At 67.9% G+C, this 115343-nt stretch carries 87 protein-coding genes and 1 tRNA gene; 48 read left to right on the top strand and 40 right to left on the bottom strand.

The genetic code is table 11. The annotated features are described in order from the left end of the window. Window positions 1–18 precede the first annotated feature (18 nt). From zapE to sdhC, 8 genes are all read right to left on the bottom strand, one after another. Window positions 19–1113 (bottom strand): cell division protein ZapE, encoded by a 1095-nt coding sequence (zapE, locus tag AC0CH3_RS12300; RefSeq protein ID WP_354304009.1) that lies wholly within the window; start codon window positions 1111–1113, stop codon window positions 19–21. A gap of 135 nt (window positions 1114–1248) precedes the next feature. Continuing rightward, window positions 1249–1704 (bottom strand): PaaI family thioesterase, encoded by a 456-nt coding sequence (locus AC0CH3_RS12295; RefSeq protein ID WP_465237944.1) that lies wholly within the window; start codon window positions 1702–1704, stop codon window positions 1249–1251. 141 nt (window positions 1705–1845) lie between these two features. After that, window positions 1846–2628 carry a succinate dehydrogenase iron-sulfur subunit gene (locus AC0CH3_RS12290; RefSeq protein WP_465237943.1) on the bottom strand — a complete coding sequence of 261 codons (783 nt, stop codon included), beginning with the start codon at window positions 2626–2628 and terminating at the stop codon, window positions 1846–1848. Between the two features lie 130 nt (window positions 2629–2758). Next, window positions 2759–3340, bottom strand: a complete 582-nt coding sequence (locus AC0CH3_RS12285) for a ClpP family protease (RefSeq protein WP_354304005.1) — start codon at window positions 3338–3340, stop codon at window positions 2759–2761. A 49-nt stretch (window positions 3341–3389) separates the two neighbouring features. Then, a complete protein-coding gene (locus AC0CH3_RS12280) occupies window positions 3390–3665 on the bottom strand; it encodes a hypothetical protein (protein ID WP_465237942.1) in 276 nt (91 codons plus the stop codon). Continuing rightward, window positions 3665–5467, bottom strand: a complete 1803-nt coding sequence (gene sdhA / locus AC0CH3_RS12275; protein ID WP_354304001.1) for a succinate dehydrogenase flavoprotein subunit — start codon at window positions 5465–5467, stop codon at window positions 3665–3667. Before sdhA ends, AC0CH3_RS12280 begins: the two co-directional genes overlap by 1 nt. After that, window positions 5467–5853, bottom strand: coding sequence for a succinate dehydrogenase, hydrophobic membrane anchor protein (gene sdhD / locus AC0CH3_RS12270; RefSeq protein WP_056016683.1), 387 nt, complete (start codon window positions 5851–5853; stop codon window positions 5467–5469). Before sdhD ends, sdhA begins: the two co-directional genes overlap by 1 nt. Continuing rightward, a complete protein-coding gene (gene sdhC / locus AC0CH3_RS12265) occupies window positions 5853–6263 on the bottom strand; it encodes a succinate dehydrogenase, cytochrome b556 subunit (RefSeq protein WP_056016686.1) in 411 nt (136 codons plus the stop codon). Before sdhC ends, sdhD begins: the two co-directional genes overlap by 1 nt. A 288-nt stretch (window positions 6264–6551) precedes the next feature. On the opposite strand from sdhC, the gene AC0CH3_RS12260 reads away from it, so the two are divergent. From AC0CH3_RS12260 to AC0CH3_RS12245, 4 genes are all read left to right on the top strand, one after another. Beyond that, window positions 6552–7910: a methyl-accepting chemotaxis protein gene (locus AC0CH3_RS12260; protein WP_056016689.1), complete on the top strand. Its 1359-nt coding sequence runs from the start codon at window positions 6552–6554 to the stop codon at window positions 7908–7910. Between the two features lie 216 nt (window positions 7911–8126). After that, window positions 8127–9407 (top strand): methyl-accepting chemotaxis protein, encoded by a 1281-nt coding sequence (locus tag AC0CH3_RS12255; RefSeq protein ID WP_200916188.1) that lies wholly within the window; start codon window positions 8127–8129, stop codon window positions 9405–9407. A gap of 56 nt (window positions 9408–9463) precedes the next feature. After that, on the top strand, window positions 9464–10168 hold the full coding sequence (locus AC0CH3_RS12250; RefSeq protein WP_354303998.1) for an SDR family NAD(P)-dependent oxidoreductase: 705 nt from the start codon (window positions 9464–9466) through the stop codon (window positions 10166–10168). Next, window positions 10158–11108, top strand: a complete 951-nt coding sequence (locus tag AC0CH3_RS12245) for a 50S ribosomal protein L11 methyltransferase (RefSeq protein ID WP_354303996.1) — start codon at window positions 10158–10160, stop codon at window positions 11106–11108. The genes AC0CH3_RS12250 and AC0CH3_RS12245 overlap by 11 nt, the downstream gene beginning before the upstream one ends. Window positions 11109–11251: 143 nt before the next feature. On the opposite strand, the gene phhA is transcribed toward AC0CH3_RS12245, so the two are convergent. Then, a complete protein-coding gene (phhA, locus tag AC0CH3_RS12240; RefSeq protein ID WP_354303994.1) occupies window positions 11252–12121 on the bottom strand; it encodes a phenylalanine 4-monooxygenase in 870 nt (289 codons plus the stop codon). A gap of 22 nt (window positions 12122–12143) precedes the next feature. On the opposite strand from phhA, the gene AC0CH3_RS12235 reads away from it, so the two are divergent. Beyond that, window positions 12144–12809 carry a TIGR02117 family protein gene (locus AC0CH3_RS12235; RefSeq protein ID WP_354303992.1) on the top strand — a complete coding sequence of 222 codons (666 nt, stop codon included), beginning with the start codon at window positions 12144–12146 and terminating at the stop codon, window positions 12807–12809. A gap of 235 nt (window positions 12810–13044) precedes the next feature. Here the strand turns inward: AC0CH3_RS12235 and AC0CH3_RS12230 are convergent, their stop codons facing one another. Next, window positions 13045–13323 (bottom strand): hypothetical protein, encoded by a 279-nt coding sequence (locus AC0CH3_RS12230; RefSeq protein WP_056016705.1) that lies wholly within the window; start codon window positions 13321–13323, stop codon window positions 13045–13047. Next, the gene (locus AC0CH3_RS12225; protein WP_354303990.1) at window positions 13324–14325 is read right to left on the bottom strand and encodes a glycerophosphodiester phosphodiesterase; all 1002 of its coding nucleotides are present in this window, start codon (window positions 14323–14325) and stop codon (window positions 13324–13326) included. It abuts the gene before it with no gap. Between the two features lie 129 nt (window positions 14326–14454). Between AC0CH3_RS12225 and AC0CH3_RS12220 the strand changes: the two genes are divergently transcribed. From AC0CH3_RS12220 to AC0CH3_RS12195, 6 genes are all read left to right on the top strand, one after another. Next, window positions 14455–15018, top strand: a complete 564-nt coding sequence (locus AC0CH3_RS12220; protein WP_081877755.1) for a 2Fe-2S iron-sulfur cluster-binding protein — start codon at window positions 14455–14457, stop codon at window positions 15016–15018. Next, complete coding sequence (locus tag AC0CH3_RS12215) at window positions 15015–15995, top strand: FAD binding domain-containing protein (protein ID WP_107045283.1); 981 nt, start codon at window positions 15015–15017, stop codon at window positions 15993–15995. Before AC0CH3_RS12220 ends, AC0CH3_RS12215 begins: the two co-directional genes overlap by 4 nt. A 2-nt stretch (window positions 15996–15997) precedes the next feature. Then, window positions 15998–18229 (top strand): xanthine dehydrogenase family protein molybdopterin-binding subunit, encoded by a 2232-nt coding sequence (locus AC0CH3_RS12210; protein WP_354303986.1) that lies wholly within the window; start codon window positions 15998–16000, stop codon window positions 18227–18229. A 224-nt stretch (window positions 18230–18453) separates the two neighbouring features. Next, window positions 18454–20658: a xanthine dehydrogenase family protein molybdopterin-binding subunit gene (locus AC0CH3_RS12205; protein ID WP_354303984.1), complete on the top strand. Its 2205-nt coding sequence runs from the start codon at window positions 18454–18456 to the stop codon at window positions 20656–20658. Between the two features lie 46 nt (window positions 20659–20704). Next, the gene (locus AC0CH3_RS12200; RefSeq protein WP_056016717.1) at window positions 20705–21628 is read left to right on the top strand and encodes an XdhC family protein; all 924 of its coding nucleotides are present in this window, start codon (window positions 20705–20707) and stop codon (window positions 21626–21628) included. Beyond that, window positions 21615–22232 carry a nucleotidyltransferase family protein gene (locus AC0CH3_RS12195; protein ID WP_354303981.1) on the top strand — a complete coding sequence of 206 codons (618 nt, stop codon included), beginning with the start codon at window positions 21615–21617 and terminating at the stop codon, window positions 22230–22232. Before AC0CH3_RS12200 ends, AC0CH3_RS12195 begins: the two co-directional genes overlap by 14 nt. Here AC0CH3_RS12195 and AC0CH3_RS12190 read toward each other — a convergent pair. The 4 genes from AC0CH3_RS12190 to AC0CH3_RS12175 all read right to left on the bottom strand — a co-directional run bounded on the left by AC0CH3_RS12190 (window position 22207) and on the right by AC0CH3_RS12175 (window position 27223). Beyond that, entirely contained in the window at window positions 22207–23415 is a 1209-nt protein-coding gene (locus AC0CH3_RS12190; RefSeq protein WP_056016722.1) for an ABC transporter permease, read from the bottom strand. The two genes, AC0CH3_RS12195 and AC0CH3_RS12190, sit on opposite strands and share 26 nt — an antisense overlap. A gap of 196 nt (window positions 23416–23611) precedes the next feature. Then, window positions 23612–24268: an ABC transporter ATP-binding protein gene (locus tag AC0CH3_RS12185; protein WP_156350207.1), complete on the bottom strand. Its 657-nt coding sequence runs from the start codon at window positions 24266–24268 to the stop codon at window positions 23612–23614. 88 nt (window positions 24269–24356) lie between these two features. Further along, on the bottom strand, window positions 24357–25754 hold the full coding sequence (locus tag AC0CH3_RS12180) for an efflux RND transporter periplasmic adaptor subunit (protein ID WP_354303979.1): 1398 nt from the start codon (window positions 25752–25754) through the stop codon (window positions 24357–24359). Then, window positions 25754–27223, bottom strand: a complete 1470-nt coding sequence (locus AC0CH3_RS12175) for an efflux transporter outer membrane subunit (protein WP_354303977.1) — start codon at window positions 27221–27223, stop codon at window positions 25754–25756. The genes AC0CH3_RS12180 and AC0CH3_RS12175 overlap by 1 nt, the downstream gene beginning before the upstream one ends. A 349-nt stretch (window positions 27224–27572) precedes the next feature. Between AC0CH3_RS12175 and otsB the strand changes: the two genes are divergently transcribed. From otsB to AC0CH3_RS12160, 3 genes are read left to right on the top strand one after another with little or no spacing between them, the layout of a single operon-like run. Beyond that, window positions 27573–28331 carry a trehalose-phosphatase gene (gene otsB, locus AC0CH3_RS12170; protein ID WP_354303975.1) on the top strand — a complete coding sequence of 253 codons (759 nt, stop codon included), beginning with the start codon at window positions 27573–27575 and terminating at the stop codon, window positions 28329–28331. Further along, window positions 28331–30157: a glycoside hydrolase family 15 protein gene (locus AC0CH3_RS12165; RefSeq protein WP_333994804.1), complete on the top strand. Its 1827-nt coding sequence runs from the start codon at window positions 28331–28333 to the stop codon at window positions 30155–30157. Before otsB ends, AC0CH3_RS12165 begins: the two co-directional genes overlap by 1 nt. Next, window positions 30154–31542, top strand: coding sequence for an alpha,alpha-trehalose-phosphate synthase (UDP-forming) (locus AC0CH3_RS12160; RefSeq protein WP_465237941.1), 1389 nt, complete (start codon window positions 30154–30156; stop codon window positions 31540–31542). Before AC0CH3_RS12165 ends, AC0CH3_RS12160 begins: the two co-directional genes overlap by 4 nt. A 407-nt stretch (window positions 31543–31949) precedes the next feature. Here the strand turns inward: AC0CH3_RS12160 and AC0CH3_RS12155 are convergent, their stop codons facing one another. Then, a complete protein-coding gene (locus AC0CH3_RS12155; protein ID WP_465237940.1) occupies window positions 31950–33035 on the bottom strand; it encodes a mechanosensitive ion channel family protein in 1086 nt (361 codons plus the stop codon). Window positions 33036–33219: 184 nt separating this feature from the next. Here AC0CH3_RS12155 and AC0CH3_RS12150 point away from each other — a divergent pair, with 184 nt between their 5' ends. The 14 genes from AC0CH3_RS12150 (at window position 33220) to AC0CH3_RS12085 (ending at window position 47392) form a co-directional block, all read left to right on the top strand. Continuing rightward, the gene (locus AC0CH3_RS12150; RefSeq protein ID WP_333994808.1) at window positions 33220–34878 is read left to right on the top strand and encodes an MFS transporter; all 1659 of its coding nucleotides are present in this window, start codon (window positions 33220–33222) and stop codon (window positions 34876–34878) included. After that, complete coding sequence (locus AC0CH3_RS12145; RefSeq protein ID WP_354303970.1) at window positions 34875–36083, top strand: HlyD family secretion protein; 1209 nt, start codon at window positions 34875–34877, stop codon at window positions 36081–36083. The genes AC0CH3_RS12150 and AC0CH3_RS12145 overlap by 4 nt, the downstream gene beginning before the upstream one ends. Window positions 36084–36355: 272 nt before the next feature. Continuing rightward, window positions 36356–37768: an efflux transporter outer membrane subunit gene (locus tag AC0CH3_RS12140; RefSeq protein WP_354304109.1), complete on the top strand. Its 1413-nt coding sequence runs from the start codon at window positions 36356–36358 to the stop codon at window positions 37766–37768. Window positions 37769–37858: 90 nt separating this feature from the next. Continuing rightward, window positions 37859–38644: a phosphocholine cytidylyltransferase family protein gene (locus AC0CH3_RS12135; RefSeq protein ID WP_354303968.1), complete on the top strand. Its 786-nt coding sequence runs from the start codon at window positions 37859–37861 to the stop codon at window positions 38642–38644. Beyond that, a complete protein-coding gene (locus tag AC0CH3_RS12130) occupies window positions 38641–39750 on the top strand; it encodes a hypothetical protein (protein WP_354303966.1) in 1110 nt (369 codons plus the stop codon). The genes AC0CH3_RS12135 and AC0CH3_RS12130 overlap by 4 nt, the downstream gene beginning before the upstream one ends. An 85-nt stretch (window positions 39751–39835) precedes the next feature. After that, entirely contained in the window at window positions 39836–40957 is a 1122-nt protein-coding gene (locus AC0CH3_RS12125) for a CDP-alcohol phosphatidyltransferase family protein (RefSeq protein WP_465237939.1), read from the top strand. Between the two features lie 82 nt (window positions 40958–41039). Beyond that, on the top strand, window positions 41040–42374 hold the full coding sequence (locus tag AC0CH3_RS12120; protein ID WP_354303962.1) for a lipopolysaccharide biosynthesis protein: 1335 nt from the start codon (window positions 41040–41042) through the stop codon (window positions 42372–42374). Between the two features lie 116 nt (window positions 42375–42490). Further along, window positions 42491–42955 (top strand): DUF2141 domain-containing protein, encoded by a 465-nt coding sequence (locus tag AC0CH3_RS12115; protein WP_354303960.1) that lies wholly within the window; start codon window positions 42491–42493, stop codon window positions 42953–42955. Window positions 42956–43044: 89 nt separating this feature from the next. Beyond that, window positions 43045–44082: a diacylglycerol/lipid kinase family protein gene (locus tag AC0CH3_RS12110; RefSeq protein WP_354303958.1), complete on the top strand. Its 1038-nt coding sequence runs from the start codon at window positions 43045–43047 to the stop codon at window positions 44080–44082. Beyond that, on the top strand, window positions 44079–44981 hold the full coding sequence (locus AC0CH3_RS12105; protein WP_354303956.1) for a hypothetical protein: 903 nt from the start codon (window positions 44079–44081) through the stop codon (window positions 44979–44981). Before AC0CH3_RS12110 ends, AC0CH3_RS12105 begins: the two co-directional genes overlap by 4 nt. Next, window positions 44978–45775, top strand: coding sequence for an NTP transferase domain-containing protein (locus AC0CH3_RS12100; RefSeq protein ID WP_333994821.1), 798 nt, complete (start codon window positions 44978–44980; stop codon window positions 45773–45775). The genes AC0CH3_RS12105 and AC0CH3_RS12100 overlap by 4 nt, the downstream gene beginning before the upstream one ends. 74 nt (window positions 45776–45849) lie before the next feature. Continuing rightward, entirely contained in the window at window positions 45850–46578 is a 729-nt protein-coding gene (dapB, locus tag AC0CH3_RS12095; RefSeq protein WP_333994822.1) for a 4-hydroxy-tetrahydrodipicolinate reductase, read from the top strand. A gap of 2 nt (window positions 46579–46580) precedes the next feature. Then, complete coding sequence (gene nth / locus AC0CH3_RS12090; protein WP_354303953.1) at window positions 46581–47246, top strand: endonuclease III; 666 nt, start codon at window positions 46581–46583, stop codon at window positions 47244–47246. 69 nt (window positions 47247–47315) lie between these two features. After that, window positions 47316–47392 (top strand) — tRNA-Arg (locus AC0CH3_RS12085). Between the two features lie 49 nt (window positions 47393–47441). Here the strand turns inward: AC0CH3_RS12085 and AC0CH3_RS12080 are convergent. Both AC0CH3_RS12080 and AC0CH3_RS12075 read right to left on the bottom strand, forming a co-directional pair. Beyond that, window positions 47442–48566, bottom strand: coding sequence for a phage major capsid protein, P2 family (locus tag AC0CH3_RS12080; RefSeq protein ID WP_354303951.1), 1125 nt, complete (start codon window positions 48564–48566; stop codon window positions 47442–47444). Between the two features lie 56 nt (window positions 48567–48622). Continuing rightward, window positions 48623–49432: a GPO family capsid scaffolding protein gene (locus tag AC0CH3_RS12075; protein ID WP_354303949.1), complete on the bottom strand. Its 810-nt coding sequence runs from the start codon at window positions 49430–49432 to the stop codon at window positions 48623–48625. A 279-nt stretch (window positions 49433–49711) separates the two neighbouring features. On the opposite strand from AC0CH3_RS12075, the gene AC0CH3_RS12070 reads away from it, so the two are divergent. Further along, window positions 49712–50149, top strand: coding sequence for a hypothetical protein (locus AC0CH3_RS12070; RefSeq protein WP_354303947.1), 438 nt, complete (start codon window positions 49712–49714; stop codon window positions 50147–50149). Between the two features lie 23 nt (window positions 50150–50172). Here AC0CH3_RS12070 and AC0CH3_RS12065 read toward each other — a convergent pair whose 3' ends face one another. Next, window positions 50173–50631, bottom strand: a complete 459-nt coding sequence (locus AC0CH3_RS12065; protein WP_465237938.1) for a hypothetical protein — start codon at window positions 50629–50631, stop codon at window positions 50173–50175. A gap of 127 nt (window positions 50632–50758) precedes the next feature. On the opposite strand from AC0CH3_RS12065, the gene AC0CH3_RS12060 reads away from it, so the two are divergent. After that, window positions 50759–51049: a hypothetical protein gene (locus tag AC0CH3_RS12060; protein ID WP_354303943.1), complete on the top strand. Its 291-nt coding sequence runs from the start codon at window positions 50759–50761 to the stop codon at window positions 51047–51049. Window positions 51050–51178: 129 nt separating this feature from the next. On the opposite strand, the gene AC0CH3_RS12055 is transcribed toward AC0CH3_RS12060, so the two are convergent. Further along, window positions 51179–51529, bottom strand: coding sequence for a HEAT repeat domain-containing protein (locus tag AC0CH3_RS12055; protein WP_465237937.1), 351 nt, complete (start codon window positions 51527–51529; stop codon window positions 51179–51181). 44 nt (window positions 51530–51573) lie between these two features. On the opposite strand from AC0CH3_RS12055, the gene AC0CH3_RS12050 reads away from it, so the two are divergent. The 4 genes from AC0CH3_RS12050 to AC0CH3_RS12035 all read left to right on the top strand — a co-directional run bounded on the left by AC0CH3_RS12050 (window position 51574) and on the right by AC0CH3_RS12035 (window position 68002). After that, window positions 51574–54216 carry a hypothetical protein gene (locus AC0CH3_RS12050; protein WP_465237936.1) on the top strand — a complete coding sequence of 881 codons (2643 nt, stop codon included), beginning with the start codon at window positions 51574–51576 and terminating at the stop codon, window positions 54214–54216. Window positions 54217–54258: 42 nt separating this feature from the next. Continuing rightward, window positions 54259–64548 (top strand): LysM peptidoglycan-binding domain-containing protein, encoded by a 10290-nt coding sequence (locus tag AC0CH3_RS12045; protein WP_465237935.1) that lies wholly within the window; start codon window positions 54259–54261, stop codon window positions 64546–64548. A 298-nt stretch (window positions 64549–64846) separates the two neighbouring features. Then, window positions 64847–65089: a hypothetical protein gene (locus tag AC0CH3_RS12040; RefSeq protein ID WP_056018863.1), complete on the top strand. Its 243-nt coding sequence runs from the start codon at window positions 64847–64849 to the stop codon at window positions 65087–65089. 300 nt (window positions 65090–65389) lie between these two features. Further along, complete coding sequence (locus AC0CH3_RS12035; protein ID WP_354303937.1) at window positions 65390–68002, top strand: glycoside hydrolase family 3 protein; 2613 nt, start codon at window positions 65390–65392, stop codon at window positions 68000–68002. 66 nt (window positions 68003–68068) lie between these two features. Here the strand turns inward: AC0CH3_RS12035 and AC0CH3_RS12030 are convergent, their stop codons facing one another. Next, on the bottom strand, window positions 68069–69280 hold the full coding sequence (locus AC0CH3_RS12030) for a multidrug effflux MFS transporter (RefSeq protein ID WP_354304107.1): 1212 nt from the start codon (window positions 69278–69280) through the stop codon (window positions 68069–68071). Between the two features lie 203 nt (window positions 69281–69483). On the opposite strand from AC0CH3_RS12030, the gene AC0CH3_RS12025 reads away from it, so the two are divergent. Beyond that, the gene (locus AC0CH3_RS12025) at window positions 69484–70524 is read left to right on the top strand and encodes a glycoside hydrolase family protein (RefSeq protein WP_354303935.1); all 1041 of its coding nucleotides are present in this window, start codon (window positions 69484–69486) and stop codon (window positions 70522–70524) included. Further along, on the top strand, window positions 70521–71558 hold the full coding sequence (locus AC0CH3_RS12020) for a glycoside hydrolase family 43 protein (RefSeq protein ID WP_465237934.1): 1038 nt from the start codon (window positions 70521–70523) through the stop codon (window positions 71556–71558). The genes AC0CH3_RS12025 and AC0CH3_RS12020 overlap by 4 nt, the downstream gene beginning before the upstream one ends. 21 nt (window positions 71559–71579) lie before the next feature. Here the strand turns inward: AC0CH3_RS12020 and AC0CH3_RS12015 are convergent, their stop codons facing one another. The 4 genes from AC0CH3_RS12015 to AC0CH3_RS12000 are packed head-to-tail and all read right to left on the bottom strand — an operon-like array spanning window position 71580 to window position 74053. Further along, window positions 71580–72338 (bottom strand): FadR/GntR family transcriptional regulator, encoded by a 759-nt coding sequence (locus AC0CH3_RS12015; protein WP_056016818.1) that lies wholly within the window; start codon window positions 72336–72338, stop codon window positions 71580–71582. A 49-nt stretch (window positions 72339–72387) separates the two neighbouring features. Further along, window positions 72388–73023 carry a 2-dehydro-3-deoxy-6-phosphogalactonate aldolase gene (locus tag AC0CH3_RS12010; RefSeq protein ID WP_354303933.1) on the bottom strand — a complete coding sequence of 212 codons (636 nt, stop codon included), beginning with the start codon at window positions 73021–73023 and terminating at the stop codon, window positions 72388–72390. Next, entirely contained in the window at window positions 73020–73919 is a 900-nt protein-coding gene (locus AC0CH3_RS12005) for a 2-dehydro-3-deoxygalactonokinase (protein ID WP_354303931.1), read from the bottom strand. The genes AC0CH3_RS12010 and AC0CH3_RS12005 overlap by 4 nt, the downstream gene beginning before the upstream one ends. After that, a complete protein-coding gene (locus AC0CH3_RS12000) occupies window positions 73916–74053 on the bottom strand; it encodes a hypothetical protein (RefSeq protein WP_354303929.1) in 138 nt (45 codons plus the stop codon). Before AC0CH3_RS12000 ends, AC0CH3_RS12005 begins: the two co-directional genes overlap by 4 nt. 167 nt (window positions 74054–74220) lie before the next feature. Between AC0CH3_RS12000 and AC0CH3_RS11995 the strand changes: the two genes are divergently transcribed. Then, window positions 74221–75816 carry a sodium/sugar symporter gene (locus AC0CH3_RS11995; protein WP_457326045.1) on the top strand — a complete coding sequence of 532 codons (1596 nt, stop codon included), beginning with the start codon at window positions 74221–74223 and terminating at the stop codon, window positions 75814–75816. Between the two features lie 19 nt (window positions 75817–75835). Here the strand turns inward: AC0CH3_RS11995 and AC0CH3_RS11990 are convergent, their stop codons facing one another. The 4 genes from AC0CH3_RS11990 to AC0CH3_RS11975 all read right to left on the bottom strand — a co-directional run bounded on the left by AC0CH3_RS11990 (window position 75836) and on the right by AC0CH3_RS11975 (window position 81803). Next, complete coding sequence (locus tag AC0CH3_RS11990) at window positions 75836–76762, bottom strand: Gfo/Idh/MocA family protein (RefSeq protein ID WP_457326043.1); 927 nt, start codon at window positions 76760–76762, stop codon at window positions 75836–75838. Continuing rightward, window positions 76756–77904 carry a galactonate dehydratase gene (gene dgoD, locus AC0CH3_RS11985; RefSeq protein WP_333994875.1) on the bottom strand — a complete coding sequence of 383 codons (1149 nt, stop codon included), beginning with the start codon at window positions 77902–77904 and terminating at the stop codon, window positions 76756–76758. Before dgoD ends, AC0CH3_RS11990 begins: the two co-directional genes overlap by 7 nt. A 69-nt stretch (window positions 77905–77973) precedes the next feature. Next, window positions 77974–78960 carry a family 43 glycosylhydrolase gene (locus AC0CH3_RS11980; protein WP_465237933.1) on the bottom strand — a complete coding sequence of 329 codons (987 nt, stop codon included), beginning with the start codon at window positions 78958–78960 and terminating at the stop codon, window positions 77974–77976. Then, a complete protein-coding gene (locus tag AC0CH3_RS11975) occupies window positions 78960–81803 on the bottom strand; it encodes a TonB-dependent receptor (RefSeq protein ID WP_354303921.1) in 2844 nt (947 codons plus the stop codon). The genes AC0CH3_RS11980 and AC0CH3_RS11975 overlap by 1 nt, the downstream gene beginning before the upstream one ends. A gap of 236 nt (window positions 81804–82039) precedes the next feature. On the opposite strand from AC0CH3_RS11975, the gene AC0CH3_RS11970 reads away from it, so the two are divergent. Both AC0CH3_RS11970 and AC0CH3_RS11965 read left to right on the top strand, forming a co-directional pair. Beyond that, a complete protein-coding gene (locus AC0CH3_RS11970) occupies window positions 82040–83167 on the top strand; it encodes an aldose epimerase family protein (RefSeq protein ID WP_354303919.1) in 1128 nt (375 codons plus the stop codon). A 14-nt stretch (window positions 83168–83181) separates the two neighbouring features. After that, window positions 83182–84354: a cellulase family glycosylhydrolase gene (locus AC0CH3_RS11965; RefSeq protein WP_056016839.1), complete on the top strand. Its 1173-nt coding sequence runs from the start codon at window positions 83182–83184 to the stop codon at window positions 84352–84354. A gap of 46 nt (window positions 84355–84400) precedes the next feature. Here AC0CH3_RS11965 and AC0CH3_RS11960 read toward each other — a convergent pair whose 3' ends face one another. The 6 genes from AC0CH3_RS11960 to AC0CH3_RS11935 are packed head-to-tail and all read right to left on the bottom strand — an operon-like array spanning window position 84401 to window position 92666. Next, entirely contained in the window at window positions 84401–86653 is a 2253-nt protein-coding gene (locus AC0CH3_RS11960; RefSeq protein WP_465237932.1) for a GH92 family glycosyl hydrolase, read from the bottom strand. Then, a complete protein-coding gene (locus tag AC0CH3_RS11955) occupies window positions 86650–87807 on the bottom strand; it encodes a Gfo/Idh/MocA family protein (RefSeq protein WP_354303915.1) in 1158 nt (385 codons plus the stop codon). Before AC0CH3_RS11955 ends, AC0CH3_RS11960 begins: the two co-directional genes overlap by 4 nt. Before the next feature lie 13 nt (window positions 87808–87820). Continuing rightward, the gene (locus AC0CH3_RS11950; protein ID WP_354303913.1) at window positions 87821–89092 is read right to left on the bottom strand and encodes a Gfo/Idh/MocA family protein; all 1272 of its coding nucleotides are present in this window, start codon (window positions 89090–89092) and stop codon (window positions 87821–87823) included. Then, window positions 89089–89943, bottom strand: coding sequence for an FAD:protein FMN transferase (locus AC0CH3_RS11945; RefSeq protein WP_354303911.1), 855 nt, complete (start codon window positions 89941–89943; stop codon window positions 89089–89091). Before AC0CH3_RS11945 ends, AC0CH3_RS11950 begins: the two co-directional genes overlap by 4 nt. Before the next feature lies 1 nt (window position 89944). Next, window positions 89945–91255 carry a Gfo/Idh/MocA family protein gene (locus AC0CH3_RS11940; RefSeq protein ID WP_354303909.1) on the bottom strand — a complete coding sequence of 437 codons (1311 nt, stop codon included), beginning with the start codon at window positions 91253–91255 and terminating at the stop codon, window positions 89945–89947. A 13-nt stretch (window positions 91256–91268) separates the two neighbouring features. Next, window positions 91269–92666, bottom strand: a complete 1398-nt coding sequence (locus AC0CH3_RS11935; protein WP_235532213.1) for a 3-keto-disaccharide hydrolase — start codon at window positions 92664–92666, stop codon at window positions 91269–91271. Window positions 92667–92935: 269 nt separating this feature from the next. On the opposite strand from AC0CH3_RS11935, the gene AC0CH3_RS11930 reads away from it, so the two are divergent. Then, entirely contained in the window at window positions 92936–93682 is a 747-nt protein-coding gene (locus AC0CH3_RS11930) for a FadR/GntR family transcriptional regulator (RefSeq protein WP_465237931.1), read from the top strand. 337 nt (window positions 93683–94019) lie between these two features. After that, window positions 94020–97034 carry a TonB-dependent receptor gene (locus AC0CH3_RS11925; RefSeq protein WP_465237930.1) on the top strand — a complete coding sequence of 1005 codons (3015 nt, stop codon included), beginning with the start codon at window positions 94020–94022 and terminating at the stop codon, window positions 97032–97034. Between the two features lie 95 nt (window positions 97035–97129). Here the strand turns inward: AC0CH3_RS11925 and AC0CH3_RS11920 are convergent, their stop codons facing one another. Next, entirely contained in the window at window positions 97130–98044 is a 915-nt protein-coding gene (locus AC0CH3_RS11920; RefSeq protein WP_354303904.1) for a sugar kinase, read from the bottom strand. Window positions 98045–98188: 144 nt separating this feature from the next. Between AC0CH3_RS11920 and uxuA the strand changes: the two genes are divergently transcribed. The 5 genes from uxuA to AC0CH3_RS11895 all read left to right on the top strand — a co-directional run bounded on the left by uxuA (window position 98189) and on the right by AC0CH3_RS11895 (window position 104900). Continuing rightward, window positions 98189–99355 carry a mannonate dehydratase gene (uxuA, locus tag AC0CH3_RS11915; RefSeq protein WP_354303902.1) on the top strand — a complete coding sequence of 389 codons (1167 nt, stop codon included), beginning with the start codon at window positions 98189–98191 and terminating at the stop codon, window positions 99353–99355. Further along, window positions 99352–100764, top strand: coding sequence for a glucuronate isomerase (gene uxaC / locus AC0CH3_RS11910; protein ID WP_354303900.1), 1413 nt, complete (start codon window positions 99352–99354; stop codon window positions 100762–100764). The genes uxuA and uxaC overlap by 4 nt, the downstream gene beginning before the upstream one ends. Next, the gene (locus AC0CH3_RS11905; RefSeq protein ID WP_354303898.1) at window positions 100761–102152 is read left to right on the top strand and encodes a mannitol dehydrogenase family protein; all 1392 of its coding nucleotides are present in this window, start codon (window positions 100761–100763) and stop codon (window positions 102150–102152) included. The genes uxaC and AC0CH3_RS11905 overlap by 4 nt, the downstream gene beginning before the upstream one ends. Before the next feature lie 45 nt (window positions 102153–102197). Then, entirely contained in the window at window positions 102198–103499 is a 1302-nt protein-coding gene (locus AC0CH3_RS11900) for an MFS transporter (protein ID WP_056016870.1), read from the top strand. Window positions 103500–103802: 303 nt separating this feature from the next. After that, window positions 103803–104900: an alkaline phosphatase gene (locus AC0CH3_RS11895; RefSeq protein ID WP_354303896.1), complete on the top strand. Its 1098-nt coding sequence runs from the start codon at window positions 103803–103805 to the stop codon at window positions 104898–104900. Window positions 104901–104990: 90 nt separating this feature from the next. Here the strand turns inward: AC0CH3_RS11895 and AC0CH3_RS11890 are convergent, their stop codons facing one another. After that, window positions 104991–107882, bottom strand: coding sequence for a TonB-dependent receptor (locus AC0CH3_RS11890; protein WP_465237929.1), 2892 nt, complete (start codon window positions 107880–107882; stop codon window positions 104991–104993). Between the two features lie 467 nt (window positions 107883–108349). On the opposite strand from AC0CH3_RS11890, the gene AC0CH3_RS11885 reads away from it, so the two are divergent. Continuing rightward, entirely contained in the window at window positions 108350–109492 is a 1143-nt protein-coding gene (locus AC0CH3_RS11885) for a serine hydrolase domain-containing protein (protein WP_465237928.1), read from the top strand. 33 nt (window positions 109493–109525) lie between these two features. Here AC0CH3_RS11885 and AC0CH3_RS11880 read toward each other — a convergent pair whose 3' ends face one another. The 3 genes from AC0CH3_RS11880 to AC0CH3_RS11870 form a co-directional block, all read right to left on the bottom strand. Further along, the gene (locus tag AC0CH3_RS11880) at window positions 109526–110395 is read right to left on the bottom strand and encodes an endonuclease/exonuclease/phosphatase family protein (RefSeq protein ID WP_354303890.1); all 870 of its coding nucleotides are present in this window, start codon (window positions 110393–110395) and stop codon (window positions 109526–109528) included. A gap of 105 nt (window positions 110396–110500) precedes the next feature. Beyond that, window positions 110501–112765: a putative bifunctional diguanylate cyclase/phosphodiesterase gene (locus tag AC0CH3_RS11875; RefSeq protein WP_465237927.1), complete on the bottom strand. Its 2265-nt coding sequence runs from the start codon at window positions 112763–112765 to the stop codon at window positions 110501–110503. A 48-nt stretch (window positions 112766–112813) separates the two neighbouring features. Next, window positions 112814–114469, bottom strand: a complete 1656-nt coding sequence (locus tag AC0CH3_RS11870; RefSeq protein WP_354303886.1) for a ShlB/FhaC/HecB family hemolysin secretion/activation protein — start codon at window positions 114467–114469, stop codon at window positions 112814–112816. A 158-nt stretch (window positions 114470–114627) separates the two neighbouring features. Here AC0CH3_RS11870 and AC0CH3_RS11865 point away from each other — a divergent pair, with 158 nt between their 5' ends. Continuing rightward, window positions 114628–115308, top strand: coding sequence for a FecR domain-containing protein (locus AC0CH3_RS11865; protein ID WP_465237926.1), 681 nt, complete (start codon window positions 114628–114630; stop codon window positions 115306–115308). Window positions 115309–115343: the final 35 nt, after the last annotated feature.

The raw sequence follows: 115343 nt of genomic DNA, 5'->3' as shown, positions 1-115343 counted from the left end.
GAACGACCGAGCGGTGTGTCAGATATGCCCCTCAGCGAGATACTCCTCGGACCGCATCTCTTCCAACCGGCTGATCGTGCGGTCGAACTCAAACCGGCCGTCGCCGCTTTCATAGAGGTCGCCCGGCTGCGCGTCGGCCGCGGCGAGCAGCTTGACCTTGTGTTCGTAGAGCGCGTCGATCAGCCCGACGAACCGCGCGGCCTCGTTACGGTTCTCGGGGCCAAGCTTGGGGATGCCGACGAGGATGATCGTGTGGAATTTCCGCGCAATGGCGAGATAGTCGGCGACGCCGCGTGCCTCGCCGCACAGCTTTTTGAAGCTGAACACCGCGACGCCTTTCAGCGACTTGGGGACGCGCAGGGCGCGGCCCTGGACGATCAGCTCCTCGGACGGGACATGCTCGCTGTCGTCGGGCGAGAAGTCGGTGAGGCGGAAGAACGCGGCGGAGAGCTGCGCGGTCGCCTCGGGGCCGTTGGGGACGAGCCAGGTGTCCTGGCTGCCGAGCCGGTCGCGGCGGTAATCGACGGGGCCGTTGAGCGGGAGGACGTCGAGCCGCTGTTCGATCGTCGCGATGAAGGGCAGGAAATGCTCGCGGTTGAGGCCGTTCTTGTAGAGATCGGCGGGCGGGCGGTTCGAGGTCGTGACGATCGTTACGCCGGAATCGAGCAGCGAGGTGACGAGCCGCGACAGGATCATCGCGTCGGGGCTGTTGGTGACCATCATCTCGTCGAACGCGAGCAGGCGGGTTTCGTCGGCGATCGCGGTGGCGACGGGGACGATCGGGTCGCCGACCTCCTTGCGACGCTCGGCGGCGATGCGCGCGTGAACCTCGAGCATGAACTCGCCGAAATGGACGCGGCGCTTCCGGTCGACCGCGACCTCGGCGAAGAACAGGTCCATCAGCATCGACTTGCCGCGGCCGACCCCGCCCCAGAGGTAGACGCCGCGCGGGTCGGCCTTCTTGCCGGTGAGGCGCGCGAAGAAGCCGGTGGACTTGGGGGTGGCGAGCTCGGTGGCCAGCGCGTTCAGGCGCGCGGCGGCGGCGGCCTGTTCGGGGTCGGGGCGGAGTTCGCCCGAGGCGACGAGGGCGTCATAGGCGGCGAGAACGGTCATGCCGCCACCCCTTTACCACCCCGGCGGAGGCCGGGGCCCAGGTGGAGAGGTTTCGACGACGGAACGCTACGCTTGAACAATGATCGTGTCCCAATTGGGCCCCGGCCTTCGCCGGGGTGGTGGGTGCGGGCGGTATCAGCCCCTGGTCGGCTTGCGGATCGTGGCCGAGAAGGCTGCGATTTTCGCGTCGTCGTCGCCTTGCACCACGAGGCCCCGCAGGAACAAGAGGCGGCCGGTTTCCTTCAGCACCTCGACCTGCGCCTCGATGGGTTCGCCGATGCGGCCGCCGCCGATGAACTGCGTGTTGAGATCGAGCGTCACCGCGGTGCCGGCGGTGATCAGGCCGAAGCCGCGCGCGGCCGCGAACAGCGCGACGTCGATAAAGCCGAGCAGTGCGCCGCCATGGACGTTGTTCTGGAGGTTCGAGTGGCGATGCTCGGGGGTAATGCGGACGCGGACGATAGGGCCGTCGACGCGGTAGAGCATGGGGCCGAGCAATGTGTTGAAACGCGTGGGGTCGGAGAGCGACCAGCTGCGCCAGCCGGGGTTCGCGGGATCTTCGGCTTCGACGAAATGGGGTTTTTCAGTCATGATTTTCGCTCGTGCCGAGTAGAGACCGAGCGAAGTCGAGGGCTCGTATCGAGGTACATGTCCTTCGATACGCCATCTCGACACGCTCGATGGCTACTCGGGACGAACGGAGTGGGGGAGCTCCGCCCCCCCCCTCCCGGATCAGACGATCCGTTCGGCTTCCATCTTCTTGATCTCGGCGATCGCCTTGGCGGGGTTCAGACCCTTCGGACAAGCGTTCGCGCAGTTCATGATCGTGTGGCAGCGATAGAGGCGGAACGGATCCTCGAGCTCGTCGAGCCGCTCGCCGGTCATCTCGTCGCGGTTGTCGGCGAGCCAGCGATAGGCCTGCAACAGGATCGCCGGCCCCAGGAACTTGTCGCTGTTCCACCAGTAGCTCGGGCACGAGGTCGAGCAGCACGCGCACAGGATGCACTCGTACAGGCCGTCGAGCTTCGTGCGGTCCGCGGGCGACTGGAGCCGCTCCTTGCCCGAAGGTGGCGGCGTGACGGTCTGCAGCCACGGCTTGATCGACGAATATTGCGCGTAGAAATGCGTGAAGTCGGGGACGAGGTCCTTGATCACGTCCATGTGCGGCAGCGGGGTGATCTGGACCTCGCCCTTGCAATCCTCGATCGCGGTCGTGCAGGCCAGGCCGTTCTTGCCGTTGATGTTCATCGAGCACGAGCCGCAGATCCCCTCGCGGCACGAACGACGGAAGGTAAGCGAGCTGTCCTGCTCGCTCTTCATCTTGATCAGCGCGTCGAGCACCATCGGGCCGGTCTCGTCGAGATCGAGCGCGAACGTGTCGTAGCGCGGGTTCTCGCCGCTGTCGGGATCGTAGCGATACACCTTGAACGACTTCAGCCGCTTCCCCTGGCTGGTCGCGGCGTGTGCGACGCCCTTCTTGACGACACTGTTCTTCGGGAGGGCGAATTCGGCCATTGCGAGCGGTCCGTTCCAGGAAATAAGAGAGGTTTGCAGAGCCGATACATGACCGCGGCCCGGCTCGCAAACGCTTAGCTTCGCGGGTGCAACATCCGTTACCCCCGCGCGCGCCTTCCGCCGGACAATCTCAGATGATGTCGAGCACCAGACCGAGGTCGCGCGCTTCCTCCGCCTCGATATACCAGTTGGACGGCGCCTTGGCCTTCAGATCGTCGAGCGCGACCTTCGATCCCTTGACGAGATCGCGGAAGCCCTCCTCCTGGATGTTGATCGAATCCTCGATCTCGTGGAGCTTCGCCTCGAGCGTGTAGCGCAGCGTGTTGAGCGGTCCGTTGAGCTGGATCGTGCTCGTCATCTGCCGCTCATGGATCATGATGCGGCTGCCGCGCGTCAGGAAGCGGCTGTCGACGGGAAACGCCGACATGAACGTCGCGCCCGCGGAATAGACCGCGACCTTGCCGAGGAACAGCGTCTCGCGGCCGGTATAGTCGCGGAGCAGGCGGATCGTGTCACCCATCGCGCGCGCCATTTCGGGGTCGCCGCCAAGCGTCGTGATCGAGACGACGAGCGGCCCCTCGGTCGGCGCGGCCACGAGCTGCGACTTAAGGCTCGTGTACATGTCGCCGTCGACGGGGCCATGCAGCTGGATATGGGGGATGGCGAGCAACGGATAGTTGCGCGCGTTCGATGCGGGGGATGTGTCGGTCATGCGCGGCGTAACCGACCGGGAACGCGGCGGTTCCGCGCGAAGTCTTGGTTTAGCTCAGGTGCCGGTTCGTGCGCTTGCGCTGCAGGATCCAGCCGACGAGACCGCCGGGGACGCCGCCGGCGAGCGAGAAGAGCGCGAAGAAAGTGATCGCGATCTTTCGCGGGTCTTCGTCGGGCGCGCGCGTTTCGATGCCGTAGATATAGACCGCGGTCAGGATCGCGACGAGCGCCGGCCAGAGAAAGCCGGCGATCATCGGCGGAAACCGCGTCAGGAGCCCCACCGCGACGGGCACGAGGAACCCGATCGCGATGATGGCCCAGATCATCAATATACCCGCTTCTTGGGCTTGATATAGTCGACGTCGTCGGTGAGCGTGTAGTCGTGCACCGGGCGGAAATCGATCTTGGTCTCGCCGCCCTTGCCGCCCCAGCCGTCGAAGGTGGTGATGGTGTGCTTCATCCAGTTGGCATCGTCACGCTCGGGGAAATCCTCGTGCATGTGCGCGCCGCGTGACTCGGTGCGGTTGGCCGCCGAGTTCATCGTCACGACCGCCTGGCCGATCAGATTGTCGAGCTCCATCGTCTCGACCAGATCGGTGTTCCAGATCATGCTGCGATCCTTCACCGCGACGTCGGTCATCCGGTTGTAGATCCCGGCCATCTTCTCGACGCCCTGGTTGAGCAGTTCGGTGTCGCGGAACACGGCGCAATGCTTCTGCATGGTCTGCTGCATGTCGAGACGGATCTGCGCGGTGGGCGAGCCGCCGCTCGCGTTGCGGAAATGGTCGAGACGCGTGAGCGCGAGATCTTCCGACCCCTTGGGCAGCGGCGCGTGCGCGGTGCCGGGCTTCAGCGTGTCCTTGATCCGCAGGCCGGTCGCGCGGCCGAACACCACGAGATCGATCAGGCTGTTCGAGCCGAGACGGTTGGCGCCGTGGACCGAGACGCAGGCCGCCTCGCCGACCGCGAACAGGCCGGGGACGACCGCGTCGGGGTTGCCATCGACAAGGTTGACGACCTCGCCGTGGAAGTTCGTCGGGATGCCGCCCATGTTGTAATGGACGGTCGGCGTGACCGGCAGAGGCTGGCGCGTGAGATCGACGCCCGCAAAGACCTTGCCGGTCTCGGTGATGCCCGGGAGGCGCTCGGCGAGCACCTTGGGATCGATGTGATCGAGGTGCAGGAAGATGTGGTCGCCATTCTTGCCGACGCCGCGGCCTTCGCGCATTTCGAGCGCCATCGAGCGGCTGACGACGTCGCGCGAGGCGAGGTCCTTCGCCGACGGAGCATAACGCTCCATGAAGCGCTCGCCCTCGGAGTTGGTCAGGTAACCGCCCTCACCGCGTGCGCCCTCGGTGATGAGCACGCCCGCGCCGTAGATGCCGGTCGGGTGGAACTGGACGAACTCCATGTCCTGCAGCGGCAGGCCGGCGCGGAGCACCATCGCGTTGCCGTCGCCGGTGCAAGTGTGCGCCGAGGTCGCCGAGAAATAGACGCGGCCATAGCCGCCGGTGGCGAGCACGGTTTGGTGGCTGCGGAAGCGGTGGATCGAGCCGTCTTCCATGCACAGCGCGATCACGCCGCGGCAGACGCCGTTTTCCATGATCAGGTCGAGCGCGAAATACTCGACGAAGAAGTCCGTGTTGTACTTGAGGCTCTGCTGGTAGAGCGCGTGAAGCATCGCGTGGCCGGTGCGATCGGCGGCGGCAGCGGTGCGCTGGACCGGGGGCCCCTCGCCCATGTTCTGCATGTGACCGCCGAACGGGCGCTGATAGATCGTGCCGTTCTCGTTACGGCTGAACGGCATGCCGGCATGTTCCAGCTCGTACACCGCCTGCGGCGCCTCGCGGCACAGATACTCGATCGCGTCCTGGTCGCCGAGCCAGTCGGAGCCCTTGACGGTATCGAACATGTGCCAGGTCCAGTGATCCGGCGAGTTGTTGCCGAGCGACGCGGCGATGCCGCCCTGGGCGGCGACGGTGTGCGACCGGGTCGGGAAGACCTTGGTGATGCACGCGGTCTTCAGGCCGCTCTCGGCGATGCCCATCGTGGCGCGCAGGCCCGAGCCGCCGGCCCCGACGACGACCGCATCATAGGTATGATCGATGATCTTGTAGGCAGCTGACATTACGCGGGAGCTCCGGAGAAGGCGACCTTCAGGATCGCGAACAGGGCGACGCCGCCCAGCGTGAAGGTGAACAGGTTGAGCAGGATCATCGCCACGACGCGGCTCTCGCCGTGCATGTAATCCTCGATCACGACCTGAAGACCGAGACGGAAATGATAGAAGACCGACAGGATCAGCAGCGCCATCGGGATCGCCGCCCAGCCCGATTGCAGCCACAGATGCACCGAGGCGTAATCATAGCTCGGCATCCGCGCGACCGCGACCATCAGCCACGCCATCAGGAAGATGTTGGCGCCGGCGGTCAGCCGCTGCTGCCACCAATGCTGCGTGCCGTGCTTGGCGCTGCCCAGACCGCGGACGCGGCCGACTGGCGTACCCGAACCCATTACTTGATCCCCATATAGAGCCAGAACGCGACCGTGAGCAGCGTGCTGACGACGATCGTCGCGCGCGCGCCAAGCCGGTTGCGGCGCAGCTCGAACCCTGCGCCGGTGTCCATCACGAGGTGGCGGATGCCCGTCGCCATGTGCTGGAACAGCGACCAGGTCAGCCCGATGCCGATCACATAGCCGAGGATGTTCAGCCGGCCCGCATCGGTGGTGAACACGTCGACGAAGGTCGCATAGGCCTGCTCGCCCGTGGCGATCGCGATCAGCCACCAGACGAGCAGCAGGCTGCCCACGGTAGCCATCCCGCTGCCGGTCGCGCGGTGCAGGATCGAGACCAGCATATGCGGGCCCCATTTATAGACCTGCAGATGGGGAGAGAGCGGGCGGGCTGGATTGCGCGATGCCAAGGGCAAGGTCCTCGATAGCGAAGGGCGAGACACGAAGGGCGATAAACAAACGGTTTGCCGGTCTATTAGACGCCGTGTGCTGCGATGCAACCCACCGCCGCCGCGGTTGATAACCCATGACACCCGATTCGCGGCGGTTCGGGGCGTTCCTGGAGCCTCGCTGTCCTGCGCGACGCTGGTGCGCGCTTGTCATCGGCCTGTCGCAGTCCCGCAACGGTCCATCCCTAACCTGCCCTTAAGGAATCGGCACTAGCGCTGGTCAGGAATTCGCGATCCGGAGATCCCGCCTTGAATACCACCGACCTACCGAGCATCGGCACGATCGCGGCCAACGTCGATCTCTCGGCCCGGCTGCGGGTGTTCGATTTCGACGGCGCGTTGACGAGCGCGAGCCGCGAGCTCTGGGCCGTGCTCGAGCCCGATTCCGTCGCGATCTCACGCGCATACTGGGAGCAGTGGCAGCGCTGTTTCAGCAACGAGCGGATCTGGGCGCCGGACAAGGCCGAGGCGATGATCGCGGTCGGCTGCACCTTCCTGCGCAACCGCTTCCTCGACACGAGCGGCCGGACATGGGTCGAGTCGGTCGAGCGATCGGTCGCCGCCGCCTATACCGCCAACGTCTCGCCGATGGCGCTGTTGTCGATGATCAGCGCGAGCGACCGCGCCGCGCTCGACGTGCTGATGCGCAGCGTGGCGCGAGACGACACGCGATTGCCAGTGTATATCGATACGCTGATGCGGTTGTCGGCGCTGGAGGGCGAGATCACGGTCGCGATCTATACCAAGTACCGCGCGCATTCGGCGCAGGGCGCGCGTGACACGCTCGCGGTCGAATTCCGCGACGGAATCGCCTCGATGGTCGAGACCGCGACCGACGAGGGGCATCTGCTGCGCGAGCAGGCGGTGCGCAGTTCGGCGTCGACGCGCGCGGTGCTGGGCAAGGCGAGCGAGGTCGCCGCCGCCGCCGAACAGTCCGCGGTCGCGATGCGCGAGGCCGCGCAGACCGCCGCCGGGCTGATCCGCGCGATCGAGGATGCGCGTACCGAGGTCGAGGCGGCCGCCGAGATCGCGAACCGCGCGTCGCACCAGGCCGGCCAGGCGGTCGGCATGTCCGAGGCGCTGAGCGAGCATGCCAAGTCGATCGAGTCGATCCTCGGGCTGATCCGCGACATTGCCGGGCAGACCAACCTGCTTGCACTCAACGCGACGATCGAGGCGGCGCGGGCGGGCGATGCCGGGCGCGGGTTCGCGGTCGTCGCGCAGGAGGTCAAGAGCCTCGCCAACCAGACCGCGCGCGCGACCGACGACATCGCCGCGAAGATCGCCGCGATCCAGTCCGCGACGCGCGGCACGGTCGAGACGAATGCAAGCATCAAGGCGACCGTCACCGAGGTCCAGGAAAGCGCCGACCGCATCCGCTATGCGATGGAGGCACAGGCGCAGACGGTGACCGCGATCACCGCCGCGGTCGACGAGACCGCGCTGGCGGCCGATTCGATGTCGACGACGATCGCCGCGATCCGCGAGGATACCGAAACGGTCGCGAGCGAGATCGACAGCGTCGGTCGCGGCTTCGACGTACTCGACACCCGGCTGAGCAATCTGAAGACGAGCGCCGGCGTCTTCGTGACCAAGGTCGCCGCATAACCGACCGCAGGAGAGAGCATGATCGCCGATACAGAGCGCGTGCCGCCGGCCCCGACAGGGCTTGGAGCCGGGACAGGGGTTGAAGCCGGGACAGGGGTTGAAGCCGGGACAGGGGTTGAAGCCGGGACCGGAGCCGAGGACGCTCACGACGTGCGCGACTGGAGCGGCGATCATCGTCCGCTGCGCGAACGCGTGCGCGATTATGACTGGGACGGCATGGTCGAGCCGGGTTGTGCGGTGCTGACCGCACTGCTCGATGCCGACGACAGGCGCCGGATCGCGGAGACGTTCTGGCGGCATTATCTGTCGCTCGATGCCGCGCGTCACGTCGTGGCGCGGTTCACCCCGGCGCGGCTCGAGCGCAGCATCGTCTCGAGCGCGGAATATGTCCGGCTGAAATACCTCTCGCCCTATGACGAGGCGTGGAAGACGATGGCGATCGACCACGCGGTGGGATCGCGCAAGTCGGGCATCCCCCTGCCCGCGCTGCTGTCGTCGCTGGCGTTCGCGCACAGCGTGACGCTCGGGCTGATCGCCGAACGCGTCGATGGCGATCTCGCGTCGATGCGGTCACTCGGCGACGTCGTGCAGCGGCTCGCGCTGATCGAGGCGGACATCATGGCGTCGTATCTGGGCACCAGCGACGCGGCGGCGGCGCGCGCCGAACGCCGGTTGCACGCGGCGGCGTTCCGCGAGCGGATCGCGGCGTCGATCGAGGATACCGCCTTGCTGGGCGCGCGGATCCGCGTGCAGGCGACCGACGCCTCCGCGTCGACCCACGGCGTGCTGCACAAGGCGAACGAGGTCGCCGCCGCCGCGGAGCAGTCGGCGGTGGCGATGCGGCAGGCGGCGCAGACCGCCGCCGGGCTGATCCGCGCGATCGAGGATGCGCGCACCGAAGTCGAGGGTGCCGCGGACATCGCGAGCCGCGCCTCCGCGCAGGCGAGCGACGCGGTCGGCATGTCCGAGGCGCTGAGCGACCATGCCGAGGCGATCGAATCGATCCTGGGGTTGATCCGGTCGATCGCGGGCCAGACCAACCTGCTCGCGCTCAATGCGACGATCGAGGCGGCGCGCGCGGGCGATGCCGGGCGCGGGTTCGCGGTCGTCGCGCAAGAGGTCAAGAGCCTCGCCAACCAGACCGCGCGCGCGACCGACGACATCGCCACCAAGATCGCCGCGATCCAGTCGGCGACGCGCGGCACGGTCGCGACCACCGCGGGGATCAAGCTGACCGTCGGCGAGGTGCAGGACAGCGCCTACCGCATCCGCAGCGCGATGCAGACGCAGGCGGGGATCGTCTCGGCGATCACCGCGGCGGTCGACGAGACCGCGCTCGCCGCGGATTCGATGTCGGCGACGATCGATTCGATCCGCCGCGACACGCAGGCGGTCGCCGCCGAGATCACGCTGCTCGGGCAGGAATTCGGCGAGGTCGACGACAAGCTGAGCGTCCTGCGCGCCGCCGCGGACGGATTTTCGACGAGCGTCGCCTGATCCGCGGCGACCGCGGGAGGTGACGCGACGCCACCGCCCGCGCTATGGCCGCGCGCATGACCATCTTACTCACAGGGTCGAGCCGGGGCATCGGCGCGGCCATCCACCAGGCGCTGACCGACGCGGGCACCACCGTCATCGGGCACAAGAGCACCAACGGGCGCAGCGCGCACGGGCTTCCTGCCGACTTCGCCGACCCCGCCGGGCCGACCGCTTTGTGGAACGCCGCGCTCGAACAGGCGGGTGGCACGATCGACGTGCTGATCAACAATGCGGGCGTGTTCGAGGCGAGCCCGCTCGAGGACGCGGACTGGACGCACCAGTGGGAGCGGACGATGCGGATCAACCTGACCGCGTCCGCCGAGCTGTGCCGGCTCGCGGTGCTGCACTGGCAGGCGCGCGGGGTTGCGGGCCGCATCGTCAACATCGCCAGCCGCGCCGCCTATCGCGGCGATTCGCCCGCGCACTGGCATTATGCCGCGTCGAAGGCGGGGATGGTCGCGATGACCAAGACCATTGCCCGAGGCTATGCGCGCGAGGGGATCCTCGCCTTTGCGATCTGCCCCGGGTTCACGATGACCGGGATGGCGGAGGACTATCTGTCGAGCCGCGGCGGCGATGCGCTGCTCGCCGACATTCCGCTCGGCAAGGTCGCGGATCCGGCGGAAGTCGCCTCGGTCGCGCGCTATTGCGCGCTCGAGGCGCCCGCATCGATGACGGGCGCGGTGATCGACGTGAACGGAGCGAGCTATGTCCGCTGACAGCTGGAAGCTCACCCTCCCCTGCACGCGCGCGGAGGCCGAGGCGATCGACGCGAGCGACGACCTCGGGGATGCGATCCCCCGCGGTGCGGTGCTGATGACCACCGAGGAGATCGAGGACGACGTCGAATCGTGGCGGCTCGATGCGTATTTTGAGGTCGAGCCGGATGCCGACACGGTCGCCGCGGTGCGCGCGCTGGTGCCGAGCGCGGCGGGGGCCGGAATCGCGGTCGAGCGGCTCGGCGATGCGGACTGGGTGACGATGAGCCAGGCGGGGCTCGAGCCGCTCTCGGTCGGGCGGTTCTTCGTCCACACGGGCGCGCATGCCGACGCGGTGCCCGCGGACAAGCGCGCGTTCCTGATCGAGGCGAGCCGCGCGTTCGGGACGGGTCATCACGAGACGACCAGCGGCTGCCTCGCGATGCTCGACGGGCTGGACGGCGAAACGTTTGCCAACGTCATCGATATCGGGACGGGCACGGGCCTGCTCGCGTTCGCCGCTGCGCATCTGTGGCCCGATGCCGCAGTGATGGGGACGGACATCGATCCGGTCTCGATCGAGGTGACGCGCGAGAATGCTGCGCTGAACGGCGTGGCGGGGATCGATCTGGTGGTGGCCGACGGGACGCTCGACGACGCGATCGTCGCGCGCGCGCCCTATGACCTGGTGATCGCGAACATTCTGGCGGGGCCTCTGGTGTCGATGGCGCCCGAGATCGCGTCGATTTCTGCTGTGGGCGCGACGATCGTGCTCGCGGGTCTGCTCGAGACTCAGCGCGCGGGCGTGGTCGCGGCGTACGAAGCGTGCGGATGTACGCTGGCGGCGGTCGACCGGCGCGGCGACTGGAGCGTGCTCCGGTTGCGCGCGGGGGCGACGCGGTTCGTCGCGGACGGACCGTTCGACCCCAAGGGGCGCGACGGCTGGGCGCTCGATATCTGATCCGTTCCGGGCAGTGCCTCGTATCCAACTCCACCCCGGCGGAGGCCGGGGCCCAATTGGGTGAACCTCTGGCGTGGAGCCGCACCGCTATGCCAATTGGGCCCCGGCCTTCGCCGGGGTGGGTATGGGGTTAGCGGGTGGGCTCAGGCCGCAGCCTTGGCCTTTGCATAATCCTGCGTGCCCTTCGTCAGCACGACGTCGCCAGGTTCGATCTGCGCGACGGGGATGTCGGGCAGCGCCTTCAGTTCTTCGTACAGCGGCGCGAAATCGGTCTCGACGGTCAGCCGGAGCAGTTCGTCGAAGCTCGGGATGACGAAGTAGTTCTGCTGGAAATCGTCGATCCGGTATTCGGTGCGCATGACGCGCGCGAGGTCGAGCGCGATGCGGTTGGGGCTGGGATCGTCGAGCGCGAACCGCGTTTCGGCAAAGCTCGAGACGATCCCCGAGCCGTAGATGCGCAGCCCCTCGGGCTCCGCGATCAGCCCGAACTCGACCGTATACCAGTAGAGCCGGCCGAGATATTTAAGCGCATCGAGCCCCAGCGCACGCTGTCCGCCGCGACCATAGGCCGCCAGATAGTCCGCGAAGACCGGGTCGGCGAGCATCGGTACGTGGCCGAACACGTCGTGGAAGACGTCGGGCTCCTGGAGATAGTCGAGCTGGTCGGGACGGCGGATGAAATTGCCCGCGACGAAGCGGCGATTGGCCATGTGATCGAAGAACACGTCGTCGGGGACGAGCCCGGGGACCGCGACGACCGACCAGCCGGTGAGCTTCATCAGCCGTTCGGACAGTTCCTCGAAATCGGGAATGCCGGGCTTCGACAGCTTGAGCACGTCGAGCCCGCGTAGCCACGCGTTCGACGCCCGACCGGGGAGCAGTTTCGACTGGCGCGCGAACAGCGTGTCCCACGTCGCATGGTCCTCGGCCGTATAGGCATCCCAGTTCTGCGGGATGGTCCAGTCGGGAGCGCCTTCCGGCGGCGTGCTCAGCACGTGCGTTTCTTCTAGCATGCGCATCGTCTAGCATGATGGAATGAAGACGGAAACGCGGGCCGCGCGCTGGAGTGTCCGCGTCGGTGCGGTGCTGCTGGCACTGGTGATGATCTATATCGGGACAGGGCTGGCCGGCGGGATGATCCCGGCCAATCGCGGCTGGCACGCGCCCCCGCGCGGCGTGCGGATCTTCGTCGAGAGCAACGGCGTGCACACCGGGATCATCGTGCCGAAGGTTGCCGCCGGGATCGACTGGCGCGCCTTCGCCCGCCCCGGCGACCTGCGCGACCCGCGTTATGCCGCGCAGGATCACCTCGCGATCGGCTGGGGGGAGAAGGCCTTCTTTCTCGAGACGCCGACCTGGGCGGACGTCAAGCTGCGGACGATCGTCGGCTCGGCGGTCGGCAGCGACGACGTCCTGCTCCACGTCGAGCATCTCGCCGCGCCGACGCCCGGCGGCGATGTGCGCGCGGTAATGCTCAGCGAGGCTGAGTATCGGCGGCTTGCGGGGTTCATCGCGGCGACGATCCGGCTGGGGGGGCGGTCCTATCCGGGGTATGACGCCTATGATGCGTTCTACGACGCGCGCGGGCATTACAGCGCGGTGGCGACGTGCAACGCATGGACGGGGGACGCGCTGCGGTTCGCCGGAGTGCGGGTCGGGTGGTGGACGCCGTTTCCGGCGACGGTGATGTGGTGGTTCTGACAGCGCGTGTTCGCGGTGGAAGGCAGGAGCACAGGAATGGCGGCGCAGACTGCCCTCTTACCCCCTGCGCCTTCGCCGCGATGGTGCGGGCCATCGGCACTGCGCGGGTGTGCGGACCGCCTGCCCCTCCCCCGTCATCCTGGGCTTGACCCAGGATCCAGGGTCGCGGGGGCGGTGCATGGGGCTCTGGGTCCTGACTTTCGTCAGGATGACGACAGACGAGCGTGCGGCCGCGTCAATAGCCTGCGCGGTAGCCTTGGTACTGGCCGCATTCGCCGCGCCGCGGGTCCTTCTTGCAGCGTTTGGCGAGCTCCTTGCGCTGCTTGCCCTCCTCGGCCTCCTGCTTGCGCATCTTGCGGCCATAGTTTCGGTCTGATTCCTCTTGGCTGGTCGTCGTCCAGTCGACCGCCTTGCCCGCGACCTGGAACGGCGCCTTCACGATCGACGTCGCGGTGCTGATGCAGCCCCCCGTCATCAGGGGCAGGATCGCCAGAACGGGAAGAACCTTACGCATCTACTTCACTCCTGCGCGCAGCCGGTCGCGCGCCTGCGCACCGTATAGCGGAAAATCGGTGAAGAATCCGTCGATACCTTGTGCCAGCCCGGCGTCGATCTCCGCGGCGATGTCGCCATGCGCGGCGGGGTCGGCGCCGCGGCGAAAGCGGTCGGGTTCGAACATGTTTTCCGCACGATAGGTCCAGGGGTGGACGCGCAGCCCCGCCGCATGCGCGTTCGCGACGAGCGGCGACGGCGTGGCGCGCGCCCACAACATCGCCTTGTTCGGGCCGATGCCATACGCATAGGCCGCGACCGCCTTCAGCCCCACGGGCGTGATCATCGCCGCATAGCTCGGCTGCGCGCCATCGGCGGGGCCGCCCTCGCCGTCGATCAGCTGGATCAGCCGGATTTTCGTGATCGTGTGGAGCCGCTGGAGGTTCTTCACCTCGAACGACTGGATGAAGACCGGCGCGGTGGCATAATCCCACCCCGCCTCGCGCAGTTCGGCGACCAGCTTGACGTCGGTCGGATGGCCAATGCCGGCGAAATAGGTCGGGTGCTTGGTCTCGGGATAGATGCCGATCGTCCGCCCCGTCTCGGCCGAGCGCCGCTTGGCGAGCGCGATGATCTCGGCGAGCGTCGGGATCTCGAACCGGCCGTCATAGGCGGTGTTGGCGGGGCGCAGCTTGGGCAGCCGCTCCTTCGCGCGCAACGTCTTCAGCTCGGCGAGCGTGAAGTCCTCGACGAACCAGCCGGTGATCGTCTGCCCGTCGATCGTCTTGCTGGTCTTGCGGCCGGCGAATTCGGGATGATCGGCGACGTTGGTGGTGTCGGCGATCGCGTTCTCGTGCCGCGCGACGAGCACATCGTCCTTCGTCGGGACGAGGTCGGGCTCGATGAAATCGGCGCCCTGCTCGATCGCGAGGTCATAGGCCGCCAGCGTATGCTCGGGACGCAGCCCGCTCGCGCCGCGATGGGCGATCACGATGGGCGCAGGATCTGGGTTTTTCGGTGTCATCGCAACAGATTGCCCGCCCGCGATGCCAAGCACCAGCGCCGCGATCCGTGAGAGCCAATCGCAATAGGAAACCATTCGGCGCATCGGCGTTCAGTCCTCATATTTCCCGGATCCAGAAGGGGCGACCCCATGCATTTCACGATCAATGGTCAATCATATGACGCCGAGCCCGATATTCGCACCTCGGTGCTCGACCTGTGCCGCGAGCATCTCGGCCTCACCGGCTCGAAAAAGGGCTGCGACCACGGCCAGTGCGGCGCGTGCACCGTCCTGATCAACGGCCGCCGCGTCAATTCCTGCCTGACGCTCGCGGTCATGCACCAGGATGACGAGATCACGACGATCGAGGGTCTCGGCCAACCGGGCAACCTCCACGCGCTGCAGGACGCGTTCGTCCGGCATGACGGCTATCAGTGCGGCTATTGCACGCCGGGCCAGATCTGCTCGGCGGTCGGCATGCTCGACGAGGTCAAGAAGGGCTGGGCCAGCCATGCGTCGGGCGACCTGACCGATCCCAAGTTCGACGATGCCGAGATTTCGGAGCGGATGAGCGGCAATCTGTGCCGTTGCGCCGCCTATCCGAACATCGTCGATGCGATCCGCGAAGTCGGCGACACCGCGCCCAAGGGCCGGTCCGCGGATGAGAAGGACGCCGCGATGGACGCCGACGCGCGCGGGGAGCTGGTAGCATGAAGACCTTCACCTATGAAAAACCCGCGACCCCCGAGGCCGCGGTCAAGGACGCCGGCACGACCGGTGCCCGCTTCATCGCGGGCGGGACCAACCTGCTCGACTTGATGAAGCTGCAGGTCGAGACGCCCGACACGCTCGTCGACATCAGCCGCCTCGATCTCGCGAAGATCGAGGAGCGCGAGGACGGCGGGCTGACGATCGGTGCGCTCGTGCCGAACAGCGACCTCGCCGCCGACCGCCGCGTCGTCGCGAAGTATGAGGTGCTGAGCCGCGCCCTGCTCGCGGGCGCATCGGGCCAGCTGCGCAACAAGGCGTCGACCGGGGGCAACATGCTCCAGCGGACGCGCTGCTATTATTTCTACGACACCGCCGCCGCGTGCAACAAGCGCGAGCCCGGCAGCGGCTGTTCGGCGATCGGCGGCTTCAACCGCATCCTCGCGGTGCTCGGCACCAGCGAGCAGTGCATCGCGACGCATCCGAGCGACATGGCGGTCGCGATGCGCGCGCTCGACGCGACGATCGTGACCTTGAAGGCGGACGGCGATCGCCGGCGCATCTCGGTCCACGAATTCTACCGCCTGCCGGGGTCGACGCCCGAGATCGAGACCGTGCTCGAGACGGGTGAGCTGATCACGCATATCGAGCTGCCCGCGCCGCCCAAGGGCAAGCAGGCCTATCGCAAGGTGCGTGACCGTGCGTCCTACGCCTTTGCGCTCGTCTCGGTCGCGGCCGTGGTCGACGTACAGGACGGCGTGATCGCGTCCGCCTCGCTCGCGTTCGGCGGGCTCGGGCCGATGCCGTGGCGCAATCCGGCGGTCGAGGCCGCCTTGGTCGGCAAGGCGCCGTCGGACGAGGCCTTCGAGGCCGCGGCGACCGCATTGCTCGCCGATGCCAAGGGCTATGGCTCGAACGACTTCAAGATCCCCCTCGCGCGTCGCACGCTTATCGCGACGCTGCGCACCGTAACGGGAGCATAAACATGTTCGGTTTTGGAACCACAAACAGCCTGACGATGGACAAGCCGCATCCGGACAGTCTTCTGGATACGGGCGTCCAGGGCGTCATCGGCAAGCCGCTCGACCGCATCGACGGTCCGCTGAAGGTCAGCGGCACCGCGACCTATGCGGCGGAATATCAGTTCGACGACATGGCGTACGGCGTACTCGTCGGCACGAAGATCTCCGCGGGCAAGGTCGTGTCGATCGACGTCGACGCGGTGAAGAGCATCCCCGGCGTGCTCGACGTCGTCACCGATTTCGACCAGTTCATCCGCGTGTCCGCACAGGGCGGCGCGACCGATGCACCGACTCAGGGCGTCAAGGACATCGCGTTCTTCGGCCAGATCGTCGCGATCGTGCTCGCCGAGAGCTTCGAGGTCGCGCGCGATGCGGCGGCCCGCCTGCCGATCGTCTATGACGAGGCGGAGGGCCAGTATGACTTCGCCGCGCACCGCGACGAGACGCGGACGCCCCCCGACGATGCCGCCCCTGCGCATTTCAAGCAGGGCGATGTCGACACGGCGATGGCCGATGCGGCGGTGACGGTCGATTCGACCTATGTCACGCCGAGCCAGAACTCGGCGGCGATGGAGCCGCATGCCTCGACCGCGGTGTGGGAAGAGGACGGCTCGCTGACGCTGTACGGCGCCTATCAGATGCCGACGTCGGACGCGCAGCAGCTGGCGAAGTCGCTCGGCCTGTCGGCGAAGAAGGTCCGGATCGTCGCGCGCTATATCGGCGGCGGGTTCGGGTCGAAGCTCGGCATCGCGCCCGAGAGCGTCGCGGCGGCGATCGCCGCGAAGCAGCTCGGCCGTCCGGTCAAGGCGGTCATGTCGCGCCCGCAGGTGTTCGAGGCGACCGTGCGTCGCTCGAACACCGAGCAGCGCGTCCGGCTCGCGGCCAATGCCGAGGGCAAGCTGACCGCGATCGGGCACGAGACGCTCGCGTCGAACCAGTCGACCGAGGATTATTTCGAGCCCGCCGGCATCGGCACGCACCTGCTCTACGGCGGTGAGAACCGGTTGATCACGCATGAGCTGGTCGACGTGAACCTCGTCCTGTCGGGCTCGATGCGCGCGCCGGGCGAGGCTGTCGGGATGCTCGCGCTCGAGGGCGCGATGGACGAGCTCGCCGAAAAGCTCGACATGGACCCGATCGAGCTGCGCAAGCGCAACGATCCGCGGATCGATCCGGAGAAGGACGTCCCCTATTCGTCGCGCAACCTGACCCGCGCGCTCGACGAGGGTGCGGCCCGGTTCGGCTGGGACAAGCGCCAGAAGGCCGGCACGCGCCGCGAGGGCGAGTGGCTGATCGGCATGGGCGTCGCCTCGGCCGTCCGCGGCAACATGATGATGGAATCGTCCGCCAAGGTCGAGATCCATCCCGACGGCACCGCAACCGTGTCCTCGGCGATGACCGATATCGGCACGGGCAGCTACACGATCCTCGCGCAGATCGCGTCGGAGATCCTGGGCATCCCGGTCGCCAACATCACGATGTCGCTGGGCGATACCAATGATCCCCCCGCGGCAGGTTCGGGCGGGTCCTGGGGCGCGGCCTCGTCGGGGACCGCGGTCTATCTCGCCTGCGAGATGCTGCGCGGCAAGATCGCCAAGGCGATGGGCGTCGACGAGGACGGCCTGACGCTCAAGGACGGGAACGCGATCGGCGACAACCGCTCGACCCCGATCGGCGAGCTGGTCGGCAAGGGCCTCGAGGCGACCGGGCATATCAAGCCGGGCAAGCAGGAGAAGGAGACGTCGCAGGCAGGCTTCGGTGCGCATTTCGCCGAGGTCGCGGTCAACGTCATCACCGGTGAGACGCGCGTGCGGCGGATGCTCGGGTCGTTCGCGGCGGGGCGTGTGCTCAACGCGAAGACCGCGCGGTCGCAGTGCCTCGGCGGCATGACCTTCGGGATCGGCACAGCGCTGACCGAGGACCTGATCCACGACACGCGCACCGGCAAGCTGGTGAACCACGATCTCGGCGAATATCACGTGCCGGCCAATGCGGACGTGCCGCAGATGGACGTGCACTTCGTCGACGAGCGCGACATCCATGCGAACCCGATCCACGCGAAGGGGATCGGCGAGCTGGGGATTTCGGGCGCGGGCGCCGCGGTGGCGAACGCGGTGTATAACGCCACCGGGATCCGCGTGCGCGAGTTCCCGATCACGCTCGACAAGCTGCTGGACCAGCTCCCCGCAGTCTGAGGACCGGCTGTCGTCAGGTAGCGACTACTCCGATCGGATAATACTTCCCCGGCGGAGGCCGGGGCCCAATTGGAAAGGCCTTGATAACGACGTGACGAGCGTCGTTATTGCCGTCCCCCGATTGGGCCCCGGCCTTCGCCGGGGTGGTATTGGGTGATCGGCAACGCCCCTCGTCAAACGTACCGCCCGCCCCTATCTTTCGCACTTCACCCGAGGATGCCAGAATGAACGAACACGTGATGGATGCGGCGTTTCGGCCGGCGGGGCTTGGCCGTGCGAAGCAGGGCGTTCTCGGGCTTGGGCTGGACCGGATCGAAGGCCCCGCAAAGGTCACCGGCGTTGCGGATTACGCGTATGAGGGCACGCCCGAGCGCATCGCCTATGCCGCGATCGTCGGTACGCCCGTCGGCAGCGGACGGATCCTCGGGATCGACGTCAGCGCCGCCGAGGCGCTGCCCGGCGTGATTGCCGTCATCCACGACGATCCGCGCATGCCTGCCGGCGAGTCCAACTCGCGCGCGATGCCGCTGTGCGATACCGACGTCATCCTCCACCTTGGCCAGCCCGTCGCGATCGTCGTCGCGGAGGACCAGGCGATCGCGCGCGACGCCGCCGCGCTGGTCGTGGTCCGGACCGAAGCGGGCGAGGACCGGTTCGACGTCGAGGCCCAGCCGGTCGATACCAAGCCCGAGATCGGCTTCCTCCCACCGATCGACAAGGGCGATCTCGACGCGGTGATGGCCGGTGCGGCGGTGACGTTCGACCAGACCTACACGACCCCCGTACACTTTCCCGCCGCGCTCGAACCGCATGCGACGACCGCCTTGTGGGAGAACGGAAAGCTCACCGTCCGCTCGAGCAACCAGGTGATCGGCGGCGCGCGCAAGACCATCGCCAAGGCGCTCAAGATCGACGCGGACTCGGTGCGCGTGCTCGCGCCCTATGTCGGCGGCGGGTTCGGCGGGAAGACGGGCGTCGGCGCGGAGGCGATCCTCGCGGCGATCGCGGCGGAGGTCGTCGGGCGGCCGGTGAAGATCGCGCTGCCGCGCCGGCAGACCGCGTACATGGTTCACCACCGCTCGCACACCACGCAGCGGATCCGGATCGCGGCGGACGAGGACGGCGTCATCCTCGGCATGGGCCACGAGAGCGTCGTCGCGCAGAACGACGATGGTGAGTTCCTCGAGCCGGTGCCGTTCGGGACGTTGCCGCTGTACCGGGGCGAAGCGCGGCGGTTCAAGACCGACCTCGTCCGCGTCGACCTGCCCGCGAGCGGTGCGGTCCGCGCGCCGGGCGAGGCGGTCGGCACTTTCGGCGTCGAATGCGCGATGGACGAGCTGGCCGAGCAGCTCGGGATCGATCCGGTCGAGTTGCGGCGCCGCAACGAGCCCGAGACCGATCCGGTGAGCGGCAAGCCCTTCTCCACGCGGCGGATGCTCGATTGCTACGAGCAGGGTGCCAAGCGGTTCGGCTGGCCCGCCACTTTGCCCGCGCCGGGATCGGTGCGCGAGGGCGAGTGGCTGATCGGGATCGGCATGGCGGCGAGCCTGCGCGGCAACTTCACCGTCGAGGCGCAGGCGCGCGTGCGGCTGGAGGCGGATGGCCGCGCGACGGTCGAGTGCGACATGACCGATATCGGCACGGGGACGTACACGATCCTCGCGCAGACCGCGGGCGAGATGCTCGGGTTGCCGGTGGCCGATATCAACGTGCGGCTGGGCGATACCGATTTCCCGCCGAGCGCTGGCTCTGGCGGGTCGTTCGGCGCAGGAAGTGCCGCGTCCGCGGTGATGCTCGCGTGCGAGGACATCCTTGGCGAACTCGCGCTGCGGATGAATGCGGCGCCCGAAGAGCTGAGCCTGCACGATGGCTGCGTGAGTGCGGGCGGGCGGCAGGTGGCGCTCGCCGATCTCGTCCGCGGCGAGCCCATCGTGGCGATGGGCAAGACCGGGCCGGGCAAGGAGAGCAAGCGCACCAGCCAGGCGAGCCACGGCGCGCACTTCGTCGAGGTCGCGGTCAACGCGGTGACGGGCGAGACGCGCGTGCGGCGGATGCTCGGCGTGTTCGATGTCGGCCGCGTGCTCAACCGCAAGACCGCGACGAGCCAGGTCACCGGCGGGATGGCGTGGGGAATCGCCTATGCGCTCAGCGAAGAAGGCATCGTCGACACGCGGACGGGCGCGTTCGTGAACCCCGATTTCGGCGAATATCATGTCGCGGTGAACGCCGACATTCCGCAGCTCGAGGTGCATTTCATCGAGGAGATCGACGACTCCGCCAACCCGGCCGGCGCCAAGGGGGTCGGAGAGCTCGGCATCTCGGGCGCGGGCGCGGCGGTGGCGAACGCAATCTACAACGCGACCGGGGTGCGGGTACGCGACTTCCCGGTGACGCTCGACAAGCTGCTCGAGGGCTTGCCCGCGATATAAAGTCTGTTCCCACGCCGAGGCGGAGGAACGAGAAGAGAGAGAAGACATGGCCGAGAACGATAGCGTGATTGCCGCCGCCAAGGCGTGGAAGGGCGAGAAGATGGCGATCGCCACGGTCGTCTCGACCTGGGGATCCGCGCCGCGACCCAAGGGGAGCCACATGCTCGTCCACGCCGATGGCCGGTTCGAGGGATCGGTGTCGGGCGGCTGCGTCGAGAGCGACATCCTCGCCACCGCCGCCGAGGTGATCGCGGGCGCGCCGTTCCAGGTCCGCAACTACGGCGTCGCCGATGCAGCAGCCTGGGAAGTCGGGCTGCCGTGCGGCGGCGAGATCGCAGTGATGGTGCAGCCCGTCTCGGCCGAGGGGTTCGATCCCGAACTGTTCGACCGGATCGCCGATGCGCGCGACCAGGGCGATGCGCTGACCGTCTCAACCGACCTCAAGACCGGGCACAGCGACGCGCGACCGCTCGAGACGGGCGAGGTCTTCCTTAATCGCTACGACCCGCCGCGGCGGCTGCTGATCGTCGGCGCGGTGCAGATCGCGCAGGCGCTGGTCGGGCTCGCGCGCGAGCTCGGCATCGCCACCGTCGTGATCGATCCGCGCGCACGGTTCCTGACGGACGAACGGTTTCCGGGCGTCACGCTCGACGATCGCTGGCCCGACGAGGCGATCGCGGCGTACCGACCGGGTCCGTCGACCGCGGTCGTCACGCTGAGCCACGACATCAAGATTGACGACCCCGCGCTGATCGCCGCGCTTGCGAGCGACGCCGCCTATGTCGGCGCGCTCGGCAGCCGCAAGAGCCATGCGGCGCGGCGCGAGCGGCTTGCATCGGAGGGCGTTACGGCCGAGGCTATCGACCGGATCGATGCGCCGGTCGGAGTCGATATCGGCGCGATCGGGCCATCGGAAATCGCGCTGTCGATCGCGGCGGCGATGATCGGAGCGTTCCATGATCGCGGCTGAAGACGTCGTCCTCATCCTGCTCGCCGCCGGGCGGTCCGAGCGGTTCGGCATCCCGAACAAGCTCGAGGTGCCGTTCCTCAACAAGCCGCTCGGGTTGCACGTCGTCACCGCGTTCGAGAACATCCCGTTCAAGCGGCGGCTGGCGGTCACTGACGGGTGCAAGCTCGACTTCATCAGCGAGCGGTTCGAGATCGTCCACAATGACGACGCCGCCTCGGGCATGTCGCAATCGGTCAAGCTGGGCGTGCAGCGTGCGAAGGACGACGGCGCCGCGGCGGTGCTGATCGCGCTCGCCGACATGCCGCGCGTCACCGCGGCGCATGTCTACCGCATGCTCGATGCCGCCGACAGCGCGGACGCGGTGGTCGCGTCGAGCGATGGCGAGAAGCCGAGCCCGCCTGCGCTGTTCGGGCGCGGGCGGTTCGATTTCCTGCTGACTCTCGACGGCGATGCGGGCGCGCGCGATCTGGTGAAGGCGGGGCGCCACGTCGTCACCGCGCCCGCCGAGCTGATCGACATCGACACGCCCGAGGATCTGGAGCGGCTGCAGGCGCTCGTCCACGATCCCCGCGCGGCGATCACTCGTGCCTTAACGCGTCGATAGGGTTCATCGCCGCGGCGCGACGTGCGGGGAAATAGCCGAACACGACGCCGATCACCGCGGAGATCGCGAACGCGAAGATGTTGATCTCGGGCACGAAGATCCACTGCACCTTGATCAGCGGCGCGATGACCGCGATCGCGAGCTGCGCGATGACGAGCCCGACAAGGCCGCCGAGGCACGACAGCACGATCGCCTCGACGAGGAACTGCAACAGCACCTCGCGCGCGACCGCACCGATCGCGAGGCGGATGCCGATCTCGCGCGTCCGCTCGGTCACCGACACCAGCATGATGTTCATGATCCCGATCCCGCCGACGACCAGGCTGATCCCCGCGACCGCGGCGACGATCCCGGTCAGCAGCGTCGTCGTGCCCGTCAGCGTGTCCGAGATCTGCTTGGTATCGAAGATGTTGAAATCATCTTCCTTGCCGCCGGTAATCGTCCGGCGCTCGCGCAGCAGGTCGGTGATCGACGCCTGAACCGTCGCGGTCGAGAATTTCTGGTCGACGCCCACCAGCATCAGGCGGATGTCGCGGTTGCCGGTGAAACGCCGCTGGACCGCCTTGAGCGGCATGATGACGACGTCGTCCTGATCGCCGCCAAAGCCCGCCTGCCCGCGCGTCGACAGCACGCCGATCACGTCGCAGCTGATCGCGCCGATCCGCATGCGGAGGCCCACCGCGTCCCCGCCGCGGAACAGGTTGGTACGCACCGTATTGCCGATGATGCACACCGCCTTGCCCGACGCCTCCTCGAGCGGGGTGAAGATCCGCCCGGTCGCGAGCGGCCAGGGCTGGACCTGGAAATAGGCGCTGGTGGTGCCGTTGATCGTCGTCGACCAGTTCGCGCCCTCGTAGATCGCGGTCGCGGTCGCCTGCGCCTGCGGCGCGACCGCGGTGACGCCGGTGACCTGGTTGGCGATCGCCTCGACATCCTCGGGCTTGAAGTCGGGCGGACGCGGCCCGCCACCACCGCGGCCGAAGCCCTGGCCCGGACGTATCTGGAGGATGTTGGTGCCAAGCGCGGAGATCGACTGCTGCACCGCCGCGGTGGTCGCCTTGCCGAGCGTGACCATCGTGACGACCGCGCCGACGCCGATGACGATGCCGAGAATGGTCAGGAACGACCGCAGCAGATGCCGCCGGATCGACCGCAGCGCGAGCGAGAGCGTGGTGCCGAACATCAGCGGATCATCCCGACGCCGTGGTCATGTCGGACCTGCCCGAAAGACCGGCCACAAAGGCTCGTCATCCCCGCGCAGGCGGGGATCCAGATGCTCAAGGGCCCGGGGTCTTGCCGCGACGCTCGCCCGTCTGGATTCCCGCCTGCGCGGGAATGACGGTGTCGGGCGGCTCCGTGCCTCTGAAGTGGGAGGGACATCACGACTCCACCCTCTCGCCCTGGCGATGCTGGCTTTCGATGCGTTCCACCAGGCCGTCCCTGAAATGCACGACGGTGCGCGCGAACGCGGCCATGTCGGGTTCGTGCGTGACCATCAGCACGGTGATCCCCTGCTCCGCGTTGAGCCGCGTCAGCAGCTGCATGATCTCGACCGAGCGTTCGCTGTCGAGGTTGCCGGTCGGCTCGTCCGCAAGCAGCACGTCGGGGCTGGTCACCAGCGCGCGCGCGATTGCCACGCGCTGCTGCTGGCCGCCCGACAGCTCGGCGGGCGTGTGGTCCCACCAGTCGGCGAGCCCGACCGTGTCGAGGCTCGCCATCGCCGCCGCGCGCCGCGCGCGCTTCTCGTCGCCGCGATAGAGCAGCGGGAGCTCGACATTCTCGAGCGCCGACGTCCGGCTCAGCAGGTTGAACCCCTGGAAGACGAACCCGAGATACTTCCGCCGGAGCAGTGCGCGCTGGTCGCGGTCGAGCGTTTCGACATGGTGCCCGCGGAACAGGAAGGTCCCGTCGCTCGGCACGTCGAGGCAGCCGAGGATGTTCATCGTCGTCGACTTGCCCGACCCCGACGGCCCCATCACCGCGACGAAATCGCCCGCCGCGATGTCGAGGTCGACGCCTTTGAGCGCCTGGAACATCGTTGCGCCCTGCCCGTACGTCTTGGTGACGCCGCGCAGCGAGATGAGCGCCGGCGGGCCGTCCGGGCCCGCGGCGATGATGGGGGCGTTACTGGCCACCGCCCCCACCCTTGCTTGCGCCGCCCGAGCGACGGCCGCCGCCACTACCGCCGCCACCGCGCTTGGTCGCGTCGTCGCCGCTCGCGAGCTGGCCGGTGATCACCTGTGCGCCAGGCTGGAGATTGCCCGACAGGACCTCGGTCATCGTGCCGTTGGTGTCACCGGTGGTGATCTGGACGGGCTGCGGCGTACCGTCCGCACCCTTGATGTAGATCGTCTGCTGCGCACCGCGGCCGAGCGTCGCGGTCCGCTCGGCGCCGCCGCCGCGACGCGGGCGGAAGGTCAGCGACCCGGCGATCCCGCCGCCCGAATCCCCCGTCGTCGTCGTCGGCTTGAAGCGAAGCGCGGCGTTCGGGACGAGCAGCACGCGCTGCTTGTCCGACGTCACGATGTCCGCGGTCGCGGTCATCCCGGGGCGCAGCGTCAGCGTCGGGTTGGCGACGGTGAGATCGGCAGCATAGGACACCACCTGCCCGGTCGTCGCGGTCGTGCCGGTCGTCGAGGACGACGCGGTCGCCGCGCTGACGGTCAGGTTCGAACCAAGATCGACGCGCGTGATCGTCGCGGGGAAGGTCTGGCCGGGGAACGCATCGACGGTGAAGTTCGCGCGCTGGCCGATCTTGACCTCGCCGACGTCCGCCTCGTCGATCGCGACCTCGAGCTTCATCTTGGTGAGGTCCTCGGCGATCACGAACAGCGTCGGCGTGTTGAACGACGACGCGACGGTCTGGCCCGGATCGATCTGCCGCGCGAGCACGACGCCCGTCACCGGCGAGCGGATGATCGCCCGCGCGCGCTGCGTCTGGTTCTGCGCCAGCGCGGCGCGGCTGGCGACGACATTGGCCTCGGCGACCTTCTGCGCGGCGAGCGCACGCTGGAAGTCGGCGCGTCCTGCCTGCAATTCGGTCTTCGACGGGACGCGGCCGCCCGACAGCCGTGCGACCTCCTCGAGACGGTTGAGCTGCGCGCGCGACTCGGCGACGGTCGCCTGCGCCTGATTGACCTGCGCCTGGTTCGCCGCGAGCTGGGCGCTGGTCTGGCGGATCTGGTCGTCGAGCTGCTCGGGATCGATCAGCGCGAGCGGCTGGCCCGCGACGACGCGGTCGTTGACGTCGACCACGACCTTCGTGACGAGCCCCGAAAGCTGCGACCCGACGGTGACCTGCGTGGTCGGTGCGAGCTTGCCCGTCGCCGAGACGGTGACGGTCAGATTGCCGCGACGCGCGGGCGCGGTCGAATATTGCGTCTGCTCCTTGGCGCCGAAACAGCGCGCGAGGAGCAGGCACAGCAGCACCACGCCGATCGCGATCGCGACCCATTTGATATAGCGTTTCCAGGGGGCCTGCGGCTTCACGCCGAGAAAGTCGTCGATCGTTGCGTCGGCCATCAGCGTGCCTCTGAAGATGCCGGGGCGCGAACCGGCGCTTCCGGAATGGTCGTGGAATCCCAGCCGCCGCCCAGCGCCGCGTACAGCGCGATCAGCGCGGTCGCGGCGTCGGCACGCGCCTGGGTGGCGCCGTTCCGCGCCGACAACAGCGCGATTTCCTGCTGGTTGAGCGTCGTGAAATCGGTCAGCCCGGTGCGGTACTGGCTGCGGCTGAGGATCGCGGAATTGTTCGCGGCATCGAGCGCGATCGCAAACTGCCGCTCGCGTTCCTGCGCCGTTTGCAGCGCGACGACCGCGTTCTCGACGTCCTCAAGCGCGGTGAGGATCGTCGCGCGGTAGAAGGCGAACGCGCCATCGGTGGCCGCCTCGCTCGTACGCACCTGGCTGCGCAACCGCCCGCCATTGAAGATCGCCTGCGTCAGCCCCGCGAACAGCCCGCCGGTGATCGCATCGCCGATATTGCCGATCGAGGTCGCGTTGGTGTTGATGTTGCCGGTGATCGCGAGCGCGGGATACAACTGCGCCTTGGCGACGCCGATCCGCGCGGTCGCCGCGGCGAGCGCGCGTTCGGCGGAGCGCACGTCGGGACGCTGACGCAGCGTATCGCCGGGAATCCCCACGCCGACCGCCGCGGGACCGACGGGGATCGCCTTTGCGGGTGCCATCAGGGTGCGCAACGCGCCCGGCGCCTGCCCCGTCAGCACGCCGATCCGCGCGACGGCGGCGGCATATTGCTGGTCGAGATTGGGGATCGTCGCGGCGGTCTGCGCGCGCTGCGACCGCGCCTGTTCGCTGTCGAGGCTGGAGACCAGCCCCGCCTGGACGCGGAACCCGGCGATCTCGAGATTGTCGTCCTGGATGGTCAGCGACGCGCGCGCATTGGCGAGCTGTCCCTGGTACAACCGCGCGAGCACGTAATTGCGCGCGACCTCGCTCTCGACCGAGATCAGCACGGTGGCATAGTCGAACCCCGATGCGGCATAGTCCGCGCGGCTCGCCTCGATCGTCCGGCGGATCTCGCCGAACACGCCGACCTGGTAGCTTGCGCTCGCGCCCAGCGTGAAACTGTTCGTCCCGCCGCCGCCGGTGTCGACGACGGTTCCGTCGGGCAGCGTGAACGACCGCCCGCCGCCGCGCAGATTTTCATTGCGCTGATACCCGCCCGACCCGCTGAGCGTCGGCAGCAGCGACGCGCGGTTCTGGATCAGGCTCTCGCGCGCCTGACGGAGGCGCGCGACGCTCTGCGCGATGTCGAGATTGGTCGCCGCCGCCTGCTCGACGAGCTGCCCAAGCACCGGGTCGTCGAACCGCTGCCACCAGCGCGTCAGGTCTTCCGGGGTGGTGACCGGGGTCACCGAATAGGCATCGGGAACGCCCAGCTCGGCCGCGGCCTGAGGGTGATAGTCCGGCCCTACCGAGCAGCCGGCGAGCAAGACGGGCGCAACAAGAAAGGAACGGACGCGTAACATGGTCGGCAGGAATGGCGGGCGGTCGGGGGGTAGTCCAGCGCTTTTGTGTCGCGAAGTGTCGCAGGCGAGAACGGGTGCGTCGTCCGCTCTCCGCGGATTGGCATCGTGCAGGCTGGATCCGGATTACAGGCCGCAGGCGTTGCGTGTGGGACCCTGGGTCCTGACTTTCGTCAGGATGACGGAAGAAGGGGGCCGCAGACCGTGATTCTTGGCGGTGGCGGACGAGGACAGCAATCCATGGCAGCGACGGCGGCGGCGAATGCCGCTACGGAGAGCGCCAATCGAACCGCTCCCGTTCCAATTTTGCGTTGCAGCGGAACGGAGCGTGACTGCCAGGGGTTAGACGACCATGCTTGCCGAACGCCAGCCCGCGACTGATATCCTCGCAGCCCCGCCGCTCGTGCTCGACGCAGCCAGTCTCTTCTTCGATTTCGACGGAACACTCGTCGATCTGGCGGCGACGCCCGACGCGGTGGTGGTCGAGCGGATGCTGCTCGACCAGCTCGACCGGCTCGCCGCGCGGTTTCCCGGGCGCGTGTCGATCATCAGCGGGCGCTCGATCGCACAGCTCGACGCAATGCTCGGCGATCATGCAGCCCGCTTCGCGGTGGCCGGGAGCCACGGCGCCGAGCGGCGCACGCCCGAGGACGGTCATGTCGCCGCAGCGCGCCCGCCTGCGCTCGAGCGTGCCGCGGTGCTGCTGCGCGACTTCGCGGATCGCAACGGGCTGGTCTATGAGGCCAAGACGCTTGGTGCGGGGCTGCACTATCGACAGGACCCCGCGTTCGAGGCCGAGGCCGTCGCGCTGGCCGAGATGCTCGCGCAGACGCATGGCCTGACGCTCCAGCGCGGCAAGATGATGGTCGAGCTGCGCACCGCCGGGGACAAGGGCGCCGCGCTGCGCACGCTGATCGCGGCACCGGGAATGGCGGGCACCACGCCGTTCTTCTTCGGCGACGACGTCACCGACGAGGACGGGTTCGAGGCGGCACGCGATCTCGGCGGTGCCGGAATCCTGATCGGCGAGCCCCGCCCTACCGCTGCCACCTATCGTCTCGACGACGTCGCCGCGCTTCGCGGCTGGATCGCCGCCATATTGGAATCATGATGACCGTCTCCCCCGACCCCGCCACACCCGTCGATCTCCGCGCGAGCACCGCGGACATGAACCTCTGGCCGATCGGCAATTGCCAGGTCTCGGCGCTGATCGACCGGACGGGCCGGTTCGTCTGGGGCTGCGTCCCGCGTGTCGACGGCGACCCGGCGTTCTGCGCGCTGCTCGGCGGCGATGCCCCCGAGACGGGGTTCTGGTCGATCGAGCTCGAGGGCGTCACCAGGACGACCCAGGCCTATATCCGCAACACGCCGATCCTCGTCACGCGGCACGAGGATGCCGCGGGGAACGCGGTCGAGGTCACCGACTTCTGTCCGCGGTTCGTGCGCGACGAGCGGACCTATCGGCCGACGAGCTTCGTCCGGATCGTCCGGCCGGTCGCCGGATCCCCACGGATCCGCATCCGCCTGCGCGTCGCGACCAACTGGGGGCACGCCACCGACCATACGCAGGGGTCGAACCATATCCGCTTCTTGATGGACGACCAGACGCTCCGGCTGACGACCGATGCGCCGGTCGGGCATATCGTCGACGAGCGGTGGTTCCGGCTCGAACGCCCGATGTACATGTTCCTAGGGCCCGACGAGAGCTTTGCCGGCGTGCTGCACGAGGCGGCCGAGGCGATGCTCGCACGCACGCGGGACGAGTGGCGCCACTGGGTGCGCGGGCTCGCGACCCCGGTCGAATGGCAGGACGTCGTCATCCGCGCCGCGATCACGCTGAAACTGTGCCAGCACGAGGAGACCGGCGCGATCGTCGCCGCGCTCACCACCTCGATCCCCGAGCATGAGGGGTCGGAGCGCAACTGGGACTATCGCTACTGCTGGATCCGCGACGCCTATTACACGGTCCAGGCGCTCAACCGCCTGGGAGCGCTCGACGTGCTCGAGGGGTATCTCGAATATCTGCGCAACATCGTCGATGCGTCGAAGGGCGGGCATGTCCAGCCGCTCTACGGCGTCGGCGGCGAGGCGACTTTGGTCGAACGCGTCGCGCCCGCGCTGCCCGGGTACCGAGGCATGGGGCCGGTGCGCGTCGGCAACCAGGCCTATGAGCAGATCCAGCACGACGCGTACGGCCAGATCATCCTGTCCGACGTCCAGGCGTTCTTCGACCAGCGGCTGTTCCGCATGTCGAGCGCGGAGGACTTCAAGAGCCTCGAGCTGGTCGGCGACCGCGCGTGGGAAACCTATGACAAGCCCGATGCGGGGCTGTGGGAGCTGCGCACCAAGGCGCATGTCCACACCTATTCCGCGGCGATGTGCTGGGCGGCGTGCGACCGGCTCGCCAATGCGGCAGGCGTGCTCGGGCTCGAGGATCGCCGGGCATTCTGGAACGCGCGTGCGGACACGATCCGCGCGACGATCGAGAAGGCCGCGTGGCGCGAGGATACGCAGCGTATCTCCGCGACGTTCGGCGGCGACGATCTCGACGCAAGCCTGATCCAACTGCTCGACCTGCGGTTCTTCGCGCCCGACGATCCGCGGTTCCAGTCGACGCTCAAGGCGGTCGAGGAGGGTCTGCGGCGCGGCAGCCACATGCTGCGCTATGCGACCGAGGATGATTTCGGCCTGCCGCATACCGCGTTCAACGTCTGTACCTTCTGGCTGATCGAGGCGCTGCACGCGACCGGCCGCACCGCCGATGCCTGCGCGCTGTTCGCCGAGATGGTCGCACGCCGCACGCCCGCGGGGCTGCTCTCCGAGGATATCGATCCCAACACGGGCGAGCTGTGGGGGAATTATCCGCAAACCTATTCGCTGGTGGGATTGATCAACTGCGCGGTCCTGCTCAGCAAGCCCTGGAGCGCCGTACGATGAGCCGCCTGGTCGTCATTTCCAATCGTGTCCAATCGGTCGATGCCCCCTCGGGCAACCAGGGCGGGCTCGCGGTAGCGCTGCTCGCGGCGCTCCGCGAAAAGGGCGGCGTGTGGTTCGGCTGGTCGGGTGAGACCACAGAGACCTTCACCGGGCATATCAATTTCCAGCAGGGCAAGGGCGTCACCACCGCGACGATCGACCTCGAGGAACAGGATTTCGACGAATATTATAACGGCTATGCGAACCGGACTTTGTGGCCGCTGTTCCATTACCGGATCGACCTGACCGAGTTCGAACGCGATTTCTCGAGCGGCTATGCGCGCGTCAACACGCGCTTTGCCGAGACGGTGCTGCCGCTGATCGAACCCGACGATCTCGTCTGGGTGCATGATTATCATCACGTGCCGCTGGGGCGCGAGCTTCGCAAGCTGGGGGTCGAGAACAAGATCGGCTTCTTCCTCCACATCCCGTGGCCGCCGATGGCGATGCTGCTGTCGCTGCCGAGCCACCGCGCGCTCGTCGAATCGATGTTCGCGTACGACGTGGTCGGGTTCCAGACGCAGGACTGGCTCGACAGCTTCCTGCATTACGTGACCAGCCAGCTCGACGGCGTGGTCGGCGAGGATGGCTGGGTGACGGTCGGCGATCGCACGATCAAGGCGATCACCACACCGATTGGGATCGAAACCGCGGATTTCGAGAAGTCCGCCAGCAGCAACGCCGCGCGGCACGCCAAGGAGCGGATGTACATGTCCGCGACCGGGCGCAGCCTGATCGTCGGCGTCGACCGGCTCGATTACTCGAAGGGTCTGGCCGAGCGGTTTTCGGGCTATGAGCGCTTCCTCGCGTCGCACCCCGATCACCGCGGGCTGGTCTACATGCTCCAGATCGCGCCGCCCTCGCGCGAGAAGGTCGACACCTATCAGGAGATCCGCGCGAATCTCGATTCGATGTCGGGGCGGATCAATGGCGAGTTTTCGGACATCGACTGGACGCCGATCCGCTATGTGAACCAGGGCTTCCCGCGCGACGTGCTTGCGGGGATCTACCGTGCGGCGCGCGTCGGGCTGGTGACGCCGCTTCGCGACGGGATGAACCTCGTCGCGAAGGAATATGTCGCGGCGCAGGATCCCGAGGATCCCGGCGTGCTGATCCTGTCGCAGTTCGCGGGGGCCGCAGCGCAGCTGACCGACGCGGTGCTGGTCAATCCGTACAGCCCCGAGGAGATGGCCGACGCGATCGCGCGCTCGCTCAAGATGCCGCTCGCGGAACGCAAGGCGCGGTGGGAAAAGCTGATCGACAACGTCCGCCGCGAGGACGTGATGTGGTGGTGTGAACTGTTCATCACCGCGCTCGAGGACGCGCCTGAGCATGCTGAGGCGTAACAGGTTGTCGTCATCCTGACGAACGTCAGGACCCAGGGCCACACAGCGCAGCACCCGTGACCCTGGGCCCTGACTTTCGTCAGGGTGACGGAGTAGGTAGGATGCAGCGTTGTTGCGCATTCGCCGTTGCGGATAATCAATTGCCCCACGCACCGCCGTCATCCTGACGAAAGTCAGGATCCAGAGCCACATAGCGCGACGTTCGTGACTCTGGGCCCTGACTTTCGTCAGGGTGACGGACGGGAGGGGTACGGCGACCATGCACATTCGCCGTGGCGGATTATCAGTTGCCTCCACACACTGCCGTCATCCTGACGAACGTCAGGACCCAGAGCCACACAGCGCGGCGTTCGTGACCCTGGGCCCTGACTTTCGTCAGGGTGACGGGTGCCCGCGCCGCCCCAGCGTCACGACGCGACGCCGCGCACGGGGTCCGGCGCCATCAGCAAACGGCCGCGCGGCATCGCCTCGGGCATCTCCTGCGCAATATACGCCAGCATCGCCTCGCGCACGTCGCAGCGCAGGTCGAACGCAACCGACGCGTTCTTGGCGGTCATCAGCGCGCGGAGTTCGACCGCGTCGGCCTTCACGTCGGTCACCTGGAGGTTGAAGAACCGTCCGTCCCAGCGCGGGTTGGCCTTGACCACCTCGGCGAGCTTCTCGCGCAGCCGGGGTACGTCGGTCGACGGATCGACATACCAGAACACCGATCCCATCAGCTGGCTCGTCTCGCGCGTCCAGTTCTGGAAACTCTGCTCGAGGAACTTCGAGACGGGGACGACGAGGCGGCGCTCGTCCCAGATCTTGATTACCACGAACGTCAGGTTGATCTGCTCGACCCGCCCCCATTCGCCGTCGACGATCAGCACGTCGTCGAGCCGGATCGGCTCGGTGAACGCCATCTGCACGCCGGCGATCAGGTTCTTCAGCGCAGGCTGCGCGGCGGCACCGACGACGAGGCCGGCGATACCCGCGGATGCCATCAGCGTCACGCCGATCGAGCGGATGCCCGGCACGCTCAGCAGCATCAGACAGACGCTGATGAAGATGATGAAGAACGTCCCGATCCGCCCGAGGATCGCCGCGCGCGTCCGCTTGCGCCTGGCGCGGAGATTGTCCTCGACGGTGATGTCCGAGCGGATCTCGATCACGTCCTGGAACGCACGCAGCGCGGCGACGGCGAGCCAGCCGAGCAGCGCGGGGACGAGGAAGCCGAGGATCTGCTTCCACAATTCCTCGATATCGTCGTCCATCGGCAGGATCCGCGCGACGAACGCGACGCTGACCGCGACGAACACCGCGCGCAGCGGCCGGCGAACGCGCGCGAGGACAAGCCCGTCGGTCTTCGCGGTCGACCGCCGCTGCGCATGGCCCGCGATCCGCATCGTCAGCCAGTGCGCGACCAGCGCGAACACGACCGCCGCCGACACGACGGCGACGCTTTCCAGCCAGACCCATTCGGGCGGTATGTGGAGCGATCTGAATATGCGCATCAAGGCGCAACGGTGCGGCTGCGGGGATGTTCCGCTGCGGTGCAGCATGGGGCGACGAGCGAGCTACCGCCATGGCCCCCACCCCGGCGAAGGCCGGGGTGGTGCTGTTTGCTCGGAAATCGCTCGCCCTTCACCCGCGTTCCCGGATGACGTCCTGCCCCGATCATGTCAGAAGACGGCCACCATGATAGCCCGCAGAATCAGACGCTTCCTGAGCGAGGAAGACTGGACGTTCGCGCCGCACGAGCTGCCCGTGCTGCCCGGGTCGCCGGGGTCGCCCGCGCATCCGCGGCACCGCCAGATCGCCTATGCGCTGATCGGCATCCTGCTCGGGCTGACGGTGGGGTTCGGCAACGCGCTGATCAGCGCCAACACCTATACGCTGCAGGGTGCGCTCGGGCTCGATCCGGCGGAGATCGCGTGGCTGCCGACGGTCTATGTGATGACCAACGTCAGCATCAACCTGCTGATGATCAAGTTCCGTGCGCAGTTCGGGCTGAGGCCGTTCGCGCTGATCTTCCTCACGCTCTACGTGCTCGTGACGCTGGCGCATCTGTTCGTCCACGGCTTTGCCACCGCGATCGCGGTGCGCGCGATCAGCGGGATGGCGGGCGCGGCGCTGAGCAGCCTGTGCCTTTATTACGTGATGCAGGCGCTGCCCGCGAAATGGCGGCTGAAGGCGGTGGTGCTGGGGATCGGCATCCCGCAATGCGCGACGCCGCTCGCGCGGCTGTTCTCGCCCGACCTGTTGGCGATGTCGCAGTGGCGGACGCTGTATCTGTTCGAGCTCGGGCTGGCGCTGCTGTCGCTCGCCGCGGTCGCCGCGCTCCGCCTGCCGCCGACGACGCGGAGCAAGGCGTTCGAGCCGCTCGACTTTCTCACCTTCGTGCTGTTCGCTAGCTCGACCGCGCTGTTCGCCGCGGTGCTCGGGCTCGGGCGGATCGTGTGGTGGACCAACGCGCCGTGGATCGGCTGGGCGCTGATCGCCGCGATCCCGTTGTTCCTCGCGGCGATCGCAATCGAGCACCACCGCGTCAACCCGCTGCTCAACACGCGCTGGCTGGGCAGCGCGGACATCGTCCGGTTCACCGTCGTGATCGTGATGGCGCGCATCGTGCTGTCCGAACAGACCTATGCCTCGGTCGGGCTGCTGACACTGCTCGGCCAGAACAACGACCAGCTGGTGCCGTTCTTCCTGATCATCTTCATCGCCTCCGTGGCAGGGGTGATCGCCAGCGCGGTCACGCTCGACGTCGAACGGCTCGGCCATCCGATCATGCTCGCGATCGGGCTGGTCGCGGTCGCCGCGTGGTTCGATTCCTACGCGACCAGCCTGACGCGCGCGCCGCAGATGTACGTGACGCAGGCGATCATCGGGTTCAGCGCGACCTATTTCCTCGGCCCCGCGCTGCTGTTCGGGATGACGCGTGCGCTCAAACAGGGCGCGGGCCACATCATCAGCTTCATCGCGCTGTTCGGGATCATCAATTCGCTCGGCGGGCTCGGCGGCACCGCGCTGCTCGGCAGCTATCAGGTGATTCGCGAGAAGGCGAACAGCGCCGCGCTCGTCCAGCAGATCTCGCCGACCGACCCGATCGTCGCGCAGCGGATCGCCGCGGGCGGCGCCGCGGTCAGCCGCGTGATCGTCGATCCGACGCTGCGCACCGCGGAAGGTACTGCAATTCTGTCCCAAACCACGACGCGCGAAGCAAACGTACTTGCGTATGACGACGTCTTCCGGTTGATCGCGGTGCTTGCCGCCGGGACATTCGGGTACCTCCTGTTCCTGCTCGTGCGGCGTGGACGACGCGAACGACGGGCGCGGCGTGAGGGAACGACATGAGCGATGCGCGCAGCCCGGTCGCGGAAGGACCGGCAACCGAAGAGAAACAGGCGGAAATGGACGCCGCGGCGGCCCAACCGGCGGCGCCAGCGCCCTCCCCAACCCCCACCCCCGCGGCGGCAAGCCCCGCGGTGCCGGTGGGATCGGGCTGGCGTCCGCAGCCCCCCAGCGCGAAGGTGATCATCGTGATCGTCGTGCTGGCGATCGCGGGGATTTGCGCGGTCCTCGCGGCGTGGCGGCTGCCGCCGTTCGCGACGAGCTATCAATCGACCGACAACGCCTATGTCCGCGGACGGACGACGGTGATCAGCCCGCAGGTGAGCGGCTATGTGACGCAGGTGCTCGTGCGCGATTTCGCCGACGTGAAGCAGGGCGACCCGCTGGTGAAGATCGACGACCGCATCTATCGCCAGCGGATCGACCAGGCGCAGGCGCAGGTCGATGCGCAGGCGGCGACGCTGTCGAACAGCCTCCAGACCGCGCGCAGCCGGCAGGCGAGCCTCGCCGCGCAGGACGCCGCGGTCGCCAACGCCGCCGCGCAGCTGATGCGCGCCGAGGCGGACATGGCGCGCGTCAACGACCTCGTGGTCGACGGATCGGTCTCGTTACGCGAGCGCGACCAGACGCTGGCGGCGCTGCGCCAGGCGCAGGCGCAGGTCCAGCAGGCCAAGGCCGCGCGCGAGATCGCCCGGCAGGACATCCGCACCGTCCAGGTCGGACGCGGCGGCCAGCAGGCCGGCGTGTCGGGCGCGGAAGCGGCGCGACAGCTTGCGCGGATCGACCTTGCCAACACGGTCATCCGCGCCCCCGAGACGGGGCGGTTGAGCGAAGTCGGCGTGCGGCTCGGCCAATATGTGACCGCGGGGTCGCAGCTGATGTTCCTCGTGCCGCCGGAAACCTGGGTGATCGCCAATTTCAAGGAGGCGCAGACCGCGCGGATGGCGGTCGGCCAGCCCGCGTCGTTCACCGTCGACGGGCTCGCGAACGAACGGCTGACCGGGCATGTCGAACAGATCTCGCCCGCCGCGGGCTCCGAATTCGCGGTGCTCAAGGCGGACAATGCCACGGGCAACTTCACCAAGGTCCCGCAGCGGATCGCGGTTCGGATCCGCGTCGATCCGGGCCAGCCGCTGAGCGCGCGGTTGCGGCCGGGAATGTCGGTGCAGGCGCGCGTCGACACCGCGGGCGGACCGGGGCCGCGGTGATGCGGTCCAGACCCAGTGCCCCCCCCGCCCCCTGTTCTCCCGCGAAGGCGGGAGCCCAGACTGGGTCCCCGCCTTCGCGGGGAAACATTTTGGCAGGGGGCGCTGTGGAAACCCACGCCCCCACCCCGGCGGAGGCCGGGGCCCAGTTGGGGGACGGCGATAACGAAGCGCTGTCTGCGGTTACTGCGACCTTCCCAGCTGGGCCCCGGCCTTCGCCGGGGTGGTGGCTAACAGTACGGGTGCGGCGCGCCGTGCCGGGGTGGTGGCACGAGATGCAGGCGTGGCGCAGGACAGGGGCGTGGCGGGCCGCCACCGCCCTCCCCCTCGCGCTGCTCGCTACCGCGTGCATTGGCCCCCGCCCCGAGGCGCCTGCGACGACCGCGGTCGTCCCGCCCCCCGCGTGGCGGACCGCGCTCGGCGCGGGCGAACCGATCCGCGCGGACTGGTGGAGCGCGTTCGGCGATCCGGCGCTGTCGAGCCTGGTCGCGCGCGCGCTCGCCAACAGCCCCGATCTCGGCGCCGCCGCGGCACGGATCGACGAGGCGCGCGCCGCCGCGCGGCTCGCGCGCGCGCAGCAGACGCCGCTGGTCAGCGGATCGGCCCCCAGCACCACCGGGCAGACGGTCAGCCCGTTCGGGTTGCCGTCCGACGCGATCGGCGCGCAGCCCTCGGTCAGCATCAGCTATGATCTCGACCTGTTCGGCCGGCTTCGCCAGGCAAGCCGCGCCGCGCAGGCGCAGCTGCTCGCGACCGAGGCGGCGCGTGACACGGTCAGGCTCGGTCTCGCGAGCAGCGTGGCGAGCGGCTACATCACGCTGCGCGCGCTCGACCAGCGACTCGCGGTCGCGCGCCAGACACTCGCCGCGCGCGCCGAAGGGCTGCGGATCGCGCGCCGCCGCGCCGAGTCGGGCTATACCTCCAATCTCGAACTGCGGCAGGCGGAGGCGGAATATCACGCCACCGAACAGCTGGTCCCCGCCGCGGAGCTCGCGATCAGCCGGCAGGAAAACGTGCTGAGCCTGCTGGTCGGCGACGTCCCCGGCGCGATCCCGCGCGGCGTCACGCTCGACCAGCTTGCCGCCCCGGCGATCCCCGACGGCCTCCCCGCCGACCTGCTCCGCCGCCGCCCCGATCTCTACCAGGCCGAACAGACTTTGGTGGCGACCGACCGCTCGCTCGACAGCGCGCGTGCGGCGATGTTGCCCAATCTCGCGCTGACCGGCTCGGCGGGCGTCGTCCTGTCGAGCGCACTGGCCAATCCGATCGCGGTCTTCTCGATTGGTGCGAGCGTGCTCAGCCCGATCCTCGACGGCGGGCGGCTGGGGGCGCAGGCGGATGCCGCGACCGCGCGGCGCGACCAGGCTGCGTTCGCCTATCGTCGCACCGCGCTGCAGGCGTTCCGCGAGGTCGACGACAGCCTCGCGGGTGTCCGCCGTTCGGGCGAGCAGGCCACAGCGTTCGCGGGGCAGCGCGATGCGCTCGCGGGGGCGCTGCGCAACGCGTCGAACCGCTATCGTGCGGGCTATTCCGCCTATATTGACCAGCTCGACGCGCAGCGCGGGTTGCTGACCGCCGAATTGTCGCTGGTGCAGGCGCGCGCCGACCGGCTGACGGCGTATGTGACGCTGTACCAGGCGATGGGCGGCGGCTGGTCGCGCGCGGAGGCCGACCGCGTTCGACGCTGAACCGGCCCCGCGCGCGCGGGCAAGAAACTCGCGCCGGGTGGCACGGCGCATGCATTTTCCTGCCACACTTCGTGCGTAGAGCCATGCCCCATGAAGGCGATCATCCTTGCTGCCGGCCACGGATCACGGCTCCTGCCGCTGACGCTCACGACGCCCAAATGCCTCGTCGAGGTCGGGGGGCGCGCGATCCTCGATCATCAGCTCGACGCGGTCTCGGCGGCGGGGTTCGATGGCGCGGTGATCGTCGGCGGCTACCGGATCGACCAGATCGACGCGCATCTCGCCGGGCGTGACGGCGGGCTGCCGACCACGCTCGTCTTCAACCCGTTCTGGTCGGTCGCGAACTCGATCGGCAGCGTGTGGGCGGCGTCTGCGCACCTCGATACGCCGTTCGCGCTCATGAACGGCGATACGCTGTTCGACGCGGCGATCCTGCGCGGCGCACGGGCGCGATCCGCCGCCGGCGTGACGCTGGTCGTCGAACCGCTCGAGGAGCCCGGGCTCGACGACATGCTCGTCGAGGCGGATGGCGAGCGCGTGATCGCGGTCGGCAAGCATCTGGTCGGGCACCAGGCGACCGACCGGTCGCTCGGGTTGATCCTGTCGGCGGGCGGCACCGCCTATGCCGAGGCGCTGCGCGCGGTGATCGGCGAGCCCGACGGGCTGCACGCCTATCACCACGCGGTCGTCCGCCGCGTCGCCGAACGCAGCGGCGTCCGCGCGCTGCGCATCGCGCCCGACCTGCGCTGGCAGGAGATCGACCGGCCCGAGGACATCGCGCAGTGGCAGCGCGAGCATGCGGCCCCGACTCCGGCCCCAAATCAAGCTGCAACCACGCCCCGCGACCGGTCCGCGGCGATCGACGCGTCGGCATGAACCGCAAGGTCGCGTTCCTGTTCCTCGGCGAGACGCTGCTGATCCCGCATCTCTATCCGATCGTCGAGGCGCTCGCCGCGGCCGAGCCAGACCTGCCGATCGAGCTTTGGGTCAGCACGTCGATGCACGAGGCGTTGCTCGGGGGGTGGAGCGAAATGCTGCCAGGTGTCCGCATCCGCCGCGCACCTGGGTTCCGGACGCTCGCGGGCTATGACGACGGGCGCAACCCGCCGATCCCGGCCAAGCTGCCGACGCTGCTGCGGCTGCTCCCCCATCTGCTGCGGACGCCGGTCGTCGTGTGCGCCGAACAGACGAGCCTGTGGCTGCCCGCGATGGTCCCGCTGCGGACGCGGTTCGTCGACACGTTCCACGGCGCGGGGTCGATGATGGCGCGCGGGCACTGGCGACGGCGTGCCGGCTGGCGCACGCTGGTCGCAGCCGAGCGCGATCGCCAGGCGCTGATCGCGGGCGGCGATGCGCCCGAACGCGTCGTCACCACGGGCTATGTCAAGGCCGCCTTCCGCCAGCGCACCCCTGCGGCGCGGCTGTTCGCGGACACGAAGCCGGTGATCCTCTACACCCCGCACTGGCAGGCGCATCGCTCGTCCTGGTGGACCTGGGGCCCGGCGGTGGTCGAGCGGATCCGTGCCGATGGCCGCTACAACCTGATCTTCGCGCCGCACCAGCGCCTCGTCGAGCGCGCGCCCGAGCTGCGCGCGTTCGTGGCGGGGCTCGGCGGCGCGGCGGGTGTCCATGCCGACCTTGACAGCTTTGCGATGGTCGATGGCAGCTATACCGCCGCCGCCGACCTGTATCTCGGCGACACGTCGAGCCAGGTGGTCGAATATATGATGCGCCCGCGTCCCTGCGTGTTCCTCAACGCGCTGGGCGCGTCGTGGCGGTCGGACGCGTCCTACGCGATGTGGGAGGCGGGCGACGTGGTCGAGTCGCTCGACGCACTGATCCCCGCGATCGACCGCGCGCCGATACGCCACGACGACTATGCGGCGTTCCAGCGCGCGTTCGTGCAGACCGCGCTTGGCGACGTGTCGGGTCTGGCGCCGGCGCGCGCGGCGGCCATCGTCCTCGAGGCGCTTCGCCGCTGACCGCGGTCCGGGGGCCGGACGCGACCGGCGGCGCCGCGCGCGCCGGGGGTCTCGCAATCCGCGCACAATCGGCTATCGGCAGCGCATGCAAGACACGCCAGCACTGACGCCCGTCGGCAGCAACCCGACCCTGTTATGGGGGATGACCAATGTCGAGCGGCTGCGCCGGATCGCGCGCGCGCAGGGGTTTGCCGATCACGCCGCCGCGGATCAGGACAGCCCCGCGATCCTCGCAAACATGGCGTTCGCGTTCGATCCGGTCTGGACCGCGCACCTCAAGACACGCCCCGGGACGGTCGTCACCCGCGCCGGCGTTCCCGTGCTCGCTTATGTCCGCGACCGCGCCGAGCGCGCGCAGGTCGAGGCGGCGATGCGCGACGCGGTGCCGCTGCAGCGCACGGGGATGCTAAGCGTGGTCGCGGCCGAAGCGGACGAGGGCATCCTCAACGAGGCGCTGCGCAAGCGCGAGAAGCCGTTCGCCGAACGGCTGACTCCCGAAGCGGTGCCCGCGATCGAGCGTGCGAGCTATGTCGGCGCGTACAAGGGCGTCACCGACCTGCTGACCAAATATCTGTGGCCCGAATGGGCGCTGGCGATCACGCGGGTCTGCGCGCGCGCCGGGATCACGCCGAACCAGGTCACCGCGATGGGATCATTGCTGTGCATCGTCGCGACGGTCGCGTTCTGGTATGGCTGGTTCTGGACGGGGCTCGCCACGGGCCTCGTCTTCATGGTGCTCGACACCGTCGACGGGAAGCTCGCGCGGTGCACGATCACCGCGTCGAAGCTCGGCAATGCGTGGGACCACGGCGTTGACCTCGTCCATCCGCCCTTCTGGTGGTGGGCCTGGGCGGCGGGCTGCGCGCCCTATGGCCGCGCGCTCGACGACCGGACCTTCTGGATCGTGATCGGCACGATGCTGTTCGGCTATGTCGCGCAGCGGCTGATCGAAGGCGCGTTCATCGTCCGCTTCGGGATGCACATCCATGTCTGGGAACGCTTCGACAGCTGGTTCCGGCTGATCACCGCGCGGCGCAACCCCAACATGGTCATCCTGTTCGCCGGGCTTGTCGTGACGCGGCCCGACTGGGGGATCATCGGCGTCGCTGGCTGGACCGCGATCTCGCTGGTCGTCCATCTCGTCCGGCTGTTCCAGGCGATGGCACGGCGCGCCAGCGGCGCGACGATCACGAGCTGGCTCGCCTGACGCGGCAGGCGGCCGGGTTGCCGCCTGTCCCGCAACACCGGCTTGCCGCCCCGCGCCGCGCGCTTTAGGGGCCGGAACGCGCATGACACAGGACACCGCACCCTCCCCGGCGCCCGCGGACATCCGCGGGATGCTCCGTTCCGCGGCGCGCAACCTGGGCTGGTTGCTGGCCAGTCGCAGCGTGCTGGCGATCCTGTCGCTCTTCTATCTCGGCTTTGCCACGCGTACGCTCGGCGTCGTCGATTTCGGCCGGTTCGCGCTGATCACCGGTGCGGTGCAGGCGCTGACGACCTTTGTCGGGTTTCAGACATGGCAGATCATCGTTCAGTACGGCGTCCACGCCGCGCATGAAGGCGACACGCCGCGGCTCGCCCGGCTGTTCCGCCTGGCGGCACGGCTCGATCTGTCGAGCGCGATCGTCGGGGCGCTGCTGACGATCGGCATCCTCCAGATCTGGGCCGACGCGTTCAGCATCCCGCGCGACCTGATGCACTACACGCTGGTGTTCGCGGTGATCCAGCTGGTGACGATCCGCTCGACGCCGCTCGGCATCCTCCGGTTGCGCGACAAATTCTCGCTGTCCGCGCTCGCCGACAGCATGACGCCGGTGATGCGATTCGTCGGCGCGGGTGCGGCGATGCTGTTCGACCCGACGATTCGCGGCTTCATGACCGCATGGGCGGTGGCGGAAATCGTCACCGCCGCGACCTACTGGATCATGGTCTGGCGCAGCGGCGACTTCGCGCTGCTCATGCAGGGGCGAAGCCGGTGGAAGACGCTGATCGCCGAGAATCCCGGCGTCGTCCGGTTCGCGCTGAGCACCAACGCCAGCGCGACGCTCGGGCTGTCGAGCAAGCAGATCCCGCTGCTGCTCGTCGGCGCATCGATCGGCCCCGCCGCCGCGGGCGCATTCCGGCTTGCCGCCCAAGTCGCGCAGGCGCTCGCGAAACTGTCGCAGCTGCTCTCGCGCGCGGCGTTTCCCGAAATCGTCCGCGCGGTGCGCACCGCCGCGCCCGAACGGCTCCGGCGCATCCTCATCAAGACGATGCTCGCCAGCAGCGCGGCGGCGCTGGCGATCCTCGCGGTGGTCGCGCTGATCGGCGAACCGATGCTCAAGCTGGTCGGCGGCAAGTCGTTCGGCACCGCCTATCCGGTGCTGCTGTGGCTCGCCGCGGCGGGATGCTTCGATCTCGCGACGGTCAGCCTCGACACGGTGATGACCGCGGTCAACCGCGCGGGGACAGTGTTCGCGATCCGCGTCGTCGCGGTCGTCCTGCTGTTCATCGCGGCATTCGTGCTGATGCCGGTCTATGGATCGACCGGAGTCGCGATGGGGGTGATGATCGGATCGATCGCGGTCGCCATCCTGCTCGGCATCGCCGCCGCCCGCTTCACGCGGCCACGCGCGCGCGACTGACCCTGCTGCCTACGACGGGCGACGGGCGACGGATCAGCAGGGTCGATAAAGCCCGTGTTCACACACTGCCCGGCATTGGCCACCAAATTGCCTTTATACACTTCCAGGGTCGAACGATGACGAAACTGCCCCTCATGGTCGGTCTGACCGCGGCTGCGCTGGCGGCGTCGGCCCCCGTTGCCGCCGCCGAGACCTGCGTCGGCAAACCCGGTCCCGGTCTTGCGAAGATGACGCTCGAGGCGACGACGCTGCACAATGCCGCGGGCGAGGTCGCGTTCACGGTCTATCCGGACGAGAAGTCGCGATTCCTCGCCAAGGGGGGCAAGCTGGTGCGCGCGCGCGTTCCCGCCAATCAGCCGCGCGCCTGTTTCTGGCTCAAGCCCGGCTATTACGCGATCGCGCAATATCACGACGAGAATGCCGACCATAATTTCAACCGCACGCTGTTCCTGCCCAAGGAAGGCTTCGGTTTTTCGAACGATGCGCCGACCTCGGTCGGGCTGCCGTCCTTTGCCTCGGCGCGCGTCCAGCTCCCCTCAGCCGGGACGACGCTGCGCATGACGATGCGGTATCGCCGCTGAACGGGTGGTGCAGCACCGGCGCCACCCGGCACTGGTCCGCCCCGACATAAAAGTGTAGCGATTATCCGCTGCGACAGGTAGCCAACAGTGTGAACGACGCCGTTTCCAGTTTTCAAGCCTTTGATGGCGTGCCGTTCACCCCGGTACGTCGCGACGCGACGTCCGATCTGGCCGCGCGCACCGCGGCGTCGGAAATCCGCACGGGGATCATCTGCAATCCCAAGAGCCATCGCAACCGCAGCAGCGTCGAGGCGACGCGGCCGTTCGTGTCGGGCACGGTGCTGGCGGTCACGCCGCGCACGCAGGCCGAACTCGCCGAGGTGCTGGGCGACTTTGCGCGCCACGGCATCGAACTGCTCGTGATCGATGGCGGCGACGGGACGATCCGCGACGTCCTCACCGCCGCGGCGACGGTCTGGACGGGGACTCAGCCACGCGTCGCGATCGTCCCCTCGGGCAAGACCAACGCGCTCGCGCTCGACCTCGGCATCCCCGACGACTGGACGCTCGACAAGGCGCTCGCGGCAGCGCGGGTCGGCCATGTCGTGGTCCGCCGTCCGGTCGAGGTCGAGCACCGCGACACCGGCAGCACGCGGCGCGGGTTCCTGTTCGGCGCGGGCGCATTCGTCGAGGCGACCGGGCTTGCCCAGCGCGCGCACCGTGCCGGCGCCTTCAAGGGATTTGCGGTCGGCGTCGCGCTTAGCTGGGCGATCGTCCAGACGCTGTTCGGGCGATCCTCGGGGACGTGGCGCGTCGGCAACCGGATGCACGTCCGCTACGACGCGAGCGCACGCGCGGGCGACCTGACCGATACCGACACCAACCGCTATATCCTGCTCGCGTCGACGCTGACGCGGATGCCGCTCGGCGTGCAGCCGTTCGGTCCGGCACGCGACGGGCTGAAGACGCTTCTGGTCGACGCACCGCCACGCTGGCTCGCCGCCGCCGCGCCGCTGATCGTGGCCGGGTCGCCCGCCAAATGGCTCGATCGCGCGGGCTATCACCGGATCGACCCGGATTCGCTCGACGTGACGATGGACGCGGGCTTCATCCTCGACGGCGAGGTGTATCCCGGTGGCGCGCTGACGATCCGCCAGGCGGCGCCGATCAGCTTCGTCGTGCCGTGACCGATCTCGCCGACGTCGTCCGGTGCCAGCTCGCGGCGCCGACGATCGATGCCGTCCGCACCATCGCCGCGCGGCTGGCGCAGACGCCCGACACGCTCGCGATCCTGTTTTACGGCTCGAACCTGCGGACCGGATCGACCGAGGGCGTGCTCGACTTCTACGTCCTGACTGCAGGACCGCGCGAGCGCGGGATCTGGCCGACGGTCAGCTACCGCGAATTCGACCCGGACGATGCGCCGACCGGTGAGCGGCTACGCGCGAAGATCGCGACGATGCGGCTTTCGACCTTCGCCGACGCGGCGGCCGCAGCGACGCTGGACACGACGATCTGGACCCGGTTCGTACAGCCATCCGCGCTGGTCTGGTCGCGCGATCCGGCCGCACACGACAAGGTCGCCGATGCGATCGCCGCCGCGGCGCGGTCCGCCGCGCGCTTCGCCGCCGCGCTGGGCCCGGAGGCGGCGCCTCCGCGCGACTATTGGCGTGCGCTGTTCCGCCAGACCTATGCCGCCGAATTCCGCGTCGAGGCACGCGGGCGCGAGGATCAGATCCTCGCGCATGATCCCGATCGCTATCACCAGCTGCTGCCGCTCGCCTGGCAGGCGGACGGGATCGCGTTCGTGCAGGACGGCGAACGCCTGCGCCCAGCGCTGCCCCCTGTTCAGCGACGTGCGCTGCTGCGCGCGTGGGGCGTGCGGCGCCGCGCGGGCAAGCCGATCAACATCGCGCGGCTGATCCGTGCGGCGTTCACCTTCGAGGGCGCCGCACGTTATGGCGCGTGGAAGATCGAGCGGCACACGAACGTGCCCGTGACGCTGTCGCCCTGGGCGGAGCGTCATCCGATCCTCGCCGCGCCGGGCGTGCTCTGGCGCGTGTGGCGGGCACGGCCCGCGCGATGAGCACCCCGCCTGCCGCCCAGCCTGCTACAGCGTTCAGCGCGCTGATCCTCGCCGGATCGCGCGGCGGCGCCGATCCGGTCGCGGACTATGCCGGGGTCGCGCACAAGGCGCTGATCGAGCTCGACGGCCGGACGCTGCTCGCGCGCGTCGCCGATGCGGTGCGCGCGGCGGGTGCGACTCAGATCGCGGTCTCCGCCTCCGACGACGTGGTGCGCGATCACGCACGCGCGCTCGGCCTCATCGTGCTCGATGCCGCAGCGGGCCCCAGTCTCAGCGTCGCGCGCGGGATCGAGGCGCTGGGTACGCCGCTGCTCGTCACGACCGCCGATCATGCGCTGCTGCGCGCCGAATGGGTCACGCGGTTCCGCACCGACGTGCCACCGGGTGCCGACGTCGCGGTGCTGCTCGCCCGCCGTGACGTGGTCGAGGCCGCGGCACCGGGTACGCGTCGCACCTATCTGACCTTTGCCGATGGCGGCTGGTCGGGGTGCAACCTGTTCCAGTTCGCCACGCCGCGCGCGATCGCCGCGGTCGAACTGTGGCGGCGGGTCGAGGCCGATCGCAAGCGTCCCTGGCGGATCGTCCGGCGGCTCGGGATCGGGCTGCTGATCCGCTATGCGCTGGGCAGGCTGACGCTCGGCGAGGCGATCGCGCATCTCGGGCGCAAGGCCGGGCTCGATGCCGCCGCGATCCCCTGCCCCTACGGATTGGCCGCGGTCGATGTCGACAAGCCCGCCGACCTCGATCTGGTCCGCGCGATCGTCGCGGATCCGCGTTACCGCTCCCGGAATTGAAATCCGGCCTATTCGCGCCCCCCCGCTTCGTGCCAAAGCGCGCGGATGCATAATCCTACACTCCGCACCCCCGCATGACCGCAATCGGCATCTATGGCAGCGCCGGCCGGATGGGCCGTGCGATCACCGACGCGATCGAGGCGGCGGGCGCGACGCTCGCCGGCGGCGTCGATGCAGGCGACGATCCCGCGCCGCTCGCCGCCGCCGCCGACGTCCTCGTCGACTTCTCCACCCCCTCGGCGGTCGAGGCGCACCTCGCCGCCGCGCGCGCGGCCGGCACGGGTATCGTCATCGGCACGACCGGCCTGTCGCCGCAGCACCAGTCGATGATCGACGCTGCCGCCGCGGACATCGCGATCCTGCAGACCGGCAACACCTCGCTCGGCGTCACGCTGCTCGGCATATTGGTGCGCGAGGCCGCAGCGCGGCTCGGTGCGGACTGGGACGTCGAGATCGTCGAGATGCATCACCGCCACAAGGTCGATGCGCCGTCGGGCACCGCGCTGCTGCTCGGCGATGCCGCGGCAAAGGGACGCGGCTCGTCGCTCGCGGAACTGCGCGTCGACAGCCGTGCGGGCCTCGTCGGCGCGCGGACAGAGGGCACGATCGGCTTTGCCTCGCTGCGCGGCGGATCGGTGATCGGCGACCATAGCGTCGTCTTCGCGGGCGAGGGCGAGCGGATCGAGCTCAACCACCGCGGCGACGACCGCAGCATCTTCGCACGCGGCGCGGTCCGCGCGGCGCTGTGGCTCGCCGACCAGCCCGCCGGGCGCTATCGGATGGGCGACGTGCTGGGTCTCTGACGATGAAGAAGGCCGATGTCGTCGACTTCTATGCGCGGCTCGCGGAGGCCGATCCGCATCCCGAGACCGAGCTCGAATTCGTCAATCCGTTCACGCTGGTCGTCGCGGTCGCGCTGTCGGCGCAATCGACCGATATCGGCGTGAACAAGGCGACCCGCGCGCTGTTCCGCGAGGTCGACACCCCCGAGAAGATGATCGCGCTCGGGCTCGACGGGCTCAAGCCGTTCATCCGGACGATCGGGCTGTACAACACCAAGGCCCAGAACGTCATCGCGCTGTCGCAGATGCTCGTCGACGACTATGACGGCGTGGTTCCCGACGACCGCGCCGCGCTCGAGCGCCTGCCGGGCGTCGGTCGCAAGACCGCCAACGTCGTGCTCAACGTCGCGTTCGGCGCGGAGACGTTCGCGGTCGACACGCATATCTTCCGCGTCGGCAACCGCACCGGCCTTGCGCGCGGCAAGACCCCGCTGGCGGTCGAGCTCAAGCTCGACAAGGCGACGCCGCAGCCGTTCCGCCTGCACGCGCATCACTGGCTGATCCTCCACGGCCGCTATGTCTGCAAGGCGCGCACCCCCGAATGCTGGCGCTGCATCGTCGCGGACCTGTGCGCGTACAAACCCAAGACCCCCGAGCCCGCACGCAAGCCCGCTGCACCGGGTCGCTGACGCCAACACGCGTCGCCCACCGAAAAGGTCTGGCGCACCCCGATCCGCTTTGCTAGGCGAGCGCTTCAGGCACCCGTAGCTCAGCTGGATAGAGCGCTGCCCTCCGAAGGCAGAGGCCACTGGTTCGAATCCAGTCGGGTGCACCAAACTTCACTTATTTTTCCCTGATTTCAATGCCTTAGCGGCATCTTTGGCTTACCTTTCCGCAAGGTTAGCCAAAAGCTTGTCCGCGGCGGTGTACCGCGCGACCTCGCTGTCGGTCGTGTGACCGGTCCACGCCTTGATCTCCTGATTCGAGCAGCCGGCCTCGGCGCAGCGCCGCGCGGCGGCCGTGCGTAGTTTTTCGATCTGGTCGCGCTTGGCGTTGTCCTCGATCTTGCGCCGCTCGGTGCCGATCTGTTCGTAGACCGACAGGTTGGCGAGCGTGGTAATGAGGATGGCGTTCTTCGGGAATTTCGGCACGCGCACCGCAGTGAGCCCGCCAATCTTCTTGTCGGAGAGCAGCACGTCGCGCGCGAGCTGTTCGGTCGCGCGGTCGCCCGATGCGTTGACGATCGAGAAATACTTGTCGTTGACCAGCTCGCGCCCGACGATCGCGACAAGATCGGCATCCTCGCGGTAATTCTCGTGCAGCAGCTCGATGCCGGCGAACACCAGCGCATCGATGTTGACGTAGTCGACCTCGGTGCCGACCTCGCCGGCGCCCACATAGATCGCGCCGGCCGCGGTCACGACACCGACGGCGTCGCGGGTTTCCGCCTTCAGCTCGCCGCCCGCGGCGTGGCGCTCGGGCGCATCCTCGCGGATGTGCTGGAGCCAGCCCTTGTTGACGTCCTGAAGCAGCGGATAGGCGACCGGATCGGTGTCCTTGGCCACGAACAGGCCGTTGAAGCCGATCGTGATGATGTCGACCGCCTTGGCGCTGACGATCGCGTCGCGCAGCAGCGCCTGGAAATTGGGCTGATGCGCCCAGGCGTCGAGCGTCTCGTAGCGGATGAGCGTGTCGAAGTCGGTCTTCTCGCAGCGGTAGCGCGTCTCGTCGAGGTCGCCGGGATAACGCGGGCTGCGGTCCTTGGTGCGCGTGTCGGTGCGGCTGGCGATCGTGCCCTTCACGCCGACGCCGACCTTGTCGCCCTCCTGCGCCACCACCGGGATGATGTTGATCTTCGACAGGAAGTCGCTCGATCCCTTCAGCTTGGCGCGCAGCGTCTGCGCGATGGCCGGCAGCACCTCGAACGCTCGGCTGGGGTCGGCGACATTGTTCAGCTTGCCGATCTGCTGGGTATAGGCGTCGTACTTGGTGCGGGTGGCGTTGAGCATCGGGGCGGTTCCTGTGAAGGCGGTCTGACGGGGCGGTCGGTGTCGGGCGCGGCGGATCAGCAGTCGGTGACGGCGTCGTCCCCTGCCCCCGATGCCGGCGCGCGCGAGAAGCCGGGCTGCTCCGTGGCGGCCAGCTGCGTCTTCAGCGTTGCGAGCTCGCGCTGCAGCGAGGCATGCGCGTCCGTGACCGGCTTCAACGCCGCGGTGAGCGAGCCACTGAACGCGGTCCGCATGTCGGTGGCGAAGGTCGCCGGATCGAAATTATCGTTGGCGGGCGCCGGCGTGGCGGGCTCGGCGGGTTTGAATTTGGCGGCGACGGCCGAGAACAGGCGGTCGACGATGCTGTCGACCTTCTCCTGTTCGGCCTGCTTCGCCTCGAATTCGATCGCGACGGCGTCGGATCCCGAGGCGAACACGGTGCCGGGCGCGCGGTGCGAGAATTGCAGGCGCTCGGTGCCGATCGACGCAGGCGTGTCGGTAAAGGCCAGGCCGATGATGCCGAACTTGCCGCTGCCGGCATAATTGGGGGTGAGTTCTACCGAGGGGAACGGCTTCTGGTCGGCCCTGGCGAGCGCGACCAGCTGGTCGTTGCCTTCGACAATCGCGTACAGAGCGCGGCGCTTCTCACTCTTGCCGGCGATGACGATGTCGTCGGTCTTAGCTTCGAGCGAGACGACGTCGCCATAGCCGTTGAAGGGCGGCTCCGGGCTGTAGCCGGAGACATGCTCGAGGTTGATCCGCGGGGAATAGGTCGCGGGTGCGAAGGTCGCGACGCATTCGTCGATCATCTCGGGCGTGACCTTGCGGCCATCGCTGATGGTCTCGCCTTCGACGAAGGCGCGGAACGGCTTGCTCTTGGTGCCCATGGCGGCTGATCCTCGGTTCGATGGCGGCGCGCCGGGCGCCGTTTGTTGGATCGAACAGGGACGAAGATAGCCGCAGACTCAAGCAGCCGGTCTTGTAGAATGGCTTTCTACAAGAGACGGGAGCGACGTTAGCCGTCAATCACACGGTGGTTGTGCATCGGAGATAGCAACACTTGCTGGGGGATTTTGATTGTCGCAGCAGGAATGTCCGAAAGTGGTGGCAAGCGGACATTCCAATTCTTATGGAACACCGCTGGCCGATTGTGGCATAATGCAGGCGTGACGCCCGATCATCCTCGTCCCGAACCGCTGCAAAGCATATACAATGACCTCTGCCGTTGCTGGGCGATGGACGCCATCAGTCGCGAGCTAGCGTTAGAGTTGATGTTTTTAGCTTGGTGGCACTGGGCCGAACCGGACATCCTTACTGGCCTGTCAGACGACCCGGAAGCAATGCCACTCTGGCGAATGCTCTTTGAGGACTTCGGTGGCGAAAACTCTGATGATCCAGAGTTTCTCTTTGTCGCCGGCATTATGCTCAACGTCACCCCATGGGCTTTTCTCGGCGATGAGGATACGAATGACAAGCTGGCTATGCGGATGCAGGCGCGGTCTGCGAAGATACGACCGCAAGGCTTTGAACCCGGATACTTCGATGAGGATCGTGAGTACGGCGAGTATTTTGCCCACCATAGCCGTATGGCGAATGTCCGCTAATGGGCGAGAGCAGACGTTACCCGTCAGCGAGCAGCAGCAGGTGATGGCTCGTGCCCAGCGACAAATCGCCAGACCTTCCGGCGATCCGATCTGAGAACGTGATCCTCATATTGGGAGTTCGAGCCGTCGTTCCAAAGGTCGTATACCGTCGGTCCGCCGACAAGTAGCATACGCCTTCGCTCGCCCGCACGATCAAGCCGCAAGCTGCAACTGTCACGCTCTCCCACTTCAAACAGCGTTTGTTCAGGACCCTTGAGGATACGGACGGCGCGAACTACCGCATTCTGTTTGCCTTCAAGGAAAGGCTGCACAACCTCACCATCAATGATGACTGTCGAGTTGTTGACCGCATCCTTCGCCATCTTCCGGAACTCGGGCGCGCCCCATTCGCGCGGGATCATGACCGTGCAGGCGGATGCACACTCAACGTTGCACAGGACAGCTAAGAAAGCCGCGATGGTTTGGAGTCCGATCCTGCCCATGAACCTATTAAGCACGGGATCGTCGATGACCGCAATTGGGCGGTTGCGGCTGTACGAAGGTCAGCCGCGCGCGACGTCGGATCGTGTGGATTGCAGACGTTGTGGTCCACGCCTACGCTCTGTCACCATGGCACTTGCCCGCAAGATCATCCTGCATAGTCAAATCGAGGACGAGGGCCGATTGGCCGGGTTTGTCGAAGAGTGCCTTGCTGATGGTGTATCGTTGCTTGCCATCTTCGGTCCCGGCTCCGAGGAACTGGAAGAAACGATCGACTGGCTTGTAGTTGGGGACGCCAGCGATCCGAGCCGCTTTCTCTGCACAACGTCGCACCCCAAGGAGCCGTTCGAAACGGTATTGAATATGGCGCGGACTTGGGAGTTCGAACGCGGCGACTCGGTGCAGGAAGTCCGCCTGTAAGGAATGTCCGCATTTGGGCGTTTCCAGCCGGACCGCTTTTGAGGCCTGCGTATCCGCCAAGGAATTTCGCGACGTGGTGGATAGCGGACCGGCGGCTTACGGGCGTTAGCCCGTATAACCGGCTATGAATCATGCACGATATTTGGCCACATGCCAGCGTTGGAGCCGTTGAAGCGCTCCTAGCAACTCCATCGTCGCGACTTGTTCTTTCTCATCAAAGCCCAGCAGTCTGACGGCCGCATCACGTGCGAAAAAGTCGTTTGGATCATCATGCAGAAGAAACTTCAAGTATCTTACCGCACGGCTGTCGCGCCGTCGCCCCAAACCGATAATGCCTTCGTAGCGCACTTCATGATCGTCATCTGAGAGCGCGGCGGCAAGGGCGGCACGTATCTCATAAGTGTCGCTGTCTCGCTGCTGTCCGACGCCAAACGTTGCCCAGTTACGAACATTTGCATCACGATCGGTCATCAGCTTCAAAAGGACACTTTCGGCCTCGCGGGTACGGGCTTGCCACCGAAGGCATGACGCCGGGCTGTGCGGGACAGACGCTGCTGCCGGGGCTGTTCGGATCGGAGCGGTTCAACTTCACCGGCTGGGATCCGGACCAGCCCGACGCCGGATCGCGGCTGCGCTTCCTTACGGCGCAACCGGCCTATGCGCCGGTCTTCCCGTTTCCAGCGGCGACGATGACCAATCTGGACCACGGCATGGTCGCGGCACAGCGGTTGACGGGCACCTATCGTACCGCCTGGGCGAGTCTCATCGGCCCCTCCCCGCTCTATCAGGCCGAGCCGGATGGCGGCGCCTATTATGGCGGCGCGCCGTTGGGTACCGCCGGGTCGGATGGTACGGGGTCGGGCGGCACGCCCTTGCTCGGATCGGCGCCGCCCGCGACATCGGTGCCGCAGCAGCCGGGCTATTCCGTGCCGATCGCGCCCTATGCCGCCTATGTCCCCGATCCGACCGGATGGAGCGCTGCGGGCGGCACCGCGAGCGCGGTCGGGGCCTTTGAAAGCCAGATCCTGTCGGCCACGCGCAAGACGATCCTCGGCGGCGCGCGCTCGGCGGCGCGCGCCGCGCGTGCGCTCCGGCGCGAAAGGCGGCTCGCCGCGGATGGCGTTGGCGACGCCCCCGCCGGCAGCTGGACCACCACCCGCCAGGGACTGCTCGCGCAGGTTGCCGCGACCGAAGGCGCCACCGATCTGCTCGCGGTGGCGCTGGCGCAATATCAGCCGCGCGACGGCGGTTCGCTGACCACCTTGGGCTTCACCGCCCCGACCGCGACGCTCCAGGACGCGCTCCAGACGAGCCAATTGTTCGCGGTCGCGGTCAACGCGGAGCCGCTCGCCAGCTTCTCGCAGACGCTCGACATCGCCGACTGGCAATTCGACGTCGCGGTCGGCGAGGGCGTGCGGCCGATCGATTACAGCAATATCCTGCTGCTGAAATATTGTGACGGCCCGCTGATCGACTGGGCGCGGAACCCCAACAATTGGGTCGACCCGCTCGAGTTCTCGTTGCTGTCAGGGATGGATCCCGCGTTCGGCTATACCAGCGTGTCGACCTGGCTCGTGGCCTATCTCGAGGCTGCGATCGCCTCCAGCAGGACCAGCCCGCTCTACGCCAACATCGCAGCGATCGCGACGCAGGCGGATTGGCGGGGTTTTCTTGCCCTGCGCGCCTCGCTCCCGCCAGCGTCGGCGCTGCCCCCGCAGATCGCCGGGCTGGCCGCGGGGATCGATCCAAGTCGGCTTTATGCGCATCATTTCGGCGCGACGCTCAGCCGTGTGACGCTCGCCCCCGATCCGGGCACGGGCTCGCCGCCGACCGCAGCGCTGACGATCGACGGCGTCTCCAGCCTGTTCGGTCTGATCGACTATCAGGACCCGCTCTATCTCGCGTCGATTGCAGCGGGGAACGACCCCGACACGCCGCTCGCGATCGATACCGACGACGCATTCGGGTTCCGCGTCCTCAATCTGCAGGCGCTGTTCGTCAATGCGCGGATGACCAGTTTCGAGAGCCGGATCCAGCTCTCGATCAACGAACTGTTCGGTGCCGCGGTGACCGCGACGCGCCGCGCGGCGCCGGATGCCGGGTATAATCCGGTCGATCCAACCTTCCCCGACGCATGGCAGGCGTCCGAGGGGAACGGCGTCGTGCTGGCCGGCAGCGCGGTCAGTCAGAACGGCAAGACCGCCTATGTCTTCCGGCAGACGCGGCCCGTCCTGTTTACCATCGACACGCCCGCGTTGAACGCGATCACGCTGTCACGCGTGCAGTTCGACACGCTCGGCGTGTCCGACGACATCTGGCCGTCGGGCACGGTGCCGACGATCATCAGCCGCTTCCTGCTATGGGGCACGTTCGATTTCCCGCTGCTCGACGCCCCGGTCAGCACGCCGACGGGCGATCGCAGCATCGGCTACGACATCCTGTCGTTCGGCTCGCAGGCCGGGGCGCCGCCGGGTCCGGGTCTGGCCTATTCTAACCTTCAGCTCACCATGCGCAGCCCGCTGGCAACGCCGACGCAGAGCGCGTTCGCGTTCGATCCCTCCAATATCGCCTTCGATCTCGGCGCGAGCACGCCGCGCGCGTCGAGCCTGTTTTCGAGCATGGCGCTGCAGCTGCAGAGCTTCATTGCCGCGCCCGACGGCGCGACGCCGCTCGACCACGGCTTCCTGACGGTTGCCCCCGAGGGACCGACGCTGGCGGCGCTGAGCGGCGGTTGGTACGGCATCGTCTACAAGGTCAATATGGGCGGCCCGGGTACGTTGGTTGCCGACGCCGGCTTCAGTTCGCAGCTGCTGGTGGCATGGTCGCCGATCGCGGGCACCCCGCCCGCCCTGTTCGTCGGCATCAGCCTCCCCGGCGCGGCACCGGGCGCAAGCATATTCAGCCTGCAGGGGGTGATCGACGTCACCACCGGCCCGATCACGCTGCTGCAACCGGTCGCGGGGCAGTTCTCGATCAAGCTTGCCGATATCGGCGTGACCTTCCTCGGGGTGAAGAAGATTCCCGACGGCACCATCCACTTCTTCCTGTTCGGCGACCCCGGCGGCGGCAGCCTGGGCTGGTACGCCGCCTACAATCCGGCCTCGGGGGCGGTTGCGGCGGCAGGCGATGTCGCGTCGATCGCGGCGCGGTCCGAGGTGGTGCGATGAGCCGGGTCGACGCCCTGTGCGGCGCGTTTGGGGTGACCGCCGATGTCTGAGTTTCCGCTTGGCGCACTGGCGCTGTCGCTCGCCGCCGCCGCGCCCGAGTTCACGCTCGACAGCGCGACCCTCACGACGGCGCTGGCCGGTGGCGCGACCGTCCCCGACGGGATCGACACGGATCTCGCCAAGGCGTTCCAGACGGCGGGCGGCGGCCCGCTCGTGCTGCGCTACGCCGCCGACGCGATCTCGTCCGTCACCGCGGACGGCTTCAGCGTGACGGGCGTCCAGCTCGACTTTATCGGCGTCGCGGTTCCCGATGCGACGATCATTTTCGGGCTCGATCCCGACCATGCGGCGGTCTTGCGCATCACGGTCGAGATCAGTCCGGACGGCTGGACCTGGACCGACCTCACGCCGGCCGCGGCCGGCTGGCCATTCGACTGCGCGCAGGTCTCCGACGTGTCGTTCACGTTCGATACCATCGACGCGGGCGCGATCCAGACCATGGCGGCGAAGCTGGTCCCGCCGGTACCGCTGGGGCCGGTCGCGGCGCTGGTCGCGGGACTGGTCTTGCCCGGCGGCGTCCTGCCACTCACCGGCGCGCTCGATTTCGCCGCGGTCGACGGCGCGTCCGTCTGTCTTCCAGCAGGACGATTGATCGCGCCACTCATCACGAGTGCGCCGCTGACACTCTTTGGATTCCTGACCGTCGACACGCCGACGATCCGTCTCATCCTGCCGGCAGCCGATACCGGCGCGGTCCCACAAGACCCGCGAGGATCGGCGGCCGCCGACGATCCCGGCTCGGCGGCAGCGCCATCGCTCGACCTGGCGATCGACACCATGGTCGGGGCGACGGGCGAGACTCCGGTCACCTGCGTGCTCAGCGCCACCGTCCCCCCCGATCCCCCGGCGACCGCCACGAGCGTCGACTTCGTGCTCGAAGCGACGGCGGGCGCGGCCCCGCTCAGTCCGGGCGCGATCGCGGGGCTGGTCGGTGGCCGATATTATTTCCAGGACGTACCGGCCGAGCTCCAGGCCTATCTGACCAGCGTCGATCTGATCGACGTCATGTTCACGGCCCATCTCGATCCGGCGACGCTCACGTCGATCGTGGCGACGCTCGGCACGCCGCAGCCGATAGGATGGAACCCGCTGAATGACAGTACCAACGCGCTGTCGCTGACGTTCGACGCGGTATCGCTCGTCTGGACGACCGACGATTCGGGCACGACGCCGACCTCCTCGGCGGTCTTCACCGCCACCGCCGCGCTGCTCCCCGCGATCTTTCCCGGCAGTTTCGGCTTCACGATCAGTACCGATCTGACGTTTCACGCGACGTATCAGGGAAGCGTCACGCTCGGCGGATTGGTCGACGGCCTTTCCGCCGGCCAGATCAGCCTGCCATCGGGGACGGACATCGCGCTGTCCGATGTCGTGTTCGACTATAGCCGGAGCGCAGGCACCTCTGCGCTTACCGCCCGGTTGCAGGCGGATTTCGATCTCCTCACGATCGCGGGCACGCCGCTGCTCGCCGTCGAAAACGCCTCCTTCGTCCTCGCGGCGAGTCCCCCCGCGCAATCTGGAGCGGGAAATGCCGGCCCCGCGCTGACGATCTACGACGGATCGTTCACGGGCAGTATCGCGATCGGAACCGTCGATGCGGCGGTGACGGTGCAGCATCGAAGCGGCGGCGTCTGGGCCTTGTCGGCGACCCTGGTCGAACCGGTCGCGCTATCGGATCTGGTCGACCAGTTTCTCGGACCGCTCAGCCCTTCGCCGTTTCTGCCGGGTGATATCCGCGTCTCCGCGCTGACCATCGACGCGCAGATTGCGCCCGAGGGCGCGAACGTCGCCACGACCTATACCGTCGCCGGCACGTTCAGCTGGACGCTCACGCTTGGCAATATCGTCGCCAAGCCTGCCCAGGCGCAGGTCAGTCTCCTCTACGACGCGGGTCGGGATGAGGGCGAACGCTATACGAGCACGGCAACCACGACGGTCGTCGTGCTCGGCGCGAGCGTCGTCATCGCGTACAGCTTCGCCGATGCCAACTCGACGCTCCGGCTCAGCTGGGAAGGCGCCACCGCGACGTACACCGCGGGGGACGACACACTCATATTCGCCTTCCCGAGCATCAGCATCGGCGGGGCGATCACCGCGCTGATGCGGACGATCCACGAACCCTATGTCACGCTCTCCTCGCCATGGGACCTGCTCGATCAGGTCGCGCTCGACGGGCTCGAGATCGGCTTCGCGCTCGCCAAAGACGCGCCGGCGGCGATTTCCGCGACCTACACGCTGCCGAGCGCGATCGATCTGGGGTTCGCCACGATCAGCGGCCTCACCGTCGCAAGGGTTCCCCAAGCGGTCGGCGAACCCCTGATAACGCTGTCGCTCGCGGGCGACTCGCCGTTGCTGTATCTGCCGGGTGTCGATCCGCGTCTGCTGAAACTCTTCGGCCGGCAAGCGAGCGGCCCGGGTCTCGCGGACGCCGCCCCCGCGGGGCAGGACGTGCAGGATCTACCCGGCATAGCCGGCCGCGGCAACGATCTGCTCTCGATCGACCTGTTGATCATGGGACAGCGCGTCGGCGTAACCGGAATGACCGACGCCACCAGCGTCACGCAGGTGATCGGAGCGCTCGCCGCCATTACAAGCAGCGATGGCGATTCCAACCCGGTCGTGCCGGCCGGCGCGACCCCGCCCGTGGTCCAATACGCCCGGTCGAGCGACTGGCTGATCGCGTCGCACATGCAGATGCTGAAGACAGATATCGGCTGGACGGTCGACCTGGGGTTCGTCTTTCACGATTCCGATTTCTACGGGCTGCATCTGGAGATGGCGGGTGGCAAGGCGAAGGCGCTCGCCGGGCTCGCAGTCGACATACTCTACAAGAAAGTGACCGACCGGGTCGGGCTGTACCAGATCGACTGGCGCTTCCCCGATTCTGTCCGCACGCTCGATTTCGGTGCGGTCTCGGTGGTGCTGCCGGACATCGGCGTGCAGATCTACACCAATGGCGATTTCATGATCGACATCGGCTTTCCGCGGAACATGGATTTCAGCCGGTCCTTTGCGTTCTCCGCGATCATCGCGGGGCTCCCCGTGACGGGTGGCGGCGGGGTATATTTCGGCAAGCTGAGCGGCGCCACGTCGACCGTCACGCCGGCGACCACGCTCGGTACGTTCGACCCGGTCATCGCCTTCGGGATCGGTTTCCAGCTCGGGCTGGGCTACAGCTTTACCGCCGGACCGCTCAGCGCGGGCTTCTCGCTCACCGCCGTCGCCATGATCGAGGGCGTGATCGCGTCCTGGCACCCCTATCTGCCGCCCGCGGAGCTCGGAAACAGCGTCCAGCACGACTATTATTTCAAACTGATCGGCACCGTCGGCCTGATCGGGCTGCTATATGGATCGGTCGATTTTGCGATCGTCCGGGCATCGCTCAGCATCAACATAACGCTCACGCTGACGATCGCGTATGAGTCCTTCCAGCCGATCACGATTTCGGCAGGCGTATCGGTATCGGTGGCGCTCACGGTGCGGATCGATCTCGGCCTGTTCTCGATCAGCTTCGATCTGTCGTTTCACACCGACGTCCATTGCAGCTTCATGATTCAGGTCGACGACGGCACCGCGCCCTGGCTGCCGCCGCCTGGCGCGGGGCTCGCCGGACCGACCGATCGCACGCTGATCATGCTGCCGACGCCGACCCCGCGCGGCGAGGCACGGCCCCGCCTGTGTAGCGCGGGCGACGTCGGGCCGGTGCTCGATCTGTATGCGACCGTCGCCTACACGGTCGTGGCGGCCGAGGGGGACACCGACCCGGCCGCGCAGACGGGCGCGTTCGTCGCCGTATTGATGATGGATGCGCCATCGCAGTCGGGCGTGCCGGCGACCGGCGCGACATCGTTCGAGACGCTGTGCGCGAACCTGCTGCCCTGGCTGGTCGGTCATCTCGGCGGCGACGCGGCGCGCCTGACGCCTGCCATCCTCCAGGCCTATATGGACAGGCTCGCCGACCTTGCCGATCCACCGCTCGATTTCGACGACTATCTGAGCTTCCTCTCGGGGTTCACGATCAATCTGCACGCGCTGACCGCGGCGAACCAGCGTGCGCTCGATCCCGGATCGGTGCCGGTGCCGCCGATCGACGGATTGGTCGCGACGCCGAGCCTCAACGGCACGACCGGGCAGAGCGTCGATTTCTCCCGCTACGTCATCGTGCCACCGGGCTACCGCGATGGCGTCGCGGCGCTGTTCGCAAGCCTCGCCGCCGAGCTCGAAACCGCGGGCGCGCAGGCGCCGTCACGCGTCATCCTGCCGCGGCCGTCGCGGGCGGCGGCAGAGATACCCAGATCGATGGCGGCGATGCTGTTCGTCGACATGATGATGCTGACGGGGCGGCAGCTGTTGCAGGCGGCGTGCAATGCGTTCCGCAGGTTCGACTTCGCGCTCGCGACGGCCGACACGCTTGAGGCCATCCTCGACTGGAGCAGGACGAGCGGTACCGCCGACGGGCTCGGCATCAGGGTCGACGATATCGTCCTGCCGAATGCGACGACACCGCTCTCCGCCGGCGTCCTCCTCGTTCCGGCCGCCGCATACACGATCCGCAACGACGACAGCCTCGCGACGATCGCACAGCGTTTCGCGATCGAGGCCGACGACCTGATCGCCGGCAATCCGGACGCGCGCGTGCTGTCGAGCGGGATCGCCATCCCGGTGAACGGCGGGTCCTTTCTCACGCCGCCCGCGATCAGCTTTGCCGAATTGCTGAACGCGCTGGGTCGGATCGAGCCCGCCACCGCCTGGACGCCCGCGCAACTCGCCACCGCGATCGGCACGATGCAGACGTTGATCGCGGGGCAGCAGCTGCACGTGCGGCGCGATCCGCTCGATGCCGGACTGAGCCTTGCGGTGGCGGCCGGCGATACGCTCGCGGCGATCGCGGCGCGCTATGGCACGACGGTTTCGGCGATCGGCGCGGTGCCGGCCAACCAGACCATCCCGCTGTTCGATGCCGCGACGACGCCCAGCATCCCGCTCGACAACGTCACGCAGGCGAGCAGCGATGCGCTGTGGACAGCCATCTGCGACGACGACCAGCTTGCCACCATTGCCGGCATCGTTACGCGTTTCATGACCGCGGGCGTACGATTGCCCGTCACGACCGCGCAGGGCGCGCTATCGCTGTCGGCGGCGTTCACCGCGAACACCAGCCCGCAAGGCGAATATGGCCTTTATCAGCTGACCGGCCAGCAATTTCCGGCGGCGGCGGCGGGCCCGGTGCCCGCCGCGGGCGAGTACAGCCTGACCGTCTCCAGCCTCCCCGGACATCTGACGTTCGTCTCCTTCGATACGGCAGCGGGCAGCGTCGTCGATCTCGTCGATCCGCTGGCTCAGCTTGGTCCGGTGCTCGCCTGTGCGCAGGCCGGGGCGTTCGATCCGCAGACCGATTTCCGCATCCTGCCGGCGGTCGCGCGGACGCCGCGGACCTGGCCGCTCAGCACGGGCGTCGGCTTCGTCGCCGCCGATCCGACGGCGATCGGCCTGCTTACCATCCCTCCGACCGAACCGCTGCAGCCCGAACGATCGCTGTTGCCGATGCTGTGGAGGGTGCCGCAGACGCTGCTGGCCGACGCGGCGGCGCGCGCGCGGCGGCTGAACGCCGCGGGTGTCCCCTACGCGGCGCAGCTGTCCTATTGCGAGGCGCTCGCCCCCGAGGCGCTGACCGTCGATCCGATCAGCAAGGCGCCGGTCCAGACCCCGCTCGGCCAATATTGCTGGGCGACGCGGATCGGGTTCAGCGTTCGGCGATTGCCACCGGCCACCGCCGGCGCGGCGTTCGCGAAGACACGCGGCTTCACCTACGAGGTCATGGCGCCGGACGCGACGCAGGCGTCGCTGCTCGAACAGCTCGTCTCGGCACTGGGGCTGAACGACAGCCACGCCGGCACCGATGCGCTGATATCGGGATTGTACCTGGCGTACGCGCAGGGCAGCGGCAAGGATGCGCAACTGCTTGCACCCGAAGATCCCGCCGCCCCGGCGTTCTTCAGCCGCACGACGCTGTCGACGCAGGCGACCCCGGCGCCGGCGACAGCAGCGCGCGACGCCGATCCGCCCGCCCCCGCCCCGCCAATCGGCAACATCGCCAATCCCCCGGGTCAGGTCGCGCAATTGCTGTGGGAACTCTCGACGGTGCGGTCGGGCGGGTATTTCCTGACATGGGATCGGCTGCCGGCCTCGGCGTTCGACGCGACGGGCAAGGCGGATCTCGTGCTGCTGTTCTGCTATCCTCGCGGCGGCGCGCTTGTCCAGGACCGGCTGACCGCGTTCGTCAACGCGGTGCTGACCGACGATCCGGCAGCCGGGGTGGGCGTACAGGTCGCGCTCGAATCGCGCAGCGCGGCGACCCCGGCACAGCCTGTCGCCGGCGCCTCGCTGGCGCAGATGGCGGCGCTTTATGGCCTCAGCGTCGGCCGGATCGCCGAGCTGAACGCGACGTTCCCGCTTCTGCCCGGGGTCGCGGTGCAGATCGGTGGCGTCACGCATCTCGTGACCCCCGCCGACGCCGGCGCGGCGGACGCGTGGGATGCAATCGCGGCGTCCTATCCCCCGCTCACCGGCACGCAGATATCCGCAGCCAATCCAGGAATTGGCGCCACCGCGGGCACCGCGCTGTACCTCCCGCCCATTCCCTATGGGACCGTGGCGGGCGACACGCTGGTCTCGCTCGCCGGGCGCTATGGCATCAGCGTCGATGACCTCGCGACGGGGGTGGCGGACGCCGCGATGCTCACTTCGCCGAGCACCGGCGGCGAAACGCTGACGATCGATCCACAGGCGCTCGACGTGCGCCCGGGCGATGCATCGGGCAACGTCACCTTCGAACTGACCCGGCCGGCACCCGATCCCACCGACACCTCAGCCGGAGCGACGCTCGCGCAGCTGTTCACATTGCTCGGGACCGGGCTTGTCGGGAATCGCTATTTTACCGCCAGTCGCGGCGCGCCAATCGGTCCGCAGCCATTGAGCGACCCGATGGATGCGACCGCGACGCGGCGGGCGGCGGAACAGCGGCGCGTCATGGCCGACCCCGTCCTGCGGCGTGCGCTGCTCGTCGCCGCGGCCGATACCGCGCCGCGCTGCTATCGCCAGGCATTCGGGCTGCTTTCCAGCGCGCAGACCAATGTCGCGCCGACGGGCGGCGGTGCGGGGCAGCCGCTCGGCGCGGACAGCCCCTATCGCGGCGTCGGTACGCTCGCGCAGCTCGATCTGGGCTGGCGCGACCTGTTCGGCAACCGGCTGATCGACCAGTTCGCGGCACCGTCACCCCAGTACACGGGCGCGGTCAGCGGGCAGATCGTACCCCTGCTCTACCGCGACACGCTGATTGGCCCCGCGTCATGGCCCAATTTCGCGCTTCATTATGCCTATGCCGCCGGCGAACTCGCGATCACGCTGTCGTTCTCGACCGCGGCCTATCTGGATCCCGACAGCGGACAGGCCGCGGCCGTGCGCGACACCTCGCGCTACACGCGGATCTGGTATCAGCTGAACCAGGATTACGGCACGAACACCTCGCCCTGGGCGAGCGGCGAGGCGGTCGGGTTCGCGCTGCATACGGATCTGCTGGCGGTGCCCGATCTGGCGCTCGGCGCCGCACAGGCGCAGATATTTCGCGATTTCGTCGATCAGATACTCGCCTATCTCGCAGCGGTGCAGGCTGGCCAGGCCGGCACCCAGCCTCTGGCTGCGTGCCTGTCGATCCCGGTCAGCGTCGATGCGGTGGCGCCGGGCAATATCCTACCGCTGACGATGTCACTGACGCTCTGCCGCCAGGGACTGCTCGTCGACTCCGCGCTGGCGGGTCTGGCGGACGGCGAGCGGGCGTCGATCGACATCCTGCCCATGCCCGACGGCGATGCCGATGCCGGAAGCGGCTATTCGCAGTTCGCCGCGCAGTTCGAGGCGATGTTCGTCGCACCCGCAGACGGCTGGTCGCTCAGGGTCGGCACCTCCCCCGCCAGCGGTGCGGCGGCGGACGTCGGCGACCGGCGCACGCAGAGCCTGTGGGCGGTTCGCATGGCCGATGCGCCGCTTTCCGCCACGCCGAGCGGGCTGGGGTTCACGCTCGCCAATCTGCCGCTCTATTACGCGCCGTTGCCGCTCGCGACGCATCTGGTCAGCGACGATTTCGCGCTTTACCCCGCCTATGACGCCACGCAGAATTTTCCGCCCGCCCAGTCGCCGGTGACGCGGAGCTTTACCGGGATCGATCCGAACGTCTGGTTCCAGCTCGTGCTCGACGCCATCGATGCCGCGCTCGCACCCGACCTCGCGGCCGCGCTCTATCTGTTCGACAGGAGCCGGGGGATCGCCGATCCGCTCACCGATGGCGCGCTGGCACAGCTGCTCCTGATCAAGGCCGCACTGGCCGGCTCGATCGCCGCGTCGGTCCAGCCGATCTTCGCATCCCCGGGCGCCGACAGTCCCTGGCCGACGCCCGACCCCGCCAGCCGGCAAACCGCATGCGAGACGCTGCGCCAGGCGTTGCTCGACCGTCTCGGGCCGGCGTTTTCGACCACCGCGATCACCGTCTTCCAGGCCGATGCCGTGTCTGGCGGAGCCGTAACGCTGTACGGCAAGCCACGCGCGACACTGGCGGAGACCGCCGTCGCGGGTGCCAATGCGACCTTCGCGCTGTCCACGACGCGGCTGCCGCTCGACCCCACAAGCCCGGCGCGGCTGGGCTTCCTGGTGGATTCACGCAACGTCGCGACGAGCAGCGCCGCCTATTTGTCGCTCGAATTCGAATGGGCCATCACGCATGTCGAGCACGCGATCCGAAGCGTCCCGGGCATTGCCGGCTATACGGACAGCGACTGGATCGCCTTCGTCACGCCGTTCGCCCCGCGCGCCTTCAATCCGGACAGCACCGGCACCGCACAGGCGATCGACGTGCCCGTCGTGCTGCGCGCGCTGCCGCAGCCGCCGACGATGCAGGCTCAGTCGGGCAACGCCACCTATCCAGCGGCGACCACGCCCGACGAGCTGGCGCAATGGGATTACCGCGTCGACTTCGCCTATGATCGTGCAGCGCAGGACTCGATCGCGACCGAGATCGATTTTAACATTCCCCCTGACGACGACGTGCAGGCCGACGACGCCGATCCGGCCAGCACGCTCCAGGCGGCGCTTGCCCAGTTCGTCCAGGTCTATCCGGCCGTCCTGAAGGCGATGACCACCGCGCTCGACGCGATCGCGGACGACGGCGCTGCGCGGGCGGCGGCAACGCCGATGCAATGGTTCATCGCGCTGCTGACGGCGGTGTCGCAGGCGCATGATGCCTGGGCCAAGTCGGTCGTCGCGTTCGATGCGCCGACATCGCTGCCGCCCGAAACGAAACTGGCATTCGAGATCGAACTGGTCCCGGCAAGCCCGACCGATCCCGCGGCGGTCGCGATAAACGGGCTCACGATCAACGGCTACCCGGCAACGCTCGACGCAAATCGCACGACGATCACGGCGCCGGGCGCGGGACTCACGCTGCCCGTGCCTGTCATCGAGATCGCGCCCGTCATCGATGTCGCGAACGTCGCGGGGACCGGGCCCGATCCGTGGACCACGACGATCACGTCGGTCGCGGGGCAGGACAGCATCCGGTTCGGCTACACAGCCGGGGCAACGCCCGTCACGTACCAGCAGGTGGTGGCGGCTGGCACGCGGTCGATCGTCATGCGCGGGCTCAGCATCTTCGGCTATCGAAACGGACAGACCAGCCTGCAGATCCTGCGCAACGCGCATCTCCTGCCCGACAGCGCGCCATCCGCCACGACCAGCGATGCCTTCGTGTTCCGGACCCCCGTCGTGCGGTTTGCAAGCCCGCTCGCGCCCGATCTCAGCTTTGCCAGCCTTGACATCGACGGGCTCCTGCCCGCGGGATCGAGCTACGAGGCCAATCTCGAAGCGGCGTTCGCCGGGCTCGCGAGCGGCGTGACCGGGACGGTGCCGGTCGAGGCGGCCGCGACGGTGACCTATGCGTACAGCCTCGTCCCGGGCGCGGGGATGCCGCGGACCGTGGTGCCCATCCTGCTGATGCCCGTGACGTCCGCGGTGATCGAGTCGGGCGCCGCCCCTGATTTCGTTGGCCAGGTCGCGGCCGCGGTCGACGGCTGGCGGACGAATCATCAGCCGACTTCCGACGGCGGCGCCACGATCGACATGGCGCTTGCAATCTACCCCGCCGGCGACGGCGACCGACAGCCGATCCTGCGCGTCGAGCGGATCCACGTCACCGCGGCGGATACGCCGCCCGCCGAACGCTAAGCATGTGCGCAATCCTCTCGAGACCGTGGAAGCACTTACGATTCGATGCGCCTTCATCACGTGCACGCGACCGGCTTCGACAGATACGCTGCGTTCGCGGATCGTCATGCGGTCGCGTGCATCAGCAATATCACTGTAACTCTGTACTTTATGGTGCCTGCCCAAAGCTGATCGCGAACGTTTCGAGCCCTTTGTTCAGCATTTGCCACCATCACAGCGACCGAAAATTATTGCTAAATTAAGTCTTTTGCCGAATGACTGCGGCTCGCCAGATATCAACGAGACGGAGTTCTTCATTATGCGTAAGTTCATTACGGCCGCATCGGCCCTTGCTTTCCTCGCACTGCCGGTCGCTGCAAATGCTGCGCCGAACGCCGCGGCAAGCCTGTCGGTCGCAAAGTCGACGCGCGCCGCAACGCCGACCGCGAAGAAGAGCAAGGTTGCCGGTGCCGGCCTCGCGATCGTCGCGGTTGCCGCAGTCGCGGTTGCAGGCGGCCTGTACATGGCGATCGACGGCGGCAACGACTCCGACAGCAACTAAGACTGGTGGGCCGGGGCAACCCCGGCCCATTCTTCTGCATGCGCGGCACCCTGCCCCGCCGATAGATCCCGCAGATCTGCGGAAACGGCCACAGACACGGCCGAATTACGTCGGATGGCGACCAGCACGACTCCTCGCGTCCCATCCGGCCGACCGATACGGTCCATCCCCACGCCGCCAGCGACCCCGCTCAGCGCGCTTTCGTACAATCGAGCAAAATCCTTGTCCGCGCCGCGATACGCGCAGTAACAGGGTGGTAACGGTACCGCTCGCGATGGCGTGCCGATCGGGGAGAATGGGATGTCGACGGGGTTTTCAACGCTCACGCTTGCGCTGCTGCTGCAATCCGCGGCCACGGTGCCCCCTCCCCCGACAGCGACGGCGCCGACCGCAGCGCCGGTGCGCGCCACCCCGTCCGCACCCGGCGTCCGGACACCCGCACAGCCCGGCCCGCTCTCGGCGGTCGCGCATCCGGACCTGTGGCCCGCGGTCGCCGCACGCCCGTCGCGCGATCCCGCTATCGAGGCGCGGATCGATGCGGTGATCAAGCGGATGAGCGTCGCCGACAAGGTCGGGCAGCTGATCCAGGTCGACATCGCCAGCATCACCCCCGACGACCTGCGCACGTACAAGCTTGGCTCGATCCTGAACGGCGGCAATTCGGGGCCCGGCGGGGACGATCTGGCGCCCCCGGCAGCATGGCTGAAACTTGCCGACGCGTTCTACGACGCATCGATGGCGCGCAGCGACGCGGGACCCAGCATCCCGGTGATCTGGGGCACCGATGCGGTCCACGGCAACAACAACATTCCCGGTGCGACGCTGTTTCCGCACAATATCGGGCTCGGCGCGGCGCATGATCGCGACCTGATGCGCGAGATCGGCCATGTCACCGCGATCGAGACCGCGGCGGCCGGGATTGACTGGACCTTCGCCCCGACGCTCGCGGTGGTCCGCGACGACCGCTGGGGCCGGACGTACGAGAGCTATTCCGAGGAGCCCGCGATCCCCGCCGACTATGCGGGCGCGGTGATCGAGGGCGTACAGGGCATCGTCGGTACGAAGAGCTTTCTCGCGCCCGACCATGTGATCGCGACGACGAAGCATTTCCTCGGCGACGGCGGCACCGGTGGTCGCGACCAGGGCGACACGCGCGTGCCCGAGACGGTGCTGCGCGACGTCCATCTCGGCGGCTATCCCGCCGCGATCGAGGCGGGGACTCAGTCGGTGATGGCGAGCTTCTCGAGCTGGAACGGCGCCAAGATGCACGGCAACCAGAGCTTGTTGACGGGCGTGCTGAAGGACCGGATGCGGTTTGACGGATTCGTCGTCGGCGACTGGAACGGACACGGCCAGGTCGACGGCTGCACCAACGAAAGCTGCGCCGCAGCGATCAACGCCGGGCTCGACATGTTCATGTATTCGGGCGACGCGTGGAAGACGCTGTACGCCAACACGCTGAAGCAGGCGCAGTCGGGCGAGATCCCCGCGGCACGGCTCGACGATGCGGTGCGCCGCATCCTGCGCGTGAAATTCCGGGCGGGGACGTTCGATCGCGGCCGCCCGTCGTCGCGCGCGCTGGCGGGCAAGATGACCCTGATCGGTGCCGCCGACCACCGCGCGATCGCACGCCGCGCGGTGCGGGAATCGTTGGTGCTGCTCAAGAACGAGGGCGGGCTGCTGCCGCTGAAGCCCTCCGCCACGATCCTCGTTGCAGGCGGCGGTGCGGACAATATCCCGCAACAGGCGGGCGGCTGGTCGCTGACATGGCAGGGTACGGGCACGACCAAGGCCAATTTCCCCAATGCGGAGTCGATCTGGTCGGGGATCGACACCGCGGTCAGGGCGGCGGGCGGCACCGCGACGCTGTCGGCGGACGGCAGCTTCACCAAGACGCCCGATGCGGCGATCGTCGTGTTCGGCGAGGAGCCCTATGCCGAGTTCAAGGGCGATCGCCCGACGCTGGAATACAGCCCCGAGGACAAGTCCGACCTCGCGCTGCTGCGGAAGCTTAAGGCCGCGGGCGTTCCCGTCGTCGCCGTCTTCCTGTCGGGGCGGCCGATGTGGGTGAATGCCGAGCTCAACGCGTCGGATGCGTTCGTCGCCGCGTTCCTGCCGGGCAGCGAGGGCGGCGGGGTCGCCGACCTGGTGCTGCGCAAGCCCGATGGCGCGGTCGCGAACGACTTTCGCGGCACGCTCAGCTTCTCCTGGCCGCGCCGCCCCGACCAATATGTGCTGAACCGCAGCGATCCCGGGTACGACCCGCTGTTCGCGCTCGGCTATGGCCTGCGCTACGCCAAGCCGGGGTCGGTCCCCAGGCTCGACGAGACGCGCCCGGCCGGACTCGCCGCGTCCGCCAACGGCACGGTGTTCGGCAAGGGGCGCGTGCCCGAGGGGTGGTCGCTGACGCTGGTCGAGCCGGGCCAGGCGAAGGTGCGGATGTCGGGTGCGACCGCGACGACGGTCGCCAGGCGGCTCACGGTGACCGCGGTCGATCGCCGCCGGCAGGAGGATGCGCGCCGGTTCAGCTGGACCGGCGGCCCCGCGACGACGCGGACCGATGCGCGGATCGAGTCGGATCGTCCGCTCGACCTGACGCGCGAGAGCAATGGCGAGCTCAGCCTCGTGGTCGATGTCCGCGTCGATCGTCCCACCACCGGCGCCGTCAGCCTGGGCATGGCGAGCGGCGACGCCGCGCCCGTCACCGTGCCGATCACGAAGATGCTCGCGGGCGCCAAGCCCGGCGCGTGGCAACAGGTGATCGTCCCGCTGCAATGTTTCGCCGGTCGCGGCGTCGACATGGCGCACGTCACGGCACCGTTCGTGATCGCAGCCGATGCGACGCTCGACCTCGCGGTGTCCGACGTGAAGATCGACTCCGCCCCCGTCCCGATGACGCGCTGCGGCGACTGACGGGCTTCGACTAACAGGCGGCGGCGGGCGGGGTTGGCTACCCTGCCCGCCGCAAGGGTCTGGCGATCATTCGCCCGCGTCGGGCACGCGGTTGTGCGCGTGGAACAGCTTGCCGCCCTCGACCGCATAGACGACCGCGAGCACGCCCAGCCCGATCAGCAGATACCCGATCGCCAGCGGATAGGTCGTCCCGTTGTACGACTGCCCGATCAGCGACCCGACGACCACCGCGCCGACGCTGGTGATGAAGCCCTGGATCGACGAGGCGGTGCCCGCGATATGCCCGACGGGCTCCATCGCCATCGCACCGAAGTTCGAACCGCACAGGCCGATGCACGTCATGCTCAGCGCCTGGAACACCATATAGGTCCACAGCGTCTCGATCCCGCCCGCGATCACCGCGATATGCGCCAGCGACAACGCGATCAGCGCGAGCACCGCGGTCTGCGAGATCAGCCGCGTGCCGAGCCGCTCGACCAGCCGGCTGTTGGCGAACGATGCGCAGCCCATCGAGAAGGCGCAGACCGCGAACAGGATGGTGAACCGCGAGCCGGCGTGGAATTCGTCGACGAAGATCTGCTGCGCCGACGACACGAACGCGATGATCCCGCCGAACGTCATCGACGCGGCGACCGCATAGCCCGCCGAATAGCGGTTGGTCAGCGTCAGCGTGTAGCCGCGCCGGAGCGAGGCGATCGACAGCGGCGTGCGCCGTGCGAGCGTCAGCGTCTCGGGCAGCCGTACGAACGACCAGGCGAGCACAAACGCCGCGAACGCCGCCAGCGCATAGAAGATGAACCGCCACGGCCCGAACGCGAGCAGGATCTGGCCGAGGCTCGGTGCCATGATCGGCACGAGGAAGAAGATCATCTGCGCCACCGACAGCGTCCGCGCCATCTGGCGCCCCGAGAAGCGGTCGCGGACGATCGCCACCGCGAGCACGCGCGTCGAGGCCGACATCAGCCCCTGGAGGATGCGAGCCCCGATCAGCGCACCGAACGTCTGCGAGCTTGCGGCAAAGACGCTTGCGGCGACAAAGCCGACCAGCGTGCCGAGCAGGATCGGCTTGCGCCCGAACCGGTCGGCAAGCGGCCCGTAGACAAGCTGTCCGGCGCCGAAGCCGAGCATATAGGCGGTGATGATCCACTGCCGATGGTTCGCGGTGGCGATCCCGAGCTGGTGCCCGATATCCGCAAGCGCGGGCAGCATCAGGTCGACGCCCAGCGCATTGACCGCCATGAGTGCGGCCACGAACGCGACGAATTCGCGCTGCGGCATCGCGGGGGCAGGAATCGAGGGGGCAGCAACTGTATCGGTCATCGCCGCGACCTAGGGTGCCCGACGCGCGAACGCCACCGCTGATCCGTCTTGTCCCCTCGCTCGCGACGCGAGTGCGCCCCACGTCGCACCCCCTGCCCGCTTTGCAATGGACAGCGACAATTTGTCTTATCTATAGTATCCATGCTTGAAGGGAGAGTGATATGAGGCGGATATCGTCCATCGTCATGCGTGCGCTTGTGGCATCGGGCGGGGTGTTTGCCGGGACGGGCAGCGCACAGGTCGCACCGGGCGGGCCGGTCACCCCCTATGTCGATCCGGCAAAGGCCTATCTGTTCGCGCACATGACGAAGGAGCAGTACGGCGTCCTGTATTATTCGGTCAGCCTCGACGGCCTGCACTGGCGCCGTATCAATGCGGGGCGGCCGGTATCGGCGGACTATCACGGCCATGCCTCGATCGCGCGCGGTGGTGATGGCCGCTATTATCTGGTCGGCAACACGGGCGACGACGACCCGCTGATCCGCTTCTGGGTCTCGGACGACCTGATCCGCTGGACGTCCTTCGGCAGCTATCGACCTGCGCTGAAGACGATTGCAGGTCATCCGCATGCGCTGCAACGCATCGGCGCGCCCAAGCTGTTCTACGATACGCCATCGGGGCAGTTCCTGCTGACATGGCATACGCCCAACCTCGACGGGTCGCCGCAGGATCCGGAACGCTATTGGGGAAGCCAGCGCACGCTGTATGTCCAGTCGAAGGACCTCCGGACCTTCGCCGCGCCGCCGCGTCGCCTGTTCGCATGGGACATGGCGACGATCGACACGATCGTTCAGCCCAACGGTACCGGCGGCTATTGCGCGATCGTCAAGGACGAGCGCTATCCCTCGACCGCGTGGACGACGGGCAAGACCGTGCGGATCAGCTGCGCCGCCGCGCTGCTCGGCCCGTACCCCGAGCCGGGTCCGCCGGTCAGCCCCAATTTCCGCGAGGCCCCGACGATCGTCCGCGCACCGAACGGCGCCGACTGGCTACTCTATTACGAGCAATATGCCGGCACGAGCTACGGGCTGTCCACCGCGCCGCGCCTCGAAGGGCCATGGTATCAGGTCTCGGGGAACAGCGGCGTACCCGAATGGAACCGCTACGAAATGCCCGCGGGAACGCGCCACGGCTCGATGATCGGCATTTCGCGCGCGCAATATGACGCGATCCTCGCCGCCTTTCCCGGAGACAGCCCATGATCGCAGACCGCCTCGCTCGTGCCGCACTGGTCGCAGCGGCGATCGCTGGCGCGGCGGGCGCCATGCCAGCGACCCCGGCGCGCGTGCCGGCACCGGCCGCGCGCACGTTCGCCAACCCGCTGCTCGCCTCGGGTGCCGACCCGTGGATCGTCCGCGAGGGATCGACCTATTACTACATGAACACGCTCGGCAACCGGCTCGCGATCCGCAAGACCACCGATCTTGCACGGCTCGCCGATGCGCCCGAGGTAACGGTCTGGACGCCGCCGGCCACCGGGCCGAACGCGCAGTCGATCTGGGCGCCCGAACTCCACCGTATCGATGGCCGCTGGTACATCTATTATACCGCGGCCGAGGACGGGCATGACGACGACGCGCATCGCGGGATCTTCGTCCTCGAGAATGCCGCTGCCGATCCGACCCGCGGACGCTGGACCGATCGCGGCCGGTTGCAGACCGAGCATAGCGGGATCGACGGCACGACCTTTGCCCATGCGGGCAAGCGGTATTTCGTCTATTCGCCCTATGTCGGCGCCGACAGCGTGCTCGCGATCGTCGCGATGGCCAACCCCTGGACGCTGGCAGGCCGCGAGACGATCATCGCCCGCCCCGACCGCGCCTGGGAACGCCAGGGCGGACGACAGATTCTCGAGGGCCCCGAATTCCTGCTCGGTCCGAAGGGCGGCCTGTTCCTGACCTATTCGGCAAGCGCGTGCTGGTCGGACGACTATGCCATCGGCCTGCTCAGCGCCCGCGCGGGCAGCGATCCACTCGACGCGACCGCCTGGACCAAGTCGCCACGCCCCGTCGTCGCGAAGGCTCCCGACCAGAATGTCTACGCCCCCGGGCATAACGGGTTCTTCACGTCGCCCGGCGGTCGCGAAACCTGGATCGTCTATCACGCCAATCCGGGCCCCGACATGAAGTGCACGGCGAAGCGTTCGCCGCGTATCCAGCGCGTGACATGGAGCGCGGACGGTCGCCCGGTCTTCGCGGCGCCGGTCGGGTCGGGGACGCGGCTGCCCGCACCCTGACTAACCCCGCCCGGACCGGGATCAACCGCGCAGCGATCCGTCGCGATCGGCCACCGCGCCTTCGCTCTCGGCCTGGCGGATCAGGACCATCACGTCCTCGATGATCGACCGGATCGTCGCGCCGGCGAGCATGTCGTCGCCCGCCTCGATCGCCTCGAGCACCGCACGGTGCGCGGGCAGGCTGGCGCTCCGCCCCTTGAACCGGTTGGTGAACCGGATCGAGGTCCGCAGCGCGGTCCCGACCAGTTCCTCGAACTGCGCGAAGAACGGGTTGCCCGACGCACGCAGGATCGCGACGTGGAACGCGATGTCGGCATCCAGCGCGTCGTCGTCGCCGCGTTCGGCCGCCTCCATCCGTGCAAACCCGGCCGCGATCATCGCCTTGTCCGCAGGAGTGGCGTAGCGCGCGGCGAGCTGTGCCGCCATCGGCTCCACCGCCAGGCGCAGCTCGTTGAAGCTGCGCAGCAACGGCAGCGTGAACTTGCGTTCGAGCAACCAGTGCAGCACGTCGGTATCGAACAGGTTCCAGGCCGAGGTCGGCTGGACGATCGTTCCCTGCCGCGGCCGCGCGGACAGCAGCCCCTTGGCGGTGAGCATCTTGACCGCCTCGCGCGTGACGGACCGGCTGACGCCGTGCTCGATGGTCAGTTCGGCCTCGGTCGGGAACCGCTTGCCGTCATATTGCCCGGTGACGATCGCGCGGCCGACCACCGCCAGCATGCCATGCGTGAGGTTGCGGCCGAGCGACGGACGGACTTGGTTGGGGGCGGGGTCGTTCATGCGGTTTGGTTGCCCAATTCCGCCGCGACGACAAGCGGTTTGCGCGGCATCACGCGGTCCGTGCCGCCTGCCACGCCGCGACGAGCGCGCGCGCACGCGCGCCAACGACCGCGGCATCGTCGCCGGGCCTGTAGAGCGCGCCGCCGACGCCGATCCCCTCGACCCCCGCGGCGAGCCATTCGGCCAGATTGTCCGCCCCCGTGCCGCCGACCGCCCAGACGCGGACGTGCTTCGGCAGGACCTCGCGCACCGCCTTCAGATAGGCGGGTCCGAGCGCGACCGCGGGAAACAGCTTCAGGCGTCGCGCACCCGCGGCGATCGCCTGGAACGCCTCGCTCGGCGTGACGAACCCGGGCATCGGCTCGAGCCCGAGTTCGACCCCGCGCGCAATCACCGCGGGGTTCGTGTTCGGTGTGACCATGATCGTCCCGCCGGTCGCTGCCAGCGCCTCGACCGCCGCGACGTCGAGCACCGTCCCGCCACCGATCGCGGCGCGGTCGCCCAGTCTGTCCTGCAGCATGCGAATGCTCGTGGTCGGGTCGGGCGAGTTGAACGGCACCTCGATCAGGCGGATTCCAGCCTCGACCAGCGCGTCGCCGATCGCGACGACCGCGTCGGGGGCCACGCCGCGCAGGATGGCAACGATGGGTGCGGTGCCCGATGCGAGCAGATCATCGACGGTCATGGGGTCTCCAGCAAGGCAAGACCGGCGAGCGAACAGGCTTCGCCGGTATGGACGGTGGCGCTCAGCCCGCGCGCTGCGAGCGCCCGGACATAGCGATCGGCGAGCGCCGGATCACCGATCAAGGTGATGTCGCCGGTGGCGGCAGGCAAGATCTCCGCGATCTCCGCGCCGATAACGAGCCCCGACAGGAACCCCCGCGCCCAGCGGCCGCTCGCCGCGGTGCGCAATTGCGCCGCTCGCGCCTCGAACAGCGCGCCGAGCAGGTGGCCACCATCGGCGATGCGCGCGAGCCCCGCGTCGAACCCGGTCGCTTCGTCCTCGGCGGCGCCATCATCGGACGCCGCGCGCGTCAGCGTCGAATGCATCCGCAGCAGCGCGAACAGTTCGCCCGTGACGAACGTCTGGAACCCCGTCACCCGGCCGTCGTCGACACTCGCCCATTTGCTGTGCGTGCCGGGCAACGCGATCAGGTGACGCCCGGCAGCAAGCCCGGGCACGCGCGCCATCGCACCGAAGATCTGCGTCTCCTCGCCGCGCATCACATCGGGCGCGCCCGACGCGCGCGTGCAGGCGAGACCCGCGCCGATCGTGACGGGAATCCGGTCGATCAGCGCGTGCGCCGACCCCGCCGCCCAGATCGCCGCATCGGCGGGGCAGTCGACATAGGGGATCTCGATCCAGCCGTTGCGCGATCCCACCATGCCGCACAGATGGATCGCGCGCGGGTCCGCCTCCGTACGCCAGCCTTCAAGCGCGTGGCGCAGTACCTGTTCGGGCGTCTTGCCGCCCAGATCGCCGATGCCGGGACCGCCTGCGCGATCGACGACCGCGCCGTTCTCGATTCTGTAGAGCCGCAGATTGCTCGTGCCCCAGTCGCCCGCCACGCTATAGCTCATTGCGTGAGCCCGGTGGTGAGGCCGACGCACGGCGAGCCCGCCGCCACGCCCGTACGGATCGCGGCGGGCGCGTCGTCGGGGATCGTCCGGTCGGACCAGATCAAACGCTCTTCCAGAACACGACTCCCGTTCATCGCCGATGCTTTCCTGCTCGACACGTATCACTAATCATATAATTAGAAGCACAGAAGAGGCAATCGCCTCGTCGTCAATGCCAAGCGCTGCCGACGCGAATTCGCGAGCCCCGATCCTTCGGCGGCATCCGAACGGTGCGGCGCCGAGAGGAGCCTGTCCGTTGCCCATGAATCCCATCGATATCGGCGTGATCATCGTCTACGCGATCTTCATCTTCGGCCTCGCCCAATGGGTCAGCCGCGACAAGAAGGGCGCAGGCCCGAAGACCACAACCGATTATTTCCTCGCGTCGAAGGCGCTGCCCTGGTGGGCGATCGGCGCATCGCTGATCGCGGCGAACATATCGGCCGAACAGATCGTCGGGATGTCGGGCTCGGGCTATGCGATCGGCCTTGCGATCGCGTCGTATGAATGGATGGCGGCGCTGACGCTGCTGATCGTCGGCAAGTTCTTCCTGCCGATCTTCCTGCGCAACGAGATCTACACGATGCCGCAGTTCCTCGAGCGGCGCTATGGCACACGAATCCGCACGCTGATGGCGGTATTCTGGCTCGCGCTCTACGTCTTCGTGAACCTCACCTCGATCATCTGGCTGGGCTCGATCGCGGTGACCAAGGTGGCGGGCGTCGACCAGAACATCGCGCTCGTCGGGCTCGGCGCGTTCGCGCTCCTCTACCAGATCCGCGGCGGGCTGAAGGCGGTGGCGCTGACCGACATCGTCCAGGTGACGCTGCTCGTGCTCGGCGGGCTCATCATCGCGTGGCTGACGCTCGGCAAGCTCGGCGAGGGCGCGGGCGTGATGGCGGGCTGGAGCCGCCTTGCCGCGAGCATCCCCGACCATTTCCACATGATCCTGGAAAAGGGCGATCCGCATTATGCCGACCTGCCCGGCCTGTCGGTGCTGATCGGCGGGATGTGGATCGCGAACCTCAGCTATTGGGGGTTCAACCAGTATATCATCCAGCGCGCGCTGGCCGCCAAGGATCTCGGCGAGGCGCAGAAGGGGATCATCTTCGCCGCCTTCCTCAAGCTGCTGATGCCGCTGATCATCGTGCTGCCGGGGATCGCGGCGGTGCTGCTGGCGCCGGGGCTCGCCAAGCCCGACGAGGCCTATCCGACGATGATGCGGCTGTTGCCGACCGGACTGCTCGGGCTGGTCTTCGCGGCACTGATCGCGGCGATCATCGCGTCGACCGCATCGAAGATCAATTCGATCGCGACGATCTTCACGCTCGACATCTACGCGAAATATCGCGGCGTGTGCACCGATGCGGAGAACGGCGCGGGCGCGCATGCCGCCAACGAACAGCATCTGGTGAAGGCCGGGCGGATCGCCGCGACGGTCGCGATCGTCATCGCGGTGCTGACCGCGCGGCCGCTCGTCGGCGCGTCCGAACAGGCGTTCCAGTTTATCCAGGAGTTCACCGGCTTCTTCACGCCGGGGATCACCGTCATCTTCCTGCTCGGGCTGTTCTGGAAGCGCGCGAACGAGGCGGGCGCGATCAGCGCCGCGGTCGCGTCGGTCGTGCTGTCCTGGGTGTTGAAGGAAGTCTGGGGCACGCTGCCGTTCATGGACCGGATGGGCGTGGTGTTCCTCGCGTCGCTGACGCTCGCGGTCATCGTCTCGCTCGTCACGCCGCAGCGCGCGGGCGCCGACACGATCACCACCGCGGATGTCGACTATCGCACGCGCGCGAGCTTCAATATCGGCGCCGGTGCGGTGATCCTGATCCTGATCGCGCTCTACGCGACTTGGTGGTGAGCGGGGGTAGGCGGCGGCGCTATTCGACGAACGCCGCGACCCGTTCGGTCTCCGCGACCAGCAGCGCATCCGCCACCAGCCGCAGCGGCGCCGGATCGGCATCGATCCGGCGCGCCTCGACCAGCGCCGCAAACCGCGCATAGACCCCGGCATATTCCGAGGTCGGCCGCGAGCGCGGCGGGTCTGCATCGATCGTCAGCACCGCCGCGCCGTCCGACAGGCACAGGCGGTGGCCGCACGCAGTCTCGAGGACGATCCGCCAGACCTGGTCACCGTCCTCGCGGAAGTCGAAGTCGACCGGGATCATCGCGGTGCCGCTCGCCAGCGTCAGCCGTGCGGCGATCGGCGTATGCGCGTTCGCGGGCACCGCGAGCCGCGCCGAGACGATTTCGAGCGACGCCGGGCATATCTCGGTCAGGATCGACAGCGCGTTGATCCCCGGATCGAACACGCCGAGCCCGCCCGGCGCCCATAGCCAGGTCTGTCCCGGATGCCAGCGGCGCACGCTCTCGCGCCACGTGACGCTGCCGCCGACGACGGTCCTGCCCGCGAGCCAGATACGCGCCTCTTCGACCATCGCGGCGAAGCGCAGATGCCATGCCGCGAACAGCGTAACGCCCGCCGCGCGCGCCTGATCGGTCAGCGCCGCCAGCGCGGCCAGCGTCGCCGCCGGCGGCTTTTCGAGCAGCACGTGCAGTCCCGCGGCGATCGCCTCGCGCGCGATCGCGCCGCGCATCTGCGGCGGCGTGCAGATCGCGACCGCCTCGGCGCGGGGTCCGCGTGCCAGCAGCGCGGCGAGATCGGCAAAGTTCGGCACGCCGTCGATCCCCGCGCCGGGATCGACCGTCGCGACGAGCGCGAAGCCGTCGCCCGCCGCGATCGCGGGTATGTGCTGGTCGAGCGCGATCTTGCCCGCGCCGATGATCGCGAGCGGACGGCTCACCATTCGCGCGCCAGCCCGTCGGGGCCGCGCCAGACCGGGTTGCGCCAGCCCTCGACCGGGCCGCGCGCCGCCTCGCGGACCTTCGCCTCGTCGATCTCGATCCCGAGACCCGGGCCGGTCAGCACGTCGACCATCCCGTCGGCGACGTCGAACACCGCGGGGTCGCGCATATAGGTCAGCAGGTCGTGCCCGCCCACATTGTAATGGATGCCGAGCGACATCTCCTGGATCACGAAATTGGGCGTCGTTGCGGCGATCTGCATGCACGCGGCAAGCGCGAGCGGGCCGAGCGGGCAATGCGGCGCGACCGCGACGTCATACGCCTCCGCCATCGCCGCGATCCGCCGACATTCGGAGATGCCGCCCGCATGGCTGAGATCGGGCTGGATCACGTCGACGCAGTTCGCCTCGAACACGCGCTTGAAATCCCATCGGCTGTAGAGCCGCTCGCCCAGCGCGATCGGGGCGGTCGTATGCCGCGCGAAGTCGACGATGCCCTCGAGGTTTTCGGACAGCAGCGGCTCCTCGATGAACAGCGGGCGCAGCGGCGTGACCGCGGCGGCGAGCTGCTTGGCCATCGGCCGGTGGACGCGCCCGTGGAAATCGAGCCCGACGTCGAGCCCCTGCGCCTGGACCGCGGCGACGCGTTCGACCGTCTCGTCGAGCGCCCTGGGACTGTCGAGCCAGCCAAGGTCGGCGGTCGCGTTCATCTTGACCGCCTTGAACCCCTGCTGCAGCCGCGCCGCGGCGGCCTCGGCCACCTCGGCGGGGCGATCGCCGCCGATCCAGGCATAGACCGGCACGCGGTCGCGCACCTTGCCGCCGAGCAGCTGCCACACCGGCACGCCGAGCAACCGGCCCTTCAGATCCCACAGCGCCTGGTCGAGCCCCGACAGCGCGGACATCAGCACCGGCCCGCCGCGGTAGAAGCCCAGCCGATAGGCGATCTGCCAGATATCCTCGATCCGCGCGGGGTCGTGCCCGATGAACCGGTCGCGCAGCGACGCGAACGCGCCGTCGACCGCCTCGGCATGCCCCTCGAGGCTCGCCTCGCCCCAGCCGACCGCGCCATCGTCGGTCTCGACGCGGACGAACAGCCAGCGCGGCGGCACGATGAAGGTCTCGATCCGGGCGATGCTGCTCATGGTAGACGGTCCTGCACAGGATAAAGGAAGCGGCGGCACGCGTCGGGTCGCGCGCCGCCGGGGATCAGGTCAGCGGCCGCGGGTCGGCCAGACGGGTGCGGCGCCGCCGTCGGTCATGCGCACGGGCGCGATCGCCCCGTCGCGCGCGTAGCGGACGCGGTCGATCGCGATCACCCGCTCGCCCTTAAACGGCGCAGGCCCCGCCTTGCGCTCCCAGCGGTGATAGACGATCAACCAGCCGCCATCGGGGCCACGGACGAAGCTGTGATGCCCCGGCCCCTGATGCCCCGCGTCGCTGGCGAGGATCCGGCCGCGATAGCGCCACGGCCCGACCGGCGACGATGCGGTCGCATAATGCACCGAATAATCCGGTCCGTTCCACCGCCCATGGCTGTACGACAGGTAATAGACCCCGGCGCGTTCGTGCATGAACGCGCCTTCGGTAAACTGCGGCGGCTGCGCGACGGGAACCTCGCGCGCGGTCCGCGTCATGTCGGGTGTCAGTTCCCACACGCGCAGCCGCGCGCCCGCGCTGCCGCCCGCATAGAGATAGGTCCGCTGCGACCTGAGATCGACGAAGACCATCGGGTCGATCGCCTCGAACCCATTGCCGCCGGTGACCAAGGGCCGCCCGCTGTCGCGATACGGCCCTTCCGGCCGGTCGGCGACCGCGACGCCGATGCGGCTGGGCGTCGGGTTCTGCGGCCCGACCGAATAATAGAGATACCATTTGCCGCCCCGCGTCGCGACCGCGGGTGCCCAGAGGAAATGCTCCTTGGCGCCATCGTCGCCGATCCAGCCGATCTGGTCGCGCCGGATCAGCACGCCGCGCGGGCGCCACTGGCGCAGGTCGCCCGACGAGAACGCGCCGAAGCGATCCGCCTGCCAGCTGCCGCCGGGCCCACCGGTCGGGAACACCCACAGCTCGCGGCCGATGACGATCGCGTGCGGGTCCGCACCCTCGAACTGCGGATTGCCCCGCCCCGCGGGTGCATCCGCCGCGGTGAGGACGAGCATGGAGGCCGCGAGCGCGGCCGCGGTGACGATCCGGCGCATCAGAACCGCGTCCGGATGCTGACGGCATAGAGGCTGTCGTCGGTCCGTGTGTCGCGCCATATGAAGTCCTGTCCGATATAGCTCTGGTAGCGTGAGCGCAGGATATTGCTGCCCTCGACCGTCAACGTCACGTTCTTGTTCACGTCATAGCCGACGCTGAAGTCGAGCCGGCCGTTGGGGCGGACGTAATTGAGCCAGGCGGGGCTGTCGACCGGCCGCACGTCGCCGGTTCCCGAGCGATCCTCGTCGAAATATTTCGAGCGATAGGTGTAGACCAGCCGCGCCGAGATCCCGCTGCGGTCATACAACAGCCCGACATTGTAATTGTACTTTGACACGCCCTGCAGCGAATAGCCCGCGAGCGGATCGCCGCCGCCGACCTCGGAATCCGCGAGCGTGAAGTTGCCGAACGCGCCGAGCCCGGCGAGATCGCCCGGCAGGAACGAGAAGAAGGTCTGGCCGCTGACCTCGATCCCCTTCAGCTTGGCGCTGCCGACGTTGCGCGGACGCGAGATGTTGTAGACGATGCCGTCGATCGTCTCCGCGGTGACGCCGTTGATCACGCGGTTGGATATGTCGCGATAATAGCCCGCGATCGCGAAATAGCCGTCCTGCCAGTAATATTCGGCCGTCGCGTCGAAGCTGTCCGACTTTTGCGGCTTGAGGTCCGGATTGCCGCCCGACCCGCCGTTGCGGATGTTGGGGTTGGTCGAGACGATATAGTTGAGCCCCGGATTGAGCGACCCGAAGGACGGCCGCGCGAGCGTCTTGGCATAGGTCGCGCGGAACTGCAGACCGCCGCCGAGTTGCAGCCGCGCGCTGGCGTTGGGCAGCCAGTCGGCATCGGTCTTGCCGACCGTCGTCGTGACGGGCGCGCCGCTGACGACGCCCGTGCCCGTGATGTCGCGTTCGGTCCGCGAATAGCGCACCCCCAGCTTGCCATCGAGCGTGACGGGGCCACTGCCGAACGGGATCTCGTATCCGGCCTGCGCATAGCCCGCATAGCTTTTCTCGGCGACGTCGAAGCGCCGCGTCGGGTCGAACGCCGGCTGTCCCGCGGGTGCGCCGAAGAAGCCCCGCAGCGCCTCCTGCCCCGCGTTCGACAGCAGATAGTCGCGCGACGGCAGCAGGTATGGCGCGCCATTGTTGATCTGCGGGATGCCGGGGCCGCGTTCGAGCGGCAGGTTCGCCGCGGTGATCGGCGTCGCGAACGACCCGCCCGGCGGCGCGACGCCCAGCTGGACCTGCTCGAACAGCGCGGTGCGGTCGGCATAGCGCCCGCCGAGCTCGATCGTCTTCAGGACCGTGTCAAAATCATAGCTGACATCGCCCTTGATCGCGAGCAGCCCACCGCTCGAGCGGACATAGTCCTGGAACAGCGCGTTGATGTACGTGAACCCGGTCGCGTCGATCATCGGGTTGCCCGGCGCGGTCACGCTCGGCGTCTTGTCGTCGTCGAGCCCGATCGTCACCGACGGGATGCGCTTGCCGATATCGACGATGAAATTCTCGTTGTTCGCGATCGAGCGTTCGTAGCTGACGTCGAGATTCGCCTTCAGCTGGTCCCGGTCGAACTTCATCCCGGTCGCGGCCAGCCAGGTATCGGTGCGGTTGTTGTGCGCCTGCGTCGAGGTGAAGGCCTCGGGATTGTTGAACGTCGCGCTGCTGAAATTGCACAATTGCTGTTGCGTGACGCTTGCCGGGTTGGTCGTCGCGTTGGGGTTGAACCCGTCGGGACCGACATTGGCGGTGAAGCAGTCGTCGGTCGGCGTGACACCCGTCACGCTCGACGCGGTGCCAAGCCGGTATTCGTAGAAGCCGGTCGAATATTTGCTGCGATACGCCGAATAGAGCCCGTCGACATAGAGTTCGAGATTGGGCGTCGCCTGCCACTGCAGCGACCCGTTCGCCTGCGGCCGCTGGTACCGGCCGAACTCGTTGAGCCCGCCCGCGGAGATCGGCAGCAACAGCCCGTTCGCGCCGGCCGGCCCCGCATTGCCCGATCGGCGATCCGCGACGTAATTGGTCGGGCGATTATAGGGGATGTCGTACCACGACACGTTGATCAGCGCGCCGATCTCGCCGATCCCGGTGTCCCAGCGATCGGTCGCGAGGAAGCTCACCTGCGGCCCGACCTTTTCGGCATTCGACGGATAGTTCAGCTTGCCGCTCAGCGCGATGGTCGGCTTGGTATAGTTGAACGCCTTGTTCAGCCGCAGGTCGATCGACCCGGCGACGCCCCCCTCGATCAGGTTCGCGGTGTTCGACTTGAACACGTCGACGCGCGCGATCGCCTCGGCGGGAAGGTCCTGGAATGCGAAGCCACGGCCCTCGGCGGTGAAGATCTCGCGCCCGTCGAGCGTCGTCAGGATGTCCGACAGGCCGCGCACCAGCGGGCTCACGATCTCGTTGTTGCCGCCGACCGTCACCTGCACGCCGGGGACGCGCTGCAACGCGGCGGCGGTCGTCGGATCGGGGAACTTGCCGATATCCTGTGCGATGATCGAATCGACGATCTGCGGCGCGTTGCGCTTGATCTCGGCGGCCTTTGCCAGGCTCGCGCGGATGCCGGTGACGACGATCTCGGCACCCTCGCCGTCCGCACCTGGTGCTGCGGTCTGCGGCGCGGCAGCGGCGGTGTTGGGCAGCGGGCTCGTGTCGCTGCCCGCAGGTGCGGTGGCGTCGTTGGCCGGCGGTGCGGCCTGCCCGTTCGCCGCGGTGGTGCCGTCGGGTGCGGTCTGGGCCGGGGTCTGACCCGCAGCCTGATCCTGTGTCTGGGCATGTGCCTGTGTCGCGACGACGAGCGCGACGACGGACACCGAAAGCGCGAAGGATCTGCGCATCATAACCTCTCCCTGATGTTCCGGCGCGCGATACGAAGCGTTCGGTGCCGGTTACGTGGCGGCGTGGTATCCGCTCGTATCCGGCGTATCAAGGGATTTATCTTATTAATCACTTGCCTGCGGAAAACCGATCTCCTACCCCGTTCCCGAGCAGCATGCGGGCGTCACAGGCCCCGATGTGCTGCATAAAGACAGGCCTGCATGACGGGCCGGAAATCGATGGAGGGAGATACAAGATGCGCCACGTGATCATCGCCACGCTGCTCGCGGCGACCTGTGCCACGCCTGTGGTTGCGGCGCGGACGACCCGCGCGACGTTCGGCACCCTGCCCCACGGGCGTGCGGTCGAGCGGGTGACGCTGACCAACGCGCACGGCGTCTCCGCCAGCGTGATCGCGCTCGGCGCCGCGCTGCAATCGGTGACGATGCCCGACCGCGCGGGCAAGATCGCCGACGTGCAACTCGGCTACGACACGCTCGAGGGCTATGCGACCAAGCCCGAATTCTTCGGCGCCACCGTCGGTCGCGTCGCCAACCGCGTTGCCAGGGGTCGCTTCACGCTCGACGGCAAGGCCTATGCGACCCCGGTCAACAACGGCCCCAATTCGCTCCACGGCGGCACCAAGGGGTTCGACAAGGTTCTGTGGCAGGTCGTCGCGGTAAAGGACGGTCCGACCGCCTCGGTGACGCTGCGCTATGTCAGCCCCGATGGCGACATGGGCTATCCGGGCACGGTGACGACGCTGGCGACCTATTCGCTCGACGAGCGCGGCGCGCTGACGATCGAATATCGCGCGACCACCGACCGGCCGACCTATGTCAATCTGTCGAACCATGCCTATTGGAATCTCGCGGGGCCGGGCATGAGCGCGATGGGGCATGTCGTGACGATCCCCGCGGACCGCTACACGCCGACCGACGCCTCCTCGATCCCGCTCGGTCGCCATGCCGGCGTCGCGGGCACGGTCTTCGATTTCCGCAAGCCCATCCCGGTCGGCGACCGCGTCCGCGACGCGCGCGACGAACAGATCGTCTTTGCGCGCGGCTATGACCATAACTGGGTCGTCGGCGACGCGGTGACGCCCGACCAGCACCGCATGGCGCGTGTCGTCGATCCGGTCTCGGGGCGCGGCTTCGAACTCTGGTCGAACCAGCCGGGGCTGCAATTCTATTCGGGCAATTTCTTCGACGGCACGGTGAAGGGCAAGCGCGGGCAGGCCTATCGGATGGGCGACGCCATCGTCATGGAACCGCAGGTCTTTCCCGACGCGATGAACCAGCCCGGTTTTCCCTCGATCCGGTTGAACCCCGGCCAGACCTATCGCAACGTCATGACGTACCGGCTCTTCACCGAGAAAAACTGACAGGGGAGGAAGACATGAACAAGTTACTGCTGGCCGCACTCGCGGCGACGAGCGCGCTCACCGCAGGCACCGCCGATGCCCGACCGCGCTGGACCGAGGCGCAGGCCTCCGCCTGGTACGCCAAGCAACCCTGGCTGGTGGGCGCGAACTACACCCCCGCCTCCGCGATTAACCAGCTCGAGATGTGGCAGGCGACGACGTGGGATCCCAAGCGGATCGACTATGAACTCGGCCTCGCGCAGGGCATCGGGATGAACACGATGCGCGTGTTCCTCCATGACCAGCTCTGGGTTCAGGACCCCGAGGGCTTCAAGCGCCGCGTCGACGAATTCCTGACGATCGCGCGCGCGCACGGCATCCGCCCGCTGTTCGTGCTGTTCGACAGCTGCTGGGATCCCGATCCGAAGCTCGGGCCACAGCATCCGCCGATCCCCGGCGTGCATAATTCGGGCTGGGTGCAGGGTCCGGGCCTGCCGGGGCTCCGCGACCGCAGCCGCTATCCCGCGTACAAGGCCTATGTGCAGGGGATCGTCGGCGCGTTCGCCAAGGACGACCGGATCCTCGGCTGGGACGTGTGGAACGAACCCGACAACGGCGCCGACCAGTATAAGGGCCAGGAGGGCAAGGAACCGCTCGTCCGCGCGCTTCTGGCGCAGGCGTTCGACTGGGCGCGCGACGCCGACCCGTCGCAGCCGCTGACGTCGGGCGTGTGGCAGCATGACGACTGGACCCCGACCGGTGGCAAGCTGACGCCGATGGAAAAGCTCCAGTTGGGCCAGTCCGACGTCATCAGCTTCCACGATTACAGCTGGCCAGAGACGTTCGAGGCGCGCGTGCGTCAGCTGCTGCCGTACAACCGGCCGATCCTGTGTACCGAATATATGGCGCGCGGGAACGGCTCGACGTTCGACGGCTCGCTGCCGATCGCCAAGCGCTACAATGTCGCGATGATGAACTGGGGGTTCGTCGACGGCAAGACGCAGACGCGGCTGCCCTGGGACAGCTGGAAGAAGCCCTATGTGATGGAGGAGCCGACGATCTGGTTCCACGAGGTCTTCCGCACCGACGGCACGCCGTATCGCAAGGCCGAGACCGACCTGATCCGCCGGCTGAGCGCCGCCCCCAAGACCGTCGTTCCCGGCGAACCGGCTGCCGCACCGCAGCCCGGCACACGCCGCCGCCGCTGACGAGGGAAGAGGCCGGGACCATGATCCCGGCCTCCACCGCTGCGTATCACGGCAGGACCGAAGCCGCGCGCCCCCAGTCGTTCGGCGTGCGACCCAGCGCGAGCTCGAGCGTCCCGCCCTGCAGGATCGCCGCCTGCGACACGAACGGTGTATCGAGCGGTTGCCCGTTGAGCCGCGCCGCGCGGATATAGCGCGTCCCCGCCCCCTGCCCGCGCGCGACTATGGTAAACGTCCGCCCAGACTCGAGCGTGATCCGGCTCCGCGGCTGGTGTGGCGCGTGCAGATAATAGAGGTCGCTGCCGAGCTTGGGGAACAGACCGAGGCGGTTGAACACATAATGCGAGCTCATCGCGCCATTGTCCTCGTCGCCGGGATAGGCGTCCGCGGTAAACCGCCGGAAGACGATATCGGCATATTTGCTCGCCAGATCGGGGCGCCCCACCTCGCTGAACAGCCACGGCGTCGAGAAGGAAGGCTCGTTGGTAAAGTCGATCAGCCCCGCGTCGAACGCATGCTGCAGCCGCCGCGTGAACGCCGCACGCCCGCCCATGATCGCGACCATGCCCGGAACGTCGTGAACCGCGCCGTACGAGTAAATCCAGCCCGTCCCCTCGTAGAAGCCGAAATTGTCGTGAACCTTGCCGTCCCAGCCGCGCTTGGGGTCGTTCGGCTGGAACCGGCCATCGGCAAAGCGCGGCCCCACGAACCCGGTATAGCCGTCGCTCGCCGCGCGCAGATCCCAGACGTTGCGCCAGTTCCCCGCGCGCGTCTCGAGCAGCGTGGCCTCGGCGGCATGTCCCGTGCCTGCCGCGACCTTCGCCGCGTAATAATCGTTGAGCGCCATGCCCATCGTCGCCGACCCCGAGCGTGACCGCTGCGGCGTCCCCTCGGGGCTGCGATCGTCGACCGCGAAATAGCCGTCGACCAGATAGCGCGGCCGGCGTCGTTCGAACGCGTTGAACAGGACGACGTTCGCCGCCTTCTGCCAGTCGACACCGGGGACGCCGCGCAGGAACCCCTCGCCGATCACGTTGTCGACCTCGTCGCCCGCCTGGCCGACATGGAAATTGCGCCCGGCGATGAATGCGGTATCCGCCGCGCCATAGCGTTCCCACGTCCGCACGAACGATCCGATCACGCCCGCATAGGCGCTGGGCCGGATCAGCGACATCAGCGGATAGACCGTGTGGTACGTGTCCCACAGCGTATAGTGATCGTCGTAGAGCGGCGACGCGCGCTCGGTGTCCGCCTGGTCCTGCGTGCGGTCGCGCGGCTGGACGCCGCTATGGTACAGCGCGGTGTAGAAGCGCCGCCGGTCCGCCGCGCCGACCCCGTCGATCGTGATCCGCCCGAGCGCGTCGTTCCACGCCTTGCCCGCCGCGCTGCGAACCGCGGCCATGTCCCAGCCGGGCAGGTCCTGCGCGAGCAACTCTTCGGCGCGTGCCGCACTGGCGAAGGAGACCGCGATCTTCATCGTGACGGGCCCGCGACCCGCGCTGCCGAAACTCCACCACGCGCGCAGCGGCTGGTCCGCGGGCGCGCTCGCGCGCGTGGCGCCGGGGGTGCGGACATTGGCGCGTTCGATTCCCCAGGCGGTCGGCTTCGCGTCGACCCTGGCGACGAACCAGATGTCGACTTCCGCGGGCGACCAGTAATGCCGCGTGCGGACGCGCCCGACGATCTTGCCCTGCTCGGGGAACAGCGTCACCTCGGATCCCGCGGTGCCGAGCTCGCCCATGATCTTGCGCGTCACGTCGAACAGCAGATGCGCCTCGCCGCTGCTCGGAAAGGTGAAGCGGTAGAGGGCAGCATGATGCGCGGGCGCGATCTCGACATCGGTGCCATAGCGCGCGAGCGTCACGCGGTAGCCGTCGGCCTGCGCGCGCTCGTCGCGCTTTGGCGAGAGATGCTCCGCCTCGGTCGTCGCGAGCGGCCCCGTCTGCGGCGAGACGAGGAACGTGCCATAGCTCGGCACCCCGCCCGACCCCTGCGTATGCAGCTGCGCGAACCCGCTCAGCGGCGCAGCGCGGTCATAGCCCGCATTGCTGGTCGCCGGAGTGATCGTGTTCGGGCTGGGGTGGATCGATCCCGCGGGCAGCGTCGGCCCCGGGATCGTGTCGCCCTCGTCGTCGTCCCCCGTGCCGATCAGCGGATCGACATACTGGCTGATCGGCAGCGGATCGCGCCCCGCCCCCGCCCGCTTTTCAGCCGGTGCGGCTGGTGCGGCCGCGGCCAGCGCCACGCCGACCCCGATGACGCGCAGCATCGTGCACGCCGCCACGCCGCGGCGCGCACTCATCGCTTCGCCGGAGTCGCACGCGCCTCCGCGGTCAGCACGAGTTCGGCCGCGAGCAGCGCGCCCTCCTGATCCTGCGCGACCGACGTGCGTTCGACCAAATCGGTCACGAACTGCGGTCCGAACGGCAGCGGCACCTTCGAGCAATCGAGATAGCGCGTCCCCTTCTTGTCCGCGATCAGCAGGTGGTTGCCGCCCGGGCGCCCCGCGATATCCACATATTTGCGCAGCTCGATATAGCCCTCGGTGCCGAGGATGAAGAGGCGGCCGTCGCCCCAGGTCGACAGGCCGTCGGGCGTGAACCAGTCGACGCGGACATAGCCCGCGCCGCCATCGCCGCTCAGCATCATGTCGCCGAAATCCTCGAACTTGGGATGCGCGGGATTCCCAAAATTGCCCGTCTGCGACGCGAGCACCTGCGCACGCTTGCTGCCCGTCAGATAGACGAACTGGTCCGCCTGATGGCTGCCGACATCGGTCAGGATGCCGCCGTTGCGCGCCGGATCCCAGAACCAGTCGGGGCGGCTCGGCGCAGACAGGCGGTGCGGCGCGAGGTTGATCGTCTGGATCACGCGGCCGATCGCGCCGTCATGGACGAGCTGCCCCGCCATCACCGCGGCGGGTACCTCGAGCCGCTCGGAATACATGATCGCGAACTTGCGCCCCGTCTCGCGGATCGCGCGGCGGACATCGGCGAGCTGCTTGAGCGTCACGACCGCGGCCTTGTCGCTCAGATAGTCCTTGCCCGCACGCATCACGCGGATGCCCAGCGGCGCGCGCAGCACGGGGATCGCCGCGCTGCACACCAGCTTGATCGTGCGGTCGTCGAGGATCTCCTGCTCGGACCGCGCCAGCTTGATGTCGCCATAGCGCTTGCGGAACATCGCGATCTGCTTGGGATCGGTCGCGTAAAAGGCGGTCAGCACACCGCCGCCGCGGATCACCGCGTCGGTGATGCCATAGATATGGTTATGGTCCATCCCGATCACCGCGAACGGTACGCGGTATTTGGCCTCGGGCGCGGGCTTGGCCACCGCCCCCTCGGTCGGCGCATCGCCGCGCGTGGCGGATTGCGCGAACGCATCGGCGGCGAACCCCGCCGCCAGTCCGGCGGTCAGTCCGAGCCCGAGAAGTCCCCGGCGGTTGGTGTCGGTCACAGCTCTATCCCCTTCAGATCGCGACCAGGTTTGTCGGCCAGGTCATTGCTTGGTTGCTGTCCATCGCCTGCTCGCCGAGCAGCGACGCGACGCTCGCCTGATAGGCCTGGCGCAACAGCCCGGGCAGCGGCTTGCCCGCGCGCACCGCCTCGCCAAAGCCCTCGAACTGGAGCATCGTCTCGTCATATTCGCCCCAGCCCAGCGACTCGCCGGGCGTCGTTACGGGCAGCTCGGGGAACCAGGTCGCGCCGCCGATCGGCACCGTGCGCTTGTGCCCGCGCGCGACGTCCTTGTGCATCCGCTGCAACGCCAGCACCTTGGCGGGCACCTCCTGATAGATGCGCCCCAGCTCGGGCTCGATCGTCCCCTTGCTGCCCTGGATCTGCTCCTCGCAGCCATAGCGCGCATTGTTGAGCAGCGAGGTGTAGATCAGTTTCCGCCCGCCGCTATATTCGTAGATCAGCGCGACATGGTCATAGACCTCGCGGCCATCCTTCCAGAAACAGATGCTGCCCGACCCGATCACCCGCGTCGGCACCGCGTCGAGGAACCAGTTGCCGACCTGAAGCTGGTGCGTCGCCAGCTCGGTCATCAGCCCTGCTGACCGGTCGCGGTACAGCCGCCAGTTGATCTGTCGGTCGTTGGCATCGGCGGGCACGGCGCGGCGCCAGGCATTGTTGCGGTGCCAGCTCGCGCGGATCTGCGTCAGCGTGCCGATCTCGCCCGCGCGCGCGCGCTTCAGCGCGTTGAGATAGGTCGGGTGGAACATCCGCTGGTGCCCGATCTGCAGGATCTTGCCAGCCGCCTTGGCGCGCGTGATCATCGCGCCGCAATCGGCGATCGTCCGCGCCATCGCCTTTTCGCACCAGACGTGCAGCCCGGCGTCGAACGCGTCGAAGCAGAGCTGTGCATGCGTGTCGAGCGGTGTCGCGATGACCACCGCGTCGATCCCGCGCGCATCGAGCATCGCGCGGTGATCGGCAAAGCGCCGCGCGGTCGGCGCCCATTGCTGCGCCTTGACGAGGTTCGGCGCATAGCTGTCGCAGATCGCGACGACCGTGCAGTTGCGCGACTTGGCGATGTTCTGGATCAGCGCGCGGCCGCGGTCGCCCGTGCCGATCACGCCCAGCCGCACCGGGTTCGACTTGACCGGCTCGGCGCCCGCCGCCGCGGAGGCCGCGGACACCGCCCAGGGTGCGGCGGCCGCCATCCCCGCGCCCGCCGTCGCCGTCAGCACCCGGTCGATGAACGATCGCCGCGAGAGGTCGAAATCCTTGTCGGTCATGCCGCTTGCATCCTTGTGGTGTCGTCGGTCCGCGCCGCGGCCGTTGAGAGATCGTACAGGAACCGCCGCGCCGGCGCGGCCTCGACCAGCCGTCGCGCGCGCGGCGCATCGGCGACGAGCAACGCGGTGCTCATCGCCTCGGCGACTTCGCCGCTCCGGTCGATCGCCACGGTACAGCGCGCCGTGGTCACGATCCCGCCATCGGTCGGGCGGATCATCGCCGCGCGCTCGGGCGCCTGCGTGCCCGCGCCGACCGTCGTCGAGATCGACAGTGCCTCGTCGACCAGCTCGACCTCGACCAGCACCGCGTCGGTGCACGACGGATCGGGGATCGCGAACGGCCACCCGCCGCCCAGCGGATGCTCCCCGATCACCGCGATCGAGCTTTCACCCGCCGACAGGCACGCGCAGACGACGCCCGCCTCGCGCAACGCGGTGCAAGCGCGGTCGAGCGCGAAGCCCTTGCCGAACCCGCCGAAATCGAGCGCGAGCGGCCGCGTCGCGGTGATCCGCGCGGTGCTGCGGTCGAACACGAGATCGCCCCAGCCCGCCCCGACGAACCGGCGGTCGGCCGCCGGATCGAACAGGCCTTCGGTCAGCGCATGCGCCGCGTCGATCGCGATCAGCGCCTCGATCAGCACCGGATCGTCGATCGCGACGCCGCGCCCGGCGAGCAGTTCGTCGTTGAGCGCGGTCGTCGGCGACGGCCGGTGGATCGTCAGCGCGTCGTCGACGCCCTCGATCGCCCGCCGCGCGGCATGGAGCGCATCCGCCGATCCTGCACCAAAGACGTGAAGCTCGATCCGCGTCCCCATCGCGACGAAGCGCTCGACCCGCGCGACGCTGCCCACGTCAGGCCTTGACCTCCCAGCCGGGTTCGTACGCGACCGACCACAGCTTCATCGCCTCGTCACTGCTCGGCCTGCCCGTCGTCGGATCGACGGTCAGCACGCTGTTGGTACGATACGCCATGTTGCCGAGATGGCAGAGCGTCGTGCTGATATGCCCCTCGGTGATCGGCGAATTGAGCGTGGTGGCCTTGCCGCGGATCACGTCGACGAAATTGCCCGCGTGATAGACGTCGAGCACCCCCTCGCCGACCGTGCCGGTCGTTTCCGACGTCGCCTTGGCCATCACCTGCCGGACCGACTTGCCCGCCAGGTCATAGAGTTCGAACCCGTTGCGATCGACCACCGCCGATCCCTTGGTGCCGAGCAGCAGCACGCCGCGCCCGCGGCCATAGGTCAGCATCGCGTTGCAGCTCTGCCCGTTCCAGCGGATCACCCGGTCGTTGTCGTAGTTCAGGTCGAGCGACAGCGAGTCGTACATCTCCCAGTCGTCGCCCGCATGGAAGCGCTTGGCCCCCTTCGCCTCGACCTGCTTCGGATAGGCCAGCCCCATCAGCCAGCGCGCGACGTCGAGTTCGTGCATCGCGTTGTTGCACAGCTCGCCCGTCCCGTATTGCCAGAACCAGTGCCAGTTATACGGCACCAGGTTCGACCGGTACGCCGCGCGCGGGCGCGGCCCCTGCCACATGTTCCAGTCGAGCGTCGCGGGCGGCGCGACCTGCTGCCCCTTGCCGATCGATCCGCGATTATTGGCGTACCAGGTCTGCGCCTCGTACACGTCGCCCAGCTCGCCCGCCTGGACCAGCGCGAGCAGCTGCCGCGTCTCGGGGCTCGAGCGCTGCTGGTTGCCAACCTGGAGCTGGCGCCCGGTGCTCTTCTGCGCGGCGATCATCGCCTCGCCCTCGGCGGGCGCGATCCCGATCGGCTTCTCGCAATAGACGTGATGTCCCGACTTCATCCCGTCGACCGCCAGCTTGGCGTGCCAGTGATCGGGCGTCGCGATGGTGATGATGTCGATCGCCTTGTTGTCGAGCAGCTTGCGGTAATCGCCCTCGGTCCGCGGCGCGGCATGGCCCTTCGCCGCGAACGCCGCCGCGCGCTTGGCCAGCACCGCCGAATCGACGTCACAGAAATGCGTGATGTCGATGTTCGGCACCTTGGTGAACGCGCTCATATGCGCCTGGCCGCGGCCATTCACCCCGACGATCGCGACGCTCAGCCGGTCGTTCGCGCCCTTGATCCGTGCATAGCTGCGCGCGCTCATCGCCATGCCCAGCGTCGCGCCCGCACCCTTAATCATCGTCCGACGGTCCATCGCTTGATCCCCCTTAGAGTACACGCAGCTTGATCGACCGGAATTCGACCCGGTCGCCATGATCCTGCAGCAGGATCGGCCCCTGCACGGCGTCGCCGAACCCGGGGATCGCGGCATATTTGCTTTGCGCGACGAGCGCGCGGAACGCCGGCGACCCGCGGTCATATTCGACCATCTTGAAGCCGTTCAGCCAGTGTTCGACGCGCGCGCCGCGCACCACGATCACCGCCCGGTTCCATTCGCCCGGCGGGTTGATCCGCTTGCCCGGGCTCGCCGGGTCGGACAGGTTCTTCGCCGCGATCAGGTCGTAGAGCGAGCCGAGCGTCCGGTTGCCGTCGCGGCCCATCTTCGCATCGGGATGGCGTGCATCGTCGAGCAGCTGATATTCGAGACCGAGCGCGTCACCCTTGCGCTTGAGCAGGCCAGCATCGACGAAATACTTGATCCCGCTGTTGGCGCCGGGCGTCAGCTTGAAATCGACCGACAGCTCGAAATCGCGATACTCGCGCGTCGTGACGATGTCGCCGCCGCCGCCGTCCACGCGCAGCACGCCGCCGGCCATCGTCCAGCCCTTCGCCGGGAACCCCGTGCCCTTCGCGCTGCGCCAGCCGGCGCCGGTCTTGCCGTCCCACAACAATTTCCAGCCCGCACGCTGCTCCTCAGCCGACAGCCGGTTGCTCAGCCAGCCCTGTTGCGGCAGCGCGGTCGCGGGCATCGCATAGCGCGCCGGCGCATCGGTGATCACGCGGACGTTGCGGAACCGCACCTCGGGGTGCCGCGCGGCGTCCGCGTCGGGGATCGCATGAACCTGGAACGCGATGAACCCGCGCGCATCGACATCGTCGACGGTATCGGTCGCGGGGACGCCGTTGATCCAGCTGCGCAGCCGCGTGCCGATCGCCTCGACGCGGTAGTGGTTCCAGTCGCCCGAGCGGAAGGTCTGCCGCGCGGGCGCGTTGCGGCCGAGCGTGTACAGCCATTGCCGGCGCTGTTCGTCATACATCCCCGCGCTCCACGCGCGCGCCGACGGATCGATCTCGACCTGATAACCGTGCACGACGCCGTTGCGATAATCCGGGCGGCTCTGCCCGCGGATCATCATGCCTGAATTGAGCGCAGGATCGGTCTTTGCGTCGAACTCGACGATGAAGTCGCCATACTGAGCCTCGGACACGAGCCAGCTATTGGTCTTGCCCGGCTCGGCGCGGCCGATCAGCTCGCCATTCTCGAACGCGTAGGTCGCGTTGCCGCCCGTCGCACGCCAGCCGGCCAGCCCTTCGCGCGGCGTCACGTCGCGCCACGGCGCCTTGGCCTGCGTACCGGAGGACTCCTGTGCCGGTGCCGCGCGGACCGACGCCTGCGCCATCAACGGCGCGACCGCCAGGGTCAGAATTGCGAGCGCTCGAGCCATTCGCCTCCCCTTTTCTCTTTTCTGCGAGCATGGATCGGGCAACCCTCGGCCGGACGGTTTCCGGACGTCTCGCATCATGTACCGCCGACATGTCGCTGTCGTACGGCCTCTCCTGTATCTGGTCTTAAATTGTGGTCGGGCCACATGCAATAGGATTGTAAGACATTTTATCCATGATGACCGCTTCAGAGGCTTGACGCGCGCCGATACAACGCGAACTAGGTGGCAATGCTGGCCACCGCGCGGGTGCGCCGGCGACGAGGACAAGGATGCACGTGACCGACGGCGGCGGCAAACTCTACGGCAAGATCGTCCAGGCGATCATCGCGGACATCGCCGACGGCATCTTTCCCGTCGGCTCGCGGCTGCCCGCCGAACGCGACCTGACCGAGCGGTTTCAGGTCAGCCGGCCGACCATCCGCGAGGCGATGATCGCACTCGAGATGAAGGGGCTCGTCGAAGCGCGCAAGGGCTCGGGCGTGTTCGTGCTCGCCGCCGCGACCGCCGATACCGACCGCGAGCTCGATATCGGCGCATTCGAGATCACCGAGGCGCGGCGGCTGCTCGAAGGCGAGGTCGCCGCGGTCGCCGCGACCGAGATCAACGAGGCACAACTCGCCGAATTGCGCGGTTTGCTCGCCTTGATGGAGCAGGACGACACCGCTGCGGCGGAGGACGCCGATCGCCGGTTCCACATCGCAATCGCCGAGGCGACGGGCAATGCGGTCATCATCTCGGCGGTGACCGATTTCTGGGACATGCGGTTCCTCTCCCCGCTCGCGCGCGAGGTGCTGGCAAAGGCGGGCAGCCTCGGCACCGAGAGCCGCATGGCCGAACATGGCCGCATCCTCAGCGCGCTTGAAGCACGGTCGCCGATCGATGCACGCCTCGCGATGCGCGACCATCTCGCGCGCGTGATCGACCATCTGCTCCACGTTACCGAGACCGAAGCGGTCGAGCGCGCACGCGCCGCCACGAACGAGCGCCGCCGCGCGCTGGCGCGCCGCTCGGTCTGACACCGTCCTCCGGGCACGCGCCCGATCTTACGCCAGAAGACCCGGCACCTCCACGAGCGCGCCGCTAGCAGTACGGCGTATCACGCAGCATCGACCCGCTTGGACCGGCGATAGTGCTGCACTGCACCCAGACGACGATGATCTACGCGAGCCGTTGTCATACCCGTACCCCGTATTGCCTGACCACATGATTCCATATTGTAATATAGAAATTGCAGTGTTACGCATCTCTGGTCGGACAGAAAAAACCACGCCGACGCATAAACATCCCTGTCGACAGGCCTTCTGTACGCGGGGATTTACGGGGAGAGGGAATGTGATCTGCAGAGGCATCAATATGCGCGGGCTGCTCGTCTCGACGAGCCTTGTGAGCCTGTTAATGGCCGCACCGGCGATTGCCCAGCAGACCGCGGGCAGCCAGGTACCGCCGCCGGCGGACAGCCAGACCAGCGCACCCGACCCCGTTGATCCATCCCAGACCGCGCCCGAGTCGCAGAGTGCCGACATCGTCGTCACCGGCTTTCGCGCGGCGCTGAACAACGCGCTCAACCAGAAGCGCAACGAGACCGCCGCGATCGACAGCATCGTCGCGGAGGATATCGGCAAGTTTCCCGACTCCAACCTCGCCGAATCGATGCAGCGCATCCCCGGTGTCGCGCTGTCGCGCGGCGACGGCGGCGAAGGGCGCAACATCTCGGTTCGCGGGCTCGGCTCGCAGTTCACGCGCGTCCGCATCAACGGCATGGAGGGCGTGTCGCAGGTCAGCGGCAGCGACATCCGCGGCGGCGTCGCGACGGGGCGCTCGTTCGACTTCGTGACCTTCCCGACCGAGATCTTCTCGGCGCTCTCGGTCCGCAAGACGCTGTCGGCCGATGTCGAGGAGGGCTCGCTCGGCGCGACCGTCGACCTGCGCGCGCCCAAGCCGTTCGACCAGCGCAAGGACTTCGTCCTCACCGGCACCGCGCGCGGCATCTACAACGACATCAGCAAGGAAGCCGATCCACGCCTCTCCGCGCTCGTCTCGAAGAAGTTCGGCGACACGTTCGGCATCCTCGGCAGCATCGCCTATTCGAAGCGGCATATCGACGAATATGCCTATTCGGCGGTCGATGTCGTCCCGACCACGGTCTATGGCCAGGCGCAGCCCGCGGGCACCGCGAATGCCGGCGTCATCTTCCCGTTCTGCACCCCGGTCGGCTATTCCTTCCGCGGCGGCGCGGCGACCAGCCCGGTGTCCGGCTATACGCAGCCCAACGGCACGCCGATCGGCGCGGACGCGAACAATTGCAGCACCGGCAATCCGCGGACCAGCACCGCGGCGGCCTATGACTATATCATGAGCCGTACCGGGGTGAACGGTCGCCCCGGCGGCGGCGTCTTCCTGCCGCGCCTCCCGCGCCCGGTGAAGAGCAGCCAGGAACAGCAACGTCTCGCGGGCACGCTGACGCTCCAGTGGAAGCCGAGCGACGATACCGACATCTCGCTCGACGGCCTGTATTCGCGGTTCAAGGTCGACCGCCTCGACAATTATTTCGATGCGCGCTCGTTCGGTCGCGCGATCTCGAACAACGGTCAGCCGCTGACGTCGGTCCGCGAGATCGAGGTCGACGACAACGGATCGCTGATCCACGGACTGTTCGACGGCGTCGACCTGCGTTCGGAAATGCAGAAGGAGAAGTTCACCTCGACCTATCGTCAGGTCAATCTGAACCTCGATCACCGCTTCTCCGACACCGTCCGGATCTCTGGCCTGGCGGGCATCAACCAGTCGCGGCTCGACGTCGATCGCCTGCAGGTCGCGATCGATTCGAACGACACGCGCAACTTCTCGATCGATTTCCGCGACAATCCCGACATTCCCAAGATCGGCTACGGCATCGACACGACGAACGCGGCGCTGTTCCAGTTCGGCCCGCCGCTCGCGAACGGCGACCAGCGCGGCCAGTTGTCGAACCTGATCCGTCGCAACACGATCACCAGCAAGACGTTCGAGCTGAACGGCGAATGGGAGGCCGCCCCCGACTTCACGCTGCAGGTTGGCGGCCAGTACCGCACCAACAAATACACCGCGCGCGAACGGCAGCTCGCGACCAACACGCCGCTCGCGCTGCCCGCGGGCGTCACCGTTTCAAGCTTCACCACCGTGACGAGCGGCGTCGGCGGCAATCTGGACGGCCTGCTGCAGGATTTCGTGACGATCGATCCGGACAAGTTCCGCGACGCGGTCGGGCTCGACAACTACGTCTATTGCAGCATCGAGTGCGCCAAGGGCACCTATGGCGGCGTGTACGAGAAATACGGCTCGGGCTACGCGATGGTGAAGTTCAACACCGCGAACTCGCTGCCCTTCGCGCTGCGCGGCGATGCCGGCGTGCGCTACGTCCATACCAGCCTCGACACCTATGGCCCGATCACCTCGGCCGCGCCCGCCGGCTCGCTCTACCCTTCACGCTTCGTGATCTCCGAGATCAGCCGCAGCTATGAGGACTGGCTGCCGTCGGCGAACCTCGCGCTCGACGTCACGCCCGAGCTGATCGCGCGCGCGTCGGTGGCACGCGTCATGTCGCGCCCCTCCTACGGGCAGCTGATCCCCGCGGGCTCGGCGAACCTGGTCATCCAGACCGCCTCGTTCAGCAACCCCTTCCTCGAGCCGATCCGCGCCAATACGTTCGACGCGGCACTCGAATGGTATTTCGCCAAGGGCTCGCTGATCTCGCTCGCGTATTTCTACAAGAATATCGAAAGCTATATCCAGACGACGAGCCAGTCGGTCGCGTTCCAGGACATCGGGCTGCCGCTCACATTGCTCAACGGCACGCAGCTGCGCCCGACCGACCTGTTCACCGTCCAGCGCAGCAACAACACGCAAGGGGGGCCGTTGCGCGGCTTCGAGGTGAACGTGCAGCTGCCCTTCACCTTCCTCCCGGGGGCGCTGCGCAACTTCGGCGCGCTCGCCAACTTCACGCGCGTCCGGTCGAACATCAACTACGTCATCTCGCCGACGCTTTCGCGCACCGCACCGCTGGTCGGGCTGTCGCCCGAAACCGCGAGCGGGACGCTCTATTACGAGGATGACAAGTTCAGCATCCGGTCGACGGTGAACTATCGCGCCGCGTTCCTGACCGCGGTTCCCAGCGGCTCGGTCGACGCGGACTCGACGTCGAACGCCAGCTCGATCTTCGTCGACGCCTCCGCCTCGTACAACCTCAACGAGCATATCAAGCTGATTGCCGAAGTCTCGAACATCACCAACGAGACCAACCGGCTGACGGTCGACACGACGCGCAACGACCCGCTCTACACCGCCTATTTCGGCCGCACCTATGCGCTGGCGGTCAATTTCCAGTTCTGATCACCCGCTTTCCCCCGTCGACATCGGTCGTTCCCATAGCCGATGTCGACCCAACCTCAGGGTGCGCCGCACGTCATGCGCGGCGCACCCTTTTCTTATGCGAGCGTCGCATAGGGTGCATCGTGCGATGCGGCGGGAATGCCCCCGCGCCGCCCGATGACATAGCCGGCAAGAACATGGCCGGCGGTCACGCTGTCCGCGATGCTGCCCCCGTTCAGTCGCGCATGCAGATAGCCCGCGTTGAACGCATCGCCTGCCCCCGTCGTGTCGACCGGCACGATCTTCGCCGGCACCGGGCGGACCGCGCCGTCTGCAAAACACCCCTCGCCGCCCAGCTTCACGACGACCTCGCCGACGCCGCGGTCGCGCCACCACGCGTCGATCGCCACGGCATCGTCGAGCCCCGTCAGCGCCTGCTCGTCCTCGCGCGTCGGCAGACCGATGTCGGCGACCGCGACCGCGCGCGCATGGACCGCGCGCGCCACGGCATCGCTTTCCCACAGTGCGGCGCGGTAATTGCTGTCGAACGCGACTCGCCCCCCGCGCTCGCGGATGCGCGCGCACAGCGCGAACACCGCGTCACGGCCTTCGGGCGGCAGGATCGCGAGGCTGATCATCGAGAAATACAGGAGATCGGCGTCCCCGGCGGCCGCCAGCACGTCGTCATTGTCGCGCAGCGCGAACATCCGTCGCGCGGCGCTGTCGCTGCGCCAATAGGTGAAGCTGCGCTCGCCCTGCGCGTCGGTGGTGATCGCGTACAAGGCGGGCCGCCGGTCGGGATCGCGGCGGACCAGCGTGAGGTCCAGTCCCTCGTCCGCCCAGTCGCGGCGCAGCGACTCGCTGAACGGATCCGTGCCCAGCGCGGTGACGAACGCGACGCGCTGCCCCAGCCGTGCCAGATGCACCGCGCTATTCAGCGTGTCACCGCCATAGCCCAGCGCCCAGCCCGGCACGCGCGCGTCCGCCCCGCCCGACAATTCCAGCATGCCTTCTCCGACGACGATGATCATGCGATCCCTCTTTTTGACAGACAAAATGGCCTTACCACTTCTTTGGTTATGGCCTATCAGATTATCCGGTGCTAAACAGACATGACCCGCAGTGGAAGAGCCATAAGGCCCGCGCGGTATCGAGAGGGGTGGCTGACGGTGATGATGACCGAGACGATGCGCTGGTTCGGCCCCTCCGATCCCGTACGACTGCGCGACATCCGCCAGGCGGGCGCAACCGGCATCGTAACCGCGCTGCACGAGATCGCCAACGGCGATGTCTGGCCACAGGCGGCGATCGCGGCACGGCAGGCGGAGATCGCGGCGGCCGGGCTCGTCTGGTCGGTGGTCGAGAGCCTGCCGGTACACGAGACGATCAAGACGCGCGGCGCGGACTGGGACGCGCTGATCGACAATTACCGGCAGAGCCTGTCGAACCTGGCGGCGTGCGGGATCCGCACGGTGACCTATAATTTCATGCCGGTCATCGACTGGACGCGGACCGATCTCGCCTGGGTCATGCCCGACGGCGCGCGCGCGCTGCGTTTCGAGCCGGAGGCCGCCGCGGTCTTCGACCTCCACATCCTGCGCCGCGCAGGAGCGGAGCGCGACTATTCCCCCGCGCTGGTCGACGCCGCCGAACGCCGGTTCGCGGGCATGGATGCCGACGCGCGCCGGCTGCTCGAGAAGACGATCATCGCGGGGCTTCCGGGCAGCGAGGAAACGTTTACCGCCGACCGGTTCCGCGCGGCGCTCGCGCAGTATGACGCGATCGACGCCGAGACGCTGCGCGCCAACCATGTCGCGTTCCTCGAGGCGGTCTGCCCCCTCGCCGACACGCTTGGTATCCGGCTCGTGGTGCATCCCGACGACCCGCCCTTCGCGCTGTTCGGCCTGCCCCGCGTGGTCAGCACCGAGGCGGACGTCGCAAGCCTGTTCGCGCGCGTACCCAACCCCTCCAACGGCCTGTGCTTCTGCGCCGGGTCATTCGGTGCGCGCGCAGACAACGACCTTCCCGGCATGATCGAGCGGCTTGGCGACCGGATCGGCTTCCTCCACCTGCGCTCGGTCCAGCGCGAGCCCGACGGCGGCTTCCACGAAGCCGCGCATCTCGCGGGCGACGCCAACATGGTCGCGCTCGTCGCCGCGATCCACACGGTGCAGACGCGCGAGGGGCGCTCGATCCCGATGCGCCCCGATCACGGCCACCAGATGCTGGACGACCTGTCGAAGCACACGCTGCCCGGCTATTCGCTGCTCGGACGGATGCGCGGGCTCGCCGAACTGCGCGGGCTCGAGCGCGGGATCGCGCATATGGCGACGTCGCGATGACCCGCCCGCTTCGTCTCTCGCCCGACCGGCTGTTCTCGAGCGATCCCGACCAGCGCGCGATCGCACGCGCGCTCTATGCGGAGATCGCGACGCTGCCGATCGTTTCGCCGCACGGCCATACCGATCCGCGCTGGTTCGCGACCGACGCGCGCTGGAGCGACGCGACCAGCCTGTTGCTGTCGCCCGACCATTATCTGTTCCGCATGCTCTACAGCCAGGGCGTCGCGCTCGATCGCCTCGGCGTGCCGTCGCGTGACGGCGCACCCGATACCGACCCGCGCGAGGCCTGGCGGACGCTCGCAAGCCACTACCATCTGTTCCGCGGCACGCCGTCGCAGGCGTGGCTCGATCACGTCTTCGCCGAGGTGCTGGGGTTCGACGTCGCGCTCGATGCGTCGACGAGCGACCTGTATTTCGACGGCATCGCCGAGCGGCTCGCGACCGACGCGTTCCGCCCGCGTGCGCTGTTCGACCGGTTCGGCATCGAATTCCTCGCCACCACCGAGGGTGCGGACGATCCGCTCGAGGCGCATCGCGCGATCCGCAGCTCGGGCTGGGCGGGCCGCGTCGTGACGACCTACCGTCCCGATGGCGTCATCGACGTCGAGCACGAGGCGTTCCGCCCGACGATGGAGCGGTTCGCCGCGCTGACCGGCGAGGATGTCTGGACGTGGCGCGGCTATCTCGCCGCGCACCGCAAGCGCCGCGCGGATTTTCGCGCAGCGGGTGCGACCGCGACCGATCACGGCCACCCGACCGCGCGGACCGCCAATCTCGCCGCAAGCGAGGCGGCAGCGCTGTTCGCGCGCGTCATCGGCACCGATCCGACACCCGCCGATGCCGAGCTGTTCCGTGCGCAGATGCTCACCGAAATGGCGCGCATGTCGATCGAGGACGGGATGGTGATGCAGATCCATCCCGGCAGCGTGCGCAATCACAATGCCCGGCTGTTCGCGACGCACGGCCGCGACCGCGGCGCCGACATTCCCGGCCGCGCCGATTTCGTCAACGGCCTGCGCCCGATGCTCGACGAGGTCGGCAATGATCCGGGTCTGACGATCATCCTCTTCACGCTCGACGAATCCACCTATGCGCGCGAACTCGCGCCGCTCGCGGGGCATTATCCGTGCCTGCGGCTCGGCCCCGCCTGGTGGTTCCACGATTCGCCCGAGGGCATGCGCCGGTTCCGCGAGATGACGACCGAGACCGCGGGCTTCTACAACACCGTCGGGTTCAATGACGACACGCGCGCGTTCCTGTCGATCCCCGCGCGCCACGACGTCGCGCGCCGCGTCGACTGCGCGTTCCTCGCGCGGCTCGTCGCCGAACACCGGCTCGCGGACTGGGAGGCGGCCGAGCTCGCGCAGGAGCTCACCGTCGGGCTTGCGCGCAGGGCGTATCGCCTGTGAGGCTGTCCGCCGCCACGATCGACCGGCTGCCGCCGAGCGTCGCGCGGTTCGACTATGATCGCCTGCGCCAGCGTATCGGCATCGTCCATCTCGGTATCGGCGCCTTCGCTCGCGCGCACCAGGCGGTGTTCACCGACGCCGCGATGTCGGCAGGCGACCGGGACTGGGGAATCATCGGCGCGTCGCTGCGATCCCCCGCGGTCCGCGACGCGCTCGCCCCGCAGGACGGGCTGTACACGGTCACCGAAAAGGGCGTGGCCGGCGCGGCGTCGCGCCTGATCGGGTCGGTCCGCGACGTGATCGTCGCATCGGCCGCGACCGACGATCTCCACCGCGCGCTCGTGTCGCCCGACGTGGCGATCGTGACGATGACGGTGACCGAAAAGGGCTATCATCGTCGCGCGGACGGATCGCTCGACCTCGCCGCGGCCGAGCGGTCGGGCGGCACGCTCTACCATCACCTCGCACGCGCGTTTGCGGCGCGACGCGATGCCGGGATCGGCGGGCTGACGCTGCTGTGCTGCGACAACCTCGCCGACAATGGCGGGGCGCTGTCGGCGTCGCTCGGCGCGTGGCTCGACCATGTCGATCCGTCGCTCGGCAGCTGGTTCGACCGCGAATGCGCGTGCCCGTCGACGATGGTCGATCGCATCGTCCCCGCCGTCACCCCCGCCGATCTGGATAGGGTCGAGGCGATGCTCGGCGTCCGCGACGAGGCCGCGATCCTGACCGAGCCCTTCGCGCAATGGGTCATCGAGGATCGGTTCGCCGGCCGCCGGCCGCGCTGGGATGCGGTCGGCGCACAGATCGTCGCGGACGTCGCGCCGTACGAGACCGCCAAGCTTCGCATGCTCAACGGCGCGCATTCCGCGCTCGCCTATCTGGGGCTGCGCGCGGGCCTGACCTATGTCCACGAAGCGATCGGCGACCGCGTGATCGGCGCGAGCGTCGAACGGCTGATGCGCGACGAAGCCGCGGCGAGCATCGATCCTGCGCCCGAACAGGATCTGACGGCCTATGCCGACGCGCTGCTCGCCCGCTTCGCCAATCCGGCGCTGCGGCATGGGCTGCGCCAGATCGCGGGCGACGGGTCGCAGAAGATCCCGCAGCGCTGGCTTGCCGCGCTCGACGCCAATCGCGCGCGCGGACGGTCGTGCCCGGAAACGCTGAAAGCGCTCGCCGCGTGGCTGCTGTACGTCCGCGGCGATGACGGCCGCGTCGACGACCCGCGCGCTGCCGACCTCGCGGCCGCATGGGCTTCGGCGGGTCGCGACGGCATCGTCGATGCGGTGCTCGGCGAACGCGGCCTGCTCGCCGGTACCTGGTGTCCCGACCCTGCCGACAGAGCGGCCCTGGCCGACACACTGACGGCATTCGACAAAAGATAACCGCGACAAACAGAACAGGCGGAAGAACCGCGAGGGAGAGCAAGCGTGAACGGTTCAACACAGGCGACGGATGCGGGCCCGCAAAAGGCCGGCGGCAACGTCCGCTGGGTCATCTGCGCGCTGCTGTTCTTCGCGACGACGATCAACTATATCGACCGGCAGGTCATCGGCATCCTCAAGCCCACGCTGCAGGGCGAACTCGGCTGGTCCGAGGTCGATTACGGCATGATCGTCTTCTGGTTCCAGGCGGCCTATGCGATCGGGCTGCTCGCCTGCGGACCGATCATCGACAAGGTCGGGTCGAAGATGGGCTATGCCGCGGCGATCACGCTGTGGAGCCTTGCCGCGCTCTTCCATGCGCTGGTCCGCACCCCCGGCGGCTTCTCGATCGCGCGGTTCGCGCTCGGCCTCGGCGAGGCCGCGAACTTTCCCGCCGCGATCAAGTCGGTCGCCGAGTGGTTTCCCAAGAAGGAACGCGCGCTCGCGGCCGGGATCCTGAACGCGGGCGCCAATGTCGGCGCGATCGCGACGCCGATCGTCGTGCCGATCATCACGCTGGCCTATGGCTGGCGGGTCGCCTTCATCGTGACGGGGATGCTCGGGTTCGTCTGGCTCGCGGCGTGGCTTCTCTTCTACCGCGCGCCCGAACATCACCCGCGCGTCTCGGCACAGGAGCTCGCCTATATCCGCGCCGATCAGGACAATGACGCGGGCACCGCGCCGATCCCGTGGCGCCGCCTGTTCCGCTACCGCGGCACCTGGGCGTTCGTCACCGCGAAGTTCCTGACCGACCCCGTCTGGTACCTGTTCCTGTTCTGGCTGCCCGACTTCTTCGCCAAGCGCCACGGTCTCGATCTCAAGACCTTCGGCCCGCCGCTGATCGCGGTGTACCTGCTCGCGGACGTCGGCAGCATCGGCGGCGGCTGGCTGTCGTCGGCGCTGATCAAGCGCGGGTACAGCGTCAATGCCGGGCGCAAGCTCGCGCTGCTCGCGTCCGCGGTGCTCGTGCTTCCGATCATGCTGGCCAGCACCGTGTCGAGCCTGTTCGCCGCGGTCGCGATCATCGGTGTCGCCGCAGCGGCGCATCAGGGCTGGTCGTCGAACCTGTACACGATGGTGTCCGATACCTTCCCCAAGAGTTCGGTCGCCTCCGTCATGGGAATCGGCGGCGCTGCGGGCGCGGTCGGCGGCATGATCATGGCGCGCTATGTCGGGCATGTGCTCGAGACGGTCGGCAGCTACGCGCCGGTCTTCATCTGGGCGGGCAGCGCCTATCTCGTCGCGCTCGCCATCGTCCATCTGCTGCTGCCAAAGCTCGACGTCGCAACGGTATCGCCGACGACCTGACACACCGCTCGTGCGTCGTCCGGTCGTCTCGGCGACCGGGCGCAGGGGAGACCCGACAGCGCGATCGTCGCGCTGTCGCGAAGGTTACTTTTTTCACGCCTACACGCCGGACGTCGCCAATTCAGTTCAGAGTTTGTCGCCGTGATCGCGCCCCAGTTCCTATTCGCCGAGATCGTCGACGACGCCTGCGACCGCGCCCCCATTGCGCGCCCGAAACCGCGGCGTGGCCGTGCGACCCGACACATCCGCCAAACGACCCGGCGACGGGCTGGGCAACCGGCCCCCCCTGCAAGGACCTCTGCTATGATACAGCTGTTTTACAAAGCCCTGCGCGGTACGGCGCTGGCGGGCGCGATGCTCGCGGTCTGCAGCACGCCCGCCGCGGCGCAGGAGGCGCGCAACGTCATCCTGTTCCTCGGCGACGCGGGCGGGCTGTCGACGCTTAGCGCCGCGGGGATCCTCGCGCACGATCGGCCGCAATCGCTGTTCATCCAGTCGATGCCCAACGTCGCGCTGTCGGATACCTCCGCGCTCGACAAGTGGGTGACCGATTCCGCCGCCGGGATGACCGCGATCATGACGGGGCACAAGACGAACAACGCGATGGTGTCGACGACGCCGTCCGGACCGGGCGGCCGCGCGATGCCGGTCAAGACGCTGCTCGAATATGCCGAGCAGCGCGGGCTGTCGACGGGCGTCGTCACCAACATGAACATCTGGGACGCGACCCCCGCCGCGACCTTTGCGCATGTCGCCGCGCGCGCGGACAAGCGCGAGATATTCCACCAGATGCTCAAGCCCCGCTTTGGCGACGGCGTCGACATCCTGATCGGCAAGGGCCACGCCGACGCCGTCGCCGCCTTCGCCGGTCCGGGGACGAGCGCGGAACAGGCGTTCAAAACCGCCGGCTACCGGTTCGGCGAGGATCCCGCGCTCGTCGGCCAGGCACCGCGGACCGCGGTGCTGCGCGATACCGACTTCGCGCCGCTTCCCGCGGTGGAGGCGACCGTCGCGCAGCTCGTCCGCAACCCGAAGGGCTATTTCCTGATGGTCGAATGGGACATGCATACCGACGACCCCAAGGCGGGGCTGCGGCATGTCGTCGAGATGGACGACATGATCCGCCGGATCAGCGCGGTTGCCGGCAAGGACACGCTGATCCTGTTCACCGCGGATCACAGCTTCGGCCTGCGGATGACCGGCGGCGCGCGCGCGACGCCGCTCGCGACGCAATATGATCCCGCTGCGAAGTCGGTGATCAGCGTCGAACCCGGCCATACCGGCGAGGAAGTCGTCGTCGCGGCGAGCGGCCCCGGCGCGGACAAGGTCCGGGGCTTCATGCCCAACACACGTCTCTTCGACATCATGCTGTCGGCATTCGGCTGGAAGAAGGACAAGTAATTCGCGCGCCACGCTGGCGCGCCGTTCCACGACCGGGCGCGCCTCGCCCGGCCGTGGTCGTGGCCGTGTTCGTGGCCCTAGTCGTGACGATCAGAACTTCACGCGCACGCCGAAATTGTAGCGCGGGCCCGTTTCCTGAAGCAGCAGGAACCGGTCCTCGACCGCCGACCATTCGTCGACGCGCTCGTTGAGGACGTTGACGCCCTGGACATAGACCTGGAAGTTCGCGGTCAGGTCATAGGCGACGTTGAAGTCGAGCTGGCCATACGACGAACGGTTGCGCGGGCGCCCCTGGCTCGACCGGCATTGGCGCAGGTAATCCGACCGCCAATTATACGACGTGCGCGCCGAGATGCCGTATTTCTCGTAGAAGATGCTGCCGTTGGCCGAATGCGGCGACAAGCCGTTATAGCCGCAATCATAGTCGGCCAGCGTCTGGTCGCGTTCCACCTTGCTGTCGACATAGGTGTAGTTGCCGGTCACGCCGAAGCCCGAGGCGAAGCCCGGAAGCCAGTCGAACGCATATTGCGCGCCCACCTCGACACCGCGGATATAGCCGCTCTGCCCGTTGCGCGTGCGCGTGTCCTGGAACACGCGTCCGAACCGGTTCACCGGCAGCGTCTGCAGTTCAAGGAAGTCGCTGAGGTCCTTGTAGAACCCGCCGACGCTGAAATAGCTGACCGGGGTCACGTACCATTCGACCGAGGCGTCGTAGTTGGTCGACCGGAACGGCAGCAGGTTCGGGTTGCCGCCGCTCGACTGCGGCACCGAGATGCGTCCGCCGAAGTCGTTGTTGACGCCCAGATCGGTCAGCGTCGGACGCGTCACGGTCTGCGAGAATGCCGCGCGGGCGAGCAGCTTCTCGGTGAGGTTGAACCGGATGTTCGCCGAGGGCAGCGCGTTGACGTAGCTGTTGCGCACCGTCACCGGCGTCGCGGGGCCATAGGTATATTGCAGCGTATCGTCGCCCGGCGTGTTGGCGATGTTCGTGACGGGCGTATCGAAGCCCGACGACACGACGTCGGTCTTGACGACGCGCACGCCGACATTGCCTGCCCAGCGCTCGCCGCCGAACTGCATGCTGATGTAACCCGCGGCCAGCTTCTCCTGCACGTTGACCGTGCCCCGAAGCTGTTCGCGCACGCCGAACGGCCCGCCCGGCAGCGCGAGCACCTGTTGCGCGTACGCGGCCTGCTGCTCGGGGGTGCGGCCGTTGGTGGGGATCGACAGCGTGGCGGGGTCGTTCAGATAGGCAAGGAACGCCGACGGATCGAACTGGAAGACCGATGGCGGGATATTGCGCCCCCCGCCAAGAAGATCGCGCCAGTCGTAGGATTCGAGAATGCCCGAGGCGATCGGGACCTGGTACCCGCAATAGGTGCAGTTCGAATCGCTGTTGTTGAACGACCGGTTGATCTTGCGCCGCTGCGTGTACGATCCGCCGATCAGCACGTTCTTCAGCACCGAGTCCTGCACGTCGTACTTGGTGTCGAGGTGGAACTCGGAACCGCGATCGCGCGAGCGGTTGCTGTCGATCCCCATGTAATGCAGCCGCATCTGGTCGGGATCATTGATGATCGCGTTGTTGAACGACGCGGTCGGCAGCCCCTGCCCCGCGTTCAGATCGAACTGATAGCTGTATGGCAGCAGCGCGCCGATGACGAGATACTGGTTGGGCGAGACGCGCTTCGCGCCCGTGACCGACGCGTCGACGCGCACCTCGACGTCCTCGGCGGGGTTCCACTTGATGTTGCCGCCGAACTGATAGCTTTCCGACTTGCGGTTGGTCAGGTTGTAGACATGGTCGATCTTGGCGTTGAGGCCGTTGTTGGTCAGCCGGTCGCGATTGTCTGCCAGGAACTGCGGGTTCTGCGCGATGAAGTCGCCGCCGATCATGCCCAGCCCGGTCGCGGTGTTGTTGGCGTCGAACGTCGGCTGGTAATAGGGCGCGGCGAGGAAGTTATCCATCTTGCGGACCACGCCCGACACGTTGAACTTCGAATAGACGCCGTCGATCGTGATCTCGAGATTGTCACGCGGCTTGAACTGCACCGCGCCGGCAAGGTTGATCCGCTCGCGCGATTCCTGCGTGCGCTGGTAATAGAGGCTCTGCGGCACGTTGACGTTGCCCGCAGCCGGGTACCGCGAGTCGGCGCCCGTGATCAGCGTCGGCGCGCCGCCGATCACCGAGATGACGTCGGGACGTCCGTTGATCCAGCCGTCGATCCCGATCGAATCGTCCTGGTTCTTGCGCTTGGTATAGGATCCCGACAACACGACGCCAAAGGTCTTCTCGGTGTTGGTCCACGATGCGGTGGCCGATGCATCCGGCCCCGCCTTTTCCCGCAGCGTGTCGTAGATCGCACCCGCCGACCCCGCGAAATGGAAGCCGTCGCGTCCCGCCAGCGGGCGCGCGGTGATGATGTTGACCGTGGCCCCGATGCCGCCTTCCTGAAGCTCGGGCACGTTCGACTTGAACACGTCGGTACGCTGGATCATGTTCGACGACAGCACGTCGAACGAGAATTCACGCCCCGCATTGTCGGTCGCCATGACGCGGCCGTTGACCAGCACGGTATTGAATTCGGGCCCCAGGCCACGGACGGTGATGAACTGACCCTCGCCGCCCGACCGGTCGATCGCGACGCCGGTGATGCGCTGGAGCGATTCGGCGATGTTGGAATCGGGGAATTTGCCGACGTCCTCCGCGCTGATGCTGTCGACGATCTGCTGCGCGTCGCGCTTGACGCGCGCCGAATTGGCAAGGCTGCTGCGGATGCCCGTGACGACAATCTCCTCGCCGGCGGCGGCGGGATTGTCCTGGCCGGGTTCGGCGGCGGTCGGCGTCGGGTCCTGCGGGGTCGCGGCGGCGCTGTCCTGCACCGCGCCTGCGGTGGGCGCGGTCACGTCCTGCGCCAGCGCGGGGGTCGTCGCGATGATGCTGCCGAGCAGCAGACAGACGCGTGCGGAATACAGCCTCATGATTCTTCTCCCAGTATCGGACCCCGTTCGGTCCATTGATTTATGGTTGTTTCGGGTTCTTGAGCGCCCGATTGTCGATCATTGAAAGAAACGTGCAGTTATGCAGCGCGCATGCGTGGCTGCGGCCAAGCGATGTCGCAATTCATGATAGCGATATTAGCGCGCGAATCACGCGCAAGCCGCGAGCTATTAAGGAACTGGCCTTGGCCGATCCCATCGGATCGCCATGCGTGCTACGCTGATCCCCGCATGTGCTGCGATCATGCTCACCTCTCCTTTCGCGACGTCTTGGCGTCACCTTTGTCCATTGGTTATTGTGAGAAACGCATCATGTAAAGGATTACATTCCCAAACGACCGGCAGTTGCGGCGACACGATCCGTCGGACCGGTACAAACCCCGCGTTCGGCACGCCGCGATCGTTGACGACCGACGCGGCGCCACATACCTCGGCCATGGTCATTCCGGATGAGGAACGAAATCATGTCGTCGCGCGCGCGTCTGGTGCTGCTGCTGGGGCTGGCTCTCGCTGGAAACGCGCCCAGCGCTGCCCTCGCAGCGACGGCGCAGACATCGGCGACGATCACGCGGGCGAACGACCGGACCCGCACGCTGCTGAAGGCGAGCATGGCGGAACGGCACATCCCCGCGCTTCAGGTCGCCGTCATCGTCCATGGCCGTATCGTGATGTCCGAGGCGTACGGCGTTGCCGATGTCGAGCAGCACGTCGCGGCGACTCGCCAGACGCTGTTCCCGATCAATTCGGCGACCAAGTCGTTTACCGGCCTCGCGATCATGCAGCTTGTCGAGGCGGGCAAGGTCGATCTCGAAAGTCCGGTGTCGCGCTACATCGACGGCCTGCCCGCGGCATGGCGCAGCGTGCGGATCCGTCACCTCCTGGCGCACGCATCGGGCCTGCCCAACATCGTCGACGAGAAGGGGCTGATCGGGGGCGGCAGCGATGCGGATGCCTGGGCCAAAGTGCAGACGCTTCCGATGGACGGCGAAACCGGCGCGGCGTTCGCCTATAACCAGACCAACTATCTGCTGCTCGGCCGCGTCATCGAGACCGTGAGCGGCGTTTCGTTCGTGCAATTCCTGACCGAGCATCAGTTCACGCCGGCCAGGATGGCGCATGCGCGGTTCGGCGACGGGTACGACATCGTCCCCGGCAGCGCGGATGCGTATATCCGCGACCATGCGGGACGCAGCGAAGCCGCGTCGGATCCGCGCGCGCTGTACCACTGGATCGACGACATCCCCGTGTCGACGCGCGCGGGGGCCGGGCTCTACACCACCGCCGACGACCTCGCGCGCTGGATCATCGCGCTGCAGGACGGGCGACTTCTCGCCAGGCGGGCCAGCATCGACCGCCTGTGGCAACCCGACAGGCTCAACGACGGCACGGCGAGCATCTGGGCGATGGGCTGGCCGATCCTCGCCGGGACGAAGCGTCGCGCGGTCGGCGGTATCGGCGGCGGCCGGGCGGCGTTCTTCGTCTATCCCGACGACGATCTCGCGGTGATCGTGATGACCAACCTCGTTGGCGCCAATCCGCAGGACCTGATCGACACGATCGCCGACCAGTATCTTCGCGCGGCACCGCGATAGGATCGCGCCGCCGGCCGCGCCGCAAACCCGTAACTATTCGAGGTCGGCGACCACGGGGAAGTGATCGGATGCGTAGCGTTGCCCGACATGGTCGGTCCGCACCGTCGCGCGAACCGGCGTGAGCCCGCGCGTGAAGATATAATCGATCCGGCGATCCGGAACCCCGGTGAAATTGTGGAAGGTCATGGCCGGGCCGCGGCGGGTCGGCGCCGCCACCCAGGCGTCGGTCAGGCGGTCCGCGAGGATATGATAGGCTTGGCTGTCGGGCGTCGCGTTCATGTCACCCGTCAGCACCACCGGCAGCGTGCCGGCGATCGGCGCGAGTTGCTCGAGGACCAGGCGTGCGGAGCGTTCGCGCGCGCCATCATCCTCGTCGCGGTGCGCGAAATGCGTGTCGAACACGATGAACTGCCGCCGCGCCGGATCGCGGGTTTCGAACACGCCCCAGTTGACCGTTCGCGGCAGATTGGCATCCCACGCCATGCTGCCGACCACCGACGGCGTGTCCGACAGCCAGTAGTCGCCGTGCCGGATGAGTGTCAGCCGGTCGCGGCGATAGAATATCCCCATATGCTCATCGGCATGACCACCCCGGCGGTCGCGCCCGAACCACGCATAGCCGGGCAGCGCGCGGACGATATCGGCCCCCTGCGAAGCGAACAGCTCCTGCGTGCCGATCACGTCGGGCCGTGCCGCGGCGATCGTCTGCACGAAGACCGCGCGACGCTTGGCCCAGACATTGGGACCATCGTCCTTGCTGGGATAGCGGACGTTGAACGTCATGACCCGGAGGGGCAGCCGTACATGCGGCCGCGCCTTCGCAGCGTCGGGCGCATGCGCGGCAACCGCGCTGGCAAGCGTGAACGTCAGCAGCGCGGCGACGCGCAGGACCTTGAACGGCATGAAGCAACTCCCGGCAGGACAGCGATGTACAAACGCGACGGAGCCGCATCCGGTCCTATACACCCGATCATGGCGCGGCGATGACACATTCGGCGGCTGTGTCGATCAGGCGGCGTACCGGTAATGACTGTCCAATATCGTCGCCAGGCTTTGCAACGGCACGGGCTTGCTGATGAGATAGCCCTGGATCATGTCGCAGCCCGAAGCGACGAGGAATTCGAAGCAGGCGTCGTCCTCGACGCCTTCCGCGACGACTTTCAGGCCCAGCCTGTGCGCGAGTTCGATCGTCGATCGGACGAGGATCGCGTCATCCGGATTCTGGTGCGCATGCTGGACGAAGCTCCGGTCGATCTTCAGTTCGTTGAGCGGCAGCTGGCGCAGATAGCTGAGCGTCGATTGACCGGTCCCGTAATCGTCCATCGACACCGCGATGCCGAGCGCGCGATAACGGTGCAACGCGGCGACCGCCTTGTTGGTATCGGCCATCGCCGCGGATTCGGTCACCTCGAACACCAGCGCGGATGCCGGCGTCCCCGCGGCTGCGATCAGCCGCTCGACCTCGGTATTGAACGACGACGAGGACAGCAGCTTGGCCGAGATGTTGATGGCGGCGGTCAGCTGCGGGTGCTGCGCGCGCAGGACGGCGAGATCCCGGATCACGTGCGACAGGACGTGAAGCGTGAGCGGCGCGATCCGGTTGGTCTTTTCCGCGACCGGAATGAACAGGTCGGGGCCGACGAACCCCCGCGACGGATGGCGCCACCGGACCAGCGCCTCGACGCTCGTGATGCACGTCTCGCGAAGGTTGTATTTGGGCTGGTAGAACACCTCGATCTGACCGGTGGCGATCGCATCGTCGAGTTCGCCCATGAGCGAAATCGACCGTTCGAGGCCGACGATGTCGGTCTGCGCGCGCTTCCAGAACAGGTCGGACGCGCGCGCATCCTCGGCTGCGAGCGATGCGTCGGCGATCACCCGTTCCATCTCGGCGCAGGGCCCCGTCGCGATCCCGATCGTCATCGCGACATCGACCCGCCGCCCGCCGACCTCGACCTGCTGCAGCATGATCGTGCGCAGCCCGTGGAGCGCGTCGTCGATCGACTGGTCGAGCGGCAGGCAGAAGGCGAGCTGCGGATCGGACATGCGGTAGACCTGGCCGCGTTCCCCGACGAGCGCGAGCCGCTCGCTCACGCGAAGGACGACATCGGCGGTTCCGCGCTCGCCCAGAACCGCGCGCAGCGGATCGTAATTGCCGATCTGCGCCACCGCGAGGACGATCGTCTCGCCGCGATTCGAGAGGTCGAGCAGCTGGCGGCTGTTGGGAAGGCCCGTCGCCTCGTCGACCGAACGCTGTCGCTTGAATCGGCCGATCACGTCCCGGACGAGACAGGCCATGCCCGTCAACACCATCATCAACGCCGCGGTGGCGATCGGATAGGTTATGAGAAGATAATGCTGTGCCAGCAGCACGCCGAGGATCAGCACGCACAGGCTCACGCCCATCACGACCGCGCTCCCGACCGTGGTCCGGAACCGCAGCATCACGCAGACGACGATCCCGGCGAGCAGGAAGACGAGCAGCGGCGAGCCATAGGACGGCACGCCGCGGATCATCGTCTCGGCGGCGAGCGCCTGGACGACGACACCCGGTATGACGCCCCATTGCGGCGTCCCGTACCGGTCGCCCATCTCGATCGCGGTCGCACCGACCAGGACGTTGCGCCCCCTGACACGCGACGCGTCGAAGCGGCCATCGCGGACGGCGACGAAGCTGAGGCGCGGGATCGTGCTCGGATCGATCGACATGTCGATCGGGAATTCCTGGTCCACCGCGCCCGATCGTGCCGCGATGAACGCCGACAGCGACGGTCGCGGCTGGCCCGCGGTAACCGTCGCCATCGTCATGTTGCGGACCTGGCCATCGGGATCCGGACGGATGCTCACCGATGCCAGAATCGCATGATCGCGCAGCATCGGGATCGGCAGCGCGTCGATCGTGCGCTGGTCGTCGCTCCCCGCGACCTGGCCGAACGTCGGCAGCGCGACGCGCCCGTCCGCACGCGAAAGCGACGCGGCGAGCGCACGATCCCCCGCCGCATCGGACGGCGACGAGAAATCGACGTCGAACACGATCGATGCGGCTCCCGCCTTGCGCAGACGATCCACCACCGCGGCATAATGCGACCGCGACCAGGGCCAGCGCGCGATCGCCGCCGCGCTGTCGGCGTCCATCTCGACGATCGCGACCTTGCCGCTCGCCTGGCGATCGACGACGCCGAAGCGCATCGGCATCAGCACGCGGTCGATCGCCGCGCCGGTCGCGGTCACCATCGTCAGATAGCCGGCGGCGAGGACGAGGAGGCATATCACCCAGGAGGACGGCCGCCATCCGGTCCGCAAGGCGCTGGTGCCCACCGGTCAGAAACTCCGCGAAAGCCGGAACGACACGCGCGGACGCTTCGTCTCGGTATCGAACCGGTCCTCGTTGAGCGGAAACGCGATCTCGATCATCCCGTCGAGCGTCCCGTAGCCGAGCCGGGCCCCCGTCCCCGTCGACAGCAGCGAACCGCCGCCGATGCCGTTCCGGAGATTGTCGACATAGCCCCCGTCGACAAAGCCATAGAGCTGCATCCGGTCGAGCCCGCCCTTCACGCGCCCGAAATTGGCGCGCAGTTCGGCCGAGCCGAGCATGCCCTGGTCGCCCGTCCGCTCGGCATAATCATAGGCGCGTCCGAACCCCGGCCCGCCCGCGCCGATCTCGGCCGTGGCGAGCAGCGGGCGCGAGGCGAGCTGGCCCGACGAAGCGAGCGCGATCGCGAACGGCCCGGTGATGTCCGCGGACCAGTCCATCGTGTAGCCCCAGGTGACGAACCGCGCGTCGCCGTCCGCGCGCGACGTCCGCAGGTCGCCTTCGTGGCTGACCCCGTCGAGTGGCAGCCCGCCGACCATCGCGACCTCACCGCGCAGGATGCCCGGTCCGAGCTTGCCCGTACCGTTGATCGCGCCGGTGATCGTCGCCAGTCGATCGTTGCGGAGCATCGTCCCCAGCAGCGTCTGGTCGCTTTTCAGCGCGCGCAGCTCGACCGTCGCCCACACGCTCCGTGCGCGGCTTCGCATCAGCGGCGTGGCATAGCCGATCGCCGCATCGACGCTGTTCCCGACGACGTCGAGCGGCTTGAGCGAGGCCCCCGGGTTGGCGCGACCATAGGATCCGGACACGGTAACCACGCTGCCATGCGCATCGACGGGTGCCGCGTACAGCGCGCGGAAGAATGCGAACTCGCTCGGCTCGACGGGCGTCGCGGCAGCGATGAAGCGGAGTTCGTCGCCCGACTGCGCGATGCTGCGCAGATTGGCCAGCATCGTCGCACGGATCGGCCCGACCTCGGCGCTGCCGCGATTGTCGACCTGCAGATAGGCAAATGCGCTGTCCTGCGCGATCGTGACGAGAAGAATGCCAAAACCGTTCTGGCGGATATATTTGCTGCTGGTGACGGTGATCCCGGGAATATCGCCCACGAGAAGGATCGCGCGTTCCAGCGTCTCGCGACGGACCGGCCCACCGGCGACGAGCGCATCGGTCAGGATCCGGTCGGCCAGCGGGCTGGTCGCACCGATCACGCGCACCGCGGCGATCGTCCCCTCGTCGAGCGTGATGTGCAGCACGCCGTCGCGCATCGACTGGACGGGGATCGACGCGCTGGCGAACGGATAGCCCGCACCGCGTGCGATCCCCGCAACCGCGCCGGCCAGCGTCGAAAGATCGGCCGCGGTCAGCTGCCGGCCGATATACGGGACCAAAGCAGGCGCGAAGGCGCTGGTCGCCACGCGCTCGTTGCCGTCGACGACGATGGCGGTCGCGACCTGCGACGGCGCGGCAATCGTGCTGACGGGCGCTGTCGTTTCCTGAGCCACGCCGGGTGGTCCCGCGGCGGGTACGGGCGCCGGCTTGGGCAGCGCCTGTTCGGTGATTGTCGGGTCCGCGCGATCCAGCCGGACCTGGGCGATTGCCGGCGTCGCGGCGCATGCGCCTGCTGCGGTCAGCGTTGCGGCGACCAGCGTGCGGCGCATCATGTTCTCTCGTGTCATTCGACCGCTGACTAGTGGGCAAGCGTTTGCAAATGGTTGCTTTTCTTGACCCTAACGCGCGATTTACCTTCCCGCTGAACGCACCGGTAATGATGATCCGACGATAGACCCGGAATGGGCGGAGCGCGCCCGCGGGGGATGTAATGCGTAAGCGGATACTGGCGTTGTTGGTTGCCGGCTGTTCAACGGCCGCGATCGGCAAGCAGCCGAGCTGGACGATCAGCGAAACGAGTGGCGCGGTGCGCGTGTCGCATGCCGGCATCACGCGAGTCGCGACGCGGGGGAATGCGATCGCTCCGGGCGACGTCGTCACGACGGGCCCCGGCGGCCGCGCGGTCCTCGTCCGCGGCACCGAGTTCATGATGGTCGCCTCGGCGTCGCAGCTTCGTCTCCCGGTCGAGGAGCAGGCGACGGGATTCACGCGCGTGTTCGAGGATTTCGGCCACGTCGTCTTCATGATCAAGAAGCAGATGACGCCGCATTTCGAGGTCAAGACGCCCTATCTCGCCGCCGTCGTGAAGGGCACGACCTTCAGCATCGGGGTGAGCCCGCAGGGTGCCGCCGTCCAAGTGCTCGAAGGCGCGGTCGACGTGGCGACCGGCGACGGCGGCGCGCATGACATGCTGCGCCCCGGCTCGATCGCGCGCGTCGGCGCGGACAACATGTATCGCATGCAGGTTCAGACGAACGGCATCATGCGGACGCTCGTGTCGCCGGCGATGCCCGCGTCGGGAGACACGGCCGGCCCGATCGTCACCGCGCCAAGCGGCACCATCGCGCAGGACGACAGCACGACGACGCCGGCGACACGAGCGTCCGCATGATGCCGTTCGTCTGAACCTGCATGCGATACATGTTG

Source organism: Sphingomonas sp. AC449 (assembly GCF_979253475.1).
This window is presented reverse-complemented; position numbering and strand designations above follow the sequence as displayed.

Excerpts from the sequence above, each read along its gene's own strand:
- AC0CH3_RS12205 (WP_354303984.1), top strand. The coding sequence starts at position 18,454 with ATGAACGAACACGTGATGGATGCGGCGTTTCGGCCGGCGGGGCTTGGC.
- AC0CH3_RS11965 (WP_056016839.1), top strand. The coding sequence starts at position 83,182 with ATGAACAAGTTACTGCTGGCCGCACTCGCGGCGACGAGCGCGCTCACC.
- AC0CH3_RS12005 (WP_354303931.1), bottom strand. The coding sequence starts at position 73,919 with ATGAGCTATAGCGTGGCGGGCGACTGGGGCACGAGCAATCTGCGGCTC.
- otsB (WP_354303975.1), top strand. The coding sequence starts at position 27,573 with ATGCTTGCCGAACGCCAGCCCGCGACTGATATCCTCGCAGCCCCGCCG.
- AC0CH3_RS12195 (WP_354303981.1), top strand. The coding sequence starts at position 21,615 with ATGATCGCGGCTGAAGACGTCGTCCTCATCCTGCTCGCCGCCGGGCGG.
- AC0CH3_RS11895 (WP_354303896.1), top strand. The coding sequence starts at position 103,803 with ATGATACAGCTGTTTTACAAAGCCCTGCGCGGTACGGCGCTGGCGGGC.
- AC0CH3_RS12065 (WP_465237938.1), bottom strand. The coding sequence starts at position 50,631 with ATGGGCAGGATCGGACTCCAAACCATCGCGGCTTTCTTAGCTGTCCTG.
- AC0CH3_RS11890 (WP_465237929.1), bottom strand. The coding sequence starts at position 107,882 with ATGAGGCTGTATTCCGCACGCGTCTGTCTGCTGCTCGGCAGCATCATC.
- AC0CH3_RS12000 (WP_354303929.1), bottom strand. The coding sequence starts at position 74,053 with ATGAACGGGAGTCGTGTTCTGGAAGAGCGTTTGATCTGGTCCGACCGG.
- AC0CH3_RS12130 (WP_354303966.1), top strand. The coding sequence starts at position 38,641 with ATGAACCGCAAGGTCGCGTTCCTGTTCCTCGGCGAGACGCTGCTGATC.
- AC0CH3_RS11865 (WP_465237926.1), top strand. The coding sequence starts at position 114,628 with ATGCGTAAGCGGATACTGGCGTTGTTGGTTGCCGGCTGTTCAACGGCC.
- AC0CH3_RS11880 (WP_354303890.1), bottom strand. The coding sequence starts at position 110,395 with ATGCCGTTCAAGGTCCTGCGCGTCGCCGCGCTGCTGACGTTCACGCTT.
- dapB (WP_333994822.1), top strand. The coding sequence starts at position 45,850 with ATGACCGCAATCGGCATCTATGGCAGCGCCGGCCGGATGGGCCGTGCG.
- nth (WP_354303953.1), top strand. The coding sequence starts at position 46,581 with ATGAAGAAGGCCGATGTCGTCGACTTCTATGCGCGGCTCGCGGAGGCC.
- AC0CH3_RS11870 (WP_354303886.1), bottom strand. The coding sequence starts at position 114,469 with ATGATGCGCCGCACGCTGGTCGCCGCAACGCTGACCGCAGCAGGCGCA.
- AC0CH3_RS12040 (WP_056018863.1), top strand. The coding sequence starts at position 64,847 with ATGCGTAAGTTCATTACGGCCGCATCGGCCCTTGCTTTCCTCGCACTG.
- AC0CH3_RS12045 (WP_465237935.1), top strand. The coding sequence starts at position 54,259 with ATGTCTGAGTTTCCGCTTGGCGCACTGGCGCTGTCGCTCGCCGCCGCC.
- dgoD (WP_333994875.1), bottom strand. The coding sequence starts at position 77,904 with ATGAGCAGCATCGCCCGGATCGAGACCTTCATCGTGCCGCCGCGCTGG.
- AC0CH3_RS12185 (WP_156350207.1), bottom strand. The coding sequence starts at position 24,268 with ATGTTCCAGGCGCTCAAAGGCGTCGACCTCGACATCGCGGCGGGCGAT.
- AC0CH3_RS11925 (WP_465237930.1), top strand. The coding sequence starts at position 94,020 with ATGCGCGGGCTGCTCGTCTCGACGAGCCTTGTGAGCCTGTTAATGGCC.
- AC0CH3_RS11930 (WP_465237931.1), top strand. The coding sequence starts at position 92,936 with ATGCACGTGACCGACGGCGGCGGCAAACTCTACGGCAAGATCGTCCAG.
- sdhD (WP_056016683.1), bottom strand. The coding sequence starts at position 5,853 with ATGGGTTCGGGTACGCCAGTCGGCCGCGTCCGCGGTCTGGGCAGCGCC.
- AC0CH3_RS12020 (WP_465237934.1), top strand. The coding sequence starts at position 70,521 with ATGATCGCAGACCGCCTCGCTCGTGCCGCACTGGTCGCAGCGGCGATC.
- AC0CH3_RS11990 (WP_457326043.1), bottom strand. The coding sequence starts at position 76,762 with ATGGTGAGCCGTCCGCTCGCGATCATCGGCGCGGGCAAGATCGCGCTC.
- AC0CH3_RS12030 (WP_354304107.1), bottom strand. The coding sequence starts at position 69,280 with ATGCCGCAGCGCGAATTCGTCGCGTTCGTGGCCGCACTCATGGCGGTC.
- AC0CH3_RS12165 (WP_333994804.1), top strand. The coding sequence starts at position 28,331 with ATGACCGTCTCCCCCGACCCCGCCACACCCGTCGATCTCCGCGCGAGC.
- AC0CH3_RS12050 (WP_465237936.1), top strand. The coding sequence starts at position 51,574 with ATGACGCCGGGCTGTGCGGGACAGACGCTGCTGCCGGGGCTGTTCGGA.
- AC0CH3_RS11940 (WP_354303909.1), bottom strand. The coding sequence starts at position 91,255 with ATGGACCGTCGGACGATGATTAAGGGTGCGGGCGCGACGCTGGGCATG.
- AC0CH3_RS12200 (WP_056016717.1), top strand. The coding sequence starts at position 20,705 with ATGGCCGAGAACGATAGCGTGATTGCCGCCGCCAAGGCGTGGAAGGGC.
- AC0CH3_RS11975 (WP_354303921.1), bottom strand. The coding sequence starts at position 81,803 with ATGCGCAGATCCTTCGCGCTTTCGGTGTCCGTCGTCGCGCTCGTCGTC.
- AC0CH3_RS12015 (WP_056016818.1), bottom strand. The coding sequence starts at position 72,338 with ATGAACGACCCCGCCCCCAACCAAGTCCGTCCGTCGCTCGGCCGCAAC.
- AC0CH3_RS12160 (WP_465237941.1), top strand. The coding sequence starts at position 30,154 with ATGAGCCGCCTGGTCGTCATTTCCAATCGTGTCCAATCGGTCGATGCC.
- AC0CH3_RS12285 (WP_354304005.1), bottom strand. The coding sequence starts at position 3,340 with ATGACCGACACATCCCCCGCATCGAACGCGCGCAACTATCCGTTGCTC.
- AC0CH3_RS12175 (WP_354303977.1), bottom strand. The coding sequence starts at position 27,223 with ATGTTACGCGTCCGTTCCTTTCTTGTTGCGCCCGTCTTGCTCGCCGGC.
- AC0CH3_RS12145 (WP_354303970.1), top strand. The coding sequence starts at position 34,875 with ATGAGCGATGCGCGCAGCCCGGTCGCGGAAGGACCGGCAACCGAAGAG.
- AC0CH3_RS12035 (WP_354303937.1), top strand. The coding sequence starts at position 65,390 with ATGTCGACGGGGTTTTCAACGCTCACGCTTGCGCTGCTGCTGCAATCC.
- AC0CH3_RS11970 (WP_354303919.1), top strand. The coding sequence starts at position 82,040 with ATGCGCCACGTGATCATCGCCACGCTGCTCGCGGCGACCTGTGCCACG.
- AC0CH3_RS12210 (WP_354303986.1), top strand. The coding sequence starts at position 15,998 with ATGTTCGGTTTTGGAACCACAAACAGCCTGACGATGGACAAGCCGCAT.
- AC0CH3_RS11920 (WP_354303904.1), bottom strand. The coding sequence starts at position 98,044 with ATGATCATCGTCGTCGGAGAAGGCATGCTGGAATTGTCGGGCGGGGCG.
- AC0CH3_RS12255 (WP_200916188.1), top strand. The coding sequence starts at position 8,127 with ATGGTCGAGCCGGGTTGTGCGGTGCTGACCGCACTGCTCGATGCCGAC.
- AC0CH3_RS11995 (WP_457326045.1), top strand. The coding sequence starts at position 74,221 with ATGAATCCCATCGATATCGGCGTGATCATCGTCTACGCGATCTTCATC.
- AC0CH3_RS12295 (WP_465237944.1), bottom strand. The coding sequence starts at position 1,704 with ATGACTGAAAAACCCCATTTCGTCGAAGCCGAAGATCCCGCGAACCCC.
- sdhA (WP_354304001.1), bottom strand. The coding sequence starts at position 5,467 with ATGTCAGCTGCCTACAAGATCATCGATCATACCTATGATGCGGTCGTC.
- AC0CH3_RS12120 (WP_354303962.1), top strand. The coding sequence starts at position 41,040 with ATGACACAGGACACCGCACCCTCCCCGGCGCCCGCGGACATCCGCGGG.
- AC0CH3_RS12250 (WP_354303998.1), top strand. The coding sequence starts at position 9,464 with ATGACCATCTTACTCACAGGGTCGAGCCGGGGCATCGGCGCGGCCATC.
- uxuA (WP_354303902.1), top strand. The coding sequence starts at position 98,189 with ATGACCGAGACGATGCGCTGGTTCGGCCCCTCCGATCCCGTACGACTG.
- AC0CH3_RS12150 (WP_333994808.1), top strand. The coding sequence starts at position 33,220 with ATGATAGCCCGCAGAATCAGACGCTTCCTGAGCGAGGAAGACTGGACG.
- AC0CH3_RS12135 (WP_354303968.1), top strand. The coding sequence starts at position 37,859 with ATGAAGGCGATCATCCTTGCTGCCGGCCACGGATCACGGCTCCTGCCG.
- AC0CH3_RS12190 (WP_056016722.1), bottom strand. The coding sequence starts at position 23,415 with ATGTTCGGCACCACGCTCTCGCTCGCGCTGCGGTCGATCCGGCGGCAT.
- AC0CH3_RS12010 (WP_354303933.1), bottom strand. The coding sequence starts at position 73,023 with ATGACCGTCGATGATCTGCTCGCATCGGGCACCGCACCCATCGTTGCC.
- AC0CH3_RS11960 (WP_465237932.1), bottom strand. The coding sequence starts at position 86,653 with ATGAGTGCGCGCCGCGGCGTGGCGGCGTGCACGATGCTGCGCGTCATC.
- AC0CH3_RS12060 (WP_354303943.1), top strand. The coding sequence starts at position 50,759 with ATGGCACTTGCCCGCAAGATCATCCTGCATAGTCAAATCGAGGACGAG.
- zapE (WP_354304009.1), bottom strand. The coding sequence starts at position 1,113 with ATGACCGTTCTCGCCGCCTATGACGCCCTCGTCGCCTCGGGCGAACTC.
- AC0CH3_RS12075 (WP_354303949.1), bottom strand. The coding sequence starts at position 49,432 with ATGGGCACCAAGAGCAAGCCGTTCCGCGCCTTCGTCGAAGGCGAGACC.
- AC0CH3_RS12025 (WP_354303935.1), top strand. The coding sequence starts at position 69,484 with ATGAGGCGGATATCGTCCATCGTCATGCGTGCGCTTGTGGCATCGGGC.
- AC0CH3_RS12180 (WP_354303979.1), bottom strand. The coding sequence starts at position 25,754 with ATGGCCGACGCAACGATCGACGACTTTCTCGGCGTGAAGCCGCAGGCC.
- AC0CH3_RS12290 (WP_465237943.1), bottom strand. The coding sequence starts at position 2,628 with ATGGCCGAATTCGCCCTCCCGAAGAACAGTGTCGTCAAGAAGGGCGTC.
- AC0CH3_RS12220 (WP_081877755.1), top strand. The coding sequence starts at position 14,455 with ATGCATTTCACGATCAATGGTCAATCATATGACGCCGAGCCCGATATT.
- AC0CH3_RS11885 (WP_465237928.1), top strand. The coding sequence starts at position 108,350 with ATGAGGAACGAAATCATGTCGTCGCGCGCGCGTCTGGTGCTGCTGCTG.
- AC0CH3_RS12080 (WP_354303951.1), bottom strand. The coding sequence starts at position 48,566 with ATGCTCAACGCCACCCGCACCAAGTACGACGCCTATACCCAGCAGATC.
- AC0CH3_RS12155 (WP_465237940.1), bottom strand. The coding sequence starts at position 33,035 with ATGCGCATATTCAGATCGCTCCACATACCGCCCGAATGGGTCTGGCTG.
- AC0CH3_RS11980 (WP_465237933.1), bottom strand. The coding sequence starts at position 78,960 with ATGCGCCGGATCGTCACCGCGGCCGCGCTCGCGGCCTCCATGCTCGTC.
- uxaC (WP_354303900.1), top strand. The coding sequence starts at position 99,352 with ATGACCCGCCCGCTTCGTCTCTCGCCCGACCGGCTGTTCTCGAGCGAT.
- AC0CH3_RS12280 (WP_465237942.1), bottom strand. The coding sequence starts at position 3,665 with ATGATCTGGGCCATCATCGCGATCGGGTTCCTCGTGCCCGTCGCGGTG.
- AC0CH3_RS12235 (WP_354303992.1), top strand. The coding sequence starts at position 12,144 with ATGAAGACGGAAACGCGGGCCGCGCGCTGGAGTGTCCGCGTCGGTGCG.
- AC0CH3_RS12225 (WP_354303990.1), bottom strand. The coding sequence starts at position 14,325 with ATGACACCGAAAAACCCAGATCCTGCGCCCATCGTGATCGCCCATCGC.
- AC0CH3_RS12215 (WP_107045283.1), top strand. The coding sequence starts at position 15,015 with ATGAAGACCTTCACCTATGAAAAACCCGCGACCCCCGAGGCCGCGGTC.
- AC0CH3_RS11950 (WP_354303913.1), bottom strand. The coding sequence starts at position 89,092 with ATGACCGACAAGGATTTCGACCTCTCGCGGCGATCGTTCATCGACCGG.
- AC0CH3_RS12115 (WP_354303960.1), top strand. The coding sequence starts at position 42,491 with ATGACGAAACTGCCCCTCATGGTCGGTCTGACCGCGGCTGCGCTGGCG.
- phhA (WP_354303994.1), bottom strand. The coding sequence starts at position 12,121 with ATGCTAGAAGAAACGCACGTGCTGAGCACGCCGCCGGAAGGCGCTCCC.
- AC0CH3_RS12245 (WP_354303996.1), top strand. The coding sequence starts at position 10,158 with ATGTCCGCTGACAGCTGGAAGCTCACCCTCCCCTGCACGCGCGCGGAG.
- AC0CH3_RS11935 (WP_235532213.1), bottom strand. The coding sequence starts at position 92,666 with ATGGCTCGAGCGCTCGCAATTCTGACCCTGGCGGTCGCGCCGTTGATG.
- AC0CH3_RS12140 (WP_354304109.1), top strand. The coding sequence starts at position 36,356 with ATGCAGGCGTGGCGCAGGACAGGGGCGTGGCGGGCCGCCACCGCCCTC.
- AC0CH3_RS12230 (WP_056016705.1), bottom strand. The coding sequence starts at position 13,323 with ATGCGTAAGGTTCTTCCCGTTCTGGCGATCCTGCCCCTGATGACGGGG.
- AC0CH3_RS12100 (WP_333994821.1), top strand. The coding sequence starts at position 44,978 with ATGAGCACCCCGCCTGCCGCCCAGCCTGCTACAGCGTTCAGCGCGCTG.
- AC0CH3_RS12125 (WP_465237939.1), top strand. The coding sequence starts at position 39,836 with ATGCAAGACACGCCAGCACTGACGCCCGTCGGCAGCAACCCGACCCTG.